The 112,984-nt window shown below is 71.0% G+C and carries 106 protein-coding genes and 1 riboswitch (1 of these 107 running past the window's edge); of the genes, 56 read left to right on the top strand and 50 right to left on the bottom strand.

Annotated features, from left to right (window positions below; translation table 11 throughout):
* The 11 genes from uvrC to pgi all read left to right on the top strand — a co-directional run.
* Positions 1-1,036: the 3' portion of an excinuclease ABC subunit UvrC gene (uvrC, locus tag AB0E78_RS00865; RefSeq protein ID WP_361826419.1), read on the top strand. The gene continues 1,013 nt to the left of window position 1, outside the view; only the last 1,036 of its 2,049 coding nucleotides appear in the window; its start codon lies off the left edge, out of view; the stop codon is at positions 1,034-1,036.
* The gene (rapZ, locus tag AB0E78_RS00860; protein WP_361826416.1) at positions 1,033-1,968 is read left to right on the top strand and encodes an RNase adapter RapZ; all 936 of its coding nucleotides are present in this window, start codon (positions 1,033-1,035) and stop codon (positions 1,966-1,968) included. Before uvrC ends, rapZ begins: the two co-directional genes overlap by 4 nt.
* Complete coding sequence (gene yvcK, locus AB0E78_RS00855; protein ID WP_361826413.1) at positions 1,965-2,972, top strand: uridine diphosphate-N-acetylglucosamine-binding protein YvcK; 1,008 nt, start codon at positions 1,965-1,967, stop codon at positions 2,970-2,972. Before rapZ ends, yvcK begins: the two co-directional genes overlap by 4 nt.
* Positions 2,963-3,952: a DNA-binding protein WhiA gene (gene whiA, locus AB0E78_RS00850; RefSeq protein WP_190083252.1), complete on the top strand. Its 990-nt coding sequence runs from the start codon at positions 2,963-2,965 to the stop codon at positions 3,950-3,952. Before yvcK ends, whiA begins: the two co-directional genes overlap by 10 nt.
* 172 nt (positions 3,953-4,124) lie before the next feature.
* On the top strand, positions 4,125-7,097 hold the full coding sequence (locus AB0E78_RS00845) for a M14 family zinc carboxypeptidase (RefSeq protein ID WP_361826410.1): 2,973 nt from the start codon (positions 4,125-4,127) through the stop codon (positions 7,095-7,097).
* A 189-nt stretch (positions 7,098-7,286) separates the two neighbouring features.
* Entirely contained in the window at positions 7,287-8,297 is a 1,011-nt protein-coding gene (gene gap / locus AB0E78_RS00840) for a type I glyceraldehyde-3-phosphate dehydrogenase (protein ID WP_249590615.1), read from the top strand.
* 108 nt (positions 8,298-8,405) lie between these two features.
* Entirely contained in the window at positions 8,406-9,617 is a 1,212-nt protein-coding gene (locus AB0E78_RS00835) for a phosphoglycerate kinase (protein WP_361826407.1), read from the top strand.
* Between the two features lie 6 nt (positions 9,618-9,623).
* A complete protein-coding gene (gene tpiA, locus AB0E78_RS00830) occupies positions 9,624-10,400 on the top strand; it encodes a triose-phosphate isomerase (protein WP_361826404.1) in 777 nt (258 codons plus the stop codon).
* A gap of 113 nt (positions 10,401-10,513) precedes the next feature.
* Positions 10,514-10,744 carry a preprotein translocase subunit SecG gene (secG, locus tag AB0E78_RS00825; protein ID WP_135329442.1) on the top strand — a complete coding sequence of 77 codons (231 nt, stop codon included), beginning with the start codon at positions 10,514-10,516 and terminating at the stop codon, positions 10,742-10,744.
* A gap of 192 nt (positions 10,745-10,936) precedes the next feature.
* A complete protein-coding gene (locus AB0E78_RS00820; protein ID WP_078077905.1) occupies positions 10,937-11,272 on the top strand; it encodes an RNA polymerase-binding protein RbpA in 336 nt (111 codons plus the stop codon).
* Between the two features lie 179 nt (positions 11,273-11,451).
* Positions 11,452-13,104, top strand: coding sequence for a glucose-6-phosphate isomerase (pgi, locus tag AB0E78_RS00815; protein WP_361826401.1), 1,653 nt, complete (start codon positions 11,452-11,454; stop codon positions 13,102-13,104).
* Positions 13,105-13,184: 80 nt separating this feature from the next.
* On the opposite strand, the gene pgl is transcribed toward pgi, so the two are convergent.
* Genes pgl through tkt form a run of 5 tightly spaced genes read right to left on the bottom strand, consistent with a single transcriptional unit; the run spans position 13,185 to position 19,762 of the window.
* Positions 13,185-13,964, bottom strand: a complete 780-nt coding sequence (pgl, locus tag AB0E78_RS00810) for a 6-phosphogluconolactonase (protein ID WP_361826398.1) — start codon at positions 13,962-13,964, stop codon at positions 13,185-13,187.
* Positions 13,961-14,989, bottom strand: coding sequence for a glucose-6-phosphate dehydrogenase assembly protein OpcA (gene opcA / locus AB0E78_RS00805; RefSeq protein ID WP_361826396.1), 1,029 nt, complete (start codon positions 14,987-14,989; stop codon positions 13,961-13,963). Before opcA ends, pgl begins: the two co-directional genes overlap by 4 nt.
* Positions 14,986-16,518, bottom strand: coding sequence for a glucose-6-phosphate dehydrogenase (zwf, locus tag AB0E78_RS00800; RefSeq protein WP_361828426.1), 1,533 nt, complete (start codon positions 16,516-16,518; stop codon positions 14,986-14,988). The genes opcA and zwf overlap by 4 nt, the downstream gene beginning before the upstream one ends.
* The gene (gene tal / locus AB0E78_RS00795; protein WP_361826393.1) at positions 16,515-17,633 is read right to left on the bottom strand and encodes a transaldolase; all 1,119 of its coding nucleotides are present in this window, start codon (positions 17,631-17,633) and stop codon (positions 16,515-16,517) included. The genes zwf and tal overlap by 4 nt, the downstream gene beginning before the upstream one ends.
* Positions 17,634-17,668: 35 nt before the next feature.
* Positions 17,669-19,762 carry a transketolase gene (gene tkt, locus AB0E78_RS00790; protein ID WP_361826390.1) on the bottom strand — a complete coding sequence of 698 codons (2,094 nt, stop codon included), beginning with the start codon at positions 19,760-19,762 and terminating at the stop codon, positions 17,669-17,671.
* Between the two features lie 388 nt (positions 19,763-20,150).
* On the opposite strand from tkt, the gene AB0E78_RS00785 reads away from it, so the two are divergent.
* The 3 genes from AB0E78_RS00785 to AB0E78_RS00775 all read left to right on the top strand — a co-directional run bounded on the left by AB0E78_RS00785 (position 20,151) and on the right by AB0E78_RS00775 (position 22,764).
* Positions 20,151-21,104, top strand: a complete 954-nt coding sequence (locus tag AB0E78_RS00785; protein WP_361828423.1) for a heme o synthase — start codon at positions 20,151-20,153, stop codon at positions 21,102-21,104.
* Positions 21,105-21,213: 109 nt separating this feature from the next.
* Positions 21,214-21,570 carry a hypothetical protein gene (locus AB0E78_RS00780; protein WP_361826387.1) on the top strand — a complete coding sequence of 119 codons (357 nt, stop codon included), beginning with the start codon at positions 21,214-21,216 and terminating at the stop codon, positions 21,568-21,570.
* Positions 21,571-21,672: 102 nt separating this feature from the next.
* Entirely contained in the window at positions 21,673-22,764 is a 1,092-nt protein-coding gene (locus tag AB0E78_RS00775) for an amidohydrolase family protein (RefSeq protein WP_361826384.1), read from the top strand.
* Between the two features lie 10 nt (positions 22,765-22,774).
* On the opposite strand, the gene AB0E78_RS00770 is transcribed toward AB0E78_RS00775, so the two are convergent.
* The 4 genes from AB0E78_RS00770 to AB0E78_RS00755 all read right to left on the bottom strand — a co-directional run bounded on the left by AB0E78_RS00770 (position 22,775) and on the right by AB0E78_RS00755 (position 26,500).
* Positions 22,775-23,764 carry a COX15/CtaA family protein gene (locus AB0E78_RS00770; protein WP_361828420.1) on the bottom strand — a complete coding sequence of 330 codons (990 nt, stop codon included), beginning with the start codon at positions 23,762-23,764 and terminating at the stop codon, positions 22,775-22,777.
* A gap of 91 nt (positions 23,765-23,855) precedes the next feature.
* Entirely contained in the window at positions 23,856-24,626 is a 771-nt protein-coding gene (locus AB0E78_RS00765; RefSeq protein ID WP_361826382.1) for an ABC transporter permease, read from the bottom strand.
* Between the two features lie 88 nt (positions 24,627-24,714).
* Positions 24,715-25,641, bottom strand: a complete 927-nt coding sequence (locus AB0E78_RS00760) for an ABC transporter ATP-binding protein (RefSeq protein ID WP_361826379.1) — start codon at positions 25,639-25,641, stop codon at positions 24,715-24,717.
* Positions 25,642-25,687: 46 nt separating this feature from the next.
* Positions 25,688-26,500 (bottom strand): AAC(3) family N-acetyltransferase, encoded by an 813-nt coding sequence (locus AB0E78_RS00755; protein ID WP_361826376.1) that lies wholly within the window; start codon positions 26,498-26,500, stop codon positions 25,688-25,690.
* 161 nt (positions 26,501-26,661) lie between these two features.
* On the opposite strand from AB0E78_RS00755, the gene AB0E78_RS00750 reads away from it, so the two are divergent.
* From AB0E78_RS00750 to AB0E78_RS00715, 8 genes are all read left to right on the top strand, one after another.
* Complete coding sequence (locus tag AB0E78_RS00750) at positions 26,662-27,393, top strand: metalloregulator ArsR/SmtB family transcription factor (RefSeq protein ID WP_361826373.1); 732 nt, start codon at positions 26,662-26,664, stop codon at positions 27,391-27,393.
* Entirely contained in the window at positions 27,390-28,811 is a 1,422-nt protein-coding gene (sufB, locus tag AB0E78_RS00745) for a Fe-S cluster assembly protein SufB (protein WP_361826370.1), read from the top strand. The genes AB0E78_RS00750 and sufB overlap by 4 nt, the downstream gene beginning before the upstream one ends.
* 64 nt (positions 28,812-28,875) lie before the next feature.
* The gene (gene sufD / locus AB0E78_RS00740; RefSeq protein WP_361826367.1) at positions 28,876-30,057 is read left to right on the top strand and encodes a Fe-S cluster assembly protein SufD; all 1,182 of its coding nucleotides are present in this window, start codon (positions 28,876-28,878) and stop codon (positions 30,055-30,057) included.
* Positions 30,054-30,371: a bifunctional 3-phenylpropionate/cinnamic acid dioxygenase ferredoxin subunit gene (locus tag AB0E78_RS00735; RefSeq protein ID WP_361826364.1), complete on the top strand. Its 318-nt coding sequence runs from the start codon at positions 30,054-30,056 to the stop codon at positions 30,369-30,371. The genes sufD and AB0E78_RS00735 overlap by 4 nt, the downstream gene beginning before the upstream one ends.
* A 5-nt stretch (positions 30,372-30,376) precedes the next feature.
* Positions 30,377-31,141, top strand: coding sequence for a Fe-S cluster assembly ATPase SufC (gene sufC, locus AB0E78_RS00730; protein WP_361826361.1), 765 nt, complete (start codon positions 30,377-30,379; stop codon positions 31,139-31,141).
* Complete coding sequence (locus AB0E78_RS00725; protein WP_361826358.1) at positions 31,138-32,406, top strand: cysteine desulfurase; 1,269 nt, start codon at positions 31,138-31,140, stop codon at positions 32,404-32,406. Before sufC ends, AB0E78_RS00725 begins: the two co-directional genes overlap by 4 nt.
* A 16-nt stretch (positions 32,407-32,422) precedes the next feature.
* The gene (sufU, locus tag AB0E78_RS00720; protein ID WP_160504341.1) at positions 32,423-32,893 is read left to right on the top strand and encodes a Fe-S cluster assembly sulfur transfer protein SufU; all 471 of its coding nucleotides are present in this window, start codon (positions 32,423-32,425) and stop codon (positions 32,891-32,893) included.
* Positions 32,890-33,234, top strand: coding sequence for a metal-sulfur cluster assembly factor (locus AB0E78_RS00715; RefSeq protein WP_361826355.1), 345 nt, complete (start codon positions 32,890-32,892; stop codon positions 33,232-33,234). Before sufU ends, AB0E78_RS00715 begins: the two co-directional genes overlap by 4 nt.
* Before the next feature lie 92 nt (positions 33,235-33,326).
* On the opposite strand, the gene AB0E78_RS00710 is transcribed toward AB0E78_RS00715, so the two are convergent.
* Positions 33,327-34,502: a hypothetical protein gene (locus AB0E78_RS00710; protein WP_361826353.1), complete on the bottom strand. Its 1,176-nt coding sequence runs from the start codon at positions 34,500-34,502 to the stop codon at positions 33,327-33,329.
* Between the two features lie 122 nt (positions 34,503-34,624).
* On the opposite strand from AB0E78_RS00710, the gene AB0E78_RS00705 reads away from it, so the two are divergent.
* The 4 genes from AB0E78_RS00705 to AB0E78_RS00690 all read left to right on the top strand — a co-directional run bounded on the left by AB0E78_RS00705 (position 34,625) and on the right by AB0E78_RS00690 (position 37,283).
* A complete protein-coding gene (locus tag AB0E78_RS00705; RefSeq protein WP_361826350.1) occupies positions 34,625-34,945 on the top strand; it encodes a multidrug efflux SMR transporter in 321 nt (106 codons plus the stop codon).
* Complete coding sequence (locus AB0E78_RS00700) at positions 34,945-35,490, top strand: TetR family transcriptional regulator (RefSeq protein ID WP_361826348.1); 546 nt, start codon at positions 34,945-34,947, stop codon at positions 35,488-35,490. The genes AB0E78_RS00705 and AB0E78_RS00700 overlap by 1 nt, the downstream gene beginning before the upstream one ends.
* 99 nt (positions 35,491-35,589) lie before the next feature.
* Complete coding sequence (gene dapD, locus AB0E78_RS00695) at positions 35,590-36,579, top strand: 2,3,4,5-tetrahydropyridine-2,6-dicarboxylate N-succinyltransferase (RefSeq protein WP_361826345.1); 990 nt, start codon at positions 35,590-35,592, stop codon at positions 36,577-36,579.
* A 107-nt stretch (positions 36,580-36,686) separates the two neighbouring features.
* Positions 36,687-37,283: a hypothetical protein gene (locus AB0E78_RS00690; protein WP_361826342.1), complete on the top strand. Its 597-nt coding sequence runs from the start codon at positions 36,687-36,689 to the stop codon at positions 37,281-37,283.
* Here the strand turns inward: AB0E78_RS00690 and dapA are convergent.
* Complete coding sequence (gene dapA, locus AB0E78_RS00685) at positions 37,222-38,184, bottom strand: 4-hydroxy-tetrahydrodipicolinate synthase (protein ID WP_361826339.1); 963 nt, start codon at positions 38,182-38,184, stop codon at positions 37,222-37,224. The two genes, AB0E78_RS00690 and dapA, sit on opposite strands and share 62 nt — an antisense overlap.
* A 206-nt stretch (positions 38,185-38,390) precedes the next feature.
* On the opposite strand from dapA, the gene AB0E78_RS00680 reads away from it, so the two are divergent.
* From AB0E78_RS00680 to AB0E78_RS00660, 5 genes are all read left to right on the top strand, one after another.
* A complete protein-coding gene (locus AB0E78_RS00680) occupies positions 38,391-38,549 on the top strand; it encodes a hypothetical protein (protein ID WP_361826336.1) in 159 nt (52 codons plus the stop codon).
* The gene (locus tag AB0E78_RS00675; protein WP_361826334.1) at positions 38,546-39,214 is read left to right on the top strand and encodes a hypothetical protein; all 669 of its coding nucleotides are present in this window, start codon (positions 38,546-38,548) and stop codon (positions 39,212-39,214) included. Before AB0E78_RS00680 ends, AB0E78_RS00675 begins: the two co-directional genes overlap by 4 nt.
* Positions 39,215-39,378: 164 nt before the next feature.
* On the top strand, positions 39,379-40,128 hold the full coding sequence (locus AB0E78_RS00670) for a glucose 1-dehydrogenase (protein WP_361828417.1): 750 nt from the start codon (positions 39,379-39,381) through the stop codon (positions 40,126-40,128).
* Positions 40,129-40,192: 64 nt separating this feature from the next.
* A complete protein-coding gene (locus AB0E78_RS00665) occupies positions 40,193-40,981 on the top strand; it encodes an SGNH/GDSL hydrolase family protein (protein WP_361826331.1) in 789 nt (262 codons plus the stop codon).
* 258 nt (positions 40,982-41,239) lie between these two features.
* A complete protein-coding gene (locus AB0E78_RS00660) occupies positions 41,240-41,980 on the top strand; it encodes an SRPBCC domain-containing protein (RefSeq protein WP_361826328.1) in 741 nt (246 codons plus the stop codon).
* Positions 41,981-42,034: 54 nt separating this feature from the next.
* On the opposite strand, the gene AB0E78_RS00655 is transcribed toward AB0E78_RS00660, so the two are convergent.
* Positions 42,035-43,897, bottom strand: coding sequence for an endonuclease/exonuclease/phosphatase family protein (locus AB0E78_RS00655; RefSeq protein WP_361826325.1), 1,863 nt, complete (start codon positions 43,895-43,897; stop codon positions 42,035-42,037).
* Positions 43,898-44,180: 283 nt separating this feature from the next.
* Here AB0E78_RS00655 and AB0E78_RS00650 point away from each other — a divergent pair, with 283 nt between their 5' ends.
* Positions 44,181-45,641, top strand: coding sequence for a hypothetical protein (locus AB0E78_RS00650; protein WP_361826322.1), 1,461 nt, complete (start codon positions 44,181-44,183; stop codon positions 45,639-45,641).
* 60 nt (positions 45,642-45,701) lie between these two features.
* Here the strand turns inward: AB0E78_RS00650 and AB0E78_RS00645 are convergent, their stop codons facing one another.
* The 4 genes from AB0E78_RS00645 to AB0E78_RS00630 all read right to left on the bottom strand — a co-directional run bounded on the left by AB0E78_RS00645 (position 45,702) and on the right by AB0E78_RS00630 (position 48,573).
* Complete coding sequence (locus AB0E78_RS00645; RefSeq protein ID WP_361826319.1) at positions 45,702-46,148, bottom strand: hypothetical protein; 447 nt, start codon at positions 46,146-46,148, stop codon at positions 45,702-45,704.
* Between the two features lie 27 nt (positions 46,149-46,175).
* The gene (locus AB0E78_RS00640; protein ID WP_361826316.1) at positions 46,176-47,333 is read right to left on the bottom strand and encodes a hypothetical protein; all 1,158 of its coding nucleotides are present in this window, start codon (positions 47,331-47,333) and stop codon (positions 46,176-46,178) included.
* Between the two features lie 68 nt (positions 47,334-47,401).
* Positions 47,402-47,638 (bottom strand): hypothetical protein, encoded by a 237-nt coding sequence (locus tag AB0E78_RS00635; protein ID WP_361826313.1) that lies wholly within the window; start codon positions 47,636-47,638, stop codon positions 47,402-47,404.
* A 167-nt stretch (positions 47,639-47,805) separates the two neighbouring features.
* Complete coding sequence (locus tag AB0E78_RS00630; RefSeq protein WP_361826310.1) at positions 47,806-48,573, bottom strand: SDR family oxidoreductase; 768 nt, start codon at positions 48,571-48,573, stop codon at positions 47,806-47,808.
* Between the two features lie 203 nt (positions 48,574-48,776).
* On the opposite strand from AB0E78_RS00630, the gene AB0E78_RS00625 reads away from it, so the two are divergent.
* From AB0E78_RS00625 to AB0E78_RS00605, 5 genes are all read left to right on the top strand, one after another.
* Positions 48,777-50,216, top strand: a complete 1,440-nt coding sequence (locus AB0E78_RS00625; protein ID WP_361826307.1) for an alkaline phosphatase PhoX — start codon at positions 48,777-48,779, stop codon at positions 50,214-50,216.
* A gap of 117 nt (positions 50,217-50,333) precedes the next feature.
* Positions 50,334-51,908 (top strand): TROVE domain-containing protein, encoded by a 1,575-nt coding sequence (locus AB0E78_RS00620; protein ID WP_361826304.1) that lies wholly within the window; start codon positions 50,334-50,336, stop codon positions 51,906-51,908.
* 78 nt (positions 51,909-51,986) lie between these two features.
* Positions 51,987-52,631 (top strand): GntR family transcriptional regulator, encoded by a 645-nt coding sequence (locus AB0E78_RS00615; RefSeq protein ID WP_361826301.1) that lies wholly within the window; start codon positions 51,987-51,989, stop codon positions 52,629-52,631.
* A 35-nt stretch (positions 52,632-52,666) separates the two neighbouring features.
* Positions 52,667-53,689 (top strand): 1-aminocyclopropane-1-carboxylate deaminase, encoded by a 1,023-nt coding sequence (locus tag AB0E78_RS00610; RefSeq protein ID WP_361826298.1) that lies wholly within the window; start codon positions 52,667-52,669, stop codon positions 53,687-53,689.
* Between the two features lie 180 nt (positions 53,690-53,869).
* Positions 53,870-54,097: a CarD family transcriptional regulator gene (locus AB0E78_RS00605; protein ID WP_135329399.1), complete on the top strand. Its 228-nt coding sequence runs from the start codon at positions 53,870-53,872 to the stop codon at positions 54,095-54,097.
* 134 nt (positions 54,098-54,231) lie between these two features.
* Here AB0E78_RS00605 and AB0E78_RS00600 read toward each other — a convergent pair whose 3' ends face one another.
* From AB0E78_RS00600 to AB0E78_RS00570, 7 genes are all read right to left on the bottom strand, one after another.
* A complete protein-coding gene (locus AB0E78_RS00600; protein ID WP_361828414.1) occupies positions 54,232-55,461 on the bottom strand; it encodes a TerD family protein in 1,230 nt (409 codons plus the stop codon).
* Positions 55,462-55,628: 167 nt separating this feature from the next.
* Positions 55,629-56,618 (bottom strand): zinc-dependent alcohol dehydrogenase family protein, encoded by a 990-nt coding sequence (locus AB0E78_RS00595; RefSeq protein WP_361826296.1) that lies wholly within the window; start codon positions 56,616-56,618, stop codon positions 55,629-55,631.
* Positions 56,615-57,484, bottom strand: coding sequence for a carbohydrate ABC transporter permease (locus tag AB0E78_RS00590; RefSeq protein ID WP_361826294.1), 870 nt, complete (start codon positions 57,482-57,484; stop codon positions 56,615-56,617). The genes AB0E78_RS00595 and AB0E78_RS00590 overlap by 4 nt, the downstream gene beginning before the upstream one ends.
* On the bottom strand, positions 57,481-58,434 hold the full coding sequence (locus AB0E78_RS00585; protein ID WP_361826293.1) for a sugar ABC transporter permease: 954 nt from the start codon (positions 58,432-58,434) through the stop codon (positions 57,481-57,483). The genes AB0E78_RS00590 and AB0E78_RS00585 overlap by 4 nt, the downstream gene beginning before the upstream one ends.
* Positions 58,431-59,798: a sugar ABC transporter substrate-binding protein gene (locus tag AB0E78_RS00580; protein ID WP_361826291.1), complete on the bottom strand. Its 1,368-nt coding sequence runs from the start codon at positions 59,796-59,798 to the stop codon at positions 58,431-58,433. Before AB0E78_RS00580 ends, AB0E78_RS00585 begins: the two co-directional genes overlap by 4 nt.
* Positions 59,799-59,938: 140 nt before the next feature.
* Positions 59,939-60,709, bottom strand: a complete 771-nt coding sequence (locus AB0E78_RS00575; protein ID WP_361826288.1) for a DeoR/GlpR family DNA-binding transcription regulator — start codon at positions 60,707-60,709, stop codon at positions 59,939-59,941.
* 291 nt (positions 60,710-61,000) lie between these two features.
* Positions 61,001-61,810 (bottom strand): NAD(P)-dependent oxidoreductase, encoded by an 810-nt coding sequence (locus AB0E78_RS00570; protein WP_361826285.1) that lies wholly within the window; start codon positions 61,808-61,810, stop codon positions 61,001-61,003.
* Positions 61,811-62,060: 250 nt separating this feature from the next.
* Here AB0E78_RS00570 and AB0E78_RS00565 point away from each other — a divergent pair, with 250 nt between their 5' ends.
* The 3 genes from AB0E78_RS00565 (at position 62,061) to AB0E78_RS00555 (ending at position 65,616) form a co-directional block, all read left to right on the top strand.
* A complete protein-coding gene (locus AB0E78_RS00565; protein WP_361826283.1) occupies positions 62,061-63,014 on the top strand; it encodes a 5-dehydro-4-deoxyglucarate dehydratase in 954 nt (317 codons plus the stop codon).
* On the top strand, positions 63,011-64,177 hold the full coding sequence (locus AB0E78_RS00560) for a hypothetical protein (protein ID WP_361826280.1): 1,167 nt from the start codon (positions 63,011-63,013) through the stop codon (positions 64,175-64,177). The genes AB0E78_RS00565 and AB0E78_RS00560 overlap by 4 nt, the downstream gene beginning before the upstream one ends.
* Positions 64,178-64,269: 92 nt before the next feature.
* Positions 64,270-65,616, top strand: a complete 1,347-nt coding sequence (locus AB0E78_RS00555) for a S28 family serine protease (RefSeq protein WP_361826278.1) — start codon at positions 64,270-64,272, stop codon at positions 65,614-65,616.
* Here the strand turns inward: AB0E78_RS00555 and AB0E78_RS00550 are convergent.
* On the bottom strand, positions 65,591-66,826 hold the full coding sequence (locus AB0E78_RS00550) for an MFS transporter (protein WP_361826275.1): 1,236 nt from the start codon (positions 66,824-66,826) through the stop codon (positions 65,591-65,593). The genes AB0E78_RS00555 and AB0E78_RS00550 overlap by 26 nt on opposite strands.
* Before the next feature lie 162 nt (positions 66,827-66,988).
* Here AB0E78_RS00550 and AB0E78_RS00545 point away from each other — a divergent pair, with 162 nt between their 5' ends.
* The 5 genes from AB0E78_RS00545 (at position 66,989) to AB0E78_RS00525 (ending at position 70,669) form a co-directional block, all read left to right on the top strand.
* Positions 66,989-67,576, top strand: coding sequence for a TIGR03086 family metal-binding protein (locus AB0E78_RS00545; protein WP_361826273.1), 588 nt, complete (start codon positions 66,989-66,991; stop codon positions 67,574-67,576).
* Between the two features lie 218 nt (positions 67,577-67,794).
* Complete coding sequence (locus AB0E78_RS00540; RefSeq protein ID WP_361826270.1) at positions 67,795-68,592, top strand: HAD family acid phosphatase; 798 nt, start codon at positions 67,795-67,797, stop codon at positions 68,590-68,592.
* Positions 68,593-68,727: 135 nt separating this feature from the next.
* Positions 68,728-69,510, top strand: coding sequence for a CPBP family intramembrane glutamic endopeptidase (locus AB0E78_RS00535; RefSeq protein ID WP_361826269.1), 783 nt, complete (start codon positions 68,728-68,730; stop codon positions 69,508-69,510).
* A gap of 2 nt (positions 69,511-69,512) precedes the next feature.
* Positions 69,513-69,875: a PadR family transcriptional regulator gene (locus tag AB0E78_RS00530; protein ID WP_361826267.1), complete on the top strand. Its 363-nt coding sequence runs from the start codon at positions 69,513-69,515 to the stop codon at positions 69,873-69,875.
* Between the two features lie 8 nt (positions 69,876-69,883).
* Entirely contained in the window at positions 69,884-70,669 is a 786-nt protein-coding gene (locus tag AB0E78_RS00525) for a hypothetical protein (protein WP_361826264.1), read from the top strand.
* 64 nt (positions 70,670-70,733) lie between these two features.
* Here AB0E78_RS00525 and AB0E78_RS00520 read toward each other — a convergent pair whose 3' ends face one another.
* From AB0E78_RS00520 to AB0E78_RS00495, 6 genes are all read right to left on the bottom strand, one after another.
* Positions 70,734-72,182 (bottom strand): penicillin-binding transpeptidase domain-containing protein, encoded by a 1,449-nt coding sequence (locus tag AB0E78_RS00520; protein WP_361826262.1) that lies wholly within the window; start codon positions 72,180-72,182, stop codon positions 70,734-70,736.
* Between the two features lie 94 nt (positions 72,183-72,276).
* Positions 72,277-72,951: a response regulator transcription factor gene (locus tag AB0E78_RS00515; protein WP_361826260.1), complete on the bottom strand. Its 675-nt coding sequence runs from the start codon at positions 72,949-72,951 to the stop codon at positions 72,277-72,279.
* A complete protein-coding gene (locus tag AB0E78_RS00510; RefSeq protein WP_361826258.1) occupies positions 72,948-74,234 on the bottom strand; it encodes a histidine kinase in 1,287 nt (428 codons plus the stop codon). Before AB0E78_RS00510 ends, AB0E78_RS00515 begins: the two co-directional genes overlap by 4 nt.
* A complete protein-coding gene (locus AB0E78_RS00505; protein ID WP_361826255.1) occupies positions 74,231-75,268 on the bottom strand; it encodes a hypothetical protein in 1,038 nt (345 codons plus the stop codon). The genes AB0E78_RS00510 and AB0E78_RS00505 overlap by 4 nt, the downstream gene beginning before the upstream one ends.
* 148 nt (positions 75,269-75,416) lie before the next feature.
* Positions 75,417-75,884, bottom strand: coding sequence for a GNAT family N-acetyltransferase (locus AB0E78_RS00500; RefSeq protein ID WP_361828411.1), 468 nt, complete (start codon positions 75,882-75,884; stop codon positions 75,417-75,419).
* A gap of 12 nt (positions 75,885-75,896) precedes the next feature.
* Entirely contained in the window at positions 75,897-76,667 is a 771-nt protein-coding gene (locus AB0E78_RS00495; protein WP_361188251.1) for an IclR family transcriptional regulator, read from the bottom strand.
* A 136-nt stretch (positions 76,668-76,803) separates the two neighbouring features.
* On the opposite strand from AB0E78_RS00495, the gene AB0E78_RS00490 reads away from it, so the two are divergent.
* Both AB0E78_RS00490 and AB0E78_RS00485 read left to right on the top strand, forming a co-directional pair.
* A complete protein-coding gene (locus AB0E78_RS00490; protein ID WP_361826252.1) occupies positions 76,804-78,333 on the top strand; it encodes an aldehyde dehydrogenase (NADP(+)) in 1,530 nt (509 codons plus the stop codon).
* Between the two features lie 5 nt (positions 78,334-78,338).
* Positions 78,339-78,947 carry a DUF1349 domain-containing protein gene (locus tag AB0E78_RS00485; protein WP_361826249.1) on the top strand — a complete coding sequence of 203 codons (609 nt, stop codon included), beginning with the start codon at positions 78,339-78,341 and terminating at the stop codon, positions 78,945-78,947.
* A gap of 243 nt (positions 78,948-79,190) precedes the next feature.
* On the opposite strand, the gene AB0E78_RS00480 is transcribed toward AB0E78_RS00485, so the two are convergent.
* Positions 79,191-80,588, bottom strand: a complete 1,398-nt coding sequence (locus tag AB0E78_RS00480; RefSeq protein WP_361826247.1) for an MFS transporter — start codon at positions 80,586-80,588, stop codon at positions 79,191-79,193.
* Between the two features lie 71 nt (positions 80,589-80,659).
* Here AB0E78_RS00480 and AB0E78_RS00475 point away from each other — a divergent pair, with 71 nt between their 5' ends.
* The 6 genes from AB0E78_RS00475 to AB0E78_RS00450 all read left to right on the top strand — a co-directional run bounded on the left by AB0E78_RS00475 (position 80,660) and on the right by AB0E78_RS00450 (position 85,899).
* Positions 80,660-81,691, top strand: coding sequence for a DJ-1/PfpI family protein (locus AB0E78_RS00475; RefSeq protein ID WP_361826245.1), 1,032 nt, complete (start codon positions 80,660-80,662; stop codon positions 81,689-81,691).
* Between the two features lie 35 nt (positions 81,692-81,726).
* Positions 81,727-82,230 (top strand): GNAT family N-acetyltransferase, encoded by a 504-nt coding sequence (locus tag AB0E78_RS00470; RefSeq protein ID WP_361828408.1) that lies wholly within the window; start codon positions 81,727-81,729, stop codon positions 82,228-82,230.
* A gap of 77 nt (positions 82,231-82,307) precedes the next feature.
* Complete coding sequence (locus tag AB0E78_RS00465; protein WP_361826242.1) at positions 82,308-83,015, top strand: DsbA family oxidoreductase; 708 nt, start codon at positions 82,308-82,310, stop codon at positions 83,013-83,015.
* 92 nt (positions 83,016-83,107) lie between these two features.
* On the top strand, positions 83,108-84,154 hold the full coding sequence (locus AB0E78_RS00460) for an aminotransferase class V-fold PLP-dependent enzyme (RefSeq protein ID WP_361826240.1): 1,047 nt from the start codon (positions 83,108-83,110) through the stop codon (positions 84,152-84,154).
* A 36-nt stretch (positions 84,155-84,190) separates the two neighbouring features.
* On the top strand, positions 84,191-84,880 hold the full coding sequence (locus AB0E78_RS00455) for a sigma-70 family RNA polymerase sigma factor (RefSeq protein WP_361826238.1): 690 nt from the start codon (positions 84,191-84,193) through the stop codon (positions 84,878-84,880).
* Positions 84,880-85,899 carry a maleylpyruvate isomerase N-terminal domain-containing protein gene (locus AB0E78_RS00450; protein WP_361826236.1) on the top strand — a complete coding sequence of 340 codons (1,020 nt, stop codon included), beginning with the start codon at positions 84,880-84,882 and terminating at the stop codon, positions 85,897-85,899. The genes AB0E78_RS00455 and AB0E78_RS00450 overlap by 1 nt, the downstream gene beginning before the upstream one ends.
* 125 nt (positions 85,900-86,024) lie before the next feature.
* Here AB0E78_RS00450 and thpD read toward each other — a convergent pair whose 3' ends face one another.
* The 6 genes from thpD to AB0E78_RS00420 all read right to left on the bottom strand — a co-directional run bounded on the left by thpD (position 86,025) and on the right by AB0E78_RS00420 (position 91,615).
* On the bottom strand, positions 86,025-86,924 hold the full coding sequence (gene thpD / locus AB0E78_RS00445; protein WP_361826234.1) for an ectoine hydroxylase: 900 nt from the start codon (positions 86,922-86,924) through the stop codon (positions 86,025-86,027).
* A gap of 110 nt (positions 86,925-87,034) precedes the next feature.
* Positions 87,035-87,439, bottom strand: coding sequence for an ectoine synthase (locus AB0E78_RS00440; RefSeq protein ID WP_361826232.1), 405 nt, complete (start codon positions 87,437-87,439; stop codon positions 87,035-87,037).
* A 98-nt stretch (positions 87,440-87,537) separates the two neighbouring features.
* Positions 87,538-88,809 carry a diaminobutyrate--2-oxoglutarate transaminase gene (ectB, locus tag AB0E78_RS00435; protein ID WP_361826230.1) on the bottom strand — a complete coding sequence of 424 codons (1,272 nt, stop codon included), beginning with the start codon at positions 88,807-88,809 and terminating at the stop codon, positions 87,538-87,540.
* A gap of 73 nt (positions 88,810-88,882) precedes the next feature.
* Positions 88,883-89,476 (bottom strand): diaminobutyrate acetyltransferase, encoded by a 594-nt coding sequence (ectA, locus tag AB0E78_RS00430; RefSeq protein WP_361826228.1) that lies wholly within the window; start codon positions 89,474-89,476, stop codon positions 88,883-88,885.
* A gap of 347 nt (positions 89,477-89,823) precedes the next feature.
* Positions 89,824-90,348 (bottom strand): DinB family protein, encoded by a 525-nt coding sequence (locus AB0E78_RS00425; protein ID WP_361826226.1) that lies wholly within the window; start codon positions 90,346-90,348, stop codon positions 89,824-89,826.
* A 163-nt stretch (positions 90,349-90,511) separates the two neighbouring features.
* Positions 90,512-91,615: an aminotransferase class V-fold PLP-dependent enzyme gene (locus AB0E78_RS00420; RefSeq protein ID WP_361826223.1), complete on the bottom strand. Its 1,104-nt coding sequence runs from the start codon at positions 91,613-91,615 to the stop codon at positions 90,512-90,514.
* Between the two features lie 88 nt (positions 91,616-91,703).
* On the opposite strand from AB0E78_RS00420, the gene AB0E78_RS00415 reads away from it, so the two are divergent.
* Positions 91,704-92,792 carry an amidohydrolase family protein gene (locus AB0E78_RS00415; RefSeq protein WP_361826221.1) on the top strand — a complete coding sequence of 363 codons (1,089 nt, stop codon included), beginning with the start codon at positions 91,704-91,706 and terminating at the stop codon, positions 92,790-92,792.
* Between the two features lie 354 nt (positions 92,793-93,146).
* Positions 93,147-94,088, top strand: coding sequence for an SCO1860 family LAETG-anchored protein (locus AB0E78_RS00410; RefSeq protein ID WP_361826219.1), 942 nt, complete (start codon positions 93,147-93,149; stop codon positions 94,086-94,088).
* Between the two features lie 224 nt (positions 94,089-94,312).
* Here the strand turns inward: AB0E78_RS00410 and cobC are convergent, their stop codons facing one another.
* From cobC to cobM, 6 genes are read right to left on the bottom strand one after another with little or no spacing between them, the layout of a single operon-like run.
* A complete protein-coding gene (cobC, locus tag AB0E78_RS00405; RefSeq protein ID WP_361826218.1) occupies positions 94,313-95,401 on the bottom strand; it encodes an Rv2231c family pyridoxal phosphate-dependent protein CobC in 1,089 nt (362 codons plus the stop codon).
* The gene (locus tag AB0E78_RS00400) at positions 95,385-96,323 is read right to left on the bottom strand and encodes a sirohydrochlorin chelatase (RefSeq protein WP_361826215.1); all 939 of its coding nucleotides are present in this window, start codon (positions 96,321-96,323) and stop codon (positions 95,385-95,387) included. The genes cobC and AB0E78_RS00400 overlap by 17 nt, the downstream gene beginning before the upstream one ends.
* Positions 96,320-96,976, bottom strand: a complete 657-nt coding sequence (locus tag AB0E78_RS00395) for a precorrin-8X methylmutase (RefSeq protein WP_361826213.1) — start codon at positions 96,974-96,976, stop codon at positions 96,320-96,322. Before AB0E78_RS00395 ends, AB0E78_RS00400 begins: the two co-directional genes overlap by 4 nt.
* Positions 96,973-98,706 (bottom strand): precorrin-3B C(17)-methyltransferase, encoded by a 1,734-nt coding sequence (gene cobJ / locus AB0E78_RS00390; protein WP_361826211.1) that lies wholly within the window; start codon positions 98,704-98,706, stop codon positions 96,973-96,975. Before cobJ ends, AB0E78_RS00395 begins: the two co-directional genes overlap by 4 nt.
* The gene (cbiE, locus tag AB0E78_RS00385; protein ID WP_361826208.1) at positions 98,703-99,977 is read right to left on the bottom strand and encodes a precorrin-6y C5,15-methyltransferase (decarboxylating) subunit CbiE; all 1,275 of its coding nucleotides are present in this window, start codon (positions 99,975-99,977) and stop codon (positions 98,703-98,705) included. The genes cobJ and cbiE overlap by 4 nt, the downstream gene beginning before the upstream one ends.
* Complete coding sequence (gene cobM, locus AB0E78_RS00380; RefSeq protein ID WP_361826206.1) at positions 99,974-100,798, bottom strand: precorrin-4 C(11)-methyltransferase; 825 nt, start codon at positions 100,796-100,798, stop codon at positions 99,974-99,976. The genes cbiE and cobM overlap by 4 nt, the downstream gene beginning before the upstream one ends.
* 101 nt (positions 100,799-100,899) lie before the next feature.
* Between cobM and AB0E78_RS00375 the strand changes: the two genes are divergently transcribed.
* Positions 100,900-101,631, top strand: coding sequence for a ZIP family metal transporter (locus tag AB0E78_RS00375; protein ID WP_361826204.1), 732 nt, complete (start codon positions 100,900-100,902; stop codon positions 101,629-101,631).
* A gap of 20 nt (positions 101,632-101,651) precedes the next feature.
* On the opposite strand, the gene cobI is transcribed toward AB0E78_RS00375, so the two are convergent.
* Genes cobI through AB0E78_RS00340 form a run of 7 tightly spaced genes read right to left on the bottom strand, consistent with a single transcriptional unit; the run spans position 101,652 to position 112,552 of the window.
* On the bottom strand, positions 101,652-102,401 hold the full coding sequence (cobI, locus tag AB0E78_RS00370; RefSeq protein WP_361826202.1) for a precorrin-2 C(20)-methyltransferase: 750 nt from the start codon (positions 102,399-102,401) through the stop codon (positions 101,652-101,654).
* Positions 102,398-103,738, bottom strand: a complete 1,341-nt coding sequence (locus AB0E78_RS00365) for a cobyrinate a,c-diamide synthase (RefSeq protein ID WP_361826200.1) — start codon at positions 103,736-103,738, stop codon at positions 102,398-102,400. The genes cobI and AB0E78_RS00365 overlap by 4 nt, the downstream gene beginning before the upstream one ends.
* On the bottom strand, positions 103,732-104,340 hold the full coding sequence (gene cobO / locus AB0E78_RS00360) for a cob(I)yrinic acid a,c-diamide adenosyltransferase (RefSeq protein ID WP_361826197.1): 609 nt from the start codon (positions 104,338-104,340) through the stop codon (positions 103,732-103,734). The genes AB0E78_RS00365 and cobO overlap by 7 nt, the downstream gene beginning before the upstream one ends.
* On the bottom strand, positions 104,340-106,388 hold the full coding sequence (locus AB0E78_RS00355; protein WP_361826195.1) for a putative cobaltochelatase: 2,049 nt from the start codon (positions 106,386-106,388) through the stop codon (positions 104,340-104,342). The genes cobO and AB0E78_RS00355 overlap by 1 nt, the downstream gene beginning before the upstream one ends.
* Positions 106,389-106,434: 46 nt before the next feature.
* Positions 106,435-110,109 (bottom strand): cobaltochelatase subunit CobN, encoded by a 3,675-nt coding sequence (gene cobN / locus AB0E78_RS00350; RefSeq protein ID WP_361826192.1) that lies wholly within the window; start codon positions 110,107-110,109, stop codon positions 106,435-106,437.
* Positions 110,106-111,614, bottom strand: coding sequence for a cobyric acid synthase (locus tag AB0E78_RS00345; protein ID WP_361826189.1), 1,509 nt, complete (start codon positions 111,612-111,614; stop codon positions 110,106-110,108). The genes cobN and AB0E78_RS00345 overlap by 4 nt, the downstream gene beginning before the upstream one ends.
* Positions 111,611-112,552 (bottom strand): cobalamin biosynthesis protein, encoded by a 942-nt coding sequence (locus tag AB0E78_RS00340; RefSeq protein WP_361826186.1) that lies wholly within the window; start codon positions 112,550-112,552, stop codon positions 111,611-111,613. The genes AB0E78_RS00345 and AB0E78_RS00340 overlap by 4 nt, the downstream gene beginning before the upstream one ends.
* Before the next feature lie 108 nt (positions 112,553-112,660).
* Positions 112,661-112,803, bottom strand: a riboswitch (cobalamin riboswitch).
* Positions 112,804-112,984 lie beyond the last annotated feature (181 nt).

Here is a 112,984-nt window from a genome sequence, read left to right as displayed (position 1 = left end):
CGAGCGCCGCGGTTCGAACGTCTCCCTGCGCATCCCGCAGCGCGGCGACAAGAAGGCGCTCATGGAGACCGTGGCGCGCAACGCGCAGCAGTCGCTCGTGCTGCACAAGACCAAGCGCGCCTCCGACCTGACCACCCGCTCCCGCGCCCTGGAGGAGATCGCCGAGGCGCTCGAACTGGACAGCGCCCCGCTGCGCATCGAGTGTTACGACATCTCGCATCTCCAGGGTGACGACGTCGTGGCCTCGATGGTCGTCTTCGAGGACGGCCTCGCCCGCAAGAGCGAGTACAGGCGCTTTCAGATCAAGGGCTTCGAGGGCCAGGACGACGTCCGCTCCATGCACGAGGTGCTCACGCGCCGCTTCAAGCGCTACCTCTCCGACAAGGAGAAGACGGGGGAGTGGGACCCCGACGGCGAGCAGGAGGGCCTGACCGAGGAGGACGGGCGTCCCAAGCGCTTCGCCTATCCGCCCCAGCTCGTCGTCGTGGACGGCGGCCAGCCGCAGGTCGCGGCCGCCCAGCGGGCCCTTGACGAGCTCGGCATCGACGACATCGCGGTGTGCGGCCTGGCCAAGCGCCTCGAAGAGGTCTGGGTGCCGGGCGACGACGACCCGGTGATCCTGCCCCGCACCAGCGAAGGCCTGTACCTTCTCCAGCGGGTACGCGACGAGGCGCACCGCTTCGCGATCACCTACCAGCGGGCCAAGCGCGCCAAGCGGTTCAGGGCCGGACCGCTGGACGCCGTGCCCGGACTGGGCGACGCGCGCAAGCAGACGCTGATCAAGCACTTCGGTTCGGTGAAGAAGCTGCGATCCGCGACAATCGACCAGATCTGCGAGGTTCCGGGCATAGGCCGCAAGACCGCCGAGGCGATCGTCGTGGCCTTCGCCGCCGCGGCACCCGCGGCGCCCGCCGTGAACACGGCGACCGGAGAGATCATTGAAGACGAGGAGCCCGCGCACGCGGGATCCCCGAGCGATGGCGAGGAGCCCGTGTCCGCGGGCACCTCAGAGGAACGACGGGGGCAGGAGACATGACCGAGCACGACGAAGGCGGCGAGCAAGTGAGTACGGGCACGACCATCACGCCAGGTGAGGCCGCCGAGGTGGCGATCCCCGAACTGGTGATCATCTCCGGCATGTCGGGAGCCGGCCGCAGCACCGCGGCGAAGTGTCTCGAGGACCTCGGCTGGTTCGTCGTCGACAACCTGCCGCCCGCGCTGATCCCCACCATGGTGGAGCTCGGCGCCCGCTCGCAGGGGAACGTCGCCCGCATCGCGGTCGTCGTCGACGTGCGAGGCCGCCGCTTCTTCGACAACCTGCGCCAGTCCCTCGCGGACCTGGAGGCCAAGCACGTCACCCGGCGGATCGTCTTCCTGGAGTCCTCGGACGACGCCCTGGTGCGCCGCTTCGAGTCGGTCCGCCGCCCGCACCCGCTGCAGGGCGACGGCCGCATCGTCGACGGCATCGCGGCCGAGCGCGAGCTCCTGCGCGAGCTGCGCGGCGACGCCGACCTGGTGATCGACACCTCCAGCCTGAACGTGCACGAGCTGCGCGCCAAGATGGACGCCCAGTTCGCGGGCGACGAGGAGCCCGAGCTGCGGGCCACGGTCATGTCGTTCGGCTACAAGTACGGCCTGCCGGTCGACGCCGACCTCGTCGTGGACTGCCGCTTCCTGCCCAATCCGCACTGGGTGCCGGAGCTGCGGCCCTTCACGGGGCTCAACGAAGAGGTCTCCGGCTACGTCTTCAACCAGCCGGGCGCCAAGGAGTTCCTCGACCGGTACGCCGAGCTCCTCCAGCTCATCGCCGCGGGATACCGCCGCGAGGGAAAGCGTTACGTGACGATCGCGGTCGGCTGCACGGGCGGCAAGCACCGCTCCGTCGCCATGTCGGAGAAGCTCGCAGCGCGCCTCGTCTCCGAGGGCGTCGAGACCGTCCTCGTCCATCGGGACATGGGGCGAGAGTGAAGTCCTCCCTGCGGCTGAACCGTCTGGGCCGCAAGCGGGGCACCCAGCCCAAGGTGGTGGCGCTCGGCGGCGGGATGGGCCTGTCCGCCTCGCTCGCCGGGCTGCGCCGCATCACGGGTGACCTCACCGCCGTGGTCACCGTCGCCGACGACGGCGGCTCCAGCGGGCGCCTGCGCGACGAACTGGGCGTCCTGCCGCCCGGTGACCTGCGCAAGGCGCTCGCGGCCCTGTGCGGGGACGACGACTGGGGCCAGACCTGGGCGCGCGTCATCCAGCACCGCTTCCAGTCCAAGGGCGACCTGCACGAGCACGCGGTCGGCAATCTGCTGATCGTGGCGCTGTGGGAGCAGCTGGGCGATCACGTCCAGGCCCTGGACCTGGTGGGCAAGCTGCTGGGCGCACACGGCCGCGTGCTGCCCATGTCGGCGGTGCCGCTGGAGCTGCAGGCCCTGGTCAAGGGGCACGACCCGGAGCGACCGGACGACGTGGACACGGTGCGCGGGCAGGCCACGGTGGCGCTCACCCCGGGGGAGGTGCAGTCCGTGCACGTGGTCCCGCACGACCCGCCGGCCGTCCCCGAAGCGGTCGCCGCCGTGCTCGACGCGGACTGGGTGGTGCTCGGCCCCGGTTCCTGGTTCTCCTCGGTGATCCCCCATCTGCTGGTCCCCGAACTGCTCGACGCGCTCATCGAGACGAAGGCCCGCAGGGTGCTGTCGCTCAACCTCGCGCCACAACCCGGTGAAACCGATGGGTTCTCTCCGCAGCGTCATTTGGAGGTTTTGGCCCGACACGCCCCTAAACTCGCCCTGGACGTGGTGCTGGCCGACGACGCCGCCGTGCCCGACCGTGAGTCACTCACCGATGCCGCCAAACGGCTCGGCGCCACGGTCGAGCTGGCGCCGGTGGCCAGGCACGATGGCACTCCGAGGCACGATCCGGAGCTCCTGGCCACCGCGTACGACCGTATTTTTCGGATGCATGGAAGGATCGGCCCATGGCGATGACGGCAGCGGTGAAGGACGAGATCTCCCGGCTTCCCGTCACCCGGACCTGCTGCAGAAAGGCAGAGGTCTCGGCCATCCTGCGGTTCGCGGGCGGCCTTCACCTGGTGAGTGGCCGCATCGTGATCGAGGCGGAGCTGGACACGGCGATGGCCGCGCGGCGGCTGAAGCGGGACATTCTTGAGATTTTCGGGCACAGCTCGGAGCTGATCGTGATGGCCCCCGGCGGGCTGCGACGCGGCTCCCGCTATGTCGTACGGGTGGTCGCGGGCGGCGATCAGCTGGCCCGTCAGACGGGCCTCGTGGACGGCCGGGGGCGCCCCATCAGAGGACTGCCGCCACAGGTGGTCTCGGGGGCCACCTGTGACGCCGAGGCCGCGTGGCGCGGGGCCTTCCTCGCGCACGGCTCGCTGACCGAGCCGGGGCGCTCCTCCTCCCTGGAGGTCACCTGCCCGGGTCCGGAGGCCGCGCTCGCCCTGGTCGGCGCCGCGCGCAGGCTCCAGATCGCGGCCAAGGCCCGTGAGGTGCGCGGCGTGGACCGCGTGGTCGTCCGGGACGGTGACGCGATCGGCGCCCTGCTCACCCGGCTCGGGGCCCATGAGTCGGTGCTCGCCTGGGAAGAGCGGCGGATGCGCCGCGAGGTGCGCGCCACCGCCAACCGCCTCGCCAACTTCGACGACGCCAACCTGCGCCGCTCGGCCCGCGCGGCGGTCGCCGCGGGCGCCCGTGTGCAGCGCGCCCTGGAGATCCTCGCCGACGAGGTCCCCGAGCACCTGGCGGCGGCCGGACGGCTGCGCATGGAGCACAAGCAGGCCTCCCTGGAGGAGCTGGGCGCGCTCGCCGAGCCGGCGCTGACCAAGGACGCGGTCGCGGGCCGTATCCGCCGGCTGCTCGCCATGGCGGACAAGCGGGCGCAGGACCTGGGGATTCCGGGCACGGAGTCCAACCTGAGCGAGGAGCTCGCCGACAACATGGCGGTCTGACCGCCTCGTACGTGACGCAAGCCGCCGGGGCCGCCGAGGCCCCGGCGGCTTTTTCCGTCCCATTCCGCCTTGCCCATTCCGCCTTGCCCTTCACGCCATATTGACATGATCATGAAGTGTCACGAGCCTGGCGTTCGCGCACAAATGTGCCGGACATCCGCAAGGGGGGCTCATGAGACGAAGAGCGAGATCCAGAGCCGGTTTCAGATCCGCCGTCGCCGCGGGCGCACTGCTCGTCGGCGGCCTTGTCGCAGTGCCGCACGCCCAGGCCGACAGCGGGGCGAAGGCCCCGGCCACCGACGACCCGGCAGCGGTCAAGGTCTACGAGGCCGAGGTCACCAAGAAGCAGATCCCGATCCTCGTCGATGCGGGCCAGGACGCCCGTGAGCTCGCCGGGCAGGCCCCCGAGCGTGGCACCGGCCGCGTCGAGGTCTATCTGACCGAGGCGCAGGCCAAGGGCGTCGAGCACGAGGGCGTGAAGCTCACCGAGCAGAAGATCCCGGCCAGTACGCAGCAGAAGCTCAAGGCCGCGGGGGACGGCGTGTTCCGCCCGTACAGCGGCGCGGGCGGGCTCAAGGAGGAGATCGTCAAGACCGGTCAGGCCAACCCCGGCCTCACCAAGGTCGTCTCCATCGGCAAGACACTCAAGGGCCAGGACATCCTCGCCCTGAAGCTCTCCAAGGGCGCGGCGAAGTCCAAGGACGGCTCCAAGCCGTCCACGCTCTACATGTCCAACCAGCACGCGCGCGAGTGGATCACCCCCGAGATGACCCGCCGCCTGATGCACTACTACCTCGACAACTACGGCAAGGATCAGCGCGTCACCAAACTCGTGAACACCACCGAGCTGTGGTTCGTGCTCTCCGCCAACCCCGACGGATACGACTTCACACACGCCGCCGACGGCGACCGCCAGTGGCGCAAGAACCTCCGTGACATCGACGGCGACGGCAAGATCGCGGCGGGCGACGGCGTCGACCTCAACCGCAACTTCGCCTACAAGTGGGGCTACGACAACGAGGGTTCGTCCCCCGAACAGTCGTCCGAGACCTACCGCGGCACCGGCCCGATGTCCGAGCCGGAGACCAAGGCGCTCGACCGCTTCCAGAAGCGCATCGGCTTCACGTACGGGATCAACTACCACTCCGCGGCCGAACTGCTCCTCTACGGAGTGGGCTGGCAGGTCGCCACGCCGACCCCGGACGACGTCCTCTACAAGGCGCTGAACGGCACCCCGGAGAAGCCCGCCGTCCCCGGCTACCACCCGCAGGTCTCCTCCGAGCTCTACACCACCAACGGCGAGGCCGACGGCCACGCGGGCAACGTCAACGGCTTCTCGATGTTCACGCCGGAGATGTCCACCTGCCAGACCGCCTCCAACATCGACCCGAACGACGCGTGGAAGCCCGAGGACTGCGCGTCGGTCTTCACCTTCCCGGACGACGAGAAGCTGATCCAGCAGGAGTTCGCGAAGAACGTCCCGTTCGCGCTCGCCGTCGCCGAGACCGCCACCCACCCCGACCAGCCGGTCTCCGTCACCGGCATCGAGGCCCCCGACTTCACGCCGGACGCCTTCAAGGAGTCGTACGCACGCGGGGCCGACCAGGAAGTCGCCGTCACCGCCCGCAAGTCGGTGCGCGACAAGGAGCTCAACTACCGGATCAACGGCGGCCGTACGCACGATGAGGACCTCAAGGCCTGGAAGGGCGGCGAGACGTACGGCGGTGAGGACAACATCCACTTCGACCAGTACCGCGCCGAGGTCGAGGACGCGCGCGTGGGCGACAAGGTCGAGGTGTGGTTCACCGGCCGCGGCAAGAAGGGCCGCACGGAGAGCGAGCACTTCACGTACACCGTCGCCGAACGCCCCAAGGCGAACACCCTCGTCGTGGCCGAAGAGGGAGCCGCCGCGACACAGGCCCAGAAGTACGTCGACGCCCTGAAGGCCAACGGCCGTTCGGCCGCGGTCTGGGACGTCGCCAAACAGGGCGCCCCGCACCCGCTCGGCGTCCTCTCGCACTTCTCCGCGGTCGTGCACTACACCGGTGACCCGGTACCCGGCGCCGCCACCCAGCTCGCCGTGCGCGCCTACCTCAACGAGGGCGGCAAGCTCATCGAGTCCGGCGAGCGCACGGGCGGCAACGTCGACCTCGGCGAGGCACTCACCGACGACTTCGCGCAGTACTACCTCGGTGCGTACGAGCGCCTCTCCGCGCCCGGTGCCACCAGCTTCGCCGGCAGCGGCGCGCTCAACGGCGTGAACACGCCGCTGGCGGCGGCCGACGCCAACCCCCTGGACAAGGCGGGCCGTTACACCGTCACGTCCGACAACCTGCCCGCCGACAAGTTCCCGCAGTTCAAGAGCGCGGCGGCAGGCAGCTACCCCGGGCTCAGCAATCCCTACGCCCCCTTCGAGGGCCAGGGCATGGCCTCGGCGACCCACGCCGACCAGGACTGGAAGAGGCTGACCCGCACGATCGACCTGACCGGGGTCACGGCCGCGCAGAAGCCGGAGCTGCGGTTCGCGCTCAACTGGAACCTGGAGACCGGCTACGACCACGGCGTCCTGGAGGCGCACACCACGGGCGCCGACGACTGGACCACGCTCCCCGACATCAACGGGAACTCGTCCAGCGCCGTGCCCGCCGAGTGCGGTGCCGGGTTCTTCATCAACGGCCACCCGTTCCTGCGCCACTACCTGACGCAGTCCGCGACCGGCTGCACGGCGTCCGGCACTAGCGGCACCTGGAACAGCTTCACCGGGTCCTCCGGCGGCTGGAAGCCCGTCACCTTCGATCTGAGCGCCTACGCGGGCAAGACGATCGAGGTGTCGCTCAGCTCCATCACCGACCCCTCCAGCGGGGGCCGCGGACTGTTTGCCGACAATGCGCAGATCGTGATAGGAGGCAACGCCACGCAGACCGAGGGATTCGAGACCTCGCTGGGCACCTGGGCGGTCGCTCCGGCGCCCCCCGGCAGCCCCAACATCACGGGTGACTGGGCCCGTACGGGGGAGCTCTACAAGCCCTATGCGGCCGTCACAGCGCGTGACAGCGTACTGCTCGGCTTCGGGTTCGAGCATGTACCCGGAAGTGCCGAACGGGCCGCTCTTATGGGCGCATCCCTTGCACATCTGCGCCGCTGACGCTGCGTAATCAGGACCAAGGTCCCGGTGGCTCGTGCTCCCTACTCGGGGGTACGGGCCACCGTGCCGTCCGGGACCCCTGTCGATGTCACCCAAAGGCCCGCAGAGAGGTAGGGTCGGGATCGGTCGGGGACATCCCATACAACTCGCCGGCGTCTGAAACCGGCGTACCAACGAGGAGATCGGTTCGTGACGATCCGCGTAGGCATCAACGGCTTCGGCCGCATCGGGCGCAACTACTTCCGGGCGCTGCTTGAGCAGGGTGCGGACATCGAGATCGTGGCTGTCAACGACCTGGGTGACACCGCGACTACGGCGCACCTCCTGAAGTACGACACCATCCTGGGCCGCCTCAAGGCCGAGGTGTCGCACACCGAGGACACCATCACGGTCGACGGCCACACCATCAAGGTGCTGTCCGAGCGCAACCCCGCCGACATCCCCTGGGGTCAGCTGGGCGTCGACATCGTGATCGAGTCGACCGGCATCTTCACCAAGAAGGCCGACGCCGAGAAGCACATCGCCGGTGGCGCCAAGAAGGTCCTCATCTCGGCTCCGGCCAAGGACGAGGACATCACCATCGTGATGGGCGTCAACCAGGACAAGTACGACGCGGCCAACCACCACGTCATCTCGAACGCGTCCTGCACCACCAACTGTGTGGCGCCGATGGCGAAGGTTCTCGACGAGAACTTCGGCATCGTCAAGGGCCTGATGACGACGGTGCACGCGTACACCAACGACCAGCGCATCCTGGACTTCCCGCACTCGGACCTGCGCCGCGCCCGCGCCGCCGCCGAGAACATCATCCCGACCACGACCGGTGCCGCCAAGGCCACCGCCCTGGTCCTTCCGCAGCTCAAGGGCAAGCTCGACGGCATCGCGATGCGCGTCCCGGTCCCGACCGGTTCCGCCACCGACCTCGTCGTCGACCTGCAGCGTGACGTCACCAAGGACGAGGTCAACGCCGCGTTCAAGAAGGCCGCCGACGACGGCGACCTCAAGGGCATCCTCTTCTACACCGAGGACCCGATCGTCTCGTCCGACATCGTGAGCGACCCGGCCTCCTGCACCTTCGACTCCTCCCTGACCATGGTCCAGGAGGGCAAGACGGTGAAGATCCTCGGCTGGTACGACAACGAGTGGGGCTACTCCAACCGCCTCGTCGACCTCACGGTCTTCGTCGGCGGTCAGCTCTGATCACCAGAGCAGGCACCTCGATGTGAGCACAGGGTCCGGACCGCGCGATACTGCGTGGTCCGGGCCTTGTTGCACGTCAGCCCTCTAAAGGAGTCCTGGAGCCCAGCTATGAAGACGATCGACGAACTTCTCGCCGAAGGGGTCGAAGGCAAGCGGGTCTTCGTCCGCGCCGACCTCAATGTGCCGCTCGCCGACGGCACCATCACCGACGACGGCCGCATCCGCGCCGTCCTGCCGACCGTCACCAAGCTCGCCGAAGCCGGCGCCAAGGTGATCGTCGCCTCGCACCTCGGCCGCCCCAAGGGCGCCCCGGACCCGGTGTTCTCGCTGCTTCCCGCCGCCGAGCGCCTCGGTGAACTCCTCGGCAAGCCCGTGGCGTTCGCCCAGGACACCGTCGGCCCCGCCGCGCACGACGCGGTGGACGGTCTCGAGCCCGGCCAGGTCGCCGTCATCGAGAACCTCCGCTTCAACGCCGGAGAGACGTCCAAGGACGACACCGAGCGCGGCGAGTTCGCCGACAAGCTCGCCGCCCTCGCGGATGTCTACGTGGGCGACGGTTTCGGTGCGGTGCACCGCAAGCACGCCTCCGTGTTCGACCTCCCCGCGCGCCTGCCGCACTACGCGGGCTTCCTCATCGCCACCGAGGTCGGCGTCCTGAAGAAGCTGACCGAGGACGTCAAGCGTCCGTACGTCGTCGCGCTCGGCGGCGCCAAGGTCTCCGACAAGCTGGCCGTCATCGACCAGCTGCTCGGCAAGGCCGACCGCCTCCTGATCGGCGGCGGCATGGCCTACACCTTCCTGAAGGCCCAGGGTCACGAGGTCGGCATCTCCCTCCTCCAGGAGGACCAGGTCCCGACCGTCAAGGAGTACATCAAGCGCGCACAGGAGAGTGGCGTCGAGCTGGTCCTCCCCGTCGACGTGCTGGTCTCCACCGAGTTCCCGGACCTGAAGACCAAGGCCCCGGCCAACCCCACCACGGTCGCCGCGGACGCCATCCCGGCCGACCAGGAGGGTCTCGACATCGGACCCGAGACCCGTAAGCTCTACGCCTCGAAGCTCGCCGACGCGGGCACCGTCTTCTGGAACGGCCCGATGGGCGTCTTCGAGCACCCCGACTACGCCGAGGGCACCAAGGCAATCGCCCAGGCCCTCCTCGACTCCCCGGCCTTCACGGTCGTCGGCGGTGGCGACTCCGCCGCGGCCGTCCGCACGCTGGGATTCGACGAGAACGCATTCGGCCACATTTCCACCGGCGGCGGCGCCTCCCTCGAATACCTCGAGGGCAAGACGCTCCCCGGCCTCGCCGCACTGGAGAACTGACACCTGATGACTACGCGTACCCCGCTGATGGCCGGCAACTGGAAGATGAACCTCAACCACCTCGAGGCCATCGCGCACGTCCAGAAGCTCGCCTTCGCCCTGGCCGACAAGGACTACGAGGCCGTCGAGGTCGCCGTCCTGCCCCCCTTCACCGACCTGCGTTCGGTGCAGACCCTGGTCGACGGCGACAAGCTCAAGATCAAGTACGGCGCCCAGGACATCTCGGCGCACGACACCGGCGCCTACACCGGCGAGATCTCGGGCCCGATGCTCTCCAAGCTGAAGTGCACGTTCGTGGCCGTGGGCCACTCCGAGCGCCGTCAGTACCACGACGAGACCGACGAGATCTGCAACGCCAAGGTGAAGGCCGCCTACAAGCACGGCCTGACCCCGATCCTCTGCATCGGCGAGGGCCTCGACATCCGTGAGGCCGGCCAGCAGATCCAGTACACCCTCGCCCAGCTCGACGGCGGTCTGAAGGACCTGCCCGCCGAGCAGGCCGAGACCATCGTCATCGCCTACGAGCCGGTGTGGGCCATCGGCACCGGCAAGGTCGCGACCCCCGAGGACGCCCAGGAGGTGTGCGGCGCGATCCGCGGCCGCCTCGCCGAGCTGTACTCGCAGGAGCTCGCCGACAAGGTGCGCATCCAGTACGGCGGCTCCGTGAAGTCCGGCAACGTGGCCGCGATCATGGCGCAGCCCGACGTCGACGGCGCCCTCGTGGGCGGCGCGGCGCTCGACTCCGACGAGTTCGTCAAGATCGTCCGGTTCCGCGACCAGTGAGTATGCGGTAGCGCCGATACGTCGTACCCTTGCGGGGGCCGGGCGGCTTCGCTCAGCGAGGCACCGGCCCCCGTCGTCTATCCAGTTCCGAGGAAGTTGGTCCAGCCGTGGTTATGGGGTTCTCGATCGCCCTGATCGTCTTCAGCCTGCTGATGATGCTGCTGGTGCTGATGCACAAGGGCAAGGGCGGCGGTCTCTCCGACATGTTCGGTGGCGGCATGCAGTCCTCCGTCGGCGGCTCGTCGGTCGCCGAGCGCAACCTCGACCGCATCACTGTCGTGGTCGGTCTTCTCTGGTTCGCGTGCATTGTCGTGCTCGGCCTGTTGATGAAGGTGAACAACTGACCGCGAAAGCGGCTTGATTGCTACCTTGCGAAAGCTTCGCTTAAAGCCCCATGTACGGTGCGCGCCGCACGGCGCGGATTATCATGGGGCTTGCGTCTCTGGGTGGGGTGTAACTCCAAACACTGGACGCGCGTTGGGCCTTACGTAGACTGAGGCGCCCGCAGCAGCACCATCACGCAGGGAGTTACGACCGTGGCAAGTGGCAACGCGATCCGAGGAAGTCGGGTCGGGGCGGGGCCGATGGGCGAGGCCGAGCGCGGTGAGTCCGCGCCGCGACTGCGCATCTCCTTCTGGTGCTCCAACGGACACGAGACGGTGCCCAGCTTCGCCAGCGACGCGCAGGTCCCCGATACATGGGACTGCCCCCGCTGCGGCTTCCCCGCAGGTCAGGACCGGGACAACCCGCCGGACCCGCCCCGCACCGAGCCGTACAAGACGCACCTGGCGTATGTGCGGGAGCGGCGCAGCGACGCGGACGGCGAGGCGATTCTCGCGGAGGCGCTGGCCAAACTGCGGGGCGAGATCTAGAGCGTGCGAAGGGCCGGACATCCGTAGATGTCCGGCCGCTGTGTTTTTCACGCGGCGTTTACTGGCACGTGTGCGGACAGACAGCTTCAGAGATCTCATATCGGGCCCTGATCAATTAGGTTGGAACGTGCAGCGGGGCAAGGTACGTACACAGGTACGAGAGAAGGCTGAAGTCCGAGATGAACGCAGAAAGCCGCGCCAGGCTCAACCAGACGCCCGAATGGGCGGCGCTCAGCAAGCACCGGGAGCAGCTGGGGGAGGTGCAGCTGCGTGAGCTGTTCGCGAAGGATCCGGCGCGCGGCACGCAGTACACGCTCCAGGTCGGCGACCTGCACGTCGACTACTCCAAGCACCTCGTCACGGACGAGACGCTGACGCTCCTGCGCGAGCTCGCCGCGGCCACCGATGTCTTCGGCCTGCGGGACGCTATGTTCCGCGGCGAGAAGATCAACACCACCGAGGACCGCGCCGTCCTGCACACCGCGCTGCGCGCCCCGCGGGACGGGGTGGTCGAGGTCGACGGCGAGAACGTGGTGCCGGGCGTGCACGCCGTGCTCGACAAGATGGCCGCCTTCGCGGACAAGGTCCGCTCCGGCGAGTGGACCGGGCACACCGGCAAGCGCATCAAGAACATCGTGAACGTCGGCATCGGCGGCTCCGACCTCGGGCCCGCCATGGCGTACGAGGCGCTCCGGTCCTTCACCGACCGCGACCTCACCGTGCGCTTCGTGTCGAACGTCGACGGCGCCGACCTGCACGAGGCCGTGCGGGACCTGGACCCGGCCGAGACGCTGTTCATCATCGCCTCGAAGACGTTCACCACCATCGAGACGATCACGAACGCCACCTCGGCGCGCGACTGGCTCCTGACCGGCCTGCGCGCCGACCAGAGCGCCGTCGCCAAGCACTTCGTGGCCCTGTCGACGAACGGCGGCAAGGTCTCCGACTTCGGCATCGACACGGCCAACATGTTCGAGTTCTGGGACTGGGTCGGCGGCCGTTATTCGTTCGACTCGGCGATCGGTCTCTCGCTGATGATCGCGATCGGCCCGGACGCCTTCCGCGAGATGCTGGACGGCTTCCACCTCGTCGACGAGCACTTCCGTAACGAGCCCGCCGAGTCGAACGTGCCGCTCCTGCTCGGCCTGTTGGGCATCTGGTACGGCAACTTCCACGACGCCCAGTCGCACGCGGTCCTGCCGTACTCGCACTACCTCTCCAAGTTCACGGCTTACCTCCAGCAGCTCGACATGGAGTCCAACGGCAAGTCCGTGGGCCGTGACGGCGAGCCGGTCGACTGGCAGACGGGACCGGTCGTCTGGGGCACGCCGGGCACCAACGGCCAGCACGCGTACTACCAACTCATCCACCAGGGAACGAAGTTGATCCCGGCGGACTTCATCGGCTTCGCCGAGCCCGTCGGTGATCTGCTGCCCGGCCTGGTCGCCCAGCACGACCTCCTGATGGCCAACTTCTTCGCGCAGACGCAGGCGCTGGCCTTCGGTAAGACGCCCGACGAGGTGCGGGCCGAGGGTGTGCCGGACGAGCTCGTCCCGCACAAGACGTTCCAGGGCAACCACCCGACGACGACGCTCCTCGCCAAGGAACTGACGCCGTCGGTTCTCGGCCAACTCATCGCGCTCTACGAACACAAGGTGTTCGTGCAGGGCGCCGTGTGGAACATCGACTCGTTCGATCAGTGGGGAGTCGAGCTCGGCAAGGTCCTCGCCAAGCGCATCGAGCCCGCCCTGACCGAGGGCGCGGACGTACCGGACCTGGATGGTTCGACGACGGCGCTGGTAGCCAAGTACCGCACCCTGCGCGGGCGTTGATCCTCTGAGCAGTAGCTGAAAACAAGTACGGCCCGGTCCGCCGAGAGGCGGGCCGGGCCGTACTGCGTGCTGCGAACCGGTCAGGGAGAAGCCGGCGGATACAGGTCGCGCGGCAGCTGCGAGGCCGCCGCCGCGTCCAGCAGCCACAGCGTCCGCGACCTGCCGTACGCGCCCGCGGCGGGGGCCTGCACCTCGCCCGCGCCCGACAGGGCGATCGCCGCGGCGTTCGCCTTGTCCTCGCCGGCCGCGAGCAGCCACACCTCGCGCGCCGAGCGGATCGCCGGCAGCGTGAGCGTGATGCGGACGGGCGGCGGCTTGGGCGCGCCGTGCACGCCGACCACCGTCCGCTCCGTCTCGCGGACCGCGGGCAACTCCGGGAAGAGCGAAGCGACATGGGTGTCAGGTCCGACGCCCAGCATCAGCACGTCGAACGTCGGCACCGGACCATGGTCCTCGGGCCCCGCAGCCGCGGTGAGCTCGGCCGCGTACATTCCGGCCGCCGCGTCCACCTCGTACGCGCCATCCGACGCGGGCATCGGATGCACCCGGGCCGGGTTAAGGGGCACCGAGTCGAGCAGTGCCTCCTTGGCCTGGGTGTAGTTGCGCTCCGGGTCGCCGTCCGGCAGGAAGCGCTCGTCGCCCCACCACAGGTCCAGGCGCGACCAGTCGATCGCGTCCTTCGCGGGGGACGAACTCAGCGCCGCGAGCAGGCCGTTGCCGTTGCGGCCGCCCGTGAGGACCACCGACGCGAAGCCGCGGGCGGCCTGCGCGTCGACGATCTTCGTGATGAGGCGGGCCGCGGCGGCCTGCGCCATCAGCTCCTTGTCGCGGTGCACGACCAGCTGCGGCGCCGCGCTCACTTCGTCGCCGCCTTCTTGGCCGCGGTCTTCTTCGCGGGGGCGGTCTTCTTCGCCGCCTCCGCGGGCTCCTCCACCGCGGGAACCGTGGTCTCCTCGGCGGGCTCGCCAAGACGGTCCACACCGAACTTCAGCGCGGACGCGTAGGTGTCGTCCGGGTCGAGACGGCGCAGCTCCTCGGCGATCAGCTCGGCCGTCTCGCGGCGCTTGAGCGCCACCGCACGGTCGGGCTGCCCCTGGATGGAGAGCGTGGCGAGCGAGCCGTCGGCCCGGCCGAGCACGATGGGACCGCAGTCGGTGTCCATGCGTACGCCGGTGAGGCCGGGGCCCGCGGAGAGCGAGCGCTTCACGGGGACGGAGAGCCGGTCCGCGAGCCACATGGCGAGCAGCTCGCAGCTCGGGTTGAACTCCTCGCCCTCCACCTCGACCGACGTCACCTTGCAGTGGATCTGGTCGAGGGCCGCCGCGAGCATCGAGCGCCACGGGGTGATCCGGGTCCAGGAGAGGTCCGTGTCGCCGGGGTGGTAGGCGTCGGCGCGCGCGGTCAGCTCGTGGATCGGCTGCTCGGCCGCGTACGTGTCCGTGACGCGGCGCTGGGCGAGCGCGCCCAGCGGGTCCTTGGCCGGGTTGAGCGGCGCGTTGACCGGCCACCACACGACCACGGGGGCGTCGGGAAGCAGCAGCGGCAGGACGACCGACTGGGCGTGGTTGATGACCTCGCCGTACAGCCGGAGGACGACCGTCTCGCCGGTGCCCGCCTCGACGCCGACCCGTACCTCGGCGTCCAGACGCGACGTCGTGCGGTCACGGGGCGAGCGCGCGGCGCGCTTGATGACGACCAGGGTGCGCGAGGGGTGCTCGCGCGAGGCCTCGTTGGCGGCCTTCAGGGCGTCGTAGGCGTTCTCCTCGTCGGTCACGATGACGAGGGTGAGCACCATGCCGACGGCCGGTGTGCCGATCGCCCTGCGCCCCTTAACGAGCGCCTTGTTGATCTTGCTGGACGTGGTGTCCGTAAGGTCGATCTTCATGGGCGACGCCAGCTCCGTCCGTCTCGTGCGAGCATTTCGTCCGCCTCGGACGGGCCCCAGGTCCCGGACGGGTACTGCGCGGGCTTGCCGTGCTTGTCCCAGTACTCCTCGATCGGGTCGAGGATGTTCCAGGAGAGCTCGACCTCCTCCGTGCGCGGGAAGAGGTTGGCGTCGCCGAGCAGGACGTCCAGGATCAGGCGCTCGTACGCCTCCGGGCTGGACTCGGTGAAGGACTCGCCGTAGGCGAAGTCCATCGACACGTCGCGGATCTCCATCGAGGTGCCGGGCACCTTCGAGCCGAACCGGACCGTGATGCCCTCGTCGGGCTGGACGCGGATGACGATCGCGTTCTGGCCCAGCTCCTCCGTCGCCGTGTGGTCGAAGGGGGAGTGGGGCGCGCGCTGGAACACGACCGCGATCTCGGTGACGCGGCGGCCCAGGCGCTTGCCGGTGCGGAGGTAGAAGGGGACGCCCGCCCAGCGGCGGTTGTCCACCTCCAGCTTGATGGCCGCGTAGGTGTCGGTCTTCGACTTGGGGTCGATGCCCTCTTCCTGGAGGTAGCCGACGGCCTTCTCGCCGCCCTGCCACCCCGCGGCGTACTGACCGCGGACCGTGCTCTCGCCGAGGTCCTTGGGCAGCCGCACGGCACCCAGGACCTTCGCCTTCTCGGCCACCAGCGCGTTCGCGTCGAAGGAGGCGGGCTCCTCCATCGCGGTCAGCGCCATCAGCTGGAGCAGGTGGTTCTGGATGACGTCACGGGCGGCGCCGATGCCGTCGTAGTAGCCGGCCCGGCCGCCGATGCCGATGTCCTCGGCCATCGTGATCTGGATGTGGTCCACGTACGACCGGTTCCAGATCGGCTCGAACATCTGGTTGGCGAAGCGGAGCGCCAGGATGTTCTGGACGGTCTCCTTGCCGAGGTAGTGGTCGATCCGGAACACCTGGTCCGGGGCGAACACCTCGTGCACGATCGAGTTGAGCTCCTTGGCGGACGTCAGGTCGTGTCCGAAGGGCTTCTCGATGACCGCGCGGCGCCAGGAGCCCTGCGGGGCGTCCGCCAGCTCGTGCTTCTTGAGCTGCTGGACGACCTGCGGGAAGAACTTCGGGGGCACCGACAGGTAGAAGGCGAAGTTGCCGCCCGTGCCCTGTGCCTTGTCGAGGTCCTGGATGGTGGCCTTGAGCTGCTCGAACGCGGCGTCGTCGTCGAAGTTGCCCTGGACGAAGCGCATCCCCTGGATGAGCTGCTGCCAGACCTCCTCGCGGAACGGCGTGCGCGAGTGCTGCTTGACCGCGTCGTGGACGACCTGGGCGAAGTCCTCGTCCTCCCAGTCGCGACGCGCGAAGCCGATGAGCGAGAAGCCCGGCGGCAACAGACCTCGGTTGGCGAGGTCATACACAGCGGGCATCAGCTTTTTACGGGACAAATCGCCCGTGACGCCAAAGATGACCAGGCCCGACGGCCCCGCGATACGCGGGAGCCGTCGGTCTGCGGCGTCACGCAGCGGATTGCTGCTTGACAAGGTGGTCAGCCCTCCGAAGGGGTGAGGCGCTTGAGCTCCGCCTCGGTGGACTTGAGCAGGTCGTTCCAGGACGCCTCGAACTTCTCGACGCCCTCGTCCTCGAGCAGCTGCACGACCTCGTCGTAGCTGATGCCGAGCTTCTCGATGGCCTCGATCTCGCCGCGCGCGGCGTCGTACGTGCCCGCGATGGTGTTGCCGGTGATCTGGCCGTGGTCGGCCGAGGCCTCGAGGGTCGCTTCCGGCATCGTGTTCACCGTGTTCGGCGCGACCAGCTCGTCGACGTACAGGGTGTCCTTGTACGCCGGGTCCTTGACGCCGGTCGAGGCCCACAGCGGACGCTGCTTGTTGCCCTGCGCCTTGTCGAGCGCGGCCCAGCGGTCGGACGAGAAGACCTCTTCGTACGCCTCGTACGCGAGGCGGGCGTTGGCGAGCGCGGCCTTGCCCTTGAGGGCCTTGGCCTCGTCCGTGCCGATGCCGTCGAGGCGCTTGTCGATCTCGGTGTCCACGCGGGACACGAAGAAGGACGCCACCGAGTGGATCTTGGAGAGGTCCAGGCCGGCGGCCTTCGCCTTCTCCAGGCCCGCCAGGTACGCGTCCATGACCTCGCGGTAGCGCTCGAGCGAGAAGATCAGCGTCACGTTCACGCTGATGCCCTTGCCGATGACCTCGGTGATCGCGGGCAGGCCCGCCTTCGTCGCCGGGATCTTGATGAGCGTGTTCGGGCGGTCCACCAGCCAGGCGAGCTGCTTGGCCTCGGCGACCGTCGACTTCGTGTTGTGCGCCAGGCGCGGGTCGACCTCGATCGACACGCGGCCGTCCTGGCCGCCCGTCGCGTCGAAGACCGGGCGCAGGATGTCGGCGGCGTCACGGACGTCCGCCGTCGTGATCATGCGGATGGCCTCTTCGACGGTGACACCGCGGGCGGCGAGGTCCGAGACCTGCTGCTCGTAGCCGTCACCGCTGCTGATCGCCTTCTGGAAGATCGACGGGTTCGTCGTGACGCCCACGACGTGACTCTGGTCGATCAGCTCGGCGAGGTTGCCGGACGTGATCCGCTTGCGCGACAGGTCGTCCAGCCAGATCGCGACGCCTTCGTCGGAAAGGCGCTTGAGTGCGTCTGTCATGGGGATTACATCTCCTACTTGGTCGTATGTCGGCGTCAGCGCTGAGCGGCGTCGATCGATTCCCGGGCGGCTGCGGCCACGTGGTCGGCGGTGAAGCCGAACTCGCGGAAGAGCACCTTGCCGTCGGCCGAGGCACCGAAGTGCTCCAGCGAGACGATGCGTCCGGCGTCACCCACGAAGCGGTGCCAGGTCAGGCCGATGCCCGCCTCGACCGCCACGCGCGCCTTCACGGACGGCGGAAGGACGCTGTCGCGGTACCCCTGGTCCTGCGCCTCGAACCACTCGACGCACGGCATCGAGACGACGCGCGTCGGAACGCCCGCGGCCTGGAGCTGCTCGCGCGCCTCGACGGCGAGCTGCACCTCGGAGCCGGTGCCGATGAGGACGACCTCGGGGGTGCCGCCGTCGGCCTCGAAGAGGACGTAGCCACCCTTGACAGCGCCCTCGGTGACCTCGCGGTCGTACGTCGGCACGCCCTGACGGGTCAGCGCGAGGCCGTGCGGGGCGCCCTTGCCGAACTCCTTCGTGTAGCGCTTGAGGATCTCGCGCCACACGACCGCGGTCTCGTTCGCGTCCGCCGGGCGGACGACGTTCAGGCCCGGGATGGCACGCAGCGAGGCCAGGTGCTCGACCGGCTGGTGCGTCGGACCGTCCTCGCCGAGACCGATGGAGTCGTGCGTCCACACGTACGTCACCGGGAGGTGCATCAGCGCGGAGAGACGGACGGCGTTGCGCATGTAGTCGGAGAACACCAGGAAGGTGCCGCCGAAGATGCGGGTGTTGCCGTGCAGCGCGATGCCGTTCATCTCCGCGGCCATGGAGTGCTCGCGGATGCCGAAGTGGATCGTGCGGCCGTACGGGTTCGCTCCCGGCAGCGGGTTGCCCGTGGGGAGGAACGACGACGTCTTGTCGATCGTGGTGTTGTTCGAGCCCGCGAGGTCGGCGGAGCCGCCCCACAGCTCGGGGATCACCGCGCCGAGCGCCTGCAGGACCTTGCCGGACGCGGCACGCGTCGCGACACCCTTGCCCGTCTCGAAGACCGGGAGCTTCTCCTCCCAGCCGGCCGGCAGCTCGCCCGCGGCGACGCGGTCGAACTCGGCGGCACGCGCGGAGTTCGCGGTGCGCCAGGCGGCGAAGCCCTTCTCCCACTCGGCCTTGGCGTCACGGCCGCGGTCCAGCGCCGCACGGGTGTGCGCGAGGACCTCGTCCGAGACCTCGAAGTTCTGCTCGGGGTCGAAGCCGAGGACACGCTTGGTGGCCGCGACCTCTTCGTCGCCGAGCGCCGAGCCGTGCGCGGCCTCGGTGTTCTGCGCGTTCGGGGCGGGCCAGGCGATGATCGAGCGCATCGCGATGAAGGACGGCTTGTCCGTCACGGCCTTCGCGGCCAGGATCGCCTCGTAGAGGGCGGCGGGGTCGAGGTCGCCGTCCTCCTTGGGCTCCACGCGCTGGACGTGCCAGCCGTAGGCCTCGTACCGCTTCATGGTGTCCTCGGACACCGCGGTCTCCGTGTCGCCCTCGATGGAGATGTGGTTGTCGTCCCACAGCAGTACGAGGTTGCCGAGCTTCTGGTGTCCGGCCAGCGACGACGCCTCGCCGGAGATGCCCTCCTGGAGGCAGCCGTCACCGGCGATCGCGAAGATGTGGTGGTCGAACGGCGACTCGCCGGCAGCGGTGTCCGGGTCGAACAGGCCGCGCTCGTAACGGGCGGCCATCGCCATGCCCACGGCGTTGGCGACGCCCTGGCCCAGGGGGCCCGTCGTCGTCTCCACGCCCGTGGTGTGCCCGTACTCCGGGTGGCCGGGGGTCTTCGAGCCCCAGGTGCGGAAGGCCTTCAGGTCATCGAGCTCCAGGCCGAAGCCGGCCAGGTAGAGCTGGATGTAGAGAGTCAGGGACGAGTGGCCCGCGGAGAGAACGAACCGGTCGCGCCCGGTCCACTCGGCGTCCGCGGGGTCGTGCCGCATCACCTTCTGGAAGAGGGTGTACGCGGCGGGCGCGAGGCTCATGGCCGTACCAGGATGGCCGTTGCCGACCTTCTGTACGGAGTCCATGGCCAGGACGCGGGCAGTATCAACAGCCCGCTGGTCCAGTTCGGTCCACTCGAGGTCTGTGGTGGTCGGCTTGGTGCTCACCCTGAGTCAGGGCTCCTCTCCACATGTCGAATGCCGGCGATGTAGATCTCACCGGCCGATGTCGAGCCTACCGCTGTAAAGACGTGCATTTTTTCGAGTCATTCCAGAGTGCCGGGGTGCGCCGGTATCCGCCTCCCGAAAGGGATCCACGGTGTTCACCATGTGATCCGCGAGCCGCTCATCTGGACTAAAAGAACGAGTGCCGGACCGCTCATCTGAACGGGTGTCGGGCCGTGTTTCGGGCGGCTCAACACGCCGCTCAACACGACCCCACCCCCGCGATGGGCGAGGTATGGGCAACGTCTACAGTGGCGTGGTACGCGCGAGCCTTTACCGGATCTTCATGTCTGAACGTCCGACGCGGCTTGCTGGGAAGTCTCTGTCAGGGGTGTGCGTGACGGCCGTTGAATCCCGTCCAGCGGGAGCAATTGGGATGAGCTCTAGCCCAAGCCACCGGCCGCTCGGGGCCCGTGTCATGGCGTTCGTGGCGCTGACCAAGCCGCGAATCATCGAACTCCTCCTGATCACCACCGTTCCGGTGATGTTCCTCGCCGAGCAGGGGGTGCCCGACCTGTGGCTGGTCTTCGTGACCTGCCTGGGCGGCTACCTCTCCGCGGGCGGCGCGAACGCGCTCAACATGTACATCGACCGTGACATCGACGCCCTGATGGACCGTACGTCCCAGCGGCCCCTGGTCACGGGAATGGTGAGCCCCCGGGAGTGCCTCGCGTTCGGCATCGCGCTCGCGATCGCCTCGACGCTGCTCTTCGGCCTCGTCGTCAACTGGCTGTCCGCGTGGCTCGCCCTGGGCGCACTGCTCTTCTACGTGGTCGTCTACACGATGATCCTGAAGCGCCGCACCTCGCAGAACATCGTCTGGGGCGGCATCGCGGGCTGCATGCCGGTGCTCATCGGCTGGTCCTCGGTGACGAACTCCCTGTCGTGGGCCCCGGTCATCCTCTTCCTCGTCATGTTCTTCTGGACGCCGCCGCACTACTGGCCGCTGTCCATGAAGGTCAAGGACGACTACGCCCGCGTGGGCGTGCCGATGCTGCCGGTCGTGGCGTCGAACAAGGTGGTCGCCCGCCAGATCGTCCTCTACAGCTGGGTGATGGTCGCCGTCTCGCTGCTGCTGCAGCCCCTCGGCTACACCGGCTGGTTCTACACCGTGGTCGCCTTCGTGACCGGCGGCTGGTGGCTGTGGGAGGCGCACGGCCTCCAGAACCGGGCCAAGGCGGAGGTCACGGGCGGCAAGCTCAAGGAGATGCGGCTCTTCCACTGGTCGATCACCTACGTCTCGCTGCTGTTCGTGGCGGTCGCGGTGGATCCCTTCCTGCGCTGAGCCGCTGATCCCCTGAGCCGAAGACTCGCCGACGGGCGGGGCACGTGGTGTTGCACGCCACGTGCCCCGCCCGTCGCCAGTTGATCTACCCGTCGGTAGCATCCTGGCTATGGCAGACGTGGCAGAGACGCAGCAGGTTGAGGACAGCAAGCAGGCCGCCCGCGCGGAGAAGAAGGCGGCGAAGCTTGCCCGGCAGATCGGTGCCTTCGCCCAGGCACACGGCGGTGCCGAGGGGCAGGTCGCGTACATCGGGCACGAGGGCACCCGCATCGTCCTGGTCGGTGACGACGGCGGCTGGGGCGACCTGGTGGCCCCCACTTATGCGATCGCGCTGAGCGCCGTCGAGAAGGCCGGGATCACCGTCCACGAGGACTTCGACGGTGACTTCGCGGCCAAGGTGAAGACCGGTCCCTACGAATGGTCGCGCATGGCGGGCATTCAGCTCGGCGGTCCGAGCAACGGCTGAGGCGGTCGCGGCCGTCCAGGACAGAACGGCCGTGAGCAACACCTGACACCCGGGTCACCCGTTAGGACGGTAAGGAGCACGGTCCGTCCACAGGGAGTCCGGATGATCGAAACGCCGTCCCTGGTGGACCAGTACTGCCACGGAGTGCTGCGTACGGAGCTGGGCCTCGGCACCTTCGAGGCCCACCTCGGCCGCGGCGAGGGCCCGCCCGCGCCCGGCACCACCTTCTTCGACACCCAGACGGGCTTCGCCGTACGCCGCTGGTGCCCGCCGCTGCTCGGCCTCGAACCGCACTGCCCGCCCGCCCGCTACCTCGCCCGCCGACGTGATCTGGGCGTCCTCGAAGCGGGGCGGCGGCTGCTGCGGGGGAGCGGCATCACCACGTATCTCGTGGACACGGGGCTGCCCGGCGATCTGACCGGGCCCGGCGAGATGGCGACCGCCGGTGACGCCGACGCCCACGAGATCGTCCGCCTGGAATTACTGGCCGAACAGGTGGCCGACACCTCGGGCACCGTCGACTCGTTCCTCGCCAATCTCGCCGAGTCCGTGCACGCCGCCGCCGCGAACGCCGTCGCCTTCACCTCGGTCGCGGGCGTCCGGCGCAGTCTCGCGCTGGCCCCCGAACCGCCGGGACCCGGCGAGGTGCGGGGAGCGGCGGACCGCTGGCTCGCCCGGCGGCAGGTGGGCGGGGCGCTCCAGGACCCCGTGCTGCTCAGGCATCTGCTGTGGATCGCCGTCGCGTCGGGGCGGCCGCTGCAACTGCACGCGGGGGCCGGCGACCCGGAGGGGTACTTCGGCGGTTTCGCGCGGGCGACCGCGGGGCTCGGCACCGATCTGGTCCTGCTGCACGGCTATCCGTACCACCGCAACGCCGCGGACCTCGCGGCCCTCTTCCCGCATGTGTACGCCGATCTGGGCCCTGCCCTGGTGCGCACGGGGGCCCGCGCGGCCGCCGTGCTCGCGGAGATCCTGGAGCTCGCGCCCTTCGGCAAGCTGCTGTTCTCCAGCGGCGCGCACGGGCTTCCCGAACTGCACGTGGTGGGGGCGCGGCTCTTCGGGGAGGCGGTGGGGCGCGTGCTCGGCGGGTGGGTCGCGGAGGGGGCCTGGTCGCTGCCGGACGCGCAGCGGGTGGCGGGGCTCATCGCGGCGGGCAACGCCCGCCGTGTGTACGGGCTGTCGAAGGACGACTGACCCGCCGGGCTCAGACGGTCGAAAGCCGCGAGTCGCCGGTCTGGGAGGGCACGTCGGCGACGGTGTACGGCCGTTCGCGCAGCGAGAGCAGCACGCGCATCACGCCGATCCAGACCACGCAGGAGCCGAACATGTGCAGGCCGACCAGGACCTCGGGCAGGTCCGTGAAGTACTGGACGTAGCCGATCGCACCCTGGGCGAGCAGGATCAGGAACAGGTCACGGGTGCGGTGCAGCGGGCCCTTGGGGGCGTCGACGGCCTTGAGGACGAACCACAGGGCGAACGTCAGCGTCACCACGATCCACGCGAGCACGGCGTGCAGCTTGCTGACGGTCTCCCAGTCGAAGCCCATCCGCGGCACCTCGCTGGAGTCACCGGCATGCGGCCCCGAGCCCGTCACGACCGTGCCGACCGCGATGAGCAGCACGGACGCCGCGACGAGGAACCACACCAGTTGCGCCACGGCCTTGCCGACCAGCGGGCGTGCCTCGGAGTCACCTTCGCGGGTGCGCTGCCACATCGTGACGGCGACCGCGATCAGGGCGGTGGAGAGCAGGAAGTGCGCCGCGACCGTCCACGGGTTCAGGCCGACGAGGACCACGATGCCGCCGAGCACGGCGTTGCCCATGACCAGCCAGAACTGGATCCAGCCGAGCCGGGTCAGGCTGCGCCGCATCGGCTTCTGCGAGCGCGCCGTGATGATCGCCCAGCCGACGGCCGCGCACAGCACGTACGTCAGCATGCGGTTGCCGAACTCGATGAATCCGTGGAAGCCCATCTCGTGGGTGGCCGTCAGGGATTCGTCCGTGCACTTGGGCCAGGTCGGGCAGCCGAGGCCCGAGCCGGTCAGCCGGACGGCGCCGCCGGTGACCACGATGCACACCGTCATAGCGAGCGAGATGAGGGCGGCGCGCTGCACGGTCCGCTGCTGCGGGGTCCAGCGTTCGGCGATGAAGGCGAGCGGATTGCGCACGGCGGAGACGGCGTCGGCTCGGGTCACGTTTGGCACGGGCCCATCGTAGGGGGCCGCTTGTGCACGGCTTCACGAGGGGGACGTATCCGGGCCTTCTGTGACGCGGGTTACGCCGGATCTACTCCCAGCGGAAGAACTTGCCCGCCGCCCCGAGCCCCAACACCGCCCAGACCGCCAGGATCCCGAGGTCACCCCACGGCATTCCCGCGCCGTCCTGGAGCACGTCCCGCAGGCCGTCGGAGAGCGCCGAGATGGGCAGCAGGCCGAGCACCGACTGGGCGGCGTCGGGGAACTTGTCCAGAGGCACGATGACCCCGCCGCCGACCAGCAGGAGCAGGAAGACCAGGTTCGCGGCGGCGAGCGTCGCCTCCGCCTTGAGGGTGCCCGCCATCAGCAGGCCGAGGCCGGAGAAGGCCGCCGTGCCGAGGAGCAGGAGGAGCAGTACGGCGAAGGGGTTGCCCTGCGGCGACCAGCCCAGGGCGAAGGCGATCACCGTGAGCAGGGCGATCTGCAGGACCTCGGTGACAAGCACCGACAGGGTCTTCGCCGCCATCAGTCCCCAGCGGGGCAGTGGCGACGCACCGAGCCGCTTGAGCACGCCGTAGCGGCGCTCGAAGCCGGTGGCGATGGCCTGGCCGGTGAACGCCGTGGACATCACGGCGAGGGCGAGGATGCCGGGCGCGAGGAAGTCCACGGCCTTGCCGTCGCCCGTGTCGACGATGTCGACCGCGCTGAACAGCACGAGCAGGAGGGTGGGGATCACCACCGTGAGGAGGAGCTGCTCGCCGTTGCGCAGCAGCATCTTCGTCTCCAGGGCCGCCTGCGCCGCGATCATGCGGGGGAGCGGGGCGGCGCCCGGCTTCGGGGTGTACGTACCGGCGGCGCTCATCCGCGCAGCTCCTTGCCTGTGAGCTCCAGACTGTGCCTTCCCGGGGGACAACCCCCGGACCCCCGGCCGAAAGTCGAGTGGGCCAGGATCATGAGCGCAACTCCTTGCCGGTGAGCTCCAAGAACACGTCTTCCAGGGTGTGGCGTTCGACGGCGATCTTCTCCGGCATCACACCGTGCTGGGCGCACCAGGAGGTGACCGTGGCGAGCATCTGCGGGTCGACCGTGCCGCTCACGCGGTAGGCACCCGGGGTCAGCTCGGCCGCGGCCGAGTCCGGCGGCAGCGCCTTGAGCAGGGAGCCGACGTCGAGTCCGGGGCGCCCTGAGAAGCGCAGGGTGTTCTCGGCGCCGCCGCGGCACAGCTCCTCCGGCGTGCCCTCGGCGATGACCTTGCCCGCGTCGATGATCGCGACGTCGTCGGACAGTTGCTCGGCCTCGTCCATGTGGTGCGTGGTGAGGATGACGCTGACGCCGTCGGTGCGCAGATCGCGTACGAGATCCCAGGTGGCCCGGCGTGCCTGGGGGTCCAGGCCCGCGGTCGGCTCGTCCAGGAAGACCAGTTCGGGCCGTCCGACCACGGCCATCGCGAGCGCGAGGCGCTGCTGCTGGCCGCCGGACAGGCGCCGGTAGGTGGTGCGCCCGCAGCTGTCCAGGCCCAGGCGCTCGATCAGTGCGTCGACGTCCAGGGGGTGCGCGTGCAGCTTCGCCATGTGGCGCAGCATCTCGTCGGCGCGGGCGCCGGAGTAGACGCCGCCGGACTGGAGCATCACGCCGATGCGGGGGCGCAGGGCGCCGGCCTCGCGGACGGGGTCGAGCCCGAGGACGCGGACCGTGCCCGCGTCCGGCCTGCGGTAGCCCTCGCAGGTCTCGATCGTGGTGGTCTTCCCTGCGCCGTTCGGCCCGAGGACCGCGGTGACGGCGCCCGCGCGGACCCGCAGGTCGAGGCCGTCCACCGCGGTCTTCTTGCCGTACCGCTTGACCAGGCCGGTGACCTGGACGACGGACTCAATTCCCATGCCGGGAAGTCTAGAGAGCGGCCGGGGGGTCGCGGGCAGGGGGCTGCTACCCCGCCCACTCGGCACGCGAGCGGTGGGTGTCGAGCCAGCGCTCGGCGTACGCGACCGCGTCCGCCACCGGGAAGAGCCGGGCCGTCGCCGCGCCCACCGTGCCGCGCACCACGGGGCGGTCCCGCTCGTAGTCCGAGCCGAGCTCGTCGAAGCGCTCCTCGGAGATCGAGGGCTCGCGCACGGTCGTCCAGCGGCGGCCCTCCGGGGTCATCACCGCGAAGGAGTTCGACACCTGGGGAGCGGGGAGCCGGTACTCGGCCAGGTGGAAGGAGGTGCAGGAGGCGAAGCCGGCGCCGAGCAGCAGGACGCGGGCGCCCGACTCCTCCAGGCGGGCAAGCGGGCTTCGCTCACCGAGGCGGCAGTCCAGCGCGTGCCCCGCCAGGAGCGTCTGCGCGCGGGGGCCGACCGCGGCGAAGGAGGTCTGCGGGTGGGCGCTGCGCAGGGCGCCGGGCCAGGTCCGTACGGCCTCGGGGATCACGCCCATGCCCCGGGTGGGGGTGGTGAGCGGGTCGTACGCGGGGATGGACGCGCGGATCTCGGGCCACCAGGCCTCGGGGACGGGCGGGGCCTCCCACTCGGCGGGGTCGGAATTGTCGCTGGACTGCGTGGGGACCACGAGGGTGCCCTTTTGGCCCAGTGTGTCGAGGAGTGCCTGGACCACGGCCACCGGGCCGCCGCTGACCCAGCCGAGCGCGCTCAGCGAGGAGTGCACGAGGAGGGTCTCGCCGGGGCTCACGCCGAGCTCGCCGAGGTCCGCCGCGAGGGACGCTCGCGTACACAAAGGGCCGGTCGGAGGGGGTGTCGCCATGGTCAGGGAGTCTCCTCGCCGCTGCCGTCCGGCGCCACCGATTTGATCGATCAGTGATCATTCCCGCAGGTCAGCTTAGGTATGCCTAAGTGATGCAGTGCACCGGACCGTGATCCGGACGCGGGTTGTCAGGCTCTGAGGAATTACGCAACAATGGCGTTGTGAAAAACGTTGGCGAGGCTCCGCAGGAGGAACTCGCGACCGGGGAGCGGTCTACGCGCAACCGGGTCGCGCGCTCCATCCTGGACCACGGCCCCTCCACGGTGGCCGACCTCGCGGGCCGCCTCGGCCTGACCCAGGCCGCGGTGCGCCGCCACCTCGACACACTCGCCCACGAGAACGTCGTGGAGCCCCGTGAGCAGCGCGTCTACGGAGCACGCACCCGTGGCCGCCCCGCCAAGGTCTTCGCGCTCACCGACTGCGGCCGGGACGCCTTCGACCAGTCGTACGACAAGCTCGCCGCCGACGCCCTGCGCTGGATCAGCGAGCGGCACGGCGAAGGAGCGGTCGTCGAATTCGCCCGCGAGCGGATCGCCGCCCAGGCCGTGGCCTACCGGAAAGCCATCGACGCGGCTCCCCCCGAGCAGCGCACGGAGGCTCTCGCGAAGGCGTTGACCGCCGACGGGTACGCTGCTACGGCTCGCAGCGCGCCGGTGGGTGAGCAGCTGTGCCAGCACCACTGCCCGGTCGCCCACGTCGCCGAGCAGTACCCACAACTTTGCGAGGCGGAGACGGAGATCTTCTCCGCCCTCCTGGGGACGCACGTCCAGCGGCTCGCCACCATCGCCCACGGCGACGGCGTCTGCACGACGTTCATTCCCCGCAACACCCCACAGTCTTCACAGACCACCGATAAAGCATCCGCAAGCACGGCCGGGAGGAACCCCGCATGACGCTCCCCACGGAGACTGCCCACCCCGAACTCGAGGGTCTGGGCACGTACGAATACGGCTGGGCCGACTCCGACGTGGCCGGCGCGTCCGCCAAGCGCGGCATCAATGAAGACGTCGTCAAGGACATCTCGGCCAAGAAGTCCGAGCCCGAGTGGATGACGAAGCTGCGCCTCAAGGGCCTGCGGCTCTTCGGCAAGAAGCCCATGCCCAACTGGGGCTCGGACCTGTCGGGCATCGACTTCGACAACATCAAGTACTTCGTGCGGTCCACGGAGAAGCAGGCACAGTCCTGGGAGGACCTGCCCGAGGACATCAAGAGCACGTACGACAAGCTCGGCATCCCCGAGGCGGAGAAGCAGCGCCTCGTCGCCGGTGTCGCGGCCCAGTACGAGTCCGAGGTCGTGTACCACCAGATCCGTGAGGACCTGGAGGAGCAGGGCGTCATCTTCATGGACACCGACACGGCTCTGAAGGAGCACCCGGAGCTCTTCAAGGAGTACTTCGGCACGGTCATCCCGGTCGGCGACAACAAGTTCGCGTCGCTGAACACCGCCGTGTGGTCCGGCGGCTCGTTCATCTACGTCCCCAAGGGCGTGCACGTCGAGATCCCGCTCCAGGCCTACTTCCGCATCAACACGGAGAACATGGGTCAGTTCGAGCGGACCCTGATCATCGTCGACGAGGACGCCTACGTTCACTACGTCGAGGGCTGCACCGCGCCGATCTACAAGTCGGACTCGCTGCACTCCGCCGTGGTCGAGATCATCGTGAAGAAGGGCGGCCGCTGCCGCTACACGACGATCCAGAACTGGTCGAACAACGTCTACAACCTGGTCACCAAGCGCGCCGTGGCGTACGAGGGCGCGACCATGGAGTGGATCGACGGCAACATCGGCTCCAAGGTGACGATGAAGTACCCCGCCGTCTACCTCATGGGCGAGCACGCCAAGGGCGAGACCCTGTCCATCGCCTTCGCGGGCGAGGGCCAGCACCAGGACGCCGGCTCCAAGATGGTCCACATGGCGCCCAACACGTCCTCGAACATCGTCTCGAAGTCCGTGGCGCGTGGCGGTGGCCGCACCTCCTACCGCGGTCTCGTCGAGATCGGCGAGGGCGCGGCCGGATCGAAGTCGAACGTGCTCTGCGACGCGCTGCTCGTCGACACGATCTCGCGCTCCGACACGTACCCGTACGTCGACGTCCGCGAGGACGACGTGTCCATGGGGCACGAGGCGACCGTCTCCAAGGTCTCCGACGACCAGCTCTTCTACTTGATGAGCCGCGGCATGACGGAGTTCGAGGCCATGGCGATGATCGTGCGCGGCTTCGTCGAGCCGATCGCCAAGGAGCTGCCCATGGAGTACGCCCTGGAGCTGAACCGGCTGATCGAGCTGCAGATGGAGGGTTCGGTCGGTTAAGACCGGCCGCGACCCCCGCAGCAGCGACTGACTTCTTACGCAGAGAGAGAGCACGACGACAGCCATGGCTGAGGCTCAGAATATTCCGGTGGGGTCCACCACCGCCGGGTCCATCGCGGTGGCCGCCGAGTCCACCGTCGCCACTCGCATGAGCGCACCCCCGTCCTTCGACGTGGCGGACTTCCCGGTCCCCCAGGGTCGCGAGGAGGAGTGGCGGTTCACGCCGCTGGAGCGCCTGCGCGGGCTGCACGACGGCACGGCGGTCGCCACCGGCGGCATCCGCGTCGAGGTGACGGCCCCGGCCGGTGTGACGCAGGAGACCGTCGGCCGTGACGACGCGCGCGTCGGCAGGGCGGGCAAGCCCGTCGACCGCGTCGCCGCGCAGGCGTACACGTCCTTCGAGAAGGCCTCGGTCGTGTCCGTCCCCAAGGAGACGGTCCTCACCGAGCCGATCCGGATCGCCGTGCACGGCGAGGGTGGCACCGCCTTCGCGCACCAGGTCATCGAGCTCGGCGCGTTCGCCGAGGCGTTGGTCGTCATCGACCACACCGGCGACGCCGTGCTGGCCGCCAACGTCGACTTCATCGTCGGCGACGGCGCCAAGCTGACCGTCGTCTCCGTCCAGGACTGGGACGACAAGGCCGTGCACGTCGCGCAGCACAACGCGCTGATCGGCCGCGACGCCACCTTCAAGTCGGTCGTCGTGACCTTCGGCGGCGACCTCGTGCGCCTGCACCCCCGCGTCGAGTACGCGGGCCCGGGCGGCGAGGCCGAGCTCATCGGTCTGTACGTCACGGACGCCGGCCAGCACCAGGAGCACCGCCTCCTGGTCGACCACAACCAGCCGCACTGCAAGTCGAACGTCGTCTACAAGGGCGCGCTCCAGGGCGACGACGCCCACGCGGTGTGGATCGGCGACGTCCTCATCGAGGCCGCCGCCGAGGGCACGGACACGTACGAGATGAACCGCAACCTGGTTCTGACCGACGGCGCCCGCGTCGACTCCGTGCCGAACCTCGAGATCGAGACCGGCGAGATCGTCGGCGCCGGACACGCCTCGGCGACCGGCCGCTTCGACGACGAGCAGCTCTTCTACCTGCAGTCGCGCGGTATCCCGGAGGGCGAGGCGCGCCGCCTGGTCGTCCGCGGATTCTTCGCCGAGCTGATCCAGCAGATCGGCCTGCCCGACGTCGAAGAGCGCCTCCTCACCAAGATCGAAGAGGAGCTGGAGGCGTCGGCCGCATGACATTCGTACGCGCCTGTGGCCTGAGCGAGCTGGCGGAGGACACCCCGAAGCGGGTGGAACTCGACGGCACGCCGGTCTCGGTCGTCCACACCGAGGGCGAGGTGTTCGCGATCAACGACATCTGCTCGCACGCGAACGTCTCCCTCTCCGAGGGAGAGGTGGAGGACTGTCAGATCGAGTGCTGGCTGCACGGCTCCGCCTTCGACCTCCGCACCGGCAAGCCGTCCGGCCTCCCCGCGACGCGCCCCGTCCCCGTATACCCCGTAAAGATCGAAGGGGACGATGTGCTCGTCTCCGTCACCCAGGAGTCCTGAGGCACATGGCAACGCTTGAAATCCACGACCTGCACGTCACCGTCGAGGTCGAGAACGGCACCAAGGAAATCCTCAAGGGTGTCGATCTCACCGTGAAGCAGGGCGAGACGCACGCCATCATGGGCCCGAACGGCTCCGGCAAGTCGACTCTCGCCTACTCCGTGGCGGGCCACCCCAAGTACACGATCACCCAGGGCACGGTCACCCTCGACGGCGAGGACGTCCTTGAGATGTCCGTCGACGAGCGCGCCCGCGCCGGCATGTTCCTGGCCATGCAGTACCCGGTCGAGGTCCCCGGCGTCTCGGTCTCCAACTTCCTGCGTACGTCGGCGACGGCGATCCGCGGCGAGGCCCCCAAGCTGCGCACCTGGGTGAAGGAGGTCAAGTCCGCGATGGAGCAGCTCCAGATGGACCCGGCCTTCGCCGAGCGCAACGTGAACGAGGGCTTCTCCGGCGGTGAGAAGAAGCGCCACGAGATCCTCCAGATGGAGCTCCTCAAGCCGAAGATCGCGATCCTCGACGAGACGGACTCCGGCCTGGACGTCGACGCCCTGCGTCAGGTCTCGGACGGCGTCAACCGCGTCCGCGAGACCGGTGAGGTCGGCACGCTGCTGATCACGCACTACACGCGCATCCTGCGCTACATCAAGCCCGACTTCGTGCACGTCTTCGCGAACGGCCGCATCGCCGAGTCCGGCGGCGCCGAGCTCGCCGACAAGCTCGAGGCCGAGGGCTACGAGGCTTACACGAAGGGTGGCGTATCAGCGTGACAGCGGCCCACCAGGGGCTCACCGGCCTCCTCGACACCGAGGCGATCCGCAAGGACTTCCCGATCCTGGATCGCACGATCCACGACGGCAAGAAGCTCGTCTACCTGGACAACGCGGCGACGTCGCAGACGCCGCGCCAGGTGCTCGACGTACTCAACGAGTACTACGAGAAGCACAACGCCAACGTCCACCGCGGTGTGCACGTCCTCGCGGAGGAGGCCACGGCGCTCTACGAGGGCGCCCGTGACAAGGTCGCGGCGTTCATCAACGCGCCGAGCCGCGACGAGGTGATCTTCACGAAGAACGCCTCGGAGTCGCTCAACCTCGTGGCCAACATGCTGGGCTGGGCCGACGAGCCCTACCGCGTGGACCACGAGACCGAGATCGTCATCACGGAGATGGAGCACCACTCCAACATCGTGCCGTGGCAGCTGCTCTCGCAGCGCACGGGCGCGAAGCTGAAGTGGTTCGGTCTCACGGACGACGGCCGGCTCGACCTGTCCAACATCAACGAGGTCATCACGGAGAAGACGAAGATCGTCTCCTTCGTCCTGGTCTCGAACATCCTCGGCACGCACAACCCCGTCGAGGCGATCGTCCGCCGGGCGCAGGAGGTCGGCGCGCTCGTCCTCATCGACGCCTCGCAGGCCGCCCCGCACATGCCGCTGGACGTGCAGGCGCTGCAGGCCGACTTCGTGGCCTTCACCGGCCACAAGATGCTGGCGACGACGGGCATCGGCGTCCTGTGGGGACGGCAGGAGCTCCTGGAGGACCTCCCGCCCTTCCTCGGCGGCGGCGAGATGATCGAGACCGTGTCGATGAGCTCGTCGACGTACGCTCCCGCGCCGCACAAGTTCGAGGCGGGTACGCCCCCGGTCTCCCAGGCCGTCGGCCTGGGCGCGGCCGTGGACTACCTCTCCGCGATCGGCATGGACAAGATCGCCGCTCATGAGCACGCGATCACCGAGTACGCGGTCAAGCGCCTCCTGGAGGTCCCCGACCTCCGGATCATCGGCCCGGCATCGGCCGAGGACCGCGGCGCCGCGATCTCCTTCACGCTCGGCGACATCCACCCGCACGACGTGGGCCAGGTCCTGGACGAGCAAGGCATCGCGGTCCGCGTGGGTCACCACTGCGCCCGCCCCGTCTGCCTCCGCTACGGAATTCCTGCGACCACGCGAGCGTCGTTCTATCTGTACTCCACGCCCGGCGAGATCGACGTGCTCGTCGACGGCCTGGAGCACGTACGGAACTTCTTCGGCTGAGGGGCTGGCTGGGAACGTGAAGCTGGATTCGATGTACCAGGAAGTCATCCTGGACCACTACAAGCACCCGCACGGGCGCGGTCTGCGCGATGGCGACGCCGAGGTGCACCACGTCAACCCGACGTGCGGCGACGAGATCACGCTGCGCGTGAAGTACGACGGGTCGACGATCGCCGACGTGTCGTACGAGGGCCAGGGCTGCTCCATCAGCCAGGCCAGCGCATCCGTCCTGAACGACCTGCTGGTCGGGAAGGAGCTCGCCGAGGCGCAGAAGGTCCAGGAAGTCTTCCTGGAGCTGATGCAGTCCAAGGGCAAGCTGGAGCCGGACGACGCGATGGAAGAGGTCCTGGAGGACGCCGTCGCGTTCGCCGGGGTCTCCAAGTACCCGGCGCGTGTGAAATGTGCTCTGCTGAGCTGGATGGCGTGGAAGGACGCGACGGCGCAGGCACTCGGTACCGACGACGTCGCTGAGAGGAAGACCGCATGAGTGAGAACGGCACGCCGGAGACGCTGACCAAGCCGGCCTCCGAAGAAGAGGTCCGCGAGGCGCTGTACGACGTGGTCGACCCCGAGCTGGGTATCGACGTCGTCAACCTCGGCCTGATCTACGGCATCCACGTCGACGACGCGAACATCGCGACGATCGACATGACGCTCACCTCGGCGGCCTGCCCGCTGACGGACGTCATCGAGGACCAGGCGAAGTCCGCCACCGACGGCATCGTCAACGAGCTCCGGATCAACTGGGTCTGGATGCCGCCGTGGGGCCCGGACAAGATCACGGACGACGGCCGCGAGCAGCTTCGCGCGCTCGGGTTCAACGTCTGAGGGTCCGAGGGTTCAACGTCTGACGTGTGACAGGTAGTTCTGCTGGTTCGGCCCCCCGCGCTCGATGCGCGGGGGGCCGAACTGCGTTCCGCTCAGGGGGTGGGGCTCAGCGCGCCGTCCCGCTCGGCCTGGTCCTCGGCCGCGGCCTGCGCCAGCGTGTGCGCCAGGCCCTCCTTGCGGATGCGCTGGTCGATGTAGAGCACGGCGGTCACCAGGGGCAGGAACACGCTGGCGGCCAGTTGTGTGAGGAACGAGGCGACGAGGGTGAACACGGCGTACAGGCCGAACTGGGACCGCAGTTGGTCGAGCATGATCGTGGAGGTGGAGTCGCCCGCGTGCACCGGCGGCGGTGTCGGCGTGGCGAACTGCAGCGGCAGGCGCACCGCCAGGGACACCGCGCCCACGATCATCCCGGCGAGCAGCGAGATGCCGAACGTGCGCCACCAGGCGCCGCGGACCAGCCGTACGGACCGGCGCAGGGCCTGCAGCGGGCCGGCCGTCTCGAGGGACGCGGCCGCGGGGGCGAAGGCGAAGATGACGTAGAGCCAGGCCGCCAGCGGGGTCACCACGAGCAGCAGCAGGAAGATCAGGCCGAAGGGCACGGCGGACTGCGTCAGGACGGTGACGAAGAAGGAGACGAAGAGCAGTACGCACACGGCCGCGGGCAGCAGCAGGATCACGGCCAGGAGGACGGTCACGCCCATGACCGACGGCGTCCGCGACCACGCCCGGCGCCAGACCGCCGTGAACGTCGCCGGGCGGCCGAGCACCGCTTCGTGCAGCGTGGCCGCGCACGCGGCCTGGATGAACGAGTTGACGGCCAGCGTGGCGAGCAGGGTGAGCAGCCACACCGCGCCGAAGGCGATCAGAACGGGCCTGCCGTCGTCCCAGGAGAACGTGCCCCCGGGTTCGGACAGGGCGCTCCAGTGGTCCCGCACGCCGAGGTAGGCGATGACGGCCGCCGCTGTCATGACCACGGCCACCAGACCGTATGCCGCGGCCGCCGTGCCGAACAGCGGCTTCGCGTACCGCCGCATCGTGGCGAAGGTGCCGCCGAGGACGCGGTCGACGCCCAGCGGGGCGAGGGGGATGACGCCGGGCTTGGGCGGTGGGGGCGGCGGAGTCCAGCCGCCGTTCCAGCCCCAGCCGGGCGGACCGCCGTAGGGACCCGGCGGATACGGCCCCGGCTGTCCTTGCGGGCCCTGGGGGCCCTGCGGCCCGTGGGGTCCCTGTGGCCCCTGAGGTCCCCACCCCGATGCGTCTGACATCGCTCTCGTGCTCCGTCGTCTCTTGCGTCTCTGTGGCCCCCCACAGCGATCGCGTCACCTTAACCGGTGGGAACACCCGCGTTTGCGTACGCCCGTACACAACGATATGTACACTCGTACGCATGGGATACGGACTGCTCGCCGGGGCGATCATCGCGGAGGTGGCCGGGACGACGGCCATGAAGTACAGCGAGGGGTTCAGCAGGCTCTGGCCCTCGCTGATCACCGTCGTGGGCTATCTGATCGCGTTCACGCTGCTCGCGCAGACCCTGAAGACGCTGTCCGTCGGAACCGCGTACGCGATCTGGGCGGGGATCGGGACCGCCGCGGTCGCCGCCATCGGAATGATCTTCATGGGTGAGTCGGCCGGCCTCGCCAAGATCGCCGGGATCGTCCTCGTGATCGCGGGCGTCGTCCTGCTCAACCTCGGCGGAGCGCATTGATGGCCCGGCGCTACGACCCCGAGCGGCGCCAGCGGATCATCGACGCCGCGATCCGGGTGGTGGGCGACAAGGGGATAGGCGGACTCAGCCACCGCTCGGTCGCCGCGGAGGCCGACGTGCCGCTCGGTTCGACCACCTACCACTTCAAGACGCTCGACGACCTGCTGGTGGCCGCGATGCGGCAGGCCAACGAGGGGTTCGCCAAGGCGGTCACCGCGAGCGGCGCGTTCGAGGACCCGAGGGTCGATCTCGCCGGTGAGCTCGCCGGGCTGCTCGGCCAGTGGCTCGCCGGGGACCGCACGGAGCTCGAGCTGGAGTACGAGCTCTATCTGGCCGCCCTGCGCAAGCCCGCGCTGCGGCCCGTCGCCGCCGAGTGCGGGGAGGGGCTCGCCGTGGTCCTGCGGCGGCGCACCGACCCCGTCACCGCGCAGGCGCTCGTCGCGCTCGTGGACGGAATCTGCCTGCAGGTGCTGCTCACGGGCGTGCGGTACGACGAGGCGTACGCGCGCGAGGTGTTCCACCGGCTCGTTCCGTCGGGCAGCTGACCGCCGAGGGTGCTCCAGGGCACGCGGCGCCGGTGGACGGGTGGCCCGGAGGCTGAGACCGGTTCGCCCGCGCGGCGCGCCGCCGGTTAGGTTTTCCCCATGACCGACACGAACGCTTCCCGCACCACCGGCGCCGTCGCCGCAGGCCTCGCCACCGTCACCACCGACGGCACCGTTCTCGACACCTGGTTCCCCGCGCCCGAGCTCGTCGCCGAAGCGGGCCCCTCGGGCACCGAGCGGCTCACCGCCGAGCGTGCCGTGCAGCTGCTCGGCGAGGGCGCCGCCAAGGCCATCGGCCAGGACGCCCGCCGTGGCGTGGAGATCATCGCCGTACGTACGGTCATCGCGTCCATCGACGACAAGCCGCTGGACGCCCACGACGTCTACCTGCGTCTGCACCTGCTCAGCCACCGCCTGGTCAAGCCGCACGGCGTGAACCTCGACGGCCAGTTCGCCTTCCTCGCCAACGTCGCCTGGACCTCGCTCGGCCCGGTCGCCGTCGACGACGTCGAGAAGGTCCGCCTCAACGCCCGCGCCGAGGGCCTGCACCTCGCCGTGACCTCCATCGACAAGTTCCCGCGCATGACGGACTACGTCGCCCCGAAGGGTGTCCGCATCGCCGACGCCGACCGGGTGCGGCTCGGCGCGCACCTCGCCGAGGGCACGACGGTCATGCACGAGGGCTTCGTGAACTTCAACGCGGGCACGCTCGGCACCTCCATGGTCGAGGGCCGCATCTCCGCCGGTGTCGTCGTCGGTGACGGCTCCGACATCGGTGGCGGCGCCTCCACGATGGGCACCCTCTCCGGCGGCGGCAACGTCCGTATCGTCATCGGCGAGCGCTGCCTGATCGGCGCCGAGGCGGGCGTCGGCATCGCGCTGGGCGACGAGTGCGTCGTCGAGGCCGGTCTCTACGTCACCGCCGGGTCCCGGGTGACCATGCCCGACGGGCAGATCGTCAAGGCCCGCGAGCTCTCCGGTGCCTCGAACATCCTCTTCCGCCGCAACTCGGTCACCGGCGCCGTCGAGGCCCGCCCGAACAACGCGGTGTGGGGCGGCCTGAACGACGTGCTGCACAGCCACAACTGAGCATCACCGCTGCAGTGAAGAGCGCCCTCCGGTCTCCCGGAGGGCGCTCTTGCGTAAGCTGCCCTTCCAACGGGGGCGCGCGTCGCGCCGGACGACAGGAGAGCGACATGCAGCGAGTGGGTGTCAGGGCACTGGCCCTGAGCGGAACGGTGGTTCTCGCGCTGGTGGCCGGGTGCGGTCAGAGCGTGGGTGCGGGAGCCGGGGCGGCGCAGGGGGCGAGCCGGATCTCCACCGGCGACCACGGCTATCCCCTGCAGAAGAGCGACATCCCCTGGAGCGGCAGCCCCAGCCCGTTCAACGCGCAGGTCAAGCTCGCCGACGGGCGTCGCGTGGCGATGCACTACATGAAGGGCAAGGGGCTCCTCGTGCAGGACTACAGCCCCAAGGCCAAGGGCTGGTCCAAGTCGGCCGTGGTCTACAAGACGAAGACCGACGCCTGTCAGGGCATCACGCTCAAGGCCAAGGACGGTACGGTCGCGGCCTTCGGGGACTTCGGCGTGTACTGCGCCGACGGTGAGCCGCCGACCGAATCGGTCGCCGCGGTCGCCACGGGCCCGCTGACGAAGTGGGCCACGCACCTCACCAAGAACTTCGACGGCTGGGAGAAGATCGCCGTCGCCACCGGCGGGAAGAAGGCCACGTTCAGCCGAGGCTCCGACACGCTCGTGTGGACGAAGGCCGGGGGCTTCCCCGCCGCGGGCTGAACCTCTCGTACGCGGCGAGCAGCCCGTCGGCCGCCTCACGGCCGGCGGGCCGCAGTGGTGCGCGGACCGGGCCGCCGGGCAGGCCGAGCGCGCCGAGCAGCGCCTTGGAGGTGACCGTGCCCGGCAGGCCCGCGCCCATCATCAACTCGATGAGCTCCATGGCCTGTTGCTGGAGCCGTTGGGCCTGCGCCGTTTCGCCCGCGTCGAACGCGTCGATGACGGAACGGAGTTGACGGGGTACGACGTTGGCCACCGTGCTGATGTATCCCGCGCCGCCCACCGCGTACAGCGCCAGGATGAGCTCGTCGCAGCCGGCGTAGTAGGCCAAGTCGGTGCGGGACAGGACCTTCTGGGTGCCCATCAGGTCGTACGCGCAGTCCTTCACGGCGACGATCCGCGGATGCTCCGCGAGCCGCAGCATCGTCTCCGGCTCGATGCGGGTGCCGGTGCGCCCGGGGATGTCGTAGAGCGCGAGCGGGAGCCCCGACGCGTCGGCGACCTCCAGGAAGTGCGCCTCGACGGCGTCCTGCGGCGGCTTGCTGTAGTAGGGCGTGACCACCAACAGGGCGTCGGCGCCCGCCTTTTCGGCCTGCAGCGCCATCTCGACCGTGTGCCGGGTGGCGAAGCTGCCGACCCCCGCGACGATCGAGGCCCGGTCGCCGACCGCCTCGGCGACGGCGCGCACCAGCGCGGCCTTCTCGCTGTCGGACGTGGTGGGGGACTCGCCGGTGGTGCCCGAGAGCACGAGCCCGTCGCAGCCGTCGGCCACCAGCCGCTCGGCGAGCAGCTGGGCGCCGTCGAGGTCGAGCAGGCCGTCGTCCGTGAAGGGCGTGACCATCGCGCAGAGGGCACGGCCGAGGGGAGGAGGCGCTGATGAAGGTGCGGGCGAGGGTGAGGTCATAGAGGCAGTGTCGGTACGCCGACGCTGAAGCTCCACTTAATTCTGCTACGAGATATGCGACAGGGATGCTGAAGAGTGGCCGCGAGGCGGTGGCGGGTCGCGGGCGAGCGGGCCCGGGCCCTAGTGCCAACTCGCCCCCGTATGGGCCACCATGGGCCGACGGTAGTCGACGGACGGCCGCGCGGCGGCCGCCCACAGGAGGCGTCATGAGGCTGGGCAAAGCACTCGCCACCGGGATCGCCGAGGAAGACCCGCAGGAGCGGCTGCGGCAGACGGATCGTGAGCAGCACACCGAGGCCGGGCCCGAGCTCGAACCGGCGGTGACGGCCGAGGAACCCGCGGCCGGGGTCCCGGCGGTCCGATGAGGCTGCGGCTCCCCGCGGAACGCCCGAAGGAGCCGCCGACCGGATACAAGATCGCCCGCCTCGCGCTGTCCCAGGACGGCGCGAGGGCAGGGTTCACCGGCGTCTCCCTGGGCGCCGCCCTGCCCTACGGCGTGCTCGACGAGGCCCACTGCGTCTACGGCCGGCGGCACGCGGCCCCGCACCGCCGCTGCGACTGCGGCTTCCACTGCGTCCACGAACGTGCCGCGGCGGAGGCGTTCCTGTGCACCGCTGAGCACCGCGGGGCGGCGCTCCTCGAGGTGAGGGTGCTCGGCGCGTACATCCGCTTCGAGCGCGGCTTCCGGTACGCCCGCCAGCGGGTGCGGACGGTGACGGTGCGGCCCTGCCGCTGCGGTGCGCGGGCCGCGGTCCTGGCGGACGCGGGGTGGGGCAGACCGGGGTGGCGCGTGATCGAGGGGGCGTGCGGAACCTGTGCGGGCAGGCGCGCGTCGGTGCGCCTCGCGGAGTTCGCCCGCCTCGCCGGAGAGGGCCTCACGGTCACCGCGGCGCGCCCCGAGTCCGTGCCGGGGTCGCCGTCCGAGGCCATGGGGGTGCCCGAGCTGCTCGCGGAGGCGGCCCTGCTGCAGGCCCGGCTCGATCTGTTCCAGGGGGAGTTGGCGCGCCTGGCGGGGGACGGGAAGGGCTAGCGCCGCCCGTCTGGCATGATCGGCGCCGGGTGCGACAGGCCGACATGACAAAGGCATGAGGCTTGATGAACAAGAACGACAGCGGTACCGGGACGACCGGAACGACCGGGACAAGCGGTACGGGCGAGACGGCCGGGGCGACCAGTACGGGTGAGATGACCGGGATGACCGGGGGCACAGAAGAGAGCCGCGTGGCCCTGGTGACGGGTTCGTCGTCGGGCATCGGCGCGGAGGTGGCCAGACGTCTCGCCACGGCGGGAATCCGGGTGGTGCTCAACTCCGCCCGCTCGGTCGAGGCGGGCGAGAGACTGGCCGCCGAACTCCCCGACGCCCTCTACGTCCGGGCGAACGTCGCCGACGAGGACGACGCCAAGCGTCTGGTCCGGTCCGCGGTCGACGCGTACGGACGCCTGGACATCCTGGTCAACTGCGCCGGAGCCACGCGCTTCATCGCCCACGACGACTTCGAGTCCGCGAGCCCCCAGGTCTGGCGCGAGCTGTACGACATCAACGTCATCGGCGTATGGCAGACGATCACGGCCGCCGTCCCGCACCTCAGGGCGAGCGGCACGGGCAGCGTCGTCACCATCTCCTCGCAGGCGGGGGTGCGCCCCGGCGGCAGCTCCATCCCGTACGCGGTGAGCAAGGCCGCCGTGAACCACATGACGAAGCTGCTGGCCAAGACGCTCGGCCCGGACGTTCGGGTCAACGCGGTCGCGCCCGGCATGATCGACACCCCGTGGTTCGACGGAGTGGAGGGCATCGATTCCGCGATGGAGGCCACGGCGGCGCGGCTTCCGCTGCGCCGCGTGGGCAGGCCGCAGGACATCGCGGGAGCGGTCTTCGACCTGGTGAACGCCTCCTACATCACCGGCGAGATCCTCCTGGTGGACGGCGGGGGCCACCTCCTCTGAGGGCCCGGGGGCCGGCGGCCGGAACCGCGTTGACGTGCGCTGACTCCGGGGGGAGGCTCGGGCCATGACGACGCATTCGTACGCACGCTATGTCGCGATCGGCGACAGTCAGACGGAAGGGGTCGGTGACGGCGACGAGGCTCACGGCCACCGCGGCTGGGCCGACCGGCTCGCCGAGATCCTGGCCGAGGGGGACCCGGAGTTCGGCTACGCGAACCTCGCGGTACGGGGCAGGCTGACGGCCCGCATCAAGGCGGAGCAGCTTGCCCCGGCCCTCGCGCTGCGCCCGGACCTGGTCACGGTCATGGCGGGCATGAACGACCTGGTGCGCCCCGGCTTCGACGCGGCCGGAGTGGCCCGCGACATCGAGGACATGTTCAGTGAGCTGACCGCGGCGGGCGCGCGGGTGGCCACGGTGACGTTCCCGGACATCGGACGGATCTCGCCGCTCGCGCGCAGGGCGCTGCCCCGCGTCCTCGACCTGAACGCCCGCATCCGCGCGGCGGCGGACCGCCACGGGGTCGTCGTCCTGGACACGTTCCCGCACCGGGTCACCACGGACCCCCGGCTGTGGAGCACCGACCGACTGCACGCGAGTCCGCTGGGGCACGCCCGGATCGCCGCGGGCATGGCGGACGCGCTGGGCGTGCCAGGCCATGAGGACTGGGTGCGGCCGCTGCTGCCCCCGGCGCCTCCGGTGTCCACGCTGCGGGCGGTGGCGGCGGAGACGGCGTGGTTCGCGGGGTTCCTGGGCCCGTGGGTGTGGCGGCGCGTCAGGGGCCGTTCCTCGGGCGACGGCCGCGAGGCGAAGCGGCCGGACCTCGCCCCGGTGGCCGCTCCCGAACGGGCCTGACCGCGAGGACCGCGAGGAGCTCAGGGCCAAAGGCCTGAACGCGCTTGACCTCAAGCAAACTTGAGGTCGCAGTGTGGCCGTGGGAAGGGCGCAGCGCCACCCCCCAGGTCCAGCCGCGCTGACCTCTGGCACCCGTACGGTCAAGTAGTGGCGATTTCCCCCACATTGCACATGCTTTCCCCAGCGCCACCCTCCCCCTGGACGGGAATGGTTGACGGTGGGACGTTGAAGCGACGTGGGACGTCGGGGGGAGCCGCCATGATCGCGGGCAAGGAGTTCGAGATAGCGCGGGAGTTCGAGGTCGACGCCTCTCCCGCCGAGGTCTGGGACGCGTTCACCACCGGCACCGGCTGCTGGCTGTGGCCCCTGGTGGCGTACGAGCCCCGCGAGGGCGGCGCCGCCCCCTTCGGCGGCATCATCACCCACTGGGAGCCGCCGCACCGCCTCACCGACCGCGCCGACGACCCCACGGGCCTCCCGCCGGGCCAGACCCTCAACCGGCTCGACCGCGCCATCGAGCCGCGCGACGGCGGCCGCCGCTCCTGGGTCCGCTACGTGCACAGCGGCATCTTCACCGGCGACTGGGACAGCCAGTACGCAGAGGCCGCCAAGCACACCGACTTCTACCTGCACACCCTGTGCCAGTACCTGAAGTACTTCACGGGCCTGCCCGTCACCTTCACCACCCTCGACGGCCCGGCCCCCTCCACCGCGCCGGGAGCCTTCACCAGGCTGGGCCGCCGCCTGGGTCTCCCCGACGACGCGGCCGAGGGCGCCCGGGTGCGCGTGGACGCCCCGGGTGAACCCCTCGACGCGATGGTCGACTTCCGCACCAGGCACTTCATCGGCCTGCGCACGGACACCGCGCTCTACCGCTTCTTCGGCCGCAACCACTTCGGTGCCCCCGTGGGCATCAGCATCCACGACTTCGCGCCGCAGGCTGACGCCAAGGGCACCGAAATGGCCTGGCGCGACTGGCTGCTCCGGCTCTACGCGTGACGAGGGAGCACAGCCGGACAGCACTCACTCACAGCACTCACTCACAGCACTGACCTACGGCCGGAACCGCAGCACCTGCGGATCGTGATCGCTGTTCTGCTCCGCGAACTCCGCGTTGATGTGCACGCTGTCGTACGAGAAGTCGCGTGCGCCGCCCACGCCGGGGCTGGTCAGGATCTGGTCGAGGGCCTGGGTGTTCCCCTGGTAGACGTACGAGTAACGCTCGGACCGGGGAAGGGACTTGACGGCGGACTTCAGTGCGCCGCCCGCCTCCAGGGCGGTCGTCGTCGCCGAGAACTCAAAGTCGTTCACGTCCCCCACGACGACCACGTCCGCGCTCTTCTGTACCTTTCGCACGTCCCGCACGAAGGCGTTCACGGCCTGCGCCTGCCGGAGCCGCTTGGCCTCCGACGACCGCACCGGCGGCTGGTGCCGGGATGTGAGCCCCTCGTCGCCGCCCTTCGACCCGAAGTGGTTGGCGACCACGATCACACTGCGCCCCCGGAAGCTGAACTCTCCGGCCAGCGGCTTGCGGCTGTCCGCCCACGCCGTGTTCGCGGGGTCGACGCGCCCCGGGGAGAGCGTCAGCCCGGCGCGCCCGCCGGAGGAACGTACGACACCCGTGCCCGTCGTCGCGTCCCCGTGGCCCCGGTCCGTGAAGGAGACCCGCTCGGGGTTGAAGAGGAAGACCTGGCGGATGTTGCCGCCCGGCTCCCCGCCGTCCTTGTTGTTCTCCGGGTCGATGGACCGCCACGCGTACTGGGGCCCGCCCGCGGCGACGATCGCGTCCGTGAACTTCTTCAGGGTCGCCTCCGCCGAGACGGTCCCGTCGTTCTTCGCGCCGTTGTCGTCCTGGATCTCCTCCAGGGCGAGGATGTCGGGCGAGGCGAGGTTCGAGACGACGGCCCCGGCCAGGGCGTCGAACTTCGTCTGCGGATCACCGGGGTCGAGGTTCTCGACGTTGTACGTCGCGACAGCGAGCTCGCCCTTGGCCTGGCGGCGCGTCTTCTCCCGTACGAGACCCTTGTCGGTGACCTTGCCGAGCGTCCGCGCGACCAGCGTGTAACCGCCGAACTGGTTGAAGTCCAGGGGGCCTTCGGCGCCACCGGACAGTGCGTCGCCGACGTTCGCCTTCGGGAAGGGCTGCTCGGAGAGCGGGGCCAGCTGCTGGATCTGCAGGCGTCCGGTGTTCTGGTCGTCGTAGGACGTGTAGACCGTGCCGCCGCGCCGGTTCGGGTTCTCGTGCGGCTTCACGGTGATCCACAGCTCCGCGTACGGATCGGTGGCGCCGACCACGCGCGAGGTGCCGACGCGGACGTTCATGCCCTCCAGGGACTCGTACAGATCCAGGGCGTACGAGCGGGGCTTCAGGGGCAGGGCGTTGATGCTGCCGCCGTTCGCGGGGTCGCCGTCGGGCGCGTACGCGGAAGGCACCGACTTGGCGTTCACCGTGACGGGCGCGGGCACCGTGTTGCCGGACGACTCGACCGTGACCGTCGGCTTGGTGAGCTGGGTCAGGGACTGGTTGCCGGAGGCCTCGCCACCGGGCACGTACTCGCCGACCGTGCCGGAGACACGGACCGCGTCACCGGCCTTCACGGTCAGGGCGGCGGAGCCGGTGTAGACGAAGATGCCCTCGCTGGTCGACGGGTCGGAGTCGCCCTTCGGGTCCTGGATCCAGAAGCCCTTCGAGCCGTACGAGCGGACGCCGGTCACGATGCCCGTCACGTCCGTGACCTGCTGTCCCGCGAGGGGCGAGAGACGGGTGGTGCCCTGGATGTCGTGCACGCGCACCTCGGCGGCGGACGCGGACGAGGAGCTCACGGCGAGCAGACCGGCCGCGAGGGCGGTCGCCACGACGGCGGAGGCGGCGGCGGATCTCACGGCGGGCCGGGTGGCACGGGATATGTGCGGCATGCAAGGACTCCGGGAGGGTGAGGGTGAGGGGCGGACCTGTGAAGCGAGCCGGCCCTGAGGGGGGCCGGCGGGCGCTCGGCGTTCTACGCGCGTCAATCTCTTGCGTGGCCAGGGGAGTTGTCAAGGTTCCGCGGGTGTTCTCGCCGTGTATGTCTTCTGACAGGGACATGAACCGGGCGGCATGGGTCCAAATCCGTCTAGGCTTTGGTCCTGCCGACCTTTCCCCGGGTGCTCGACATCGCTCGACCAGGGGACGCCCCATCCTTCGGAGGAGAACCAGCCGATGTCCGTAAGTCCCGCCACCCTGCCGCCGGTGCTGCTGCACTCCGAAGCGGACCTCGCGCGGGCCGCGCTCGCCACGCCGCTGCTCTCCCGTGCCGTGCGCCTCGCACGCTGGGCGGGCCCCGAGACGCGCGTCGGGGCGGGCGGTGAGCTCGTCGACGAGCAGCTGCCGGCCGCCGCGGCCGAGCTCGGGCTCGCGGCGGACGACCCGGACGCCGCCGCGTACGCGAGCGAGGCCTGGCGCGTGGCCGTCGACACGGGCCTGGTGGACGTGACGGACGCGGACGAGTCGGAGGGTGAGGACGCGCCGGGCACGGTGACCGCGGGCGAGGACCTCGCCGCGCTCACCTCCGGCAGCCCGCAGGACATCCTGGGCGTCTGGCTCGGCGCCCTGGACACCGTGTACTCGGACGCGACCGTTCCGGACATGGACAACCTCCTCGACGTCCTGGAGGAGAACGGCGAGATCGACTTCGAGGAGCTCGGCTGGGACCCGCAGGCGGAGGCTGACTTCCTGGACGGCGTGCTCGGCAACCTGTATCTGCTCACCGCGGGGGACGCCGGGGCGGAGGACGCCCCGGTGCCGCTGCCCGCGCTCGCCGCCTCGGTGATCGTGCCGGACGACATGGGGGAGCCGACGGACGACATCCTGGAGCAGGTGTCGGACGCGATGATGAAGCTCGACGACCAGTTCCGGCTCTTCGAGCCGCTCGGGCTCGTCGAGTACCAGCCGGTCGACGAGGCCCTCATGGTGGACATCGACGAGGCCGAGGCGCCGCTGCCGGACGACGACGAGGACGTCTCGCGGTACGGGATGGTCAAGCTGACCCCGCTCGGTGTGTACGGCATCCGGGCGCGGATGCTGGAGGCCGGTGTGGACGCCCCCGCGGTCGGCGATCTCGCGGACAAGGGCGCCGACGCGCTGCTCGAAGGGACGGCCGGTTTCCCGCAGGCCGCGGCGCAGGCCGAGATCGAGCAGTGGCTCGCCCGGCACGAACCGCTGGACGCGGCACGGCAGTTGCTGGCCGCGGCGCGGGGCGGCGACGAGGGGGCGCCGCTCAGGCGGCTGCGGTGCCAGCAGGCGCTCTCGCTGGTGGGCCGCGAGGCGGAGCCCGCCCTGCGGGAGGTCCTCGACGACGCCGAGCTCGGCGGGCTCGCCCGGGTGTGGCTGGCCGAGCACGGGGCGCCCGACGTGCCCGCGCCCTCCGAGGAGCTGGTCTTCTGGCTGACCATCGACACGATCGCCGCGCAGCTCGCCGCCGAGGGCAACTCGGACGAGCTGCAGGGTCTCGTGGAGGGTCTCTCCGAGCAGCACAGCGGGTTCTTCGCCGCGGCCTGGCGGGTCGAGCACCCCGCCACCGCGGACGTCCTGGAGGCGATGGGGCGGCTGCACCCCGACAAGAAGGTGGCGAAGGAAGCGCGGAAGGCGGCGTTCAAGGCCCGGTCGCAGCAAGGGATGTGACGGGCACAGAGCCGTACCGGGCGGGCCGGAGTTCCCGGCCCGCCCGGTAGTGGTGTCAGCTCAGCACTCGTACTTCGTCGTGTGCTTGAACGACGATGTCGCGCCGTCGAAGCCGTACGTCCCCCGGTACGCCGGAGGGTTCTGGTACTCGCCGACGATCGTGATCGTGTTGGCGCAGGAGCCCTGTCCCGTGCGCTTGGCGTCCAGGCGGATCGTGTCGCCCACGAAGCCGCCCGTGATGTCCCAGGGGGCGCCGCAGATGCCGGAGGTGATCTGGCCGCCGGTCACCACGTGCGGGTGGGTGTTGGGGTTGTACTTCACCTCGATGGCGAACGTGATCGCGCCGTTGTGCAGCTCCAGCTTGCAGGTGGTGGAGACCGCCTCGGCGGACACGTCCTGGGGCGCGGCGAACGCCTCGTCGCGCGTCTTGACCTCGGCGCCCTGCGGGTTGTGGAAGCGGTGCTCCGCGCGGGCCTGGCCCTTCTGCTTGCGTGACTGAGTGGTCATGAAGCCCTCCTCTCGGGGTGAGGCCGGTCAGGCCAGCTGCTCGGAGACCTCGACCCGCAGCAGCGCGCGGACGTTCTCGATGTGGTTGAGCACCGTCACGGTGGACGATCCGGCGAACAGCAGCCCCAGCGCGACGTTGTCGAGCGAGGTCACCAGGGACCCCGAGTCGCCGCCCGCGGAGATGTTCGTCGTCAGGATCTGGTCCTTGAAGCGGGCCGTGCCCGCCGTGCCGTAGTTGACGTCGATGGTCGCGTCGACGGCGATGATCCGGCCGAAGGAGATGTTGGTCGTACGGCCGGTCTTCTTCACCTGGTCGCCGACCGCGACGTTCGCCTTGCGGCGCCAGGCGCGCGGCGCACCGCTGAAGTACGTCTCACGGGTCGCGTCCTGGAAGTCGACGGTGCCGAGCGCCGCGTCGACGACGTTGTTGTGACGCTCCAGCGGGATCTGCGGGGCGAACTGGATCGTGATGAAGCGTTCCAGGGTCGCGATGCGGTCGGCCGGGTCCTGGCCGCCGTCGAAGACGCCGGGCTGCACGATCGCGCTGCCGAGCTGCGCGCGGTTGGAGTCGGCCAGCACGTGGTTGTTGGAGAGGATGTAGAACTTCGCCGGTACGCCGAGGCCGGGGCCCGGCGGGTCGACGGCGGCGCCGGGCAGGAAGTCGTAGACCACGCTGCCGAGCGTGCCGGCCGTCACGCGTACGTTGCCGACCGAGGCGCCGGAGGGGCACGGGCGCATACGGCGCTTGAGGAGCTGCGGCTCGAACGCGCCGAGCCCGCCGCGCTCTTGGAGCTGGGGCTGCGACAGGCCCGCGAGCTGCTCGCTCACGCTGCCGTCGGGGCCGTACGCCGCCGATGAGCGGTCATCGGCGCGGGAAGACTGGCGCTGCTGCCGCTGTGCGGCGACATGGCCGACCGCGACGATGTCGGTGGGGGTGCCGTCGTCCATCTGGCGCGGGACGACGTCCCGCTCCGGGAGCATGGACTCCGGGACCTTCTGGGTGACGAACACGATGACGGCCGGTTCGCCGGTGGGCTGTCCCTCGGTCCACTTCACGCCGTGGCCGAAGCCGACGACGTTGGCAAGCGGCGACTGGGGCCGCAGGAAGTCGGATGTCGCCTGCTGGCGGGAGCTGTCACTGAGCTGACCGCCGGTGGGTCCTCGCATCAATTCGGGCTGGCTCACGCCAGACCACCTCTTCGCCTTCATTGCGGGGTCGGAGTTCCGGTCCGTGCTCTGTCCTTGGCCTTGTCCTAGGCCTGGGTCTGGGCGTCGACGCCGCCGATCGCGAGTACGCGCACGGGGACGCCTTCGAGCACCGCCGGAACCACGTCTTCGTCACGCAGCCGGTCACGGGGAACTTTGCGGGTGACGAAGACGACGATCACGTCCGTGCCCGAGTTCTCGTCCCTCCCGGTGCCGACACCGGTGACATTGGCCAGCTTCATCAGCCGGTCCTCATGGAGACTGCGTGCCTGCTGTGCGTCCACGCGGCTCGCCTCCCCCTACGGGTGATGCACGTAGGTGTTGTCTATTGCCGTGTGGAGGGCGGGTCAAGGCGTTTTGCATGAAATCTTGGCTTTAGGGATGATCCGTTCCCGTTGACCTTGTTTACGAAGATCCTCCCCACCCCTTGCGTATGTGCGTGGTTTCCGTTTCACGTACGCAGGTGTGAAGCGCCGTTGAGGTCAAGGACCGTGCCGGACGCCCACTCCGCGACCGGCGAGGCGAGCCACAGCACCGCCGCGGCGATCTCCTGTGCCGTGCCCGCCCGCCCGAAGGGGCTCTGCGCGCGGATCGCCGCGCCCTCGTCGCCGCTGAGCCGGTGCGCGACCCGCTCGGTCGCGAAGAACCCGGGCGCCACCGACGCCACCGCGATCCCGTACGGCGCGAGCGACACCGCGAGGGACTGGCCGAGCGCGTGCACGGCCGCCTTGGTCGCCCCGTACGCCGGGTGGTCGGGCTCCCCGCGGAACGCGCCGCGCGAGCCGACGTTCACGATCCGGCCACCCGTGCCCTGGTCGATCATCCGGCGGGCCGCCAGGTGGCTGAGGTTCGCCGTGGCAAGCAGGTTCACCGACACATGTCGCTGCCAGAGCGCCGCCCAGTCCTCGTAGGACGTGTCGGCGAGGGGATGCGGCAGGTTCACGGCGGCGTTGTTGACCAGGACGTCCAGACCGCCGAGCGCCGCGGCGGCCCGCCCCGCGACATCCGCCGCGCCCGCCGGATCGGACAGGTCCCCGCCCACCAGCACATGGCCCTCGCCCGCCAGGGACGCGAGGGTCGCGCGCGCCTCGTCCTCGCGGGAGCCGTAGTGCACCGCGACGCGGTCGCCGTTCTCCGCGAAGGCCTGCGCGAGGGCTCTGCCCAGACCTCGGGATGCTCCGCTGATCAGTACACGGCGGCCGGTGGCAGGCAGGTTCATGGAAGGTGGCCCCTTGATGTCGGACAGCGTTCAACCGCCGTTTATACGTGAGCGGGAACGTGACGCCGACAGCAGCCCGGCCGAAACCGGAAGTACGCGCACTCGCAGCACTCGCGGTACGCGCACCCGCAGCACGCAGGCCGAGAGTCGCAGCACGTGCACCGTCAGCCCGTAGCCCGCTCGTACGCGCCTCAGGAGACATCATGCCGCTCACCCGCAGGGACTTCGCCAGACGCTCCGCGATCACCGGCGCGGGGGTCGCGCTGGCCGGCAGCGTCGGCGCACTCGCCACCGCGCCCGGCGCGCTCGCCGCAGAGGAGACGACCCAGGACGGGGCCGAGGGACTCGACGGCGCCCCCGGCTACGGGCCGCTGCTCCCCGACCCGAAGGGCCTGCTCGCGCTGCCCGCCGGATTCTCGTACCGCGTCCTCACCCACAGCGGCAGGACCAAGCTGGAGACCGGCGAGTTCACGCCGTCCAACCACGACGGCACGGCCACCTTCGAGGGCCCGCGCGGTGCGACGCTCCTCGTCAACAACCACGAGCTGGGCGGCCCCCGCTCCAAGTGGCCGCACCCCGTCCCGCTCACCGAGGGCCTCGTCTACGACCCGGCCGCGTCCGGCGGATGCACGGTCGTCGAGGTCCGCCGCGACGGACACGTCGCCGAGTGGGTCGGCATCGCGGGCACCGCCACCAACTGCGCGGGCGGCAGCACTCCCTGGGGAACCTGGCTGACCTGCGAGGAGACCGAGGACAAGGCCGGCCAGAACGGCATGACCAAGGACCACGGCTACGTCTTCGAGGTCGACCCCCTCGACCGGCGCGCCAACCGCGCCCCCAAGCCGATCAAGGCCCTCGGCCGCTACGCCCACGAGGCCGTCGTCGTCGACCCCAAGCGCGGCCACCTCTACCTCACCGAGGACGCCTCCGGGCCCAACGGCCTGCTCTACCGCTGGACCCCGCCGCACGGTTTCCACCACGGCCGCGGCAGGCTGCGCACCCTGGCCGACGACGCGGGTGTCCTCAAGGCCCCGAAGTGCTACGACTCCGGCGGCCGTTTCGTGGACGACCTGTCCCGCGCCACCAAGACCGGCACCGTCTACGGCGTGGACTGGGTCGAGGTCCCGGACCGCGACGCCCGCACGGTCTCGGTACGCAAGCAGTTCGCCGACGGCGACATCACCCGCGCCCGCAAGCTCGAAGGCATGTGGTGGGGTGACGGCGGCGTCTACATCGTCGCCTCGTTCGCCCGCGGCGAGAGCCCCGTCCCGCACGACGGACAGGTGTGGTTCTACAACCCGTCGCGCCGCACCCTCACCCTGAAGGTCCTGCTCGGCGTGAACCCCGATCCGTCGAAGGACGGCGCCTTCGACGGCCCGGACAACATCACCGTCTCCCCGTACGGCGGCCTCGTCATCGCCGAGGACGGCGAAGGCGTCCAGCACCTCTTCGGGGCGACCGACCGGGGCCGCACGTACCCGATCGCACGCAACGAACTCAACGCGGGCACCCCCGAGGACCCCTCCTACAGCGAGTTCACCGGCGTCACGTTCTCGCCCGACGGCAAGACGCTCTACGCCAACATCCAGACGCCCGGCATCATGCTGGCGATCACCGGACCGTGGCGCCGCCAGCGCCACTGACGGGTCCGGCGGCGATCCACTGACGGGTCGTGAAAAGCGCCCGGCGAAAACCTTTGGCGCCCCCCGAGTTCCCTCTCCTAAAGTCATGGGGAGTTTCCGGAATTCGGGGGAATTCACATGGCACGCTTCAACACCAAGTCCGCGAAGGCGCTGGTCACTTCGGTCGTGAAGTCGACCGGACGCACCGCGCCGACCCACCAGGGCGGCCGGGGCGTGCTCCGTGACGCGCGCTCCGAGCTCTTTCTGCTCGCGGTGGCGAATTTCGTCTCGCAGCAGACCTTTTACGAGACCGGTGACGAGCGCGACCATCGCTTCGCCGCTCTCGTGCGCAGCCTCGCCGTCCAGGACCCGGAGTGGACCGCGGGCCTGCTCGGCTGGCTGCGCGGCGACGGCAACATGCGCACGGCCTCGCTGGTCGGCGCCGCCGAGTACGTGAAGGCGCGCCTGGACGCCGGCGTCACCGACGGCCCCGCCAACCGCCAGGTCGTCGCCTCCGTGCTGCGCCGCCCGGACGAGCCCGGCGAGTTCCTCGGGTACTGGACGGTGACGTACGGCCGGAACATCCCCAAGCCCGTCAAGCGCGGCATCGCGGACGCGGTGCGCCGTCTGTACGGCGAGAAGGCGCTGCTCAAGTACGACACCGCGTCCAAGGGGTACCGCTTCGGCGACATCCTCAACCTCGTGCACGCCGCACCCGACCCGGACAAGCCGTGGCAGGGCGACCTCTTCCCGTACGCGCTCGACCGCCGCCACCACCCCGACACCGCCGTACCGCCCGCGTCGGCCCGCGTCCTGGCCGCGCACCGCGAGCTGATGGCCGTGCCGGTCGCCGAGCGGCGCGCGGTGGTCACCGGCGCGGGCGGCGCCGAGCGGCTTGCCGCGGCGGGCCTCACCTGGGAGGCGCTCGCGGGCTGGCTGCGGGGGCCGATGGACAAGGCGGCCTGGGAAGCGGTCATTCCGTCCATGGGCGCGATGGCGCTCGTGCGCAACCTGCGCAACTTCGACACGGCAGGCGTGTCGGACGAGGTGGCGAGCGTCGTCGCGGCGAAGATCGCCGACCCGGCGGAGGTCGCGAAGTCGCGGCAGTTCCCCTTCCGCTACCTCGCCGCCTACCAGCACGCGCCGTCGCTGCGCTGGGCGTACCCGCTGGAGCGTGCGCTCGGCCACTCGCTGGCCAACGTGCCCACGCTTCGGGGCCGTTCGCTGATCCTGGTGGACCGTTCGAGCTCCATGTGGTCGCCGCTCTCGGAGCGCTCGCAGCTCAACCGCGCGGACGCCGCCGCGGTCTTCGGCACGGCGCTCGCGCTGCGGGCGGCGGACGCGGACCTGGTCGAGTTCGGCACGACAAGCGCCCGCGTGAAGTACCGCGAGGGGGAGTCGGTGCTCAAGATCCTGGAGCGCTTCGGCAAGCTCGGCGGCACGAACACCACCGAGGCGGTGCGGCGCTTCTACAAGAAGCACGATCGCGTCCTGATCATCACCGACGAGCAGGCGACGTACAACTACCACGGCGACCCGACCGAGCAGGTTCCGGCGCACATCCCGGTCTACACCTGGAACCTCGCGGGCTACCGGGTGGGCCACGGCGAGTCCGGCACGGGCAACCGCCATGTGTTCGGGGGCCTTTCGGACGCGGCTTTCCGGATGGTGCAGCTGGTGGAGGCGGGCTCTTCGGGCGACTGGCCGTTCTAGGTTCTTGGTCGAGTGAAGGCTCCTGCTCGCGTCAAGACCCTTGCCCGTGCCGGGAATTGGTATCTAACATTTCAGTGCATGGGAGCCATGCAACCGGTGCGCCGCACCCTCCTCAGGGACCAGGCGTACGCATCGATCCGGGACGCGATCGTCGGAGGTGAGATCCCGCCGGGCAGCGTCGTGCGGGACGCCGACCTCGCCGCGTCGCTCGGCCTGTCCCGCGCACCCGTCCGCGAGGCGTTCGCGCGGCTCGTCGACGAAGGCCTCCTGGAGACCAAACCGCAGAGCCACACCCGTGTGACGCCGTTGGACGCGGCTGACGTCAGGGACGCGGCGGCCGTCGTCCGCGCCATGCACGAGCTCGTCGCCCGCAGCGCGGTGCCACGCCTGGCGCCCGCGCACGTCCACGCGATGCGGGAGGCCAACCGCCGGTTCGCTGCGGCCCTCACGTCCGGCGATGTGGAGGGCGCCCTGCGGGCCGACGACGACCTGCACGGCGTCCTCGTCGCGGCCTGCGGCAACAGCGCGGCAGCGGCCACCATCACCCGCTACACCCCGCTCATCCGCCGCCTGGAGAGGCAGCGCTTCGGCGAGGGCGTGACCTGCGGCTCCGCCGCCCTGCACGATCGGCTGATCGACGCGTGCGCGGACGGCGACCCGGAAGCCGCGGCGGCCGTCACCACGGAGATCTGGCGCGTCCTGGAAGAACTCGCCCACCCCTGAAGACACCGCAGACACCGCCCCGCCTGGAGGCCACCGTGCCAGCACCCCTCGACTCCTACGCCCGCTACCCCCTCCTCTTCGGCCCCTCGCCCGTCCACCCCCTGGACCGCCTCACCCACCACCTCGGCGGCGCCACGCTCTGGGCCAAGCGGGAGGACTGCAACTCCGGCATCGCCTACGGCGGCAACAAGACGCGCAAGCTGGAGTATCTGGTCGCCGACGCGCTCGCCCAGGGCTGCGACACCCTCGTGTCGATCGGCGGCGTCCAGTCCAACCACACCCGCCAGGTCGCCGCCGTCGCCGCCCGCGCCGGGCTCAAGTGCGTGCTGATCCAGGAGAGTTGGGTGGACTGGCCGGACTCCGTCTACGACAAGGTCGGCAACATCCTCATCAGCAGGCTCGCGGGCGCCGACATCCGCCTCGTGCGCGCCGGATTCGGCATCGGCATCAAGGAGAGCTGGGAGCGGGCGGTGCGCGAGGTCGAAGAGGCGGGCGGCAAGCCGTACGCGATCCCCGCGGGCTGCTCCGAGCACCGGCTCGGCGGCCTGGGATTCGCGCAGTGGGCGTACGAAGTGGCCGAGCAGGAGGAGGACTTGGGGGTCTTCTTCGACACCGTCGTGGTCTGCTCGGTGACCGGGTCCACCCAGGCGGGCATGGTCGCCGGATTCGCCGCGCTCGCGGAGGAGGGCGGCCGCCCCCGCCGCGTCCTCGGCATCGACGCCTCCGCGGACCCCGGCCGCACCCGCGAGCAGATCGCCAGGATCACCCGGGGGACGGCCGAACTCATCGGCGTACAGGCCGAGGTGAAGGACGCCGACATCGAGCTGGACGGGCGCTATCACGCGGGCACGTACGGGCTCCCGGACGAGGCGACCCTCGACGCGATGCGGCTCGCGGCCCGCACGGAGGGCATGGTCACCGACCCGGTCTACGAGGGGAAATCGATGGCCGGGATGATCGATCTGGTGGACCGGGGGGAGATCGCACGCGACGCGACCGTCCTGTACGCCCACCTCGGCGGGCAGCCCGCCCTGAACGCCTACAGCGCCCTGTTCTGACCGTCCGGCGTCCGTCCGCGGTCCATGGGGCACACATGTGCGCGTCGTGCGCGTGGTGCCACGGAACAACTACGTACCGCTACGAGGAATCTGCAATTGTGTGTCGGTTTGATGCCGATGTGAGGACCGTGTGAGCTCGGAGCATGGTGCGCCGGGGCCCGGAGGGCGCATACTCAGAACATGACGAGGCCCCCCGGTACCCGACGCCACCTGCCGAACAGTCCTTTCAACGTTCCGCCGCCCCCCGCACCGCCCATCGAGCAGTTCGCCGTGGGCGACCGGGTCTCCCACGACCAGTACGGACTCGGACGGATCGTCGGAGTGGAAGGCGAGGAAGCAGTGGTCATCGACTTCGCAGGCCGCCAGGGAAGGTTCCTGAGCCCTTATCCCAAGCTGGCGAAGCTCTGACCTGACGTACGCCTGCGCGCGCGTCCCCCTGTACGACAAGGGGCGGCCGGCGGGAAGGTTCATCCCTTCCTCGCCGACCGCCCCTGCGCTTTGCTCCGGCCCTCCAGCCCGCCCCGCGGAGGCCCGTGCGGCGGCTAGAGCGCCTGCGCCGCGGGCTTCACCATGCCGCGCACGGTCCGTGACTTCACGAAGTCACCCATGGCGGTCATTTCCCACTCGCCCGTGAACTGCTTGATGAGTTTGGCCATCATCACGCCCGTCTGCGCCTCGGCGTTCGTGAGGTCGAAGCGGACCAGCTCCTCGCCCGAGGCCGCGTCCAGGAGACGGCAGTACGCCTTGGCGACCTGCGTGAACTTCTGGCCGGAGAACGAGTTCACCGTGAAGACGAGACCCGTCACGTCCTGCGGCAGACGGCCCAGGTCCACGACGATCACCTCGTCGTCACCGCCGCCCTCGCCCGTGAGGTTGTCACCGGAGTGCTTGATCGCGCCGTTCACGATCGACAGCTTGCCGAAGTAGCAACTGTCCACGTGGTTGCGCTGCGGGCCGTACGCGATGACCGAGGCGTCCAGGTCGATGTCCTTGCCGCCGTACGCGGGCTCCCAGCCGAGGCCCATCTTGACCTGCGAGAGCAGCGGCTTCCCGCCCTTGACCAGGGACACCGTCTGGTTCTTCTGAAGGCTGACCCGGCCCTTGTCCAGGTTGATCTTCCCGGCGCCGGGCGCGGGGGCGGCGGGTGCCGGGGGAGCGGCCGGGGCGGCGGGCGCGGCCAGGCGCGGGTCCGCGGCCGGCGGGGGCGGGCCCTGGACCGGGGCGCCGGTCGGGGGCGCCATGGGGGCCGCGGGCGCGGCCGCTGCGGCCGGGGCGGCGGGCTCCTCGACCGAGACACCGAAGTCCGTCGCGATGCCGGCCAGGCCGTTCGTATAGCCCTGGCCGACGGCGCGCGCCTTCCACGCGCCGTTGCGCAGGTAGACCTCGACGATCACCAGGGCGGTCTCGCCGCCGAGCTGCGGGGGCGTGAACGTGGCGAGTACGGAGCCGTCGTCCGCGTTGCGGATCGTGGCGGTGGGCTCGATGCCCTGGAAGGTCTGGCCGGCCGCGTCCGGGCTCGCGGTGACGACGATCTTCTCGATGCCGGCGGGCACGGCGCTGGTGTCGACCGTGATCTTGTCGGGGGTCGTGCCGCCACCCGACGTGTACGTCACACCGGGGCCTGCGGGCTGGTTGAAGAAGATGAAGTCGTCGTCCGAGCGCACTTTGCCGTCGGCGGTGAGCAGCAGGCCCGACACGTCGAGCCGCACCGGTGCGGCGACGTCCACCGCCACGCGGGTGGCGGTGAGGGGGATGTTCGAGCCGGGTGTCATAGCGGTCATGTCCGGGGTAACGAACGTCCCGGCTTTGCCGTTCCCTTACCTGACAGGTTTTCTTCGCCCGCTGTGTCCAGGGGCGCACTCCACGTGGGAGCGCCCCTTCCCGGGGGTGGGGAAGGGGCGCGTTCAGAGGGCTCCGGAGGGTCTGGGGGGCAGGCCCTCTACGGGACCACGATGATCTTCCGTCCCACGCCGGAGGCGAACCGCTCCAGGGCCTGCGGGTACTCGTCCAGCGGCATCCGGTCGCTGATGAAGACATCGGGATCGAGGACGCCCGCGGCGAACAGCTCCGCCGCCCGCTCGTAGCTGTGCAGGACCGCCATCGACCCGGTGATGGTGATCTCCTGGTTGTAGATGCGGTACGGATCGATGCTGACCCGGGTCGCGTAGTCGGCCACGCCGAACTGCAGGAACGTCCCCGCCTTGGCGACCCGCCCGAGGCCGTCCTGGATGGCGTTCGCGTTCCCCGTGGCGTCGACCACGATGTCCCAGCCCTGCGGCCGCTCCAGTTCGTCCGCGCCGGCCGCCGACCCCGAGACGCCCAACTGCCGTGCCGTGGCGAGGCGGTCCGGGTTGAGGTCCACGACGTCCACGCTCGCCGCCCCCGTCCGCTTGGCGAGCTCCAGCATCATCAGGCCCATCGTCCCCGAGCCGTAGATCAGCACGTGGGCGCCCAGCTGGGCCCGCAGCACGTCGTAGCCGCGCACCGCGCAGGAGAGCGGCTCGATGAGCGCCGCGTCCTGGGTGCGTACGTTCTCGGGGAGCCGCACACAGTTGGCGACGGGCGCCACCGCGTACTGGGCCGCGCCGCCCGCGGTGGTGACGCCGATCGCGGCCCAGCGCTCGCACAGGTTGTTGTGGCCGGTGCGGCAGTAGCGGCACTCGTAGCAGTAGAGCGAGGGGTCGACGGCGACCCGGTCGCCGACCGCGAGCTCCGTGACCTCGCGACCGAGCCCCACCACCTCCCCGGCGAACTCGTGCCCCGGCACCACCGGCAGCGTGGGCGCGAACTCGCCCTGGAGGATGTGCAGATCGGTCCCGCACAGACCGCACGCCGCGACCTCGACGACAACCTCGCGCGGCCCCGGGGTGGGGTCGGGCACCTCGCCGACGACAGCCTTGCCGACGGACTCGATGATGGCGGCCTTCACTTGACGGCTCCCAACGACAGGCCCTGGACCAGCTTGTCCTGGGCGGCGAACCCCGCGGCGAGCACCGGCAGGGAGATCACGAGCGACGCGGCGCACACCTTCGCCAGGAACAGGCCCTGGCTGGTGATGAAGCCGGTCAGGAACACGGGCGCGGTCTGGGCGACGACGCCCGTGAGCACCCGTGCGAAGAGCAGTTCGTTCCAGCTGAAGATGAAGCAGATCAGGGACGTCGCCGCGATCCCCGGCAGCGCGATGGGGGCCACCACGCGCGTGAGGATGGTGGGCAGCCGCGCCCCGTCGATCTGCGCGGCCTCGATGATCGCGACCGGCACCTCGGCGAGGAAGGACTGCATCATCCACACGGCGATCGGCAGGTTCATCGACGTGTAGAGGATGACGAGCAGCCAGATGCTGTCGAGCATCTCGGTGCTCTTGGCGAAGAGATAGATCGGCAGCAGGCCCGCCACGACGGGCAGCATCTTCGTCGACAAGAAGAAGAACAGGACGTCCGTCCACTTCTTCACCGGCCTGATGGAGAGCGCGTACGCGGCGGGGAGCGCGAGGAGCAGCACGAGCAGGGTCGAGGCCACCGAGGCCACGGTCGAGTTGATGAGCGAGGGCCAGGGGCTCGCGCCGCCGCCCGAACCGAAGAAGTCGCGGTAGCCGTCCAGGGTGAGCGAGGCGGCGAGCGAGGGCGGGTTGGTGGCCGCGTCCTCCTCCGAGTGGAAGGAGGTCAGCGTCATCCAGGCGATGGGCAGGAAGAACAGGATCCCGGCCAGCCAGGCGGCCAGGCCGAGGCCCGCGGAGCCCCGGATGCGGAAGCGGCTCCCGGGCTGTGTACGTACACGCGTCTCAGCGGTGCTCATGCGCGGGACGCCTCCTCACGGAACAGGGACGAGACGACCCGCAGCGCGAAGGTCGCGATGATGATGGAACCGATGACGACGAGGACACCGGCGGCGGACGCCAGGCCGTTCTCGTGGGCCTGGTAGAAGCTCTGGTAGACGGTGTAGGGCAGGTTGGCGGTGCCCAGACCGCCCGAGGTGATCGTGAAGACGGCGTCGAAGTTCTGCACGATGTAGATCGAGCCGAGCAGCGAGCCGAGCTCCAGATAGCGGCGCAGATGCGGCAGCGTCAGATAGCGGAACACCTGCCAGTTGCCCGCGCCGTCCATCCGGGCGGCCTCGATGAGCTCGCTGTCGCGGCTCTGCAGCCCCGCGAGCAGGATCAGCATCATGAAGGGCGTCCACTGCCAGATCAGGGAGGCCTCGATGGCGATCAGCGGGGTGTTGGAGACCCAGTCGGGCTGGGCGGCGCCGTCACCGCCCACCCAGTGCAGCAGGCCGTTGAAGAGGCCGTACTCGGGGTTGTAGAGCACGTGCTTCCACAGCAGCGCCGCGGCCACGGGCACGAGCAGGAACGGCGCGATGAGCAACGTACGCACCATGCCCCGGCCCCGGAACCTCCGGTCGAGGAGCAGGGCGAGGCCGAGCCCGATGACGAGGCTCGCGATCACCACGGTGGCCGTGAGCACGATGGTCGTCAGGACGGACTTGCGCAGGTCGGGGTCGGTGAGGACCTCGGAGTAGTTGTCGAGTCCGGTGAAGCTGCGGGCGTCGGGGTAGAGGGCGTTCCAGTCGAAGAAGGAGATCACCAGCGTGGCCACGAACGGCAGCTGGGTGACGACGACCATGAAGATCAGCGCGGGGAGCAGCGGGGCCCTGGTGGCCCAGGCACGCAGCCGTCCTGGCGCCTTGGGCCCGGGGGCGCGCGCGGTCCGTGGCGCGACGGTGGTGGTGCTCGCGGTGGCGGTCATCGTCCCTCGTACTCCTCGGCGATCTTCTCGGCGAGCTTCTGTGACGTCTTGAGGGCCGATTCGACGGACTGGCGTCCGGCGATGGCCGCGCTGATCTCCTGGGAGACCTTCGTGCCGAGGTCGGTGAACTCGGGGATGCCGACGAACTGGATGCCGGGCGCGGGGCGGGGCTGCACGCCCGGATCGGTCGGCCGTGCGCCTTCGATGGCATCGTGGGTGACGTCCTGGAAGGCAGCGGCTTCCTTGACGTACTCGGGGTTGTCGTACGTCGACGAGCGCTTGCCCGCGGGGACGTTGGACCAGCCGATCTTCTCGCCGACCAGCTCCTCGTACTCCTTGCTGGACGCCCAGGAGACGAACTTCCAGGCCTTGTCCGGGTTGCGCGAGGCCTTCTGCAGGCCCCAGGCCCAGGTGTAGAGCCACCCGGAGCTCCTGGTCTTCTCCACGGGCGCCGGTACGTAGCCGATCTTGCCCTTGACCGGGGACTTGGCGGACTCCAGCGAACCGGCGGCGGCCGTCGCGTCGTACCACATGGCGGTCTTGCCCTGGGTGAGGTTGTTCAGGCACTCGGCATAGCCGGACTGGGCGGCCCCGGACTCACCGTGCTTGCGGACCAGGTCCACGTAGAACTGCGTCGCCTTCTTGAACTCGGGGGAGTCGAGGCGGGCCTTCCACCCCTTGTCGAACCAGGTCCCTCCGAAGGTGTTCACCACCGTCGTCAGCGGTGCGATCAACTCGCCCCAGCCGGGAAGCCCGCGCAGACAGATGCCCTTCATCCCGGACTCGGCGCGGTCCACGTCGGCCGCGAGCTTCGCCACCTGCTGCCAGGTGGGCTTCTTCGGCATGGTGAGACCGGCCTTCTTGAAGACGTCCTTCCGGTACATCAGGAAGGACGACTCTCCGTAGAAGGGCTGTCCGTAGAGCTTGCCGTCGTCCCCGGTGAGGGACTGGCGCATGGAGGGCAGTACGTCCTTCTCGTCGTACGCCGTGTCCTTCTTGGTGTACGAGCCGAGTTCGTGCAGCCAGTCGTTCTTGGCGTAGATCGGGATCTCGTAGTTGCTGAGCGTGGCGACGTCGTACTGGCCCGCCTGGTTGGCGAAGTCCTGGCTGATCTTGTCGCGGACGTCGTTCTCGGGCAGGACCGTGAAGTTCACCTTGATGCCCGTTTCCTTGGTGAAGTGGGCGGCGGTGAGCTTCTGCAGTTCGACCATCTGCGGGTTGTTCACCATCAGTACGTTGATGGAGTCGCCGCCTGAACCGGTCCCGCCCGCCCCGGCCCAGCAGCCGGAGAGCAGCGGGGCAAGCAGCGTCCCTGCGGCTGCCGCGGCTAGTGCGCGCGGCCTCCGTCGGCTCTGGGTTCGCATGAATGCTCCTGGACGTATGGGGACATATGGGGACGTATGGGGTGTGAGTGGGGGTGTGTCGGGGGCGTCGAAGGTGGGTGAGGGCGTGCGGGATCACGAAAGGTGCCGGAGCGGGAGTCGAAGGGGGCGCGGGGGGAGTGTCAGACGCGGATGACCTGCGGGCCCTGGAGCGAGTAGCGGTGCGCCTCGGAGGCGGGCAGCTGCGTGCTCGTGACGATGGTCTCCAGCTCGCCGACGTGCCCGAACCTGCAGAAGCTCGTCGCCCCGAACTTGGTGTGCACGCCCGCGAACACGGTGCGCCGCGACGCGCGGATGGCCTGCGTCTTCACCTCGCTGACCGCGGGGTCGGGCGTGGTCAGGCCGTGCTCGCGGGAGATGCCGTTGGCCCCGATGTAGGCGAGGTCGATCACGAACCCGGCCAGCATGCGCGTCGTCCAGTGGTCGACGGTCGCCAGGGTGCCCGGGCGGACACGGCCGCCGAGGAGGAGGACGGACATGTTGTCGGCCTCGGCGAGGGCGCCGGCGGTGGCCAGGGACGCGGTGACGATGGTCAGAGGGCGTCCCTTGGCGGCTTCGGGCAGTGCTTCGGCGATGAGCTGCGGGGTGAAGCCCTCGTCGACGAAGACCGTTTCGGCGTCGCCGAGGAGGTCGGCGGCGGCAGCGGCGATCCTGCGCTTCTCCGGGACGTGCATGGTGGTGCGGAAGGCAAGGGTGGTCTCGAAGCCGGCGCTCTCCACGGGGTAGGCGCCGCCGTGCGTACGGCGGACCAGGCCGTGGTCCTCCAGGGCGCGGAGGTCGCGGCGGACGGTTTCCTTGGCGACGCCCAGCTTGGTGGCGAGCGCGGTGACGTCCACGGAGCCGGAGGTCCGCGCCGCCCGGACGATTTCCCGCTGGCGCTCTTCCGCGGTCATGGGTGCCGCCTCCTTCCCTCGCTGTGCCCGTTCGGGCCCTGGGGGAAAGTTCTACAGCGGGGCGCGGTGCGTGAACAGGCTCGGAATGGGGGCGATGCTGCCCGCCTCTGCCCGTTTGGCAGGGCTGCGGCCTGTGCTTCGGGCGGGTGGGGTGCCCGTTCGGGGGGTCGGGGGTGCCCGTTCGTTGCCCGTTCGGGGGTTCGGGGCTCTCCTTCGAAGGCACCGGAGGGCTGATTTCAACCCCTCCGGCGAACGAGGACGGACCCGGCTCGGCAAGCCCGCATCGGAGGGTCAGTGGGGCCACACCGGAGGGTTCGTGCAGAAGTGGCCGCCCAGATTCGCGTGATCCGGATTCGCGGGATCCAGTTCGCCCTGCTCGGCGACGAGCTTGTCCGCGTACTGCTCCGAATCGTCCTGCGGCTCGTAGCCGAGCGCACGCGCCGACGAGAGGTCCCACCACAGGCGCGTGTTCGCGGACGACCCGTACACCACGGTGTGCCCCACCGAGGGGGCGGTCAGCGCCGCGTGGAAGAGCCTGGCGCCGTCCCCCGGGCTCATCCAGACCGACAGCATCCGTACGTTCGACGGTTCGAGGAAGCACGAGCCGATGCGCACGGAGACCGTCTCCATCCCGTGCTTGTCCCAGTAGAACTGGGCGAGATCCTCGCCGAAGGACTTCGACAGGCCGTAGAAGGTGTCGGGGCGGCGCGGCGTCTCCACCGGGATCAGCGGATCGTCGCCGACGGGCCGGGGCGTGAACCCCACCGCGTGGTTCGACGACGCGAAGACGACACGGCGGACGCCTTCCTCGCGCGCCGCTTCGTAGAGGTTGTAGGTCCCCTCGATGTTCGCCCGCAGGATCTTGTCGAAGGAGGACTCCAGGGAGATGCCCGCGAGGTGGATGACCGCGTCGACACCCTGCACGGCCTCCCGCAGCGCCTTCTTGTCGTCGAGGTCGGCCGTGATCGCGTCCGGCTCGCCCTCGATGGGCCGCACGTCGAGCAGCCGCAGCTCGTAGCCGTAGGCCGGCAGCAGCCCCCGCATCAAGGTGCCGAGGCCGCCTGCGGCGCCGGTGAGCAGGATGGTGCGGGGAGCGGGCATGAGGGGGTCTCCTCGGATCAGCGGTGACTCGGCAGTCGCGTTCTTGTCCACGTACAGAATTCACATTTATGGACACGCTAGGGATCAACGGCTCGTCGCGTCAAGTGTCGTACGGAGGTGGGGAATCCGCTCTCGAATCACGGTTCTCTTGCTGACCTCGACGCTTGACCGGGGCTCAAGAGGCGGCTTAGCGTGGGCTTGTTCAGAAATATGGACGTGGATCAGAAACGTGCACGCTAAGGGAGAGCCCGTGACGTCAGCACCCCTCGCCGCTCGACTCGACATCCCCAGCGGGCCGCTGTTCTTCCCGGTCACCGCCTACGGGCCGGACGGTTCCATCGACCTCGACATCTACCGCGCGCACGTGCGCGCGGGGATCGAGGCGGGTGCCGCGGCCGTCTTCGCCTGCTGCGGCACCGGTGAGTTCCACGCCCTGACGCCCGAGGAGTTCCGGGCGTGCGTCGGCGCCGCCGTCGAGGAGTCCGCGGGACGGGTGCCGGTGGTCGCGGGCGCCGGGTATGGCACCGCGCTGGCCGTGCGGTACGCGAAGCTCGCCGAGGAGGCGGGCGCCGACGGGCTGCTGGCGATGCCGCCCTATCTCGTCGTCGCCGGGCAGGAGGGCCTGCTGCGGCACTACGCCGAACTGGCCGCGGCCACCTCGCTGGACGTCATCGTCTACCAGCGCGACAACGCCGTGTTCACCCCGGAGAGCGTCGTCGGTCTTGCCCGCACCGAGGGCATCATCGGCTTCAAGGACGGCCTCGGCGACATGGACCTGATGCAGCGCATCGTCAGTGCCGTGCGCACGGAAGTCCCGGAGGATTTCCTCTACTTCAACGGCCTGCCCACCGCCGAGCTGACCGGGCTCGCCTACCGAGGCATCGGCGTGACGCTCTACTCGTCGGCGGTCTTCTGCTTCGCCCCCGACATCGCGCTCGCCTTCCACCGGGCCTTCAACGCCGGGACCGCCGAGGGCGACGCGATGGTGAACCGGCTCATCGACGGCTTCTACCGCCCCTTCGTGGAGCTGCGCAGCGAGGGCCGCGGCTATGCCGTCTCCCTCGTCAAGGCGGGCGTACGCCTGGCGGGGCTCGACGTCGGCGTGGTGCGGACGCCGCTGCACGAACCCGCCGACGAGCACGTCAAGCGCCTCGCCGAGCTGACCGAGCGCGGGCGCGCCCTGGTGCGGGAGGAGGGCGCGTGAGGACCTCCGCCTTCCTGTACCCCTGGGACGTCACCGGCGACCCCGCCGCCCCCGCGCGCGTCGCGGACCTCGGCGTCCGGCAGGTCACCCTCGCCTCCGCCTACCACTCCACGCGCGCCCTGACCCCGCGTCACCCGTGCCACCGCGTCGTCACCGCCGAGCACGCGGCCGTCCTCTACGAGCCCGACGGCCGGTGGGAGGGGCGCGCCCTGCGCCCGTACGCGGCCGGGAGCTGGGCCCCGGGCGACGCCTACGGAGAGGCCGCCGACGCGCTGGCGGCGGCCGGGCTCGACGTGCACACCTGGGTGGTCCTCGCCCACAACTCCCGTATGGGCGCCGACCATCCGGACACCTCCGTCGTCAACGCCTACGGAGACCGCTATCCCTGGGCGCCCTGCATCGCACAGCCCGCCACGCGCGCGTACCTCGTCGACCTCGCGGCGGAGGCCGCCGTACGCCCCGGCGCGCGCGGCACGGAACTGGAGTCCCTCGGCTGGTACGGCCTCGCGCATCTGCACGCCCACGACAAGATCGCGGGGGTGCCGCTCGGCGAGGCCGGGCAGTATCTGATGTCGTTGTGCTTCTGCGCGGACTGCCGTGCGGGGTACGCCCAGGAAGGCCTCGTCCCGGACGAGCTGGCGGCCGGGGTCCGCCGCGCCCTGGAGCCCGTGTGGCGGGGCGACGAGCCTCCCGGCGGCTGGCAGGCGGTGGAGAAGCTGCTCGGTGCCGAGAGGGCGGCTGCCACGCGCGCGTGGCGCGAGGAAGCGGCCCGCACGCTCCAGGAGGCGGCGGTCACGGCCGTGCGCGCCGCAGCTCCAGAGGGCTTCCAAGTGCTGCTGCACGCGGACCCGGTGGCGTACCACTGCGGAGCCAACGCCGGAGTCGACCCGGAGCACATTCTCTCCGTGGCCGACGGCGTGGTCGTGCCCTGCACCGGCGGGGCTCAGGCGCTTACGCCCTTCGCCGCGCACCGCACGGCCCGCACCACCCTCGCCGCGAACCTCACCGTCGTCTCCGGCATGGGCGGCGGCCCCGCCACCCTCGCCGCCGACGCCGCTGACGCGCGCACGCTGGGCGCGGACGAACTACGGCTCTACCACGCGGGGTTGGCGTCGGACGCGGATCTCGCACAGGTGCGGAGCGCCCTGAAGCAGCTGGACTAGCCCGGCGCACGCCCCCCAACCACCCTCTGTCGCCCACGAAGTGGAAGCGGTTACCATCCGCCCAACCATTCGCTCCAGTACGAGGAGACAAGGTGCGCAACAAGGGGATAGCGGCGCTGGCCTGTGCCGGGATCATGGCGGGCGCGGCGGTGCTCGGCGGGGCGATGCCCGCCGCCGCGCGGACCGGTGGGGGACAGAGCACCGCCGCGCCCGACGTCCGGGAGCAGCTGGAGAAGATCCCCGGCATGAAGGTCGTCTCCGTGGTCGACAGGGAGGGATACCCCTTCTACACGCTCACGTACGCCCAGCCCGTGGACCACGGCAACCCCCGCGCCGGCACCTTCACCCAGCGCGCCACGCTCTGGCACAAGGCCACGGACAAGCCGACCGTCCTCTACACCGGCGGCTACACCCTGGCGTCCAACACCACCGCCCTCACCAAGCTGATCGACGCCAACCAGGTCAGCGTCGAGCACCGCTACTTCGAGCAGTCCCGCCCCTCGGGAGCGGCCGGTTCCGACTGGTCCAAGCTCACCGTCCAGCAGGAGGCCGCCGACGAGCACCGCCTCACGCGGGCGCTGCGCGGCATCGAGAAGGGCAAGTGGCTCGGCACGGGCGCCAGCAAGGGCGGCATGACGGCCACGTACCACGAGCGCTTCTACCCCGAAGACCTGGACGCGGTCGTCGCGTTCGTGGCTCCGAACGACGCCAACAACAGGGACGACAGCGGCTACGAGCGGTTCTTCAGGACGGTCGGCACGGCCGAGTGCCGCAGCGCGCTGAACGCCGTGCAGCGCGAGATGCTCGTACGCCGTGACGCGCTGATCCCCAAGTTTGAGGCGGACGCCAAGGCCAGCGGCGACACCTTCGAGGAGACGCTGGGCACCACCGACCGTGCCTACGAGTTCGCGGTGCTCGACCAGGTGTGGAACTTCTGGCAGAGCGGCAGCATCGACAACTGCCCGACCGTGCCCGACGCCAAGAAGGCCACCGACGACGAGCTCTACGCCTGGTCGAAGGGCCACGGCTTCAGCGTCTACCAGGACGAGACCCTCGGCACGAACGGCACGGGCCCCTACTACCGGCAGGCCGCCACCCAACTCGGCTGGGCCGACCTGAAGTTCAAGCACCTCAAGGACGTCCGCCACTACCCGGACATCTACCAGCCCAACTCGGTGCTCCCCGAGGCGATGCGCGGCTCGTACAACAACAGGACCATCGCGGACGTCGACCGCTGGGTGAAGACCCGCGGCCAGCGGATGATGTTCATCTACGGCGAGAACGACCCGTGGAGCGCGGAGAAGTTCACCCCGAGCCACCGCGACTCCTACCGCTACGAGGCCCCCGGCTCCAACCACGGTGCCTCCATCGCCAAGCTGCCGGCCGCCGAACAGGCCGAGGCCGTCGCGACCATCAAGCGCTGGGCCGACGTGAAGTAGCGCGCGCGGAACGGGACCTGAGCAGGGGCGCGGCGATCAGCAGCCGCGCCCCCGCGAGGACCGGCAACAGGACGCGGTAGTCGACGGTCTCGACCAGCCCGGCGCCCAGGGCGATGCCCACCGCGGTCGGCGTGAACATCAGGGTGTTCGCGGTCGCCGCCGCCCGGCCCAGGAGCGCCCGCGGTGTCTCGCGCTGCACCGACGTCATGCCCGCGATCAGTACGCAGGGCAGCCCGAGGCCGTTGGCGAGACTGCCCGCAAGGGCCGTCGCGTCGTACGGCAGTGCCTGCAGGACCACGGCGAGCGCGGTGAGCGCGATGCCCGCCCCGCCGAACCGGCGTGCTCCAAAGCGCCGCATCAGCGCCCCCGAAGCGACGCCGACCGCGACCGATCCCGCGCCCTGCACGACGTACAGCACGCCTGTGTACGCGGGGGAGTGGCCCAGTCCCTCCACGACCGCGTAGACGGCCGCCCCGCTGATCCCCGAGGTCAGCATGGTCAGGCCGCCCGCGAGGACGAGGGGCCGCAGCCGCGGGTCGCCCCACAAGTGGCGTGCCCCTTCGGCTGTCTGCGCCCGCCAGCCCTTCGTGCCGCTGGGCACGGGTACGTCCTCGCGGACCCGGAGGAGCGCGAACATCCCTGCCGCGAGCACGAAGGTGGCGGCGTCCAGGAGTGCCACCCGGGCGCCTCCGTACGCGGCGAAGAGGCCCGCTCCCGCGAGCGGTGCGATCAGCTTCATGCCTTCGTTCGCGGACATCCGCAGGCCGTTGAAGTCACCCGCCAGGTCCCTGCCGACCGCCGCTGTCACCAGGGCCGCCTCCGCCGCGTCGGTGACGGCGCCGCACGCCCCGTACAGGAACAGCACCGCGTAGAGGATCCACAGGGTGCTGGTGGAGTCGACGAACAGGAGGGTGGTCAGCAGGGCGCCCAGGGCCAGGTTCGTGCCGATGAGCAGGGGCCCGCGGCGGGTGCGGTCGGCGATCGTGCCCAGGAGGGGGCCGATCAGGGCCGGGGCCCAGAGCGCGAAGGCGCAGAGGGCGGCCAGGCCGTCCGAGCCGGTCAGCTCCTTCACCCAGATCCCGGAGACCAGCCACATCGCGGAGCTGCCGAAGCCGGAGACCAGCACCGCGCCCAGGCAGAGGCGCGCGTCGCGGTTGCGCAGGACCCGGGAGACCGACGATCTCGCGGCAGGTGTCGTGGCAGATGTCATGGCAGGTGATGCTGGTTCTAAGGCCCCCGGTCCGGCATGGGGCAGGTGCGGTATTCCGTGCGTCGAACGAGCCGGGTACGCCGATGAGTTTTCGGTGCCGGGCCGGTCTACAGGGCACGACAGCGGCCCGCGGGGCAGGGCCGCCGAGATTCTGGAGGACCCATGACGAAGACGATCGATTTCGAGCGGCAGGCCCGGCTGGTGGCAGCCGTCGCGGACGGCATCACCGACGATCAGCTCGCGGGGCCCACGCCCTGTCCGGAGTATCAGGTGCGCCATCTGCTGGGCCATCTGGTCGGCCTGACCACCGCGTTCCGGGATGCCGGGCGCAAGGACCTGGGCGCGCACCTCGACCGGAGCCCGGGTGACTCCCTCCCGGAACTGACGCCCGGGTGGCGTGCCGAGCTGCCGAAGCTGCTCGACGAGCTGGTGGAGGTGTGGCGCGACCCCGCCGCGTACGAGGGCATGACCCGGGCCGGCGGCATCGATCTTCCGGGGGCCGTCGCGGGGGCCGTCGCCATGGATGAACTCGTCGTGCACGGCTGGGACTTGGCGCGGTCCACGGGGCAGGCGTACACGCCGGACGACGTGAGCCTCGGGGTGGCCCAGGAGCTGCTCACACCCGAGGAGGGCGACCAGTCCGGGAACAGTCTGTTCGGGGCCGTGGTCCCGGTGCCGGACGGCGCCCCGCTGCTCGACCGCGTGATCGGTCTCAGTGGCCGGGACCCGGGGTGGACGCCCGGGGTCTGACCTCCGGGCTTTCTCCGGCCTCCGGGCTTTCTCCGGCCTCCGGGCTTTTCCCGGCCTCCGGGCTTTTCCGGCCTCCAGGCTTTCTCCGGATCGGGTATCGATCGGGTAAAGGGTCTCGCGGGGTGCCGTGTGATGCGCGTAGACAGTGCGCGTAGACAGGTGTTGACCTGCTCGAACCTGTTGCCCCTGCACTGACTCTGATCCGGAGAAAACGACCTATGCGCAAGTCTCTACGGGTGGCGGGCATCGCCACCGCCTGTGCCGTCGCCGGTGCCGCGCTGTACGGCACGGGCGCCGCCACCGCCGACAACGCCACGGCGCGGCACACCGCCGAACCCCAGAACATTGGCGTGCTCGTCGGCCAGATCGACGACTACTACGGCGCCTACCAGGACGCCGACGGCGTCTGGCGGTCCTCGCCCGACAGCCCGTACGCCAAGGACCTGGCGCGCATTCAGGCGAAGGCGAAGAAGGACATCAGGAGGGCCGCCGCCCGCACGGGTCATCACCACGGCAAGAAGCCCGCGATCGTCCTCGACGTGGACGACACCTCGCTGCTCAGCTTCGACTACGAGAAGACGACCAACTACACCTACAACAACACCACGTGGGACGCGTACGTGAAGGCGGCCAAGCGCCCCGCCGTCTTCGGCATGCCCGGACTGGTCACGTACGCCAAGAGCAAGGGCGTCGAGGTCTTCTTCCTGACCGGCCTGAGCGAGTCGCAGCGTGAGGGCGCCGTCACGAATCTCGCCAGGGCGGGATACGACACGCAGCTCGACACCACGCACGTCTTCACCAAGAACAAGACCGCCCCGCCCGCCTACCTGAGCAACTGCGCCACGCCCGCCAAGTGGGAGTGCACCACCGTGCAGTTCAAGGAAGGCACCCGCAAGCACATCGAATCGACCGGCTACGACATCGTCGGCAGCTTCGGCGACCAGGTCTCCGACCTCGCGGGCGGCTACGCGGACAAGACGTACAAGCTGCCCAACCCCACCTATTTCGTGGAGTAGTTCGACGCCAGGCAACTCGGCATAGCGAGATAGGTTGTATTCCTGACTAGGTCGCTCTACGGTCTAGGTAGCTCACATGCTCATGGGGCCGCGCGGCACGTCCGCCGCGGCCCCTTCGGGAAGGGGGATCCCACCATGACCGTCTCGCTCTCGCCGGAGTTCTCGGCCACGTCCACGGCCGTCACCGCCGCGGTAGGCGCCTATCTGCTCCTCGGCGAACCCTGGCTCGGACGCCGCGTCTACGCCTCGCTCGCCCGCCGCCGCGACACCGAACCCCGCGCGCTCGTCGGCTACTTCACCTTCGTGCTCGTCTTCTGGTGGGTCCTCGCCGCGCTCGTGATGACCGTGCTGCTGTTCTCGCCGGCCATGGCCGCCGCCGACCTCGGCATCGCGTTGCCCGAGTCGCCGCTGACCGCGGTCGCCGTCATCGCCGTGATGGTGGCGGTGTCCGTGGTGTCCGGGCGGCAGATGCGCGCCCTCGCCGAGGGCGGCAGGAACGTGCCGGGGCTCGCCTCCATCCAGGCGATGCTGCCGCGCACGCGCCAGGAGCGCCGCCTCGCGATCGCCGTCGCCGTGACCGACGGCATCTGCGCCGAGCTCGTCTACCGCGGGCTCCTGATCGCCTTCGGTGTCGGCGTGCTCGGCCTCGACGTCTATGCGGCGGCGGCCCTTTCGGTGCTCGCGTACGCCCTCGCCGGGATCTATCAGGGCCGCAGCGGCGTCATCGCCTTCGGCCTCGTCGGGGTGCTGTTCACCGGGCTCTATCTGGCGAGCGGAAGCCTGCTGCTGCCCGTCGCCATCCACATCGCCCTCTCCGTGCGGGACTTGACGCTCCCCGTGCCGGAGCCCGTCGAGACCTTCACCCCGCGCGCGAACCCGCACGAGACCCCGCACGAGCCGACCCTGAAGGGCAGCTGACCATGACCGCACCCGCTTCCGGGGGCGCGAAGACCGACCGCCGGGCCAGCTGGTTCAAGGGCGTGCTCGATCTGCTCGTGCTCGCCGCCCTCACCGACGGCGAGAGCTACGGCTACGAGATCGCCAAGCTGCTCGGCGCCGCCGGATTCGGCCAGATCAAGGGCGGCACGCTCTACCCCGTGCTCAACCGCCTGGAGGAGGCGGGCCTCGTCGCCGCGGAGTTCCGGGCCACGGAGAAGGGCCCCGGAAGGCGCTACTACTCCCTCACCGACGCGGGGCGCGCCACCCTCGGGGAACAGGGCGGACTGTGGCTCGCCTTCGACGGATCCGTGCGCGAGATGCTGGCGCAGGCGGGCGTGCGATGAACGACGCCATGAACGAAGCGACGGACGAAGCGACGGACGACACCGTGAAGGAAACGATGGACGAGGGCTACGTACGCGACAGCTACCTCCTCGACCTCGCCGACCGGCTGCGGGAGCACGGGCTGCCCGCCGACCGCATCGAGGCCACCGTCGCGGACCTCGGCGCGCACCTCGACGAGTCGGACGGAGCCGACCCGGAGGCCGAGTTCGGCCCGGTCGACGCGTTCGCCCGCGAGCTCGCCCCGGCCGGGGGAGAGCGGCCCGACGCCCCCGAGCCGCACGTCGAGACCTGGCGGTGGACCGCCGACACGTACGTCGACGAAGGGCTCCTGAACCGCTTCGGCGGCGAGGGCTGGGAGGTAGAGCGCGTCGACGCGCTCGGCCGCTTCGTCAGCCACCGTGACCTGGAGCGGCCGCAGCGCTGGGAGTACCGGCGTGAGCTGGTCACGCGGGGGCGCGAGGGCCTCGACGAGCGGCTGGCCCCCGACGGCTGGGAGGCCTGCGGGAACTGGATCGTCTACGCGTGGTTCAAGCGGCCGGTGGCGGCGAGCCTGGGGCCCGGCGCGGACATCCCGGCGCCGCCGGAGGTGCCCGACCGGTGGCGCTTCTTCAGCCGGCGCTTCTACGCGCTGGTGGCCGTCGCCGCGGTGGCTGTCGTCCTTGCGGGCGTCGCCGTCGCCGTGGACGACCGGGACGCCGGCAGCGGCCTCGGCTTCACCGGCGGGCTGCTCGTGGGCGCCGTGGTGCCGATCGCCGCCCTGTGGGGCTTGCAGGCCTGGCGCTCCCGGGGCTGACCTCCGCGCCCGGGGTGCCGTCCCGATCACCGGCACCCCGCGGAGCTCGGCGCGGCCCAGGGAGCTACGACTTCAGGGCCGCCTGCATCATCGCCTTCGCGATCGGCGCCGCCAGGCCGTTTCCGCTCACCTCTGACCGTGCCGCGTCCGACGACTCGATGATGACCGCCACCGCGACCTCCTTGCCGTCGCCGCCCTTGGCGTACGAGGTGAACCAGGCGTACGGCGTCTTGCTGTTGTTCTCGCCGTGCTGGGCCGTGCCCGTCTTGCCGCCCACGTCCGCGCCACTGATCTGCGCGTTCGTGCCCGTGCCCTTCCCGACGACCGTCTCCATCGCCGACTGCAGCTGGTTCGCGGTGTCCTCGCTCATCACCCGCTGCGAGTCGGCGTCGTCGTACGAATCGAGGACATCGCCGTCCGAGTCGGTGATCTGGGACACCATGTGCGGCGCGACCAGCTCGCCGCCGTTGGCGATCGCCCCCGAGACCATCGACATCTGCAGCGGCGTCGCCGTCACGTCGAACTGGCCGATGCCGGTCAGCGCCGTCTGGGCCTTGTCCATGTCCGACGGGTAGACGCTCTCGGACGCGCGCACCGGCACGTCCAGCTTGGCGGTGTTGAAGCCCATCTTCTCGGCCATCGCCTTGACCTTGTCCTGGCCCAGGTCGACGGCCATCTTCCCGAAGACGTTGTTGCAGGAGTACTGCAGCGCCGTACGGATCGTCGCGTCCTCGCAGGGCGCGGAGGCACTCTCGTTCTTCAGGGGGGTCGTCGAGCCGGGCAGCATGTACGGGTTCGGGCTGTCGGTCTTCGTGTCCGCCGAGCCGTAGAGCCCGTCCTCCAGGGCCGCCGCCGCGACGACCAGCTTGAACGTCGAACCGGGTGGCAGCGGCTGCCGCAGCGCGCGGTTGACCAGCGGCTTGTCCTCGTCCTTGAGGAGTGACTGCCACTCCTTGGAGTCCGTGGAGCCGCTGATCTTCGAGGGGTCGTATGACGGCGTCGAGACCATGCCGAGGATCTTGCCCGTCTTCGGGTCGACGGCGACCGCCGCGCCCTTCTTGTCGCCGAGCGCCTTGTACGCGGCCTTCTGCACCGCCGGGTCGATCGTCGTGACCACGTCACCCGGATCGGCGCGCTTGTTGGTCACCGTGTCCAGGGGGTTCTTCAGCCGGGTGTCGGTGCCGTCGAGGACGTCCTTGTAGATGCCCTCGAGCTGCGTCGCCCCGTACACCTGCGAGCTGTAGCCCGTGACGGACGAGTACAGATCGCCGTCCTTGTAGGTGCGCTTGTACTTGAGGTCGCTGCCCTTCGTCCGCTCGGAGCCGGTGACGGTGTCACCGCCCACGATGATGTCGCCCAGCGGGTTCGCGTACTGCTCGATCACGTTGCGCCGGTTCTTCTTGTCGTCCGCGAGTGCCTTCGAGTCGTAGAACTGCACCCACGTCGCCCGCACGAGGAGGGCGAGCACGAGCAGCAGCGTGAAGACCGAGGCGTTCCTGATCGTCTTGTTCATCCCATAAAAGGACGAGCGGCCCGGACGCATTCGTTCCGTTCTGCCGGGTTTCTCAGAGATTCCTCATACTGCGGGGACACGCGCGGCCGTGGCCTCAGTCGGCGTTCATGAAGCCCGCCTCGTACGCCGCGATCACCGCCTGCGTGCGGTCCCGCGCCCCCGTCTTGGCCAGCACCGCGGCCACATGCGTCTTCACCGTCGCCGGGCCCACACCCATCCGCCCGGCGATCTCCGCGTTGGTCAGGCCCTCCGCCATCAGCCTCAGCACCTCGCTCTCGCGCCCCGTCAGCCGGCCCACCCAGGCCGGCGGCGCGGGCTTGGCGCGCCCGTGCTCGGCGGCCAGGGCGCGCACCGCCGCGGGGAAGAGCAGCGAGTCGCTGCGCGCGACGAGCCGCACAGCCTGCACCAGCGAGTCCGCGTCGGCCCGTTTCAGCAGGAACCCGGAGGCCCCGGCGCGCAGCGCCTCGTACACATAGGAGTCGTTCTCGAAGGTCGTCACGACCACGATGCGCGGCGGGTCGGCCTGCGTCCCCAGGATCTGCTCGGTGGCCCGGATGCCGTCGATCTCCGGCATGCGTACGTCCATGAGCACCACGTCGGGCCGCAGCTCGCGCACGACGGACACCGCCTCCGCGCCGCTCGCCGCCTCGCCGACGACCTCCAGGTCGGGCTCGGCGGAGAGGATCACGCGCAGGGCGGTGCGCACCATGCGCTCGTCGTCGGCGAGGACGATGCGGATGGGGGCGGGGGCCGAGGCCGTCTCGGTCATGGGTGTGCGGGTCCTTTCAGGGGGAGGTGTACGTCCACGCGCCACACCCCGTCGACGGGTCCTGACCGCACGGTGCCGCCGAGGAGCCTGGCCCGGTCGGTGACGCCGCGCAGGCCGTGGCCGCCGCCGGGGCGGGACGCGGGGGTTTCGTGGGGCAGCGGGTTCTCCGCGAGGATCGCCAGATCGGCGCCGTCCAGGGCGATCCGCAGGGTCACCGGGGCCGCGGGGCCCGCGTGCCGCAGCGCGTTGCTCAGGCTCTCCTGGACGATGCGGTAGGCCTCGCGGGACACCATCGGGGGCAGGGCGTCCGCGCCTTCGGGGCCCAGCTCGACCGTGGCCTTCACCCGCAGGCCGCCCGCACGGGTGCGCTTGAGGAGCCCGTCGAGATCGGCGGAGAGGGTGGGGGCGGGGGCCGTCGGACTCGCCTGGTCGCCGCCGCCCTCCCGCAACACCCCGAGGACCGCGTCGAGTTCGCCCACCGTGCGCCGCGTCGTCTCCTCGATGGCGGCCAGCGCCTCGCGGACGAACTCCGGGTCGCGGTCCAGGACCCGGCGGGCGGCGCTCGCCTGGAGCGTGACCGCGCTCAGGGCGTGGCCCACCGAGTCGTGCAGCTCCCGCGCGAGCCGGTTGCGCACGGCGAGGTCCGCGGCGCGCTGCTCGGCCGCCGCGAGCCGGTCGGCGGGCGAAGGGCCGAGGAGATCGGGCGCCCAGCGCGCGAGCAGGCCCCCGGCCGCCGCCGCGCACCCCGCGAGCGCGACGAGCAAGAGGATCCCGGCGACCGGGCAGAGCGCGAGCGCCCAGCCCTCGTTCAGGACGTCCGGCGTCCCGGCCCGGCTGTCCCGCAGCGCCGGGGCGAAGGGCAGCGCGATCAGCACCGCCGCGAACGGCGGCAGCGCCAGGGACATCCCGCTGATGATCCCGCCGAACCCGAGGTGCAGCGTGAACCACGCGACGGTGCGCCCGCGTGCCTGCCGGGACCGTGCGGGCCCGTCGGCGAGCGCGTCGCCCGGCACGTCGCACAGCGCGCGCACCGCGGCCACCGACATGGGGCGCGTGAGCGGGAAGAGCGCGGTGATCGCGGCGAGCGGCAACCCCACGGCGAACGCGCCGAGTTGGGAGGTGAGCGAGCCGAATACGTTGTCCTCGCCGAGCGGCGGCCCGACGATGACGGACCCCACGAAGACGTACGGCATGGCGAGTGCGCCGCCGAGGATCAGATGGATCCACCGGCGCCGGGCCCGCCGCCCGAACAGGACCGGCAGAGCTGCCGCGAGAGCCTTCACGCGGGGTGCCGCGGTGCCGGGGCGGACGCTCCCGCCCGCTCCTTGAGGAAGGACGCCCCGAGGGCGGCCACCAGTATCCCGGCGATCATCTGCACAGAGTAGGTCAGGAGCATTCCCGCCGTCGGCTGCCGGGCGATGTCGTCCACGCCGACGACCGAGGCGAGCAGCAGCCAGCCGCCCCAGCAGGCGACCGCGCCCGAGCCGAGCCAGGCCAGGGCGAGCGGCACCTTGACGGACAGCGCGGGAGCCCACCGGAAGGCGAGGAGCAGCCCGCCGGCCACGGCCGCGGCGAGGTAGACCATGTCCAGCGCCTCAAGGACGTAGAAGTCGGTCGTACGCCCCTCGATCCGCTCCTCGTCGAGGCCGGTGGTGGAGCCGCTGATCCAGAGAACGTGCAGGGCCAGGGGGACGAGGGCGAGCAGGGCCGCGGTGAGGGCGGCGCCTCGTTGCAGGCTGCGACGGCCGGTGGCGGTGCGGGGCAGATCCCGCACGCGGCCCCGCCACACATGTCCCCAGCGGTCCCGTGCGGAGAGGACGAACAGGGCGACGAGCGTGAGGCCCTGGAGGATGAAGCCGCCGTAGACGACGCCGAAGACCCAGTCGTCGAGAAAGGCGCCGCTGCTGTCGCCGCTCCCCGACGAGGGGCCGTCGACGCTGCCTCCCAGCGCCCTGACCAGGAGCTGGAGCGGGAACCCGGCCATGATCGGCGTCAGCAGCCCGGTGGCGGTCCACAGGGGCAAGGCGAGCAGCCAGGCGGGGGTCCGCAGGCCCCAGGGGCGGGTCAGGAGCAGCGCGAGCACGATGACGCTCGCGTCCATGAGGAGGGTGAGACCGTTGGCGAAGATCATGGTGCCGCGGTGTTCGAGGAGGCTGCTGCCCTCGGGGATGCCGATGTGGCTGCCCGCGATCCACGCGATCTTGAGGGTGAGGTAAGGGAGGGCCGCGAGGACGGTGAGGGTCCGCAGGACGCGGCGGGAGCGGGGCGTGGGAACGGGCGCCGTGGCCGGCGGACCGGGGACGAGTGTCTGGCTCATGTCCCCTACGCTCCCGGCGCGGGGCTCTGCGCACGTCGTGCGCGGCGATGATCCGGGTCCGCCGTGCGGGGGAGGGGGCAGCCGGTCCTGTGATCGAGGACGGGGTCAGCCCGTCCCGCGGTCGGGGACGGGTCGGCCCGTCGCCGGTCTACGCCAGGATCAGGACCGCCTCGTCGATCTCCTCGCCCCGCGCGTGCGCGAAGCCCCGCGCGGCGGCGGTGACCCGGAACCCGCACTTCTCCAGGACCCGCAGGGACCCCGCGTTGTCCGCCGCCGCACGGGCGTACAGCGGCCGCTCCGGCACCTCCGCGAGCAGTTCCCGCAGGGCGGCCGTGGCCAGCCCGCGGCCCCAGTACGCCCGGTCGATCCAGTACGTGACCTCGCGCTCGCCCGGCTCCCCGTACACCGCCGCGCTGCCCACGACGTCGCCGTCCGCGAGGACCGTGCGGACGACGTCGTCCGACGCGCGGAGCTTCTTCCAGTGGGCTTCGAAGAGGTCCCAGTCGGCGGTCTTCGGCGAGGTGAACGCGGCGAGGCGGTTCGACTCGGGATCGTTCATCTGCCGGTAGAAGACCGGGAGATCGCTGTCGTGCACCGGGCGCAGAATGACTTCCATGTGGACCATGGATCAAAGCCTACGAGTCGCCAGTGTCAGTCGGTCCCGCGCGTCGAACAACGCGTCCTTCACCATCTGCTCGTGCGCCGGCGTCAGCCGCGCGACCGGCACGGAGCAGCTGATCGCGTCCCGCGCGGGCGTGCGGTACGGGATCGCGACGCCGAAGCAGCGCAGGCCGAGCGTGTTCTCCTCGCGGTCCACCGCGAAGCCCTGCTCGCGGACCGTGCGCAGCTCGTCGATCAGCTTCTCGCGGTCGGTGATCGTGTGCTCGGTCAGCGCGGGCAGCGTCTCCGGGAGCATCTTGCGGACCTGCTCGTCGGTGTGGGTGGCGAGCAGCGCCTTGCCCAGGGACGTCGAGTGCGCCGGGAGGCGGCGGCCCACCCGCGTGAAGGGCCGCAGGTAGTGCTGCGACTGGCGGGTGGCGAGGTAGACGACGTTCGTGCCGTCGAGGCGCGCCAGGTGGATGGTCTCCGTGGTGTCGTCCGAGAGGCGGTCGAGCGTCGGACGCGCCGCGGCCACCACCTCGTCGCCGTCGATGTACGAGGTGCCCACCAGCAGGGCCCGCACCCCGATGCCGTACCGCGTGCCCGTCGCGTCCGTCTCGACCCAGCCGAGCTCCACCAGCGTACGAAGGAGCATGTAGAGGCTGGACTTGGGGTAACCGACGGCTTCCTGGACGGCGGCCAAAGAGTGCATTCCGGGGCGGCCCGCGAAGTATTCGAGCAACTCCACCGTCCGCACAGCGGACTTGACCTGTGCCCCGCCAGTCTCGCCAGCCGACATCGCCCTTGACCCCTTAGTTCGACGAGAAATAGTCTCCGAAGTCTCCGCTATTCATCATCGGAGACAGCGTTCAGCATATCGAACAGCCCAGGTGGGTGGCAGCACATCTGTGGCATCACCTCTGGAGGAGCCCGCGGTGGCAGCAGCACCAGTCTGGAGTGTCGACCCCCGAACCGGGAAGCAGCGCGAACAGGTTGCGGTCGAAGCCACAGTCCAAGAGGTGGATCAGGCGGTACGCGCCGCACTGGCCGCCAAGGACTCCCTGAACGACCGTGCCGTACGCGCCGCCTTCCTGCGCTCCGCGGCCGACCTGCTCGACGGAGCCAAGGATCACCTGGTGGAGGCCGCGGACGCGGAGACCGCGCTCGGTCCCGTCCGGCTCACCGGCGAACTCGCCCGCACCTGCTTCCAGTTGCGGGCCTTCGCGGACGTGGTCGACGAGGGCGGCTTTCTGGGCGTCGTCATCGACCACCCCGACAGCAGCGCTACGCCGCCCATCCCGGACCTGCGGCGCTACAAGATCCCGCTGGGCGTCGTGGCCGTCTACTCCGCGTCCAACTTCCCGTTCGCCTTCTCCGTCCCCGGCGGCGACACCGCGAGCGCGCTCGCCGCGGGCTGCCCCGTGGTCGTCAAGGCGCACCCGGATCACCCGGCCACCTCCGAGCTGGTGGCGGCGACGTTGCGGCGGGCCGCGGCCCTGCACGGCATCCCCGAGGGCGTCGTCGGCCTCGTGCACGGCTTCGACGCGGGAGTCGAGCTCGTCAAGCACCCGCTCGTGTCCGGCGCGGGCTTCACGGGCTCGATCCGCGGCGGTCGTGCCCTCTTCGACGCGGCGGCGGCCCGCCCCGTGCCGATCCCCTTCCACGGCGAACTCGGCTCCCTCAACCCGGTCGTCGTGACCGAGGCCGCCGCGGCCGAGCGCGCGGAGGAGATCGGCGCGGGCCTCGCGGGCTCGATGACGCTCGGCGTCGGCCAGTTCTGCGTCAAGCCCGGCCTGGTCTTCGCCCCGGTGGGCGCGGGCGGCGACCGGCTCCTGAAGTCCCTGACGGAGGCGGTCAGCGACACCGAGGCCGGGGTGCTCCTCGACCACCGGATGCGGGACAACTTCGTGGCGGGCGTGCGCGAGCGCGGGGAACTCCCGGACGTGGACGCCCCGGTGACGCCGGGCGCGGGCAGCGAGCACACGGTGAGCGCCGGGTTCCTGACGGTTCCGGCGGCGAAGCTCGCCACCGAGGGTGAGCACGATCTGCTCCTGGAGGAGTGCTTCGGGCCGGTGACGGTCGTCGCGCGCTACGAGGACGACGCGGAGATCACCGCCGCCCTCACCCGGCTCTCCGGCAACCTCACGGCGACGGTGCAGCTGTCCGCCGAGGAGGCGGCGGGCGAGGGGCGCGGGGCCGCGCTGCTCGCCGAGCTGACACCGCTGGCCGGGCGCCTGCTGGTCAACGGGTGGCCGACCGGGGTCGCGGTGGCGCCCGCGCAGCACCACGGCGGTCCGTACCCGGCGACGACATCGACGTCCACCTCCGTGGGCGGTACGGCGATCGAACGCTGGCTGCGGCCCGTCGCGTACCAGAACACGCCCCCCGCGCTGCTGCCGCCCGAGCTGCGGGACGACAATCCGATGGGGCTGCCGCGTCGCTACGACGGGCGCCTGGAACACTGACGCCCATGGACGTCAATATCCCCGAACTGCCCTTCTCCCTGCGCACTTACGGCCCTGACGGGAACTGGTCGTACGACGACGGGGTGCTCACCGGCTGGGCGGGCGCCCGGCAGGACCGCTTCGTCCCGCCGACGGGCGAGGCGCTGGACCCCGCGTCGGACGCGCCGCGCCTCCTCGGCGCGCCCGAGGGGGACTTCCAGCTCATCGCCCGGGTGACGGTGGGCTTCGCGGCGGCGTTCGACGCGGGCGTCCTCTACCTGCACGTGGGCGACCGGGAGTGGGCGAAGCTCTGCCTGGAGCGGTCGCCGGACGAGGCGACGGTCTGCACGGTCGTCACCCGCGGCCGCTCCGACGACGCGAACGCGTTCGTGGTGGACGGCAGCAGCGTCTGGCTCCGCATCAGCCGCACGGGCTCGGCGTTCGCGTTCCACGCCTCGCTGGACGGCAAGCAGTGGACGTTCGTCCGGATCTTCTCCCTGGGCGAGGAGAAGACGGCGGGTGCGGCGCTCGTCGGCTTCATGGCGCAGTCCCCTGTCGGGGAGGGGTGCGTGGTGACGTACGACGGGATCGAGTTCCGCCCGAACTGGCCCCAGGGCCTGAGAGACGGCTCCTGAACCCGCGGCTTCGCCCCCCGCCACGGGGCTCCGCCCCGGACCCCGCTCCTCAAACGCCGGAGGGGCTGAAATATTCATCCTGGGCCTGCGTCGGAGGGGCTGAGATTTTGGATTCAGCCTGTCCGGCGTTTGAGGACGAGCTCGGCGGAGCCGGTGATGAGGGTGCGTACAAGGCCCCCGCGCCAGCGGCCCGCGGCGGAGCCGCACATGTGACGGCCGGGAAGGGGCGGGGGCGGGGAGAAATCAGCGCCCGCGCCGCAGGCCCAGCGTCGCCACCCCCGAAGCCGCCAGCAGGCCCGCGGCGATCAGCAGACTCACCCGCATCCCGGGGACGAAGTCCCCGGCCACCAGGCCGCCGAAGGCCGCGATCCCCAGGCCCCCGGCCACCTGCCTGGCCGAGTTGAGGACCCCCGCGGCAAGCCCCGCCCGGTCAGCCGGCACCGCCTCCATCATCGCCGCGGTCAACGGCGGGATCGTCAGCGCGCAGCCCAGCGCCAGCGGCACCATGAGGAACGCCAGGGCGAGCGCGGGCGTCGACGCGTCGGTGAAGAGCAGGGCGAGCAGCCCGAGCACGGCCACCGTCTGGCCCACCAGCATCGGGAGCCGCGGACCGACCCGTGCCGTCAGCTTTCCGGCGAACACGTTCGTCACCGCGATCAGGCCCGTCATCGGCAGGAACATCAGCCCGGCCCAGAGCGCCGAACGCCCCTGCACCTGCTGGAAGAAGAGGCTGAAGACGAAGACCAGCCCGTAGAAGGCCACACTGCACGCCGCCCCCGCCGCGACGGTGATCGCGACCGTCCGGTCGCGGAAGAGGGACAACGGCACCACCGGATGCGGCTGCCGTGCCTCCGTCCACAGGAACAGCGCACCGGCCGCGACCGCGACGGCCAGGGCGATCAGACCCGTCGTACCGCCCTCGATGACCGCGAAGGTCACGGCCGTGAGCGTCAGGACGGCGAGCAACTGGCCCGGCACGTCCAGCGGAGCGGGCCGCCGCTCCGAGCGCGGGGCCCGCAGCAGCAGGACCAGCGCCACCGCGCCCAGCGGGACGTTGATGAAGAAGATGCCGCTCCAGTCCCACGCAGTGGTCAGCGCACCGCCCGCGACCGGGCCGAGAGCCACCGCCACCGAGCCGCCCGCCGCCCACATCGCCACGGCACGGGCCCGCTTGGCCGCGTCCGAGTAGGCCTGCCGGACGAGGGAGAGCGAGGCGGGCAGGACCACGGCCGCCGCCACGCCCTGCACCACCCGCGCGCCGATCAGCACGGGCAGCGACGGCGCGAGCCCGCACGCCACCGAGGCCAGGACGAACACCGCGATGCCGGCCGCGTACGCCCTCGTCGCGCCGATCCGGTCGGAGAGCGCGCCGGTGGAGAGCATCAGGGCGGCGAAGGCGAGGGTGTAGGCGTCCACGACCCACTGGAGCCCGGACATGCCGCCGCCCAGGGAGCCGCCGATCGCGGGCAGCGCCACGTTCACCACGGAGGCGTCGAGCGTGATCAGGGCGAAGCCGAGCATGGCCGCGGCGAGGGTGAGGCCGGGGGAGGTCCGGCCCGTGCCGCGCCGGCCGGGGCCGGGTGCCGGTCCCGTGGGGTGCGCCGCCGCCGGGGCGCCTTCGGTGAGGGAGTTCGTTGCCATGTCCATGAGTCTGCTGGCGGCGGCGCGGCTACAGTAGTGGCCTGAATGCCATACCTCCGGAGGTTCTGGCCATGTCCCGCCCGAAGGCCGCCCCCAGGTCGCACAGGTCGCACAGGTCGCACCGGCCCCACCGCATCGCCGTCATCGCGCCCTCACCCGTGTCGATGTTCAACCTCGCGGTCCCCGAGATGCTCTTCGAGAGGGTCGAGGTGGCCGGCGGACCCGGCTACGAGGTGGTCGTCTGCACCCCGCAGCCCGGCACCATCGCCACCACCGGCGGGCTCAGCCTCCACGTGGAGCGGGGGCTCGACGCCGTGCGCGACGCCGACACCCTCCTCGTCACGGGCACCGGACACCGCTACGAACCCGACCCGCGGACCGTCGCCGCCGTCCGCGAGGCCGCCGACGCGGGCCGGCGCATCGCGTCCATCTGCAGCGGCGCCTTCGTGCTCGCCGAGGCGGGACTCCTCGACGGGCGCAGCGCCACCACGTACTGGCAGCTCGCCGAGGAACTGCGCAGCCGCTATCCCGCGCTCGACCTCAAGGGGGACGTCCTCTACGTGGAGGACGGGCAGGTCATGACGTCCTCCGGGTACGCCGCAGGGATCGACCTGTGCCTGCACATCATCCGCACCGACTACGGGGCGGCCGCCGCCAACGAGGTGGCCAGAGCCGCGCTCGTCGCCCCCGTACGGCCCGGCGGCCAGACCCAGTTCACCCAGACCCCGCTGCCGCCCGAGCGCGGCAACGCCTGCGCCGACACCCGCGGCTGGGCCATGCGCCACCTCGACGAGCCGCTCACGCTCACCGACCTCGCCCGGCAGGCGGGCGTCAGCGTGCGCACCCTCACCCGGCGCTTCCACGCGGAGAGCGGGGTGAGCCCGCTGCAGTGGCTCCTCCACCAGCGCGTCGAGCGGGCCAAGGAACTCCTGGAGACGACGAAGCTCCCCATGGACCGGGTCGCCGAGGCCTGCGGGCTCGGCACGGCCGACTCGCTCCGCGGCCACCTGGTGCGCCGCACCGGGCTCACGCCGAGCGCCTACCGCGTCCAGTTCAGCCGCCTCGGAACTCAAGGCCCCCGGAACACGTCTATCGCAGCGTGATCCACTCAGTACTTCCCACGACGATGCGGACCGTGATGCCGACCGTCATACGCAGCGCCGTCACCGCCGACGCCCCGGCCCTCGCGGCCCTGCACGTCCGCGCCCGCGCCACGTACTACCCCGAGGGGCTGCCGGACGAAGGCCTCGACGCGGTGGCGATGTGGCGGGGAGCCGTCGAGCGCCGTGACGGGCATGTGCTGTGTGCGGTCCGGGAGGGCCGGATCGTGGGCCTCGCCTCGTTCCGTACGCCCGAGGGCGAGGCCACGGACACCGTGCGACTCTTCCAGTTCCACGTCGACCCCGAGCACTGGAGCGCGGGCGTCGGCACGGACCTGCACGACGCGTGCGTGGAGGAGTGGCGGGCCGACGGCATCCGGGCGGCCTCCCTGGACGTACACCGAGAGAACCGCAGGGCCCAGGTCTTCTACGCCCGCCATGGCTGGCGGCGCGAAGCACCGGGCGGAGGCACCGGCACCCACATGTGCATGCGCCTGTCCCTGACGGCCGGGGAGACGGCCGAGGGGACGGCCGGGGAATGAGCGGGACGGGTCGTACGTTCTTCAACTGACCGGAGGGATCCTCCGTACTACCGTTCGACCTGAAGAGAGCTAGTCACATGCGCGTCGAGATCTGGTCCGACATCGCCTGCCCCTGGTGCTATGTCGGCAAGGCACGCTTCGAGCAGGCACTCGCCGCCTTCCCGCACCGCGGTGACGTCGAGGTGGTGCACCGCTCCTTCGAGCTCGACCCCTCGCGCGCCAAGGGCGACAGCGGGCTGGTGATCCCGATGCTCGCCAAGAAGTACGGCATGAGCGAGGAGCAGGCCCAGGAGGCCGAGCGGAACCTCGGCGTGAACGCCGCGTCCGAAGGCCTCGACTACCTCACCGAGGGCCGCGACCACGGCAGCACCTTCGACATGCACCGCCTCCTGCACTTCGCCAAGGAGCAGGGCAGGCAGGACGAACTGCTCGGGCTCCTCTACCGCGCCAACTTCGCCGAGGAGCGCTCCGTCTTCGACGACGACGAGCGGCTCGTGGAGCTCGCCGTCGCGGCCGGTCTCGACGCCGACGCGTCCCGCGCGGTGCTCGCCGACCCGTCCCGCTACGCCGACGACGTACGCACCGACGAGCGCGAGGCCGCCGAGCTCGGCGCGAACGGCGTGCCGTTCTTCGTCCTCGACCGCAAGTACGGCGTCTCCGGCGCCCAGCCCGCCGACGTCTTCGCGCAGGCCCTGGAGCAGGCGTGGGACAGCCGTTCGCCGCTCACCACGCTCGCGGACGGCGACGCCTGCGGCCCTGACGGCTGCGCGGTTCCGCAGGCCTGAACCCCTTGAGGGCGATGGGTAAGCAGCGCTAACCGGTCACCTCCACACATCCGCGATGGACGTGGGTGCGAACGGGCGCGAGAGTTGATCCCATGGGGATCATCACCGGCGCCGAGTTCGCGCCCACGTCGACGTATCTGAACACCGCGAGCTGCGGCCTGCTCCCCGCCCGCGCGGTCGAGGCGATCCAGGCACTCGCGGCCGAGAACGGCGCGGGCAGACGCGGCGGCGCGGGCGACTTCGGGATCGTGCAGGCCGCCCGTGAGTCCTTCGCGCGCCTCGTCGGCGTGCCGCACGCGCGCGTGGCCTTCGGCGGATCGGTCGCCGTCCACACCGGACTGATCGCCGCGGCGCAGCGGCCCGGCTCCGAAATCCTCTTCCCCGAGGGGGACTTCAGCTCGATCATCAACCCCTTCGTGGTGCGCGGCGACCTCAAGATCCGCTACGCGCCGCTCGAAGAACTCGCCGAGGCGATCCGCCCCACCACGGCCCTCGTCGTGTACTCCGGCGTCCAGTCGGCCGACGGCCGTGTCGCCGACGACGCCGCGGTGCGCGAGGCCGCCGCCGCGCACGGCGCCCGCACCCTCAACGACGCGACACAGAGCGTGGGCTGGCTGCCCTTCGACGCGAGCCTGTACGACTACACCGTCACCGGCGCCTTCAAGTGGCTGCTCTGCCCGCGCGGCACGTCGTTCCTGACGGTGAGCGAGGAGGCGCAGGAGACCCTCGTCCCGCTGCACGGCGGCTGGCTCGCGTCGGCCGACACCTGGGACTCCATCTACGGCCCGCTGCCGGAACTGGGCCCCGACGCGCACCGTTTCGACGAGCCCCCCGCCTTCCTCGCGTACCACGGAGCGGCCGAGGCCCTGGCGTACGTGGAGGAGACCGGCGTCGAGGCGGTGCACGCCCACGACATGGCGCTCGCGGCCCGCTACCGCGCCGGACTCGCCGCCCTCGGCCACGAGCCGGTACCCGGCGCGTCCCCCATCGTCTCCGTCCCCGGACTCACCGGCAGGGAGCCCGAGTTGAGCGGGGCCGGGATCATCACGTCCGCGCGGGCGGGACACCTGCGGGCCTCGTTCCACCTGTACAACACCGAGGCGGACGTGGACCGGATCCTCGACGTGCTCTCCGGCTGACCCCTGGCGCGCCGGGCGGCGGGGCGCCAGGAAGGCATGACGGGGTGGCCTCACGAGGCGGTGGTGTCAGTGGCTCAGGAGTCCTGTCCGGACGCCGGCCTGCACCAGCGCCTGGTGTACGGCGACGAGACGGCTCTCGCCGAGGTCTACGACACGTACGCCGCCCTCGTCCACCGCGTCGCGGGACGCGTCACCCGCAGCCCCTCCGCCGCGGAGGACGTCGCCCAGGAGGTCTTCGCCCATCTCTGGCCCAGGCCCTACGCGTTCGACGCGCGGCGGGGGAGTCTGCGCACCTGGCTGTGCATGCTGGCGCATCGAAGGGCGGTGGACTGGGTACGCGGCGAGGAACGCCACCGAAAGGCGGTCCACGCCGACGACTCGACCCTGCACACGATCCCCACCCCGGATCCGCCCCCGGAAGACGTGGTCATGGCACGAGAACGCTCCCTGCTCCTGCACTCCGCACTGGCGAGACTCCCGCTCCCGCAGCGCCAGGTGGTGCACCTCGCGTACTTCGCGGGCCGCACGTACCGCCAGGCGGCGGTGGAACTCGGCATCCCGGAGGGCACGGCGAAGACCCGCTTACGGGCGGCCCTGCGCAGACTCGCCGAAGCCCTGGCCGAACCTCCCGACCCCACAGACCCATCAGGCCCAACAGGCCCGCCAGGCTCAACAGGTCCAAATGGCACGGCACTTGCCGACGCTCCAGGCGAAAGAGGCGCGTGATGACCACGGATCACGAAGCCGTACGTGAACTTCTCGGGGCCTGGGCCGTCGGCGCGCTCATGCCGGGCGACGAGCGGACGGTCGCCCCGCATCTGGCCGACTGCGACCCGTGCGCGGCGGAGGCGACACGGCTGCGGACGACGGTGCGCCACCTGGACGGCCCGCCCCTCGCCGCCGGGCCCGCCCCGGCAGGCCGGGCCCGCGTCCTGGACCTCGCCCTGCGCGCCCGGCCCGCGGCGGCCCGCACGGCCCCGCACGCCGCTCCGTACGCCGCCGCCGTGGCCGGACTCCAGGCGATGCTGCGGGAGGTGGACGCGCACGTGTCCTGGGAGACCCATGTCGTGCACGACTGGAACGTCCATGACACGGTCGCGCATCTGCTGGCCGCGGACGAGCCGCTGGCCGTACGGCTCCGGCTGCGCGACCCGGGGCCGTGCGACGTCGTGGACGGGGCGCCGTGGCGGGTGGCGTGGGCGGCCCGCACGGAGGAGACACTGACCCGGGAGCGGCTCCTTACTCCCGCCCGGACCGTGGCGTCCTGGGAGAGCCAGGCGACCGCGCTGCTCGCGTCCCCCGAGGCGCACGATCCGGAACTGGCGGGGCGGGCCACGACGTTGATGGGCTCCCGGCTGCCGCTGGCGGACCACTTCCTGGTCCGGGCCTTCGAGGCGTGGGTGCACACGGCCGACATCGGCAGGGCGCTGGACGTACCGGTGCCGCCACCCCGCACCCCGCACCTCTGGCAGCTGGTGCGCCTCGCCGTACGGATCCTGGAGCTCGCCCTGGGTTCCGGGGCGCCGGCCGTCGCGCTGACCATCGCGGGGGACGGGGGCGAGCTGTCCTGGGTCCTGGGCAGTGGGGCGGAGCCGGTGAGCGCGGAGCTGGTGCTCGGCCCGGTGGACTTCTGCCTGCTCATGGGCGGCCGGGTGGACCCGGCGGAGGTGCCCAGGGGAGTCTCCGGCAGCGAGAGCGCCGCACAGCAGGTCCTGACCCGGGCGGCATCCCTGGCATGGCTCTAGCGGCACCCCGAGCGGAGGCGGGCACAGAGGTGGGCACAAAGTCGGGCCCGGCACCCCCAGGTACCGGGCCCAACTCCCGTACGAGAAATGCTCACTTCACGAGGCTGCTCACTTCACGAGGCTGCTCACTTCACCGGAGTGAAGTCGCGGGCCCCAATGTATTCCGGCCGCCGGATCGGCGCCGCGAACGGCTCCACCGCCGTGTTCTCCACGCTGTTGAACACGATGAAGACGTTGCTGCGCGGGAACGGCGTGATGTTGTCCCCCGAACCGTGCATGGCATTGCAGTCGAACCAGGTCGCGGAGCCCGCCTCACCGGTGAAGAGCCGGATGCCGTAGTCCGAGGCGAGGCTGGTCAGCGTCTCGTCCGAGGGAATGCCCGCGTCCTGCATCTGCAGGGACCGCTTGTAGTTGTCCTTCGGCGTGGCGCCCGCACACCCGAGGAACGTCTTGTGCGATCCCGGCATGATCATCAGGCCGCCGTTGGTGTCGTGATTCTTGGTGAGCGCGATGGAGACGGAGACGGTCCGCATGTTCGCGAGTCCGTCCTCGGCGTGCCAGGTCTCGAAGTCGGAGTGCCAGTAGAACCCCGAGGCCCCGAAGCCCGGCTTGACGTTGATCCGGGACTGGTGGACGTACACGTCGGAACCCAGGATCTGCCGGGCCCGACCCACCACGCGCGGATCGGCGGCGAGCTTCGCGAACAGCTCGCTGATCTTGTGCACCTCAAAGATGGTGCGGATTTCCTGGGAACGCGGCTCCACGATCGAGCGCTCGTCCGCCCGCATCGTGGGGTCGTCCATCAACCGCGCGAGCTCCGCGTGGTAGACGCTCACCTCGTCAGGGGTGATGAGCTGGTCGATCGCCAGGAATCCGTCCCGGTCGAACCCCGCCAATTCGTCGGCCGCGATGGGCCCCGGCGTACCCGGCTCGGACCACACGACGGGGTCCTTGCGCTCGATGAGGACCTCTTCGGCTCCTCGTGTCGGGTACAGGTCGGCGGTGCGTTCGGGTGCGGTGGTCATGGTGTTGCCTGCCTCTCCTCTCGTACGGCCCTTTCCGGGATGTACACCCCCGCCGCCCAGAGGAAGAGGGCGGCGGGGGAGATTCGTGGGGTGCGAGTTCCGGCCTCCTGCTAGGCCGGCTCAGGCTCCGTGAGCAGCGGGTACACGCCGTTCTCGTCGTGGTCCTCACGACCCGTGACGGGCGGGTTGAAGACACAGATGCAGTGGAAGTCCTCCTTGATCCGCATCGTGTGCTTCTCGTGCCCGTCGAGCAGGTACATCGTGCCCGGCGTGATCGTGTACTTCTCGCCGGTCGTGTCGTCGGTCAGCTCGGCCTCGCCCTTGGTGCACACGACGGCCTCGATGTGGTTGGCATACCACATCGACGTCTCCGTACCCGCGTACAGGATGGTCTCGTGGACCGAGAAGCCCACCCGCTCCTTGGCGAGGACGATGCGCTTGCTCTCCCAGGTGCCGGACGCGGACTTCACGTGCCGGTCGGTGCCTTCAATGTCCTTGAACGAACGGACGATCACGGTGAGTTGGTTCCTTTTCTCTTACGGGGGTGAAGACGCGGTCCGAGAGCCGCCCGGGGCGGTGCAGACGCACCGCCCCGGCCGGCTTCCGGAACCGCTCAGGCGGTCTCGCGCACCGCGCGGGCGAGCGTGCGAAGTCCTTCGTCCAGCTCGTCGGCGGTGATGGTCAGCGCCGGCAGGAGCTTGACGACCTCGCTCTCGGGGCCGGAGGTCTCGATCAGCAGGCCGAGTTCGAAGGCGCGCTTGGCGATGGCGCCCGCGCGTGCCTTGTCGATGAACTCCATGCCCCAGACGAGACCGCGGCCGCGGTACTCCTTGATGGCGCCGGGGTTCTCCTCGACGATCGCGGCGAAGGCCTCCTCGACCTGCTCGCCGCGGGCGCGGGTCTGCTTCTCCATGGCCGGGCCGTCGGACCAGTAGGTCTCCAGGGCGGCGGCGGCCGTGACGAACGCCGGGTTGTTGCCGCGGAAGGTGCCGTTGTGCTCGCCCGGCTCCCAGACGTCGAGCTCGGGCTTGAACAGCGTCAGCGCCATCGGCATGCCGTAGCCGCTGATGGACTTGGACACCGTCACGATGTCCGGCGTGATGCCCGCCTCCTCGAAGGAGAAGAACGCGCCGGTGCGGCCGCAGCCCATCTGGATGTCGTCGACGATGAGCAGCATGTCCCAGCGCTCGCACACGTCGGCGAGCTTGCGGAGCCACTCGGCGCGGGCGACGTTGATGCCGCCCTCGCCCTGCACCGTCTCGACGATCACGGCGGCGGGCTGGTTGAGGCCGGAGCCCTGGTCCTCGAGCAAACGCTCGAACCAGATGAAGTCGGGGGTCTTGCCGTCGAAGTAGTGGTCGAACGGCATCGGCGTGCCGTGCACCAGCGGGATGCCGGCGCCGGCGCGCTTGAAGGCATTGCCGGTCACGGCGAGCGAGCCGAGCGACATGCCGTGGAAGGCGTTCGTGAACGACACGATCGACTCGCGGCCCTTGACCTTGCGCGCGAGCTTCAGCGCGGACTCGACGGCGTTGGTGCCCGTCGGGCCCGGGAACATGACCTTGTACGGAAGGTCACGCGGGCGCAGGATGATGTTCTGGAACGACTCGAGGAACGCCCGCTTGGCGACCGTGGACATGTCCAGGCCGTGGACGACGCTGTCGCGCTCCAGGTAGTCGATCAGGGCGCGTTTGAGGACCGGGTTGTTGTGCCCGTAGTTGAGCGAGCCGGCCCCGGCGAAGAAGTCGAGGTACGAGTGGCCGTCCTCGTCGAACATGCGGCTGCCCTGCGCACGGTCGAAGACAGTGGGCCAACCGCGGCAGTAGCTGCGCACCTCCGACTCCAGGGTCTCGAAGACGCTCAGGTCGGGCTGGGTGATGGTCACAGCAAATCTCCTGGGAGATGGAAAGACGTGGGAGTGGGGGGTGACGGGTGGTGCGTGGGGGGAACGGCGGAACTCAGCCGACGGGCTCGACCGGTTCGATCTGCGCGATTTTCCCGGTCTGCGCTATCGGCTCGATGAGGAACAGGACCTCGGGCTCGTGCCCCTCGTCGGGGAAGAGTCCGGCGTCGAAGAGCACTGTGCGCTCGACCGACGCTCCGTGGCGCTGTGCGTACGAGGTGAAGAGCCGCTGGGACGGCTCGTTGTCAGGCGTGATGGTCGTCTCGACCGAGACCAGCTCCCGGTCGGCGGCGACCTTGGCGGTCAGCCCGTCCAGCAGCGCACCGGCAAGGCCGCGGCCTCGGTGTTCCTGGTCGACGGCCACCTGCCAGACCACCAGGGTGCGCGGCCTCTCGGGCCGGATGTATCCGGTGATGAACCCCGCGGGCTCACCGTTCGAGTCCCTGGCCACCACGGAGGTCGCCGCGAAGTCGCGGCACCACAGCAGGTAGCTGTACGAGGAGTTGAGGTCCAACACCTTCGAGTCGCGTGCGATGCGCCAGATGGCGGCGCCGTCGGCGACGTCGGGGGTGTCGAGTCGCAACCCCTCGGGCATTTCCAGGGAATTCGCGTGCAGGTCGGTCGGTAGATCGGCTTGTGCAGCGGTCATGCGGATTGAATTTACCGAGCAATTTCTTTAATTGCATCGCCGAGAGGGGTTACGTCAGAGCGCCTCATGTGTTATCACGCGGGGGTGCGCGCCCGCAGGAATCCCCGGCGGTATGGCCTGATTTGATGGGGTCATAGGGCTCATACCGGGCGCGATGTGGAGTACGTCACAGAAGCGTAACTCCCTCGAAGCATGTCCGAATTGTGAGACTTGCCGCTGACGAAACCTTAGTGTTTAGGTCCCCGGAAAGCGGGCAGAAGAATACGGGAAGCTGTGCTGATAAAGTGGGCTGTGCTCAAGTTGATAAAGAAGCGGTGAGAATTCGTCCGTGAATTTACGTAGAGTATTTACGGCCCCGTCACTCCGTCGATGCCCTCCCTGAGGAGATCGGCGTGACCGTTGTGCCGCGCGTACTCCTCGATGAGGTGGACCAGGATCCAGCGCAGGCTGACCTCGGAACTTCCCGTCACGGCCGCGTCCCGCTCGCTCAGCCGCCCGACGTCGTCGAGCGAGCGTGCCTCGCAGATCTCCCGGCTCACCGCCACCTCGCGCCACCACACGGCAAGGGCCTGCTCATACGTCCGCTCCGGGTCCAGGGCGAAGCCCCCTGCCGGGTCCCCGTACACCCACGGCACGTCCCGCCCGTCGAGCACGCGCTGGAACCACTTCCGCTCCACCTCGGCCAGATGCTGCACGAGACCGAGCAGAGTCAACGACGAGGACCGGACCGAAGCGACACGGGTCTGTGCGTCATCGAGCCCGGAGCACTTGACCACGAGCGTGGCGCGATGGAAATCGAGCCAGTCCGCCAGCATGGCCGGCTCGTCGGCGGTCGGGGCGGGAACGATGCGGCCGTCCGGGAGGGTGGGCATGGCGGTCACGCTGCCACGCCGACCGCCCGGGACGTCCGTTGTTCGCTGTGAGCTTGGCGCGGCAGGGACGGGCAGGGGCGGGCAGGCGGGTGCCTGCCGGGTCCGTGCGCCTGCCGCGGTCGGTGTTCCTCGGTGGTCCTGTCGCGCCCAGTGCCGGCTCGCGCTACTGCCAGGCGGCCGTCACCGCGCGCCGGGCCGCTTCCAGGTCGACCGCGAGACCGGCCTCGCCCATCGCGGCACCCAGGGCGGCGAGCGAGGCGTGCACGACGCCACGGGTCGCGTCCGGGCCGTAGTGGTTCACCCGGATCATCTCCTGGGCCAGCGCACCGCCTCCGGCGACCAGCGGAAGCACCGGGTCCGCCGCGAGCGCCTTGGCGACGAGCTCCGAGGCGTCGACCCCCTCCGGGGCGCGCAGCGTCGTGGCGACCGGAGCGGCGTCCGCCGCCTCGTGGACGTACGGGGTGAGGCCGCCGCCCAGGGCGATCGCACCCGCACGGGTCGCCGCCGCGGCGGTCGCGTGCCGTGCCGTCAGCGCGTCGAGGCCCTCCGCCTCGATGCGCTCCACGCACGCTTCGAGGGCGAGCATCTCCAGCTGGGCCGGGGCGTGCAGCAGGGCCTTGCGCCCGCTGTCGATCCAGCGCTCCTTCCAGTCCAGGAGGGAGAGGTAGGAGCGGCGCGGCGCCCGCGGGTTGGCGGCGAGGCGGGCCCAGGCCCGCTCGCTCACGGAGACAGCAGAGACGCCCGCCGGTCCGCCCATCGCCTTCTGGGCGCCGATCACGCAGAGGTCCACGCCCCACGCGTCCGGAAGGAGCGGCTCGGCGGCCACCGAGGCGACGGCGTCGAGCATGAAGAGGGCGCCGTGCTCGCGTACGACCTCACCGATCTCGGCGACGGGATTGGTGTTGCCGGTCGCGGCCTCGGCGTGGACGAGCGAGACGAAGTCGATCTCGGGGTGCTCGGCGAGTGCGTGGCGGACCTGCTCGGCGGTGACGGCGGTGTGGAAGGGCACGGCCAGGTCGACCACAGTCGCCCCGCAGTCCCGCAGCCAGTTCCCGAAGGTCTGCCCGTAAGGGCCGGTGATGACGTTCAGCGCGGTCGTGCCGGGCTGCGCCGCACCCCGGATACAGCCCTCCAGGGGAAGCAGCGCCTCGCCCTGCATGATCACGACGTCCTGCGAGGTGGAGAGCAGCCCGGCGACGCGCTCCTCGATGGAGGCGAAGTGCCGGGCACTCAGGGGTGCCAGGTCAAGGAATGGATGCGTCGTCACGGTGCTGCTCACTTCGCTGCTCACTTCGCTCACGAGTTCGTTCGGGCTGCCGGACCGAGCGTACCGACAGGCTCCTAAGCTGCTGTACATGAGCGATCACACGGTGCTGCACGTGAAGGGGCGGGTGCTCGTCGGCCCGGACGAGGTCCGGGACGAGCTGTGGGTGGTCGGGGGCAGAGTGACGTACGACCGCCCGTCGGCGGCGCCGGACGTCACGGTCGCGGGCTGGACACTCCCCGGCCTGGTCGACGCGCACTGCCACGTGGGCCTGGACACGCACGGACCGGTGGACGCGGACACGGCGGAGAAGCAGGCGCTGACCGACCGCGAGATCGGCACCCTCCTGATCCGCGACGCGGGCTCCCCGTCCGACACCCGCTGGATAGACGACCGCGAGGACCTCCCGAAGATCATCAGGGCGGGCCGCCACATCGCGCGCACGCGCCGCTACATCCGCAACTACGCCCACGAGATCGAGCCCGCCGACCTCGTCGCCTACGTCGCCCAGGAGGCGCGGCGCGGCGACGGCTGGGTCAAGCTGGTCGGCGACTGGATCGACCGCGACGCCGGGGACCTGACGGCGTGCTGGCCCCGCCCCGAGGTGGAGGCGGCGATCGCGGAGGCACACCGCCTGGGCGCGCGCGTCACGGCGCACTGCTTCGCCGAGGACTCCCTGCGGGACCTGGTGGAGGCGGGCATCGACTGCATCGAGCACGCCACGGGCCTCACCGAGGAGACCATCCCGCTCTTCGCCGAGCGCGGCGTCGCGATCGTCCCGACCCTGGTGAACATCGCGACGTTCCCGCAGCTCGCCGACGGGGGCGAAGCGAAGTTCCCGAAGTGGTCACGGCACATGCGGCGCCTCTACGACCGCCGCTACGACACGGTGCGCGCCGCCTATGACGCGGGCGTCCCCGTCTACGCGGGCACGGACGCGGGCGGCTCCCTGGCCCACGGCCTCGTCGCCGCCGAAGTCGCCGAACTGAGGCTCGCGGGAATCCCGGCGGTGGACGCCCTGTCGGCGACGACATGGGGCGCCAGGTCCTGGCTGGGCCGCCCCGGCCTGGCGGAGGGAGCCCCGGCGGACCTGGTGGTCTACGAGGCGGACCCCCGGGAGGACGTCGGGGTACTGGCGGCACCGCGAAGGGTGGTGCTGAACGGGAGGGTGGTGGGGTAGCCGTCACGGCCACCCGCCCGGCCCGCTCGCCCCAAGGGACTCACATTGACGCAGCGTTACGTGTGAGGCCCCCGGTTCGTTACACATGATTCGGCCACGGTCCTGGCGTCAACCGATGTGTTCGAGCCAGGGAGTTGCTCAAGTGGCTGGGGGGAACGTTCGTGCCGGGGGATTCGAAAACAGGGGCGGAAACCTCCCTTTGGAGTGAACTCACGCTTCGTCGCTGGCTATTCACTCTCAGTGCGTAAAGATTCCCCCTGTCGATGTTGCCGGTGTCGTGCTCATGCGATGTCCCCATCCAGCGAAGCGCGACGCTTCCGGCGGCTCCGTAACTCTTGTGGGGGTTCCACCACCTTGAACAGCAACACCTTCCGCCTGCCCGCACGCCGCCTCGGCGTGATCGCCACCGCCACGGTCCTCGTCGCGGGTCCCGCGGCGCTCGCCACCGCGGGGCCCGCCTCGGCGACGGGCGGCGGCGACAAGGGCCGCGCGAACGCCGTCGTGCTGCGTACCGGGCTCGACGTGTCCCTGCTCAACAAGACCGTGAACGTCCCGCTCAGGGTCTCGCTCAACGAAGTGCAGGCGCCCGCCAGCGCCGACAGGACCGCGCTCACCGCCGAGTTGAACGGCGTCAACGGCGGGCAGCCGTTCAGTGTGCTGCGGGCGGACGTCGCCACCGCGCGGGCGACCGTCGGGCACGGCAAGGCCGAGGGGTACAGCAACATCGCGCGGGCCAAGGTCCATGTGCCGGGCCTGCCGCTGCTGTCCCTCATCGAGGTCGAGCAGGTGACGTCCAAGGCGGTCTGCAAGGCGGGCGCGCGGCCCGTCGCCGAATCGAATCTGCTGGGCGGCGTGACGGTCCTCGGGAAGAGGATCACCCTGTCAGCGGGGGGTACCACCCAGGTGAAGGTGCCGGGGGTCGGCGAGGTGCGGCTCGACCTGTCGAAGACGCACACCACCTCGCGTACGGCCGCCGCGTCCGCGCTGGAGCTGAAGGTGTCCGTGAATCCCCTGAAGCTGAATGTCGCCGAGGTGGAGGGAACGGTGACGCTGGCGGGGGCGTCCTGCGAGACGCCCTCGGCGGCCGAACCGAAGCCTGAGCCGTCGGCTCCGGTGAAGCCGCAGGGGGGTGCGGGGGAGAAGCCGGTCGCCGAGAAGCCCAAGAAGCCCGCCGAGGCGAACCTCGCGGAGACCGGGGGGAACGCGTCCACTCCCTACCTGCTGGGTGGCGGGGCTCTGCTGCTCGCTGTGGGTGGCGGGGCGGTGGCGATGACTCGGCGGGGGCGGAAGGGCTGAGGGCAGGGCGGGCCCTGCGGGGCTCTCCCCGATCCCACCCCTTCCCGAAACCATGGGGCTCCGCCCCCTGGACCCCGACAAGACGGCCTCAAACACCGGCCGGGCTGATTGGTTTCAGCCCGTCCGGCGTTTGAGGACGAACTCGGCGGAGCCGGTGATGACAGCACGCAAGGCCAAGACCGTCGCGCCAGCGAGTTTTCGGTAAGGGGCGGGGTTGGGGAAAATCAGCCCCCCAACAACCCCCGGACCGCCCCCAAAAGCCGATCACTCGTCCCCCGGTCCCGCACCGCCACCCGAAGCCACTCAGCCCCTAGGCCCGGGAACGTATCCCCCCGCCGCAAGGCGAAGCCCCGTTCCCGGAGCCGTTCCCGAAGAGCCGCGGCCTCAGGAGCACGGAGCAGGATGAAAGGGCCCTCCGCGGGCTCCACGGCCCGCACCCCGAAGGGGGCCAACTCCCGCAGTCCGGCCAGGAGATGGGCCCGATCCCGAGCCACCCGCACCGCCGCCACCGAAGCCTCCGCAAGCGCCGCAGGCGTCACGCAGGCCTCCGCCGCCGCCAGCGCGGGGGAGGAGACGGGCCACAGCGGCTGCGCCCGCGACAAGGCGTCGATCGTCTCCGGGTCGGACAGGACGTAGCCGATCCGCAGCCCCGCCAGACCCCACGTCTTGGTGAGGCTGCGCAGGACGACCAGACCCGGTACGTCCGTGCGGCCCGCAAGGGCCTCACGCTCACCCGGCACCGCGTCCATGAATGCCTCGTCCACCACCAACACCCGCCCGGGGCGGGCGAGTTCGGCGATCGAGGCCGCCGGGTGGAGGACCGACGTCGGGTTCGTCGGGTTGCCGATCACCACCAGGTCGGCGTCCTCGGGGACGGCCGCCCCCGAGAGGCGGAAGCCGTCCTCCTCCCGGAGCAGCACCCGCCCCACCGCATGCCCCGCGTCCCGCAGCGCCGCCTCCGGCTCGGTGAACTGCGGGTGCACCACCACCGGCTGACGTGCCTTCAGGGCGCGGGCGAGGAGTACGAACGCCTCCGCGGCGCCCGACGTGAGCAGCACCCGGTCCGGCGTCACACCGTGCCGCCGCGCCACCGCGGCCCGCGCCGCCCCGCCGTCCGGATAGGCGGCGAGGCCGTCGAGCGAGGCGGCGATGTGCCGCTTCAGCCAGGCGGGCGGGGTGTCCGCGCGGACGTTCACCGCGAGGTCGGTGAGGCCGTCGGCGCCCCGGACCTCGGCATCCCCGTGATGCCGTAGGTCCGGTTCGCCGTCGTACCCGGCCTCGGCCCCGGGGCCGGTCTCAGTGGGAGTGCGCATGGGATCCGTGGTGGTGGCCGTGACCGTGGCCATGGCCGTGCGCGTGGTCCCCGTCGTCGTCCGGGTGGAAGTGCGGCTGCTGCGGGGCCCCCACCTTGTCCTCGAAGCCGGGCAGCGCGATGCGGTAGACGCAGGAGTCGCAGTTCATCCGCAGATCGCCCTTGACCGCCTCGCGGTAGCGCTCCATGACGAGGTCGAGCAGCTCCTCCTCGGGGCCGATCACGTCCGCCGAGCGCACCTCGATATCGGGGTGCGCCGCCGCCCAGCCGTCCGTCTGCTGGCGGACCCGGTCCGGCAGGATGCCGGTGAACAGGAAGTACGGCAGGACCACGATCCGCTTCGCGCCGAGACGCACACAGCGGTCCAGGCCCGACGGCACGTCCGGCGCCGCGAGCGACACGAACGCCGTCTCCACGCCCGCGTAACCGCGCCCCTCCCACAGCAGCCGCGCCGCCTTGAGCACCTCGGCGTTGGCGTCCGGGTCGGTCGAACCGCGGCCCACGAGCAGCACCGTGACGTCCGCGCGGTCCTCCGGCGTGCGGGCCGTGCCGCCGAGCGCCTCGTCCAGGCGGCGGTCCAGGACCTTCAGGAGCGAGGGGTGCGGGCCCAGCGGGCGGCCGTAGGTGTACGAGATGCCGGGGTGGCGCTCCTTCTCGCGGGTGAGGGCCGCGGGGATGTCGCCCTTGGCGTGCCCGGCCGACACCAGCATCAAGGGGACGGCCGCGAAGCGTTTGACGCCCCGGTCCACGAGGTCGGTGACGGCGTCGCCCAGCGGCGGCGGCGACAGTTCGATGAAGCCGCCGGCGACCGGGAGTTCGGGGTTGCGGCGGGCGAGCTCCTGCACGAAGTCCCGGAAGGCGGCCGCCCCGGCCTCGTCACGGGTGCCGTGTCCGGCGATGAGCAGTGCGGGCGGGGTGGTCACTGGGACTCCTTGGATGCTTCGGGGGTTGTTTCGTTCGCACCGGAAGACGGCGCGGGGTGGTGTGGCAGTGAGGCCTCGTCGGACGGCGCCGGGTGGTACAGCAACGCGTTCAGCGCCGCCGCGGCCACCGCCGAACCGCCCTTCTCCGACACATTGCTGACGGCGGGAAGCCCGCTCTCGCGCAGCGCCGCCTTGGACTCCGCGGCCCCCACGAAGCCGACCGGCAGGCCGATCACCAGGGCGGGCGCCGCGTCGAGTACGAGCAGCTCCTCCAGGGCGGTCGGCGCGCAGCCGATCACCCAGATCGCGCCGGGGCCCACCTCCTCGTACGCGAGGCGGATCGCGTGGGCCGAACGGGTAAGGCCCGCATGGGACTTGGCGTCCTTGAGGCGGCAGATCGTCTGCCGCTTCGTGATGCCCGCGGCGACCATCTCCACGTCGGCGACCACGGGCGCACCCGCGTGCAGCGCCGCGTGGGCGGTCACGAGGGAGGCCTCGTCGGTGACGAGGTCCGTCGCGTAGTCGAGGTCGGCCGCGGAGTGGATGACGCGCTCCACGACCGCGCGGGTCAGCGGCGCGAAGTGCGAGGTGTCCAGGCGGGCCCGCAGCCGCCGGAACGACTCCTGCTCGATGGGGTGGACGACACGGGTCACTTGGTCACCTCCGAAGGGGCGGCCGGGTCCGAAGGGGTGGCCGCGTGCTGCCAGCGGTAGCCGCGCGGGGTCACCATGCGGCCCGCGATCTCGCGGGTCGCGGTGTTGCCGACGGTCACGACCGTCATCATGTCGACGATCGACGGGTCGAGTTCACCGATCGTGCTCAGCCGCGCCGACTCGTCCGGGCGGGACGCGTTGCGCACCACGCCCACGGGCGTCGACGGCTCCCGGTGCCCGGCCAGGATCGACAGGGCCTTCGGGAGCTGCCAGTCGCGGCCCCGGCTGCGCGGGTTGTAGAAGGTGACGATGATGTCCGCCTCCGCCGCCGCGCGCACCCGGCGCTCGATGACCTCCCACGGAGTGTGCAGGTCGGACAGGCTGATGGACACGTGGTCGTGGCCGAGCGGGGCGCCCAGGATCGCCGCGGCGGCGAGCGCGGCCGTCACGCCGGGCACGCCGATGACGTCGATGTCGTCGCTCGCCTCGGCGAGCGCGGGCGACGCCATCGCGTACACGCCCGCGTCACCGGACCCGATCAGCGCGACCGCCTGCCCCTTCTGGGCCTCCGCGACGGCGGTACGGGCCCGCTCCTCCTCGGCGCCGAGGCCGGACTCGATGAGCTTCGTGCCGGGCCTGAGCAGGTCACGGATCTGGTCGACGTACTGGTCGAGGCCGACCAGGACCGAGGCCCTGCGCAGTTCCTCGCGGGCGCGCGGCGTCAGCAGATCGCGGGCGCCGGGACCGAGCCCGACCACGGCGAGCCGCCCGCGGGGCTCCTTGCGCACGATCGCGCAGGTCGCCATGGGCGCACGGCCCTCGGGCGCCGACTTCCGCTTGGGTACCAGGAGTTCACCGCCGCCGCGCAGTGCCGCGGCCTCCGCCACGGAGGGCGTACCGACGGCGGCGAGCGGCGCGTCGGACGGGTTCGGCACCTCGATGGCGGCCAGCTCGTCGGCCGGGTACGTCACCACCGGCACCCCGAGGCGCGCGGCGGCCCCGACGATGCCGGGCTCCTCCGCCTTCGCGTCGACGGTCGCCAGCGCGGCGACGGACGCGGGGGAGAGCCCCGCGTCACGCAGGGTGTCCTCGACGAGCCCGAGGACTTCCTCGACGGGAGCACCCTTGCTGGCGCCCACGCCCACGGTGAGCGAGCCGGGCCGCAACACGACCTCACCCGGACCGAGTTCGCACACCCGGTCCGACACCCGGATGACCGGGTGTCCCTGCCCCGGTGTGACGTTGGACGGCAACGCGGGCAGCGGGTAGGCCAACTCCGCGTCCAGCGCGACCGGTTCGCCGTCGAGGATCGCGCGGGTGACCCCGGCGACGTCCCCCTCCACCGGCAGGCCGAGCGTGTCGAGCCCCGCCGCGTCCACGGAGTCGGTCGCCGTCGTCACGACGGGCGTGGCCCCCAGGACGTCCGCCACCTCATGAGCAAGGGCATTGGCGCCCCCCTCGTGGCCGCCGAGCAGCGCGACCGCGAAACGCCCGGCCTCGTCGACGCACACGACCCCGGGGTCGACGTCCTTGCCCCGCAGGAGCGGCGCGGCAAGGCGCACCACGGCGCCGGTGGCGAGGAAGCACACCACCTGCTCGCACTCCGCGAAGGCCTGCTCCAAGGCCTCCCGAACGGGACCCTCGTACACCCGCGTCCGCGAGGGCCATGTCGCGGCGACGCGGTCGCGTGCCGCGCCGCCCGCCGACGTGGCGGAGATCAGGCCGATCACTGAACTACTCCTTCAGACAGGTCAGGCAAGGAAGATGTGGGGCGGGTGCCCCACACCAGGAAGACCGGATTGGCCGCGGCGAGCCGCGAGACCCCACCGGGCAGCGGCGCGAGCCGCGACGACTGCAGCAGCACCCCGTCGCAGTCGTACCCGGCACCGCTCAGCGCGGCCCGGACCGCGGGCACCCGGTCGATCGCGGCCAGGGCGACCACGACGGTCCGTCGCGCACGGCGCGCGCACGCGGCCACTATGGCGGGCAGCTCACGGCCGCCGCCGCCGATGAACACGGCGTCCGGGTCCGAGAGATCGGACAGGACGGTGGGCGCGGCCCCGTGCACGGCCCGTACGTCGACACCGTGCGCGGCGGCGTTCGCCCGGACGCGCTCGACGCCGTCGGCGGTCTTCTCCACGGCGACGACGGCCGCCCCGAACCGCGCGCACTCCACGGCGACCGACCCCGATCCCGCGCCGATGTCCCACACGAGGTCACCGAGGCGCGGCCCGAGCCTGGCCAGGGCGAGCGCCCGCACCTCGAACTTGGTGATCATCGAGTCGCGGTGCGTGAACTCGTCCTCGCCCAGGGCCCATCGGTCGGGGGTGAGCCGCGCCCCGGCGACGGTCCGCACCGGCGCCAGGACCCGCTCCTCGTCCAGGCAGAGGACGACGCTCACCGCGCCGCCCCAGTCACGGCCCGCGGCCTCGGCCGGCGTGACCCGCTCGACGCGCTCGTGCACCGGGTCGCCCAGGGCGGAGGCCACGACCAGGGTGCGGGTGTCGGCGCGGCGCATCAGCTCGGCGCCCAGCTCGGCGGGGCCGCCGCCGGGGCCGGTCAGGACGGCCACCTTGGGGTGCGCGCGGCAGGCGTTCACGGCGGTGCGCGGATCGCGCCCGTGCGCGCTCACCACCACCGCGTCGTCCCACGGGAGCCCGGCCCGCGCGAAGGCGGTGGCGACGGACGAGACGCCGGGCCGGATGTCCAGCTCGGCGGGCCCGAACCGCTCGGCGAGCGCCCGCACGATCCCGAAGAACCCGGGGTCCCCGGAGGCGAGCACGACGACACCGCCGTCCGCCGGGTCCGCCTTCGCCAGCCGCTCCTCGATGGCGTCGAGCGCGGGGGCGAGCGGCCCCATCACCACGCGGGCCGTCCCCGGCGGCGGCCCGGCCGCGTCGATGTGCCGCCGTGCGCCCACCACGAGGCTCGCGGCGCGCACCGCGTCGAGGGCGGCCGTGTCGAGCGGCGCCCCCGTCCCCGTACCGACGACAGTGATCATGAAGTGGCCTTCTCGGCGCGTAGCGCGGCCCGCGCCTGCGGGTCGGCCTTGCGGAAGCCGTGGAAGTGGCCCGGGTGGTACAGGTGCGAGCGGGTGCCGTGCGCGGCGAGCGCGGGGCCGACCAGGAAGAGGGTGTGCTTCCAGAGCTTGTGCTCCTTGACCGTCTCCTCCAGGGTCTCGATGGTGCAGTGCAGGATGAGCTCCTCGGGCCACGTCGCCTGGTACGCGATGACGACGGGCGTGGTCGTCGGGTAGCCGCCCTCCAGGAGCTCCCGCACCAGCTGGCCGCTGCGGGCCGTGGAGAGGAACAGCGCCATCGTCGTGCCGTGCCGCGCGAACTCCCGTACCTCCTCGCCGGGCGGCATCGGCGTCTTGCCGCCGCCGAGCCGGGTGAGGATCACGGACTGCGCGACCTCGGGGACCGTCAGCTCGCGCTGCGCGATCGCCGCGACCGCCGAGAACGACGAGACGCCGGGCACGATCTCGGTCTCCACCCGCAGATCGGCGCACCGGTCGACCTGCTCCTGCGTGCCGCCCCACAGGGCCGGGTCGCCGGAGTGGATGCGGGCCACCTTCAGGCCCTCGGCGGCGGCCCGCTCGTAGACGGCGACCACCTCTTCGAGGGACATCGTCGCCGAGTCGAGGATCTCTGCGCCTGCACGCGCGTGTTCGAGTACTTCGGGCTGTACGAGGCTTGCCGCCCAGATGACGACATCGGCGTCCGCGATCGCTCGCGCGGCCCGGAAGGTGAGCAGGTCGGCTGCGCCGGGCCCTGCCCCGACAAAGGTCACCTTGCCGGTGGTGGCTTCGGCGTCGGCCATGGGTGTGGTTCCTCTCGTGAACGGACAGAATCGAGCGGTTGTCGCCCCGCGGCCGGATGTCGGACGTGCGGGGCAGGGGGTCAATCGGCTAGCAAGGGCGCATGGCGGTGTTCGTGGCGCTCGGCGCTTTCGTGATGACCCTGGTGGGCGGCTGGACGGCCCAGCGGGTCACTGACCGGCGCCACCTCGTCCTCGGGCTCGCGGGCGGTCTGATGCTCGGCGTGGTCGGCCTCGACCTGCTGCCGGAGGCGCTGGACGCCGCGGGCGCCCCCGTCTTCGGCGTACCGGCGGCGCTGCTCCTGTTCGTCGCGGGCTTCCTCGCCGCGCACCTCGTGGAACGGCTCCTCGCGGGCCGGCACGCCGCGCACGGCGGGGACGAGCACACGAACGGCCGGGTCCCCCAGGTGGGCCTGACGGCGGCCGCTGCGATGGTCGGTCACAGCGCCATGGACGGCGTAGCGATCGGCGCCGCGTTCCAGGTGGGCGGAGGCATGGGGACGGCCGTGGCGCTCGCGGTCATCGCCCACGACTTCGCGGACGGCTTCAACACGTACACGATCACCAGCCTGTACGGGAACGCCCGCCGCAAGGCCCTCGCGATGCTCTTCGCGGACGCGGTGGCCCCCGTGGCGGGCGCCGCCTCGACGCTCCTGTTCACCATTCCGGAGCAACTGCTCGGCGGATATCTCGGCTTCTTCGGCGGAGCGCTGCTCTACCTGGCCGCCGCGGAGATCCTGCCGGAGGCGCACCACGAGCACCCGGCCCGCTCGACGCTGCTGTGCACGGTGGCGGGAGCGGCGTTCATCTGGCTGGTGGTGGGCATCGCGGAGTGAGGCCGCGGCATGCGCCGAGGTCACAGTTTCCCGCCCCGGCCGCCCTCGCGCCGCGCGGGCGCGATGAGGGTCGACAGATAGGGCAGCGGGGCGTCACCGAGGTCGGCGGCCCCTTGGACGGACTCCTCGGGCAGCCCCAGGGCGGAACCCCACACCGCGTCGTCGATCCGCCCGGTCTCCCGCAGCGCGGCGGCCACCTCATGGGCGAGCCGCCCGAACTTGTACGCGACGACCGTGCCGGGCCCGGCGAGCGCGTCCTTGAGCACGGCGGCGCCCGCGGTCACCGGCACCAGCGTCAGCGGCTCGGTGCCCTCGGTGAGGACGGCACCGCTGCGCGCGGCGAGGTCCTGCATGGCGGTGATCCCGGGCACGGTCTCCACCTCGACGCCGGGCACGAGCTCCGCGATGGTCTGCGCGAGGTAGGTGAACGTCGAGTACACGTTGGGGTCGCCGATCGTCGCGAACGCCACCGAGCCGTTCTCCCGCAGCAGCGCGGCGACCCGCTGGCCTGCGGCGTCCCACGCGGCCTCGCGGCGCTGCCGGTCGCTGCGCTCGTTGAGCGCGAACACGACGCGTACGACCTTGTCCTCGGGGACATAGTGCAGCACGGTCGCCTCGGCACGGCCGCGCTCCCCGCCGTCCGTCCCGTCGACCGCGGCCATGACGGGCACGACGACGACGGCGGCGGCGCGCAGGGCGTTGACGCCCTTGACGGTGACGAGCTCCGGGTCTCCGGGCCCGACCCCGACACCGGTCAGCTTGCTGCTCATGCTCCGCACCTCTCTACGAACCGACGGGCGATACCGGGTTCGGCGGCCCAATGCGTGTGCAGGTAACTCGCGTGCACACCTTGCTGTACGAAGCCTTCGAGGCGCCGCTCAGGAGCGTGCATCCCCCAGGCGGCGACCGCCCCGGCGCCCGGTTCGACGACGGTGCGGTGGAACTCGTGCCCGCGCATCCGGGTCCCGGCGGCCGCGAGGGAACTGTCCGAGACGGCGACGGCCTCGCGGTAGCCGAGGGTCAGCCGCTCGGACATGCGGGAGTGCGTGTCGAGCACCCCGCACATCGGCTTCCCGTCCAACTCCCGGGTCAGATAGAGCAGTCCGGCGCACTCGGCGGCCACGGGCGCGCCGCTCAGGGCCAGTTCGGCGACGGCCTTGCGCAGCGGCTCGTTGGCGGAGAGCTCCGGCGCGTACACCTCGGGGAATCCGCCCCCGATGACCAGTCCGGCGGTGCCCGGCGGCAGTTCCTCGTCGTGCAGCGGATCGAAGGTGACGACCTCGGCTCCGGCGGCTTCGAGCAGCTCGGCGTGCTCGGCGTACGAGAAGGAGAACGCGGCGCCACCGGCGACGGCGACGACGGGCCGCGTGCCACCGGCGGCAGCAGGACCCGGGTCCCAGGGCTCGGCGCCCAGCGTGGGGGCACTGCGGGCCAGGGCGAGCAGCGCGTCCAGGTCGCACCCCTCCCGCACCTGCGCGGCCAGCGCGGCCACCGAATCCACGGCTTCGGCCCGCCGCTCGGCCACCGGCACGAGCCCCAGGTGCCGGGAGGGCGCCCGCACCTGCGGGGCCCGCCCCAGCGCCCCGAGGACCGGCACCCCGGACTCGTCCAGGGCTTCGCGCAGGAGCTCCTCGTGGCGCGCGGAGCCCACCTTGTTGAGGATCACGCCCCCGATCCGCACCTCCGGGTCCCAGGACGCGAAGCCGTGCACCAGCGCGGCCACGGACCGGGACTGCGAGGACGCGTCGACGACGAGGACGACGGGCGCCCGCAGCAGCTTCGACACCTGCGCGGTGGAGGCGAGTTCACCCTGCCCCGAAGCGCCGTCGTAGAGCCCCATGACGCCCTCGACCACCGCGAGGTCGCACCCGCGGGCCCCGTGCGCGAACAGCGGCGCCACCATGTCGGGCCCGCACAGGTACGCGTCGAGATTCCGGCCGGGGCGTCCCGTGGCCAGCGCGTGATACCCGGGATCGATGTAGTCGGGCCCCACCTTGTGCGGGGACACGGCGAGCCCGGCCGCCGTGAACGCGGCCATCAACCCCGTGGCGACGGTCGTCTTCCCGCTTCCGGAAGACGGCGCTGCGACCACAAGCCGAGCTACCACTCGATGCCCCTCTGGCCCTTCTGCCCGGCGTCCATCGGATGCTTGACCTTGGACATGTCGGTGACGAGATCGGCGAAGCCGACCAGGGCCTCGGGCGCGTTGCGCCCGGTGATGATCACGTGCTGGTTGCCGGGGCGCGTCCGGAGGGTCTCGACGACCTCGTCCACGTCGATCCAGCCCCAGTGCATGGGGTAGGCGAACTCGTCGAGAACGTACAGCTGGTACGTCTCGGCGGCGAGGTCGCGCTTGACCTGCTCCCAGCCCTCGCGGGCCTTCTCCTCGTTGCTCTGCTCGCCCTCGGCGGGCGCGCGCTGGATCCACGACCAGCCCTCGCCCATCTTGTGCCAGTCGACGGACCCGCCCTCGCCGGAGGCCCCGAGGACCTTGAGGGCGTTCTCCTCGCCGACCTTCCACTTCGCCGACTTCACGAACTGGAAGACCCCGATGGGCCACCCCTGATTCCAGGCCCGCAGCGCGAGCCCGAACGCGGCGGTGGACTTCCCCTTGCCGATCCCGGTGTGCACGATCACCAGCGGACGGTTGCGCCGCTGACGCGTGGTGAGCCCGTCGTCCGGCACCACGCTCGGCTGCCCCTGCGGCATCAGGCCACGCTCCTCATCCGAGTTCCCTGTACGTCCTTGACGAGCCCGGCGATGGACTCGGCCCGCAGCTCGTCGAGCGTCACGGCGGTCCCGCCGAGCTCACCCGCGAGCTGCCCGGCGAGCCCGAGCCGCACGGGCCCCGACTCGCAGTCCACGACCACGGAAGCGATCCCGGCCGCCCCGAACAGCCGCGCCGCACGCCCCGCCTGGGCCACCGGCTCCACGCCACCCGTGGCCCGCCCGTCCGTCACAACCACGACCAGCGGCCGCCGCGCGGGATCCCGCAGCTTCTCCACCCGCAGCACCTCGTGCGCCTTGAGCAGTCCGGCGGCGACGGGCGTACGCCCGCCGGTGGGCAGCGTCTCCAGTCGGGCGGCGGCGGCGTCCACGGAGGAGGTCGGGGGCAGCGCCACGGTGGCGTCCGCACCCCGGAAGGTGATGAGCCCGACCTTGTCCCGCCGCTGATACGCGTCAAGCAGCAGGGAGAGCACCGCGCCCTTCACGGCGCTCATGCGCTGCCGGGCGGCCATGGACCCGGAGGCGTCCACGACGAAGAGCACGAGGTTGCCCTCACGCCCCTCCCGCGTCGCCTGCCGCAGATCGTCCCGCCGCACGACGAGCCCCCGCCCGGAGCGCCCGCGCGCCCGCTGATGCGGGGCCGCGGCCTGCACGGTGGCCGCCAGGTGCAGCTTGGTGAGCGCCCCCTGGGGCCGCCGGGCCCCGGTGGTCCGCCCGTGCTCGGTCCGCGCCCGGGAGCGGCGCCCCGCGGCACCCTCACCCAGGCCGGGCACGCTCAGCATCTTGGTGCGGAACGGCTCCGCGGCTCGCACGGCCTGCTGCTCGCCGCCACCGGCGGCCGGGGACTGCGCGGGGGAGGCGTTCTCGTCCTGCCCTGCTTCACCGCCCTCGCTCTCCGTGGCGGGAGCGTCGGAGGCGTCGGGGGTGCCTTCAGGGGTGTCGGGCCCGCCCTCCGGCGGCCGGCCGCCGCCACCGGGGCCGCCGCCGTCCGGGTCGTCGTCCCCGCCGTCGCCCTCGTCGTCGGCCGACTGCTCCAGCGTGTCGTCGAGCTTGTCCTCGTCGAGGCCCGGCGCGTCGAAGGGGTTGCGGCGGCGCCGGTGCGGCAGCGCGAGGAGCGCGGCCTGCCGCACGTCCTCCGCGAGCACGTCCTCGCGTCCGGCCCAGGCGGCCAGGGCCGTCGCCGTACGCGCCATCACGATGTCGGCCCGCATCCCGTCGACCTCGAAGGCTGCGCAGGTGGCCGCGATCTGCCGCAACGCCCCGTCGCCGAGCCGTACGTGGGGAAGCAGGGCGCGCGCCGCGACGATCCGGGACCGCAGCGCGGACTCCTCGTCGTGCCACCGCGCGGCGAACCCCTCCGCGTCGTCGTCGTACGCGAGCCGTCGCCGTACGACCTCGACGCGCTGGTCGGTCTCCCGCGACGCGGCGACCTCGACGGTGAGTCCGAACCGGTCGAGCAACTGCGGGCGCAGTTCGCCCTCTTCGGGGTTCATGGTGCCCACGAGCAGGAACCGCGCGGCATGGCGCACGGAGACGCCCTCGCGCTCGACGTACGAGGCGCCCATGGCGGCGGCGTCGAGCAGCAGGTCGACCAAGTGGTCGTGCAGCAGGTTCACTTCGTCGACGTAGAGGATGCCGCGGTGGGCGTCGGCGAGCAGCCCCGGCTCGAAGGCCTTGACGCCCTCGGCGAGCGCACGCTCGATGTCCAGCGCCCCGACCAGGCGGTCCTCGGAGGCTCCGACGGGCAGTTCGACCATCCGCGCGTCCCGCACGGTGGCCCCGCCCGCGTCGTGCGGACCGTCGGGGCAGGCGGGGTCGGGGGCGGCCGGGTCGCACGAGAACCGGCAGCCGGCCACGACGGGCACCTGCGGAAGGAGGGCCGAAAGGGCCCGCACGGCCGTGGACTTGGCGGTGCCCTTCTCGCCGCGCACGAGCACGCCGCCGACGGCGGGGGACACGGCGTTGAGCAGCAGGGCGAGCCGCAGGTCGTCCTGTCCGACGAGGGCGGTGAACGGATAGGGGGTACTCACAAGGCCTCCATTGCGTGGTCCAGGGCGGGGCAGGGGACGGCGGGCCTCACCCGTCCCCCTCCAGCTCGCCCTCAAGCTCAAGGTAGGTGGCCCGGAGCCGCTCCAGGGTTCCCGCGTCCGGCTCGGCCCACAGCCCGCGCTCGGCCGCTTCGAGCAGCCGCTCGGAAATCCCGCGCAGCGCCCAGGGGTTGGACTTCTGCATGAACTCCCGGTTCTCGGGGTCGAAGACGTACTCGGCGGAGAGCTTCTCGTACATCCAGTCGTCGACCACGCCCGCCGTGGCGTCGTACCCGAAGAGGTAGTCGACGGTGGCGGCCATCTCGAAGGCCCCCTTGTATCCGTGGCGCCGCATGGCCGCCATCCAGCGGGGGTTGACCACGCGGGCCCGGAAGACGCGGTGGGTCTCCTCGCCGAGCGTGCGGGTCTTCACCTGGTCGGGCGTCGCGGAGTCGCCGACGTACGCCTCGGGCGACTCACCCGTCAGGTGCCGCACCATGGCGACCATGCCGCCGTGGTACTGGAAGTAGTCGTCCGCGTCGACCAGGTCGTGCTCCCGGGTGTCCACGTTCTTCGCGGCCACGGCGATCCGCCGGAAGGCCGTCTCCATGTCACCGCGCGCGGCCTTGCCGTCGAGGCCGCGCCCGTAGGCGTAGCCGCCCCACACCGCGTACACCTCGGCGAGGTCGGCGTCGCTGCGCCAGTTCCGCGCGTCGATCAGCGGAAGCAGACCGGCGCCGTACGCGCCCGGCTTGGAGCCGAAGATGCGGGAGGTGGCGCGCCTGCGGTCACCGTGCTCGCCGGTGTCCTCGTCGGCGTGCGCCCGTACGTAGTTGGATTCAGGCTCCTCGTCCAGTTCCGCCACGGCTCGCACCGCGTCGTCGATCAGGCCGATGACGTGCGGGAACGCGTCGCGGAAGAAGCCGGAGATCCGCACCGTCACATCGATGCGGGGCCGCCCGAGCTCCTCCACCGGCACGATCTCGAAGCCGGTCACGCGCCGCGACGCGTCGTCCCACACGGGACGGCAGCCGAGGAGCGCCAGGATCTCCGCGATGTCGTCGCCCTGCGTGCGCATCGCCGACGTGCCCCACACGGTCAGGCCGACCGACTTCGGGTAGTCACCGGTGTCCGCCAGATAGCGCGCGATCAGCGAGTCGGCGAGGGACTGGCCGACCTCCCACGAGAGGCGCGAGGGGATCGCCTTGGGGTCGACGGAGTAGAAGTTGCGGCCGGTCGGCAGCACGTTCACGAGCCCGCGCGTGGGCGAACCGGAAGGCCCGGCCGGGACGAATCCGCCGTCGAGCGCCAGCAGGATGTGCCCGATCTCGTCCGTGGTGCGGGCCAGGCGCGGCACGACCTCCTCGCAGGCGAAGCCCAACACGGCCACGGCGGGGGGCAGTTCGACGCCGACCACGTCCCGTACGAGCTCCCGCACGGCGGCGAGCTCCCAGCCGCGCTCCTCCATGCCCTCCGCGAGGCGGCGGCAGAGCTGCTCCAGGAGGTCCAGGGCGTCCGCGCCGGACCGCGCGGGCCCGTCGACCAGCGAGGTGAGACCGTCGGCGACCTTCACCGCGGCGCCCGGCTCGGCGAGCAGCTCCTTCTCGCTCAGCCCGAAGTGCTCGGCGAGACAGGCCCGCAGACCGGGCAGGGCGTTGGCCTGACCGCCCCACACCTGCGAGGCGCGCAGCACGGCGAGGACCAGGTTGACGCGGGCCTCGCCCTCCGGGCCGCCGCCGAGGATGTGCAGACCGTCGCGGATCTGCACGTCCTTGATCTCGCACAGATAGCCGTCGATGTGCATGACGAACTCGTCGAAGGCGGTGTCGTCGGGCTGCTCGTCCACGTGCAGGTCGTGGTGGAGCTCGGCGGCCTTCACGAGCGTCCAGATCTGCGCCCGCACCGCAGGCGCCTTCGTCGGGTCCAGGTCGCTGACCAGCGCGTACTCGTCGAGCAGCTGCTCCAGCTTCGCCAGATCACCGTACGTGTCCGCGCGCGCCATCGGCGGCACCAGGTGGTCCACCACGGTCGCGTGCCCGCGCCGCTTGGCCTGGGTGCCCTCACCCGGGTCGTTCACGATGAACGGGTAGATCAGCGGCAGCTCGCCGAGCACCGCGTCCGGGGCGCAGCCCCCGCTCAGGCCGAGGCCCTTGCCCGGCAGCCACTCCATCGTGCCGTGCTTGCCCATGTGGACGACCGCGTCGGCGCCGAAGGACATCTCCAGCCAGCGGTAGGCCGCCATGTAGTGGTGCGAGGGCGGCATGTCGGGGTCGTGGTAGATCGCGATCGGGTTCTCGCCGAAGCCGCGCGGCGGCTGGATCATCACGACGACGTTCCCGAACTGCAGGGACGCGAGGACGATGTCGTCGCCGTCCACGTACAGGTTGCCGGGCGGCTCGCCCCACGCCTGCAGCATGCCGTCGCGCAGCTCCGGGGCCAGCGTGTCGAACCACGCCCGGTAGTCGGCGAGCGGCACGCGCGCGGGGGCGGCCGCCAGCTGCTCCTCGGTGAGCCATTCGACGTCGTGGCCACCGGCGTTGATGAGCCGGTGGATGAGCTCGTCGCCGTTGTCCGGGTGTCCCTCGACGACGTACCCGGCGTCCCGCAGCGAGTCCAGGACGCGCACCGCCGACGCGGGGGTGTCCAGGCCGACCGCGTTGCCGACGCGCGAGTGCTTGGTCGGGTACGCGGTGAAGACCAGGGCGAGCTTCTTCTCCGCGTTCGGCTTGTGCTTCAACCGGGCGTGGCGCAGGGCGATTCCGGCGACCCGGGCGGCGCGCTCGGGGTCGGCGACGTACACCGGTACGTCGTCGGGGCCCTGCTCCTTGAAGGAGAACGGCACAGTGATGATGCGGCCGTCGAACTCGGGGATCGCGACCTGCATGGCCGCGTCCATGGGGGAAAGCGCGGCGTCCGACGCGTCCCACGTGGCACGCGAGGAGGTCAGGCACAGTCCTTGCAGGACAGGGATGTTGAGGTCGGCGAGCGCGCCGATGTCCCACGCCTCCTCGTCGCCGCCCGCGCTCGCGCCCGAGGCGTGCGTGCCGCCCGCCGCGAGGACGGTGGCGACCAGGGAGTCCGCCCGCCCCAGGATCTCGTACAGTCCCGCGTCCGCGCCGCGCAGCGAACCGCAGTACACGGCAAGGGCGTTGGCGCCCCGCGCCTCGATCGCCTCGCACAGCGTGTCGACGAAGCCGGTGTTCCCGGAGAGCTGGTGCGCCCGGTAGAAGAGCACACCCACGGTCGGCCGGCCCTCGACGAACGGGCGCGTGCCGTGCACCCCGTACTCGGGCATCTTCTTCGGCTCGGCGCTCTGCCGCTCATGGGCGTCACCGGAGCGCGCGGGTCCCGCCGCGAGGACGTCCTCCTTGAGGAACCGCACCAGCTCACGCAGGTTCTCCGCGCCGCCCTCGACGAGATACCGCAGGGCTTCCGCCACCGACCCGGCGTGCACGGTCGACTCGGCCATCAGCTCCGCGTCCGGCACGGCCTCGCCGCCGAGCAGCACCGTCGGGATCCCGGCGGCCTTCAGCGCCGCGAGCCCGTCCTCCCAGGCACGCTTGCCGCCGAGCAGGCGTACGACGGCGACGTCCGCGCCCTCGATCAGCGCGGGCAGCTCGTCCTGCACGTCGACCCGGGTCGGGTTGCCGATGCGGTAGGGGGCGCCGGAGGCACGGGCGGCAAGGAGGTCCGTGTCGGCGGTGGACAGAAGCAGGACGGTCATGAGGGTGCCCCCGGTGCGATGAAGGGGAGACCGGCGGGTGCGCCGGTCTCGATCAGGCTGAGCAGCGCGTCCGTGTCCGCGTGTTCTTCGATCAGGTCGCCGAGCAGGTCGAGCTGCTCCTCGCGCAGTGCGCCGAAGCTGGTGTCGGGCGCGGGCACGAAACGGCGCCCGGCGGCGCGGGCCACCTCGGTGAGGAAACGCCGCCGGAACGCGTCGGACTCCAGGGAGCCGTGCCAGTGCGTGCCCCACACCTCGCCGACGCGGCAGCCGTCCAGGAAAGGCTCCCCGCCCAGGACTTGAGCGACGCCATGATGGATCTCGTACCCCTCGACGGGTTCTCCGAGGGCCTCGCCGACGGGCCGCGCGAGGGTCTTCTCCCGCTCGAACCGCACGCGCACGGGCAGCAGCCCGAGCCCGTCCACGGCGCCCGCCCGCGACTCGACGTCGTCCTCGATGTGCTCGCCGAGCACCTGGAAGCCGCCGCAGATCCCGAGCACGGGCCGCCCCTCCGCAGCACGCCGGGCGATCGCGTCCGCGAGGCCGCGTTCGCGCAGCCACTCCAGGGCGCGCACGGTCCCGCGCGTGCCTGGGACGATCACCAGGTCGGCGTCGACGAGTTCCTCGGCCCGGTCCACGAACCGCACGACGACGCCCGGTTCGGCGGCCAGCGCGTCCACGTCCGTGAAGTTCGACATCAGCGGTACGGCACAGACGGCGACCCGCAGCACGTCCGCACCGACCGGGGGAGCGACCACGGACTCCCGCACGGCGCCCCGCAGGGACACCCGGAGCCCGTCCTCCTCGTCGATGCCCAGGCCGTGCTGGAACGGCAGCACACCGAACGTCCGCCGCCCGGTGAGCTCATGGAGCATGTCGAGCCCCGGTTCGAGCAGCGAGACGTCGCCCCGGAACTTGTTGACGAGATACCCGGCGACCAGCTCCTGGTCCTGGGCGCTGAGCAGCGCGGTCGTCCCGAAGAAGGAGGCGAAGACGCCCCCGCGGTCGATGTCTCCCACCACGACCACCGGGAAGCGGGCGGCCCGCGCGATCCCCATGTTCACGATGTCCGTACGCCGCAGATTGATCTCGGCGGGACTGCCCGCGCCTTCACAGATCACGGCGTCATAGCTGCCCCGAAGTTCCTCCAGGCATCCCACGACGGTGGAGAGCAGCGCTTCCTGCCGCCCGCCGTGGTAGCCCCGCGCGCTCATCTCGCCCACGGGCTTGCCCATCAGGACGACCTGGCTGCTGCGGTCGCTGCCCGGCTTGAGCAGCACGGGGTTCATCAGCGCGCTCGGCTCGACCCGGGCGGCCTGCGCCTGCATGGCCTGGGCCCGCCCGATCTCGGCACCCTCGCGCGTGACGAAGGAGTTGAGGGACATGTTCTGCGCCTTGAAGGGCGCGACGGAGACCCCCTTGCGCGCCAGCCACCGGCAGATCCCGGCGGTGACGACGCTCTTCCCCGCGTCGGACGTCGTCCCGGCGACGAGCAGTCCACCGCTCATGAGGCCCTGCCTTTCCGTAGTGTGCTCACGGCCGCGGCGACGCCCAGGGCCAGCAGCCCGACCCGCCGCGACAGCTTCACGGCCCGCTCGATGTCGGTGACTTCGACGCCCCGCCCGTCCCCGTTCAGGACGGGCCGGTGCTCGACGCGCCCCGCGTACGAGAGCGTCCCCCCGAGCCGTACGCCCAACGCCCCGGCGAAGGAGGCCTCGACGGGCCCCGCGTTGGGGCTCGGATGCTTCGCCGCATCGCCGCGCCAGGCGCGCAGGGCTCCCCGCGGCGAGTCCCCGGCGGCAGCCGCGAGCACGGCGGTGAGCCGGGCCCCGGGCCATCCCAGTACGTCGTCGAGCCGCGCGGAGGCCCAGCCGTAGCGCCGGTACCTCGCGGATTTGTGCCCGACCATGGCGTCGAGGGTGTTGACGGCGCGGAAGGCGACGAGCCCGGGAACGCCGCCGACGGCGCCCCACACGAGCGCCCCGACCACGGCGTCGGAGGTGTTCTCGGCGACGGACTCGACCACGGCGCGCGCGATGCCGTCGGCGTCAAGTGCCTGCGGATCCCGGCCGCACAGATGCGGCAGCCGCTCCCGCGCCACCTCGATGTCCCCGGCGGCCAGCGCCCCGCCGACGGCCCGCGCCTCACGCCCCAGCGAGGTGCCGCCGACCACGGCCCAGGTGGTGGCGGCGGTCAGCGCGACGGACGCGGCGCGCGAGTCACGTACAAGGGAAGAGGCCAGGACGGCGGCACCGGCCGCACCTCCGGCACACACCACGGCATGCAGGGCGCCCCACCCGCGGTGGTCACGCCACAGCACACGCTCGACGGCAGCGGCGGCCCGCCCGAACGCGGCGACCGGATGCCCGCGGCGGGGATCGCCGAGGAACAGATCACCGAGGAGGCCGGCGGCGGCGCCGTACGCGAAGTCGCGATCGGCACGCATCGGTTCAGCCGGCCGTTGTGCCGAGAGGGGAGCTCACGCTCGGGAACTGGTCCTGCAACGGGCGGCCGCGCATGGCGATATGTCCTCACTCAGGGTGTCCGCGCCCTGGTTCGACGTGATCGGCGGCGAGAGTTCCTGGCTTCCGAGGAGTCAGCTCCTCGATGACAGTGGCGGGACCGCGCCGGATTCGCACCGGCTTCCTCTCCTGCTGCCGTATTGGCTCCGGCAGTCCACCACGGCCCGCGAAGGCCCGTCAACTCGCCGTTGACCTGCGACGGGAGAGTGTGCTGAGGCCCACAGCCGGGCCTCTGACGGCTCCTTGCCGGGCCCACGGACAAGAGAGTGGGGTGGGGGGGGGGGGGGGCCCCCCCCCCCCCACCCCCCCCCCCCCCCCCCCCAAAACCGAGACCTAAAAGAACGAGAACCACACAC

The organism is Streptomyces sp. NPDC032198 (assembly GCF_040636975.1).
Taxonomy (GTDB): Bacteria; Actinomycetota; Actinomycetes; order Streptomycetales; family Streptomycetaceae; genus Streptomyces.
This window is presented reverse-complemented; position numbering and strand designations above follow the sequence as displayed.

Excerpts from the sequence above, each read along its gene's own strand:
- rapZ (WP_361826416.1), top strand. The coding sequence starts at position 1,033 with ATGACCGAGCACGACGAAGGCGGCGAGCAAGTGAGTACGGGCACGACC.
- whiA (WP_190083252.1), top strand. The coding sequence starts at position 2,963 with ATGGCGATGACGGCAGCGGTGAAGGACGAGATCTCCCGGCTTCCCGTC.
- AB0E78_RS00845 (WP_361826410.1), top strand. The coding sequence starts at position 4,125 with ATGAGACGAAGAGCGAGATCCAGAGCCGGTTTCAGATCCGCCGTCGCC.
- AB0E78_RS00835 (WP_361826407.1), top strand. The coding sequence starts at position 8,406 with ATGAAGACGATCGACGAACTTCTCGCCGAAGGGGTCGAAGGCAAGCGG.
- tpiA (WP_361826404.1), top strand. The coding sequence starts at position 9,624 with ATGACTACGCGTACCCCGCTGATGGCCGGCAACTGGAAGATGAACCTC.
- secG (WP_135329442.1), top strand. The coding sequence starts at position 10,514 with ATGGGGTTCTCGATCGCCCTGATCGTCTTCAGCCTGCTGATGATGCTG.
- pgi (WP_361826401.1), top strand. The coding sequence starts at position 11,452 with ATGAACGCAGAAAGCCGCGCCAGGCTCAACCAGACGCCCGAATGGGCG.
- opcA (WP_361826396.1), bottom strand. The coding sequence starts at position 14,989 with ATGAAGATCGACCTTACGGACACCACGTCCAGCAAGATCAACAAGGCG.
- tal (WP_361826393.1), bottom strand. The coding sequence starts at position 17,633 with ATGACAGACGCACTCAAGCGCCTTTCCGACGAAGGCGTCGCGATCTGG.
- AB0E78_RS00780 (WP_361826387.1), top strand. The coding sequence starts at position 21,214 with ATGGCAGACGTGGCAGAGACGCAGCAGGTTGAGGACAGCAAGCAGGCC.
- AB0E78_RS00775 (WP_361826384.1), top strand. The coding sequence starts at position 21,673 with ATGATCGAAACGCCGTCCCTGGTGGACCAGTACTGCCACGGAGTGCTG.
- AB0E78_RS00765 (WP_361826382.1), bottom strand. The coding sequence starts at position 24,626 with ATGAGCGCCGCCGGTACGTACACCCCGAAGCCGGGCGCCGCCCCGCTC.
- AB0E78_RS00760 (WP_361826379.1), bottom strand. The coding sequence starts at position 25,641 with ATGGGAATTGAGTCCGTCGTCCAGGTCACCGGCCTGGTCAAGCGGTAC.
- AB0E78_RS00755 (WP_361826376.1), bottom strand. The coding sequence starts at position 26,500 with ATGGCGACACCCCCTCCGACCGGCCCTTTGTGTACGCGAGCGTCCCTC.
- sufB (WP_361826370.1), top strand. The coding sequence starts at position 27,390 with ATGACGCTCCCCACGGAGACTGCCCACCCCGAACTCGAGGGTCTGGGC.
- sufD (WP_361826367.1), top strand. The coding sequence starts at position 28,876 with ATGGCTGAGGCTCAGAATATTCCGGTGGGGTCCACCACCGCCGGGTCC.
- AB0E78_RS00735 (WP_361826364.1), top strand. The coding sequence starts at position 30,054 with ATGACATTCGTACGCGCCTGTGGCCTGAGCGAGCTGGCGGAGGACACC.
- sufC (WP_361826361.1), top strand. The coding sequence starts at position 30,377 with ATGGCAACGCTTGAAATCCACGACCTGCACGTCACCGTCGAGGTCGAG.
- AB0E78_RS00715 (WP_361826355.1), top strand. The coding sequence starts at position 32,890 with ATGAGTGAGAACGGCACGCCGGAGACGCTGACCAAGCCGGCCTCCGAA.
- AB0E78_RS00710 (WP_361826353.1), bottom strand. The coding sequence starts at position 34,502 with ATGTCAGACGCATCGGGGTGGGGACCTCAGGGGCCACAGGGACCCCAC.
- AB0E78_RS00705 (WP_361826350.1), top strand. The coding sequence starts at position 34,625 with ATGGGATACGGACTGCTCGCCGGGGCGATCATCGCGGAGGTGGCCGGG.
- AB0E78_RS00700 (WP_361826348.1), top strand. The coding sequence starts at position 34,945 with ATGGCCCGGCGCTACGACCCCGAGCGGCGCCAGCGGATCATCGACGCC.
- dapD (WP_361826345.1), top strand. The coding sequence starts at position 35,590 with ATGACCGACACGAACGCTTCCCGCACCACCGGCGCCGTCGCCGCAGGC.
- AB0E78_RS00690 (WP_361826342.1), top strand. The coding sequence starts at position 36,687 with ATGCAGCGAGTGGGTGTCAGGGCACTGGCCCTGAGCGGAACGGTGGTT.
- dapA (WP_361826339.1), bottom strand. The coding sequence starts at position 38,184 with ATGACCTCACCCTCGCCCGCACCTTCATCAGCGCCTCCTCCCCTCGGC.
- AB0E78_RS00680 (WP_361826336.1), top strand. The coding sequence starts at position 38,391 with ATGAGGCTGGGCAAAGCACTCGCCACCGGGATCGCCGAGGAAGACCCG.
- AB0E78_RS00675 (WP_361826334.1), top strand. The coding sequence starts at position 38,546 with ATGAGGCTGCGGCTCCCCGCGGAACGCCCGAAGGAGCCGCCGACCGGA.
- AB0E78_RS00670 (WP_361828417.1), top strand. The coding sequence starts at position 39,379 with ATGACCGGGGGCACAGAAGAGAGCCGCGTGGCCCTGGTGACGGGTTCG.
- AB0E78_RS00665 (WP_361826331.1), top strand. The coding sequence starts at position 40,193 with ATGACGACGCATTCGTACGCACGCTATGTCGCGATCGGCGACAGTCAG.
- AB0E78_RS00660 (WP_361826328.1), top strand. The coding sequence starts at position 41,240 with ATGATCGCGGGCAAGGAGTTCGAGATAGCGCGGGAGTTCGAGGTCGAC.
- AB0E78_RS00655 (WP_361826325.1), bottom strand. The coding sequence starts at position 43,897 with ATGCCGCACATATCCCGTGCCACCCGGCCCGCCGTGAGATCCGCCGCC.
- AB0E78_RS00650 (WP_361826322.1), top strand. The coding sequence starts at position 44,181 with ATGTCCGTAAGTCCCGCCACCCTGCCGCCGGTGCTGCTGCACTCCGAA.
- AB0E78_RS00645 (WP_361826319.1), bottom strand. The coding sequence starts at position 46,148 with ATGACCACTCAGTCACGCAAGCAGAAGGGCCAGGCCCGCGCGGAGCAC.
- AB0E78_RS00630 (WP_361826310.1), bottom strand. The coding sequence starts at position 48,573 with ATGAACCTGCCTGCCACCGGCCGCCGTGTACTGATCAGCGGAGCATCC.
- AB0E78_RS00625 (WP_361826307.1), top strand. The coding sequence starts at position 48,777 with ATGCCGCTCACCCGCAGGGACTTCGCCAGACGCTCCGCGATCACCGGC.
- AB0E78_RS00620 (WP_361826304.1), top strand. The coding sequence starts at position 50,334 with ATGGCACGCTTCAACACCAAGTCCGCGAAGGCGCTGGTCACTTCGGTC.
- AB0E78_RS00615 (WP_361826301.1), top strand. The coding sequence starts at position 51,987 with ATGGGAGCCATGCAACCGGTGCGCCGCACCCTCCTCAGGGACCAGGCG.
- AB0E78_RS00605 (WP_135329399.1), top strand. The coding sequence starts at position 53,870 with ATGACGAGGCCCCCCGGTACCCGACGCCACCTGCCGAACAGTCCTTTC.
- AB0E78_RS00600 (WP_361828414.1), bottom strand. The coding sequence starts at position 55,461 with ATGACACCCGGCTCGAACATCCCCCTCACCGCCACCCGCGTGGCGGTG.
- AB0E78_RS00590 (WP_361826294.1), bottom strand. The coding sequence starts at position 57,484 with ATGAGCACCGCTGAGACGCGTGTACGTACACAGCCCGGGAGCCGCTTC.
- AB0E78_RS00585 (WP_361826293.1), bottom strand. The coding sequence starts at position 58,434 with ATGACCGCCACCGCGAGCACCACCACCGTCGCGCCACGGACCGCGCGC.
- AB0E78_RS00580 (WP_361826291.1), bottom strand. The coding sequence starts at position 59,798 with ATGCGAACCCAGAGCCGACGGAGGCCGCGCGCACTAGCCGCGGCAGCC.
- AB0E78_RS00575 (WP_361826288.1), bottom strand. The coding sequence starts at position 60,709 with ATGACCGCGGAAGAGCGCCAGCGGGAAATCGTCCGGGCGGCGCGGACC.
- AB0E78_RS00570 (WP_361826285.1), bottom strand. The coding sequence starts at position 61,810 with ATGCCCGCTCCCCGCACCATCCTGCTCACCGGCGCCGCAGGCGGCCTC.
- AB0E78_RS00550 (WP_361826275.1), bottom strand. The coding sequence starts at position 66,826 with ATGACATCTGCCACGACACCTGCCGCGAGATCGTCGGTCTCCCGGGTC.
- AB0E78_RS00545 (WP_361826273.1), top strand. The coding sequence starts at position 66,989 with ATGACGAAGACGATCGATTTCGAGCGGCAGGCCCGGCTGGTGGCAGCC.
- AB0E78_RS00540 (WP_361826270.1), top strand. The coding sequence starts at position 67,795 with ATGCGCAAGTCTCTACGGGTGGCGGGCATCGCCACCGCCTGTGCCGTC.
- AB0E78_RS00535 (WP_361826269.1), top strand. The coding sequence starts at position 68,728 with ATGACCGTCTCGCTCTCGCCGGAGTTCTCGGCCACGTCCACGGCCGTC.
- AB0E78_RS00530 (WP_361826267.1), top strand. The coding sequence starts at position 69,513 with ATGACCGCACCCGCTTCCGGGGGCGCGAAGACCGACCGCCGGGCCAGC.
- AB0E78_RS00525 (WP_361826264.1), top strand. The coding sequence starts at position 69,884 with ATGAACGAAGCGACGGACGAAGCGACGGACGACACCGTGAAGGAAACG.
- AB0E78_RS00520 (WP_361826262.1), bottom strand. The coding sequence starts at position 72,182 with ATGAACAAGACGATCAGGAACGCCTCGGTCTTCACGCTGCTGCTCGTG.
- AB0E78_RS00515 (WP_361826260.1), bottom strand. The coding sequence starts at position 72,951 with ATGACCGAGACGGCCTCGGCCCCCGCCCCCATCCGCATCGTCCTCGCC.
- AB0E78_RS00505 (WP_361826255.1), bottom strand. The coding sequence starts at position 75,268 with ATGAGCCAGACACTCGTCCCCGGTCCGCCGGCCACGGCGCCCGTTCCC.
- AB0E78_RS00500 (WP_361828411.1), bottom strand. The coding sequence starts at position 75,884 with ATGGAAGTCATTCTGCGCCCGGTGCACGACAGCGATCTCCCGGTCTTC.
- AB0E78_RS00495 (WP_361188251.1), bottom strand. The coding sequence starts at position 76,667 with ATGTCGGCTGGCGAGACTGGCGGGGCACAGGTCAAGTCCGCTGTGCGG.
- AB0E78_RS00485 (WP_361826249.1), top strand. The coding sequence starts at position 78,339 with ATGGACGTCAATATCCCCGAACTGCCCTTCTCCCTGCGCACTTACGGC.
- AB0E78_RS00480 (WP_361826247.1), bottom strand. The coding sequence starts at position 80,588 with ATGGCAACGAACTCCCTCACCGAAGGCGCCCCGGCGGCGGCGCACCCC.
- AB0E78_RS00475 (WP_361826245.1), top strand. The coding sequence starts at position 80,660 with ATGTCCCGCCCGAAGGCCGCCCCCAGGTCGCACAGGTCGCACAGGTCG.
- AB0E78_RS00470 (WP_361828408.1), top strand. The coding sequence starts at position 81,727 with ATGCCGACCGTCATACGCAGCGCCGTCACCGCCGACGCCCCGGCCCTC.
- AB0E78_RS00465 (WP_361826242.1), top strand. The coding sequence starts at position 82,308 with ATGCGCGTCGAGATCTGGTCCGACATCGCCTGCCCCTGGTGCTATGTC.
- AB0E78_RS00460 (WP_361826240.1), top strand. The coding sequence starts at position 83,108 with ATGGGGATCATCACCGGCGCCGAGTTCGCGCCCACGTCGACGTATCTG.
- AB0E78_RS00455 (WP_361826238.1), top strand. The coding sequence starts at position 84,191 with ATGACGGGGTGGCCTCACGAGGCGGTGGTGTCAGTGGCTCAGGAGTCC.
- AB0E78_RS00450 (WP_361826236.1), top strand. The coding sequence starts at position 84,880 with ATGACCACGGATCACGAAGCCGTACGTGAACTTCTCGGGGCCTGGGCC.
- thpD (WP_361826234.1), bottom strand. The coding sequence starts at position 86,924 with ATGACCACCGCACCCGAACGCACCGCCGACCTGTACCCGACACGAGGA.
- ectA (WP_361826228.1), bottom strand. The coding sequence starts at position 89,476 with ATGACCGCTGCACAAGCCGATCTACCGACCGACCTGCACGCGAATTCC.
- AB0E78_RS00425 (WP_361826226.1), bottom strand. The coding sequence starts at position 90,348 with ATGCCCACCCTCCCGGACGGCCGCATCGTTCCCGCCCCGACCGCCGAC.
- AB0E78_RS00415 (WP_361826221.1), top strand. The coding sequence starts at position 91,704 with ATGAGCGATCACACGGTGCTGCACGTGAAGGGGCGGGTGCTCGTCGGC.
- cobC (WP_361826218.1), bottom strand. The coding sequence starts at position 95,401 with ATGCGCACTCCCACTGAGACCGGCCCCGGGGCCGAGGCCGGGTACGAC.
- cbiE (WP_361826208.1), bottom strand. The coding sequence starts at position 99,977 with ATGATCACTGTCGTCGGTACGGGGACGGGGGCGCCGCTCGACACGGCC.
- cobM (WP_361826206.1), bottom strand. The coding sequence starts at position 100,798 with ATGGCCGACGCCGAAGCCACCACCGGCAAGGTGACCTTTGTCGGGGCA.
- AB0E78_RS00375 (WP_361826204.1), top strand. The coding sequence starts at position 100,900 with ATGGCGGTGTTCGTGGCGCTCGGCGCTTTCGTGATGACCCTGGTGGGC.
- cobI (WP_361826202.1), bottom strand. The coding sequence starts at position 102,401 with ATGAGCAGCAAGCTGACCGGTGTCGGGGTCGGGCCCGGAGACCCGGAG.
- cobO (WP_361826197.1), bottom strand. The coding sequence starts at position 104,340 with ATGCCGCAGGGGCAGCCGAGCGTGGTGCCGGACGACGGGCTCACCACG.
- cobN (WP_361826192.1), bottom strand. The coding sequence starts at position 110,109 with ATGACCGTCCTGCTTCTGTCCACCGCCGACACGGACCTCCTTGCCGCC.
- AB0E78_RS00345 (WP_361826189.1), bottom strand. The coding sequence starts at position 111,614 with ATGAGCGGTGGACTGCTCGTCGCCGGGACGACGTCCGACGCGGGGAAG.
- AB0E78_RS00340 (WP_361826186.1), bottom strand. The coding sequence starts at position 112,552 with ATGCGTGCCGATCGCGACTTCGCGTACGGCGCCGCCGCCGGCCTCCTC.